The following is a 115343-nucleotide window of genomic DNA, read 5'->3' on the forward strand; positions in this document are numbered from 1 at the left end:
ATGAGAATTGACTAGACACCAATAACCATAACGCTTTCAGCCGTTTTTGTTTAGACCTTCATGAAAAATGCGGGCTAGGCATCAAATGGGTTTTGAGGTAGAATTTAATATTCATGTTTACAATCTCCTATATATGTTGCATGAAAAGCTAGGTTGCAGCCTAGCGAGGTTATTAGCTCATAGCTGCAGTATAAGAATGTACTGCAGCTATGAGTTCTATTCTACCACTAACACTTTTTTTGTCAATAGCAGTACATCTATGTACTGCAAGTTCATAAAGGAGACAGAGTGAGGTCTTGTATTTTGCAGGCAAATAGGCCGAACCCAGAATCTGGCACTGACCTATTCCCTTTCTATCCAGCCGGGCATTGTGGCTTGGGAATGAACAACTGCGGTAATGAAACAGGCCTCCTAAATATCAAAAGCCTAAATCGGCGCAAGATGCACCTCCTACAACAAAGAAAGAGCGCCAACGGCTCTCTTCTTTTAGCTTTTACGCTTTTTCTAACGACTAGCTAGTCGCGAAGCGACGGTCTAGCAAGGGCGAAGCCCGTCTAGCGAGCAACGCGCTCTTCGTTGCGTTCTACCAACTAATTAACCGCTTGAGGCTCAAACGACATATGCAATTCGAAGCCACACGCGTTAGCGTATCGCTGCAAAGTGTCCACTTTTGGCGCTACAGCTCCCTTTTCAAGACGGCAGATATTACTTTTCTTCGTATGCATTAAGACTGCGACCTGCTCTTGAGTCAGGCCTGCTGCTTTGCGCATATGAAGTAACTGACTGATCAGGGTAAACTCGCTCTCCAGTGCATCGTACTCACGACGTACGTCATCATTCTGAAGCGCACGTTCTTTTAATCGCTGAAGGCTCATTTTTTCACCTCTTTCATTCTGTCTCTGGCTAGTTTCAAGTCTGGCTTTGGTGTCTTTTGTGACTTCTTAACAAATGCGTGAAGTATCAGGACATGAGGCCCATTCATGTAGCAAAAGAGACCTCGACCTATACCCTCTTTTGCCTTAGCCCGAATCTCAAACAAACCATCGCCCATTGACTCAGTATGAGGAGATCCCAGATTCGCTCCGTGCTCTTCTATCAGTTCCAACAACTTCAGCATCCGCGCTTGAATCTTTGGCGGCATCCCCAGGATGGCATCTTCGACACCATCATAAAAGTCAACTTCCCAAGTCACTTCACATCCTTGTGTTATCATAGATGATAACTTTAGTTAATTGAACATTTTTCTGAAGATGATCACAGCGGTCTCATCAATCTTCGATTTTATAACTCCCATCTCTTCACCAGGCGACTAATCTGGTAATCGGTAATCCCCCGAAAAAACAACGATCTGGATTAAAGCGATCAGAACCCATTTTGATCTGCTTTTACGCTTTTTCTAACGACTAGCGAGTCGCGAAGCGACGGTCTAGCAAGGGCGAAGCCCGAGGGAGACGGGGTCAGGTCTTGTATTTTGCAGATAAACAGACCGAACCTAGAATCTGGCACTGACCTATTCCCTTTCTATGCAGCCGAGCATTACTGCCTGGGAATAGACTACTGCGGTAATGAAACAGATCTCAAAGATCTCAAAAATATCAAAGCCTAGCCCCTTTCTTTTTGCTTTTACGCTTTTTCTAACGACTAGCGAGTCGCGAAGCGACGGTCTAGCAAGGGCGAAGCCCGTCTAGCGAGCAACGCGCTCTCCGTTGCGTTCTAAATAAAACGCTCTTCGTTGCGTTCTAACAACTGCCTTTAAACATTAGGCCCAATTTCGAGCTGGCTGCCATCCGAGAACCGAGAAAACCTGAACCTGGAAATGTCATGCTGGCTATCTTGTTTATTGACGATCTGAGCAACGATTCTGCCGAAGGCGGGGCCGATGCCAAAGCCGTGGCCGCTCATGCCGGTGGCGATGATGAGGCCTTCCAGGTCGGGGACTCTGTCGACGATAGGGACGATATCGGGCATCGCATCGATCATCCCGGCCCAGGCATCCAGTATGGGAGGGATGCCGATCTGTGGGAACCGCTCTGCGAAACGCTGTTGCATCACTTTCACCTTGCCTTTGGCGGGGGCAGGATCGAGGACGCGGGTGAGTTCGAAGGGGGTGATTTCATCGGCGCTCCAGTGGCGTTGTACCCGCCAGGCATCCGGAGAGTGGGCGATTTCGTTTATCCAGGGCCGGATCTCATGATAGTTTTGCAGTCCCGTTCTGAGCCACTTAGGTAATAAACGAAACGAATCCGGACCGATAAAGTGATCATGGGAATCGGTGAGTGCGAGGCTGTAACCGCCATCATTGCGGCGGCGCACGGCCAGCTTTTTATCCGCAAAACTGGCGGTAGTGATACTTTGCAGCGGCGCGGTTCTGGCAACGGAGGCGCGTACCGATAGCTGCGGGATATTGATACCGTGGCGGCGCAAGAACAGGGATGACCAGGCGCCCCCGGCGACGACAACCTGCGATGTTCTGATGCGGCCTGCCTCAGTGATCACCCCGGTAATCTGCCCCGCCTCGATATCCAGCGTGCGCACGGCGCAGTTTTCCCGGATAAGAACCCCTTCGCTGTGGGCCAGTTCTGCCACGGCAGGCACCGCTTGCCAGGGCTCGGCACGGGCATCACTGGCGGTATAGGTCGCGCCGACCCAAGTTTTTCTTGCCTGTGGGTCCTGCTGAATATGCTGTTTTAACTGAGCGCTGGACAGCGCCACAGTATCGACACCATGGGCTGTAGCAATACTCAGCCATGCTTCCCGTTGCGCCTGCGCCGCTTCGGTTTGTGACAGATACATCACCCCGACCCGCTGAAACCCGGTGCGGCCTTTAACCTCTTTATCAAAAGCCTCCCATAGCTGGGAAGCTTCCATCATAATCGGCAGTTCTGCGGCATCACGGCCATGTTGTCTGATCCAGCCCCAGTTGCGTGACGACTGCTCTCCGGCAATACGGCCTTTTTCGATCACCATCACACTCAGCCCCGAACGCACAATATTCAGGGCAGAGAAAATACCGATAACGCCGCCACCAATCACCACCACATCAACTTCATCGGGTAGCGGGTCATTAAACGCAACAGGCGTGTTCAGGGTGATCATCATAAGAGCCTTAAGATTAGCCTAGCGTTATAAGTGAGCTTCAAACCTTCGAACCCACAGTGGGGCGATACGTTGAAATGAGCCAGTCGCCAAGAGACGTTTAAAATCAATGAGATCTGAACAACTAATTCAGTTCCATTTACCTGAGTGTGCCTGAAACAGAAACCCGGTTCAATTACTCAAAAAGAGGTAGATCACCATGAGGTATCCAGAGAAAGTTCGGGCACGCACCCCACAGAAAAGAGAGCCACCGCTCTCTTCTTTTGCTTTTACGCTTTTTCGAGCCACTAGCAAGTCGCGAAGCGACGTCTAGCGAGCAATGTGCTCTTCATTGCGGTCTGTTCGCGAGTTCAACGAGCGAAATAAGCGAGCAACGTGCTCTTCGTTGCGTTCTAAATAAGCGTTTATACCGGCTTAAGCACCATCAAAGCGGTCACTGCAACCATGGCCAGGAAAGCGGGAATACCCAGCGCGACCCAGATTTTTAACTGTTTGTAGTAACTCTCAGGTAGGGGTTGAGCCTGCTTGCGGCAATTATCGGCCTGGTTACGCATTTTAATCTGCAGTACCACCACCGGTAACCAGCAAGCACCCGCTAACAGATAGAGTCCAATACTCACCCATAGCCAGGTTTGTTCCAGTGACATCCCGGCCAGAGAAAGCATCCAGAATCCGGTTACCGGCTGGATAACCACCGTGGGAGTGGTGAAGATCCAATCGGCCCTGACAACTAAACGATTCGTTACGCTAATCGCTTCCAGATTGCCACTCAGGTCGGTAAACAGTTTATAAAAGGCGCTGCCTAATCCTGTACCGAACAGCAGGATAGCGCTGAGTATGTGCAGCCATTTAATAATTAGGTATTCCATTACGTTTTTCTCCATATAACCAGTAAACACAGGGTGGCCGTTATCAGTGGCAGGTTTTTGGTCACCGGGCCAAACGGATGCAGCCATAATTCGGGAAGCAGACAACTAATAATCAACGTATATGTGACAGTTAACAGTAACTGCCCAATCAGCGCCGGTTTCATCCAGCGGTTGCTAAACATCGCCAACCCCAGCAACAGGTCTATCGCTCCGCCCATATACAATGATAACGTGGCGGGAACCCCTTCAATTCCCGCCTGAGACAGGATATCCAGGCTCTTCACCTCAGGATAAAGCAGCAGCGAACATAGCCCGGTCATTATCCACAGCAGCGCTATGCAGCCGCGTAATACACCGGGCATAAAATAGAGGCCCGCATACCAACGGTCAGCAACCTGTGACGGGGTACGCTTCAGCTCGTTCTCAACACTACGGGGAATAAACCCTAAATGCTCAACAAGAGGTGCAACCGGGGCGGTATTGCCCTGTATTAACATATCCAGAGATTCAGAATTGACAGGGCCTATTTTCAGCAGCCCGCCCATCTTTACCAGGGGTCTCGCCAATCGATACGGTATTGATAAAGGTCGAAGGTCGCCCAGGCCCAACCACTGACGCTGGCATTGCAGGTATGCTTTAAAACTCAACGGCTCCGGCCCAACCAGGTCTATCTCCGCCTTAACCGCCAGCTCTTCCTCGATACAGACGATAACCGCTGTAACCAGATCATCTATATGAACCGGCTGGATCAGTTGCTCGCCCGCATTGACCAAAGGCGTAACAGGCAGTGCAGCCAGCGCCCGGAAAAAGCCGGTACTCTTTGCCCCCGGCCCGTAAACAATAGAGGGCCTGAGTATGGCCCAGTCCAGAGCCTTTGCTGCCAGATGCTGATCCGCTGCAAATTTACTTTGGTGATACTGGCTTGTGGCGCCTGCCTCAGCGCCCAGCGCGGAGATCTGCATCACTCGCCTGACGCCCGCCAGCTCACAGGCATCAAACAGAGCAGAGGGGGCTTTTTGATGCAGATCGCTGAAGCGCTGAAAGGCGGTTTGCTGGATAATACCGACGGCGTTAATCACGATATCGATTCCACTAAGCCGGGGAAGCCACGCGTTAGCACTATGGTCCCGGCTATAATCTACGGCTATCGTTTCAGCGTCTGCAAAAACCATTTTAAACTGCTCAGCCTCCCTAATCGCAGCCACTACCCTGTGGCCCTCTTGCCGTAGTCGAATATAGAGATGCTGACCTATAAACCCGCTGGCACCGGTAAGCAGAATATTCACATCAGACTCCTTTCTCTAATTTCTGTCAAAACAGAAACAGACAGGCAAATTTTAGTTTTTCTTCTTGCCCAGCAAACGCTGAACTTTACTACCAAGCGTCAAAAGTTTGAGAATGGTGGAGCGCTCCATTTTTTTAACCTGATCAAACCAGCCGGTCGATTGCTCCAGAAACGCCAGAGTCTGTTCGATACGCGCTTTGGTTTCTGCTGGGGTCTGCTGGTCTGACTCGGCATCCAATACACATTCGCGCAACGCGGTGAGGGTTGGGTCAAGCTCACGCTTTTTACGCTCTTCCATGATGATAAAGAAGATATCCCAGACATCCTTATGTGAATCAAAGTGATCGCGCCGGTCACCTAAAATGTGCGTAATCTTAATCAGCCCCCAGGACTGCAGCTCTTTAAGGCTGGTACTGACATTGGAGCGCGCCACCCCCAGCGTTTCGCTAATATCTTCCGCGGTCAGTGGCTCATTACTCAGGTAAAGCAGTGCATGAATCTGCGCCACCGTACGATTAACGCCCCAGCGCGACCCCATCTCGCCCCAGTGAAGCACAAACTTCTGCATAGTCGGTGAAAGCAACATCATCAAGATTCCTTAATTTCTGTAAAGACAGAAATTACAGAAACTAAAATATATAGTCAAGCGAAACTGCTAATCAGTCGACATGCTAATGTGCCCGTCACAAAAGGAGAGCCAACCGCTCTTTTTATGCTTTTATGCTTTTTCGAGCCACTAGCAAGCGGCGAAGCCGCGTCTAGCGAGCAATGTGCTTTTCATTGCGGTCTAAAACGCAACGCGTTTATCCCCCCACCTGTCGTTCACGACAGTTACCTTTTGTATTTCATCTTTCTAAGATACCAAGCTTGCGATCAGTCACCTAAACCATCGATAGGTAAGAATATGAAATTGCTCAAAGCATGCGTGGTAGCCATTGGACTTTATTCGACCGCAGGACAAGCCGCCTGGTTATGCGATCCGAATCCTGGTGGTGCCGGTTGTATGGAGTGTAGTGAGAGGTTTTGTGCCTACGGAAGTGACGGGACCGGCTATATATGCCTTCACATAGCGCCTGACAAGGGACTGGACACCAGTGCCGGCGCCGTCAGCCGGGTGAATGAGGAAGCTAAAAAATTCACCAATAGCCCCAATGCCAATATTAAAGCGATGGCGGAGTCTCTGGTTAATCTGACCGTATCTCAAGCCCGGATAATGGCTGAAAAACAACAAAAAGGGACCGCTAAAAAAGCGATGGCATTACCCCAGGCCAAACCGATGATGTCACAGTAATATTTATCGCCAATAAACCCTTTGCACACGCCAACAAGAAAGAGAGCCACCGCTCTCTTTCTTGTTGTTTTTACGCTTTTTCTAACAACTAGCAAGCGGCAAAGCCGCGTCTAGCCAGTCGCGCAGCGGCGATCTAGCGAGCAACGCGCTCTTCGTTGCGGTCTGAAAACGCCATGCGTTTTCATGCTTTCCTTTTTCTCGCGTCCCTAACCATAAAGGATCGGCCCGAGCCCCGTTTCAGCTCAAACAGGTCAACCTCTTTAAACAGACTGCTGAGGTTTTTATAGCCATAGTTGCGGCAGTCAAATGACGTTCTGTTGGAGATGTTAGCACCCACCGGGCCTAGCGCAGCCCAACCGTCTTCATCTTCCGTGGCTGCAATCGCCTGACGCAACAGGTTGATCAGCTTGGTATCGGATTTGATGTTTTTAGGTTTGACGGTGCTGGCATTTTCGACGGTTTCCGGCTGATCCAGAAAGAGAAATTTAGAGCAGGCATTCACAAAAGGGGAAGGCGTCTTCCGTTCACCAAACCCCAGCACGACCTTGCCTTCGGCCAATGCCCGGGTAACCATCGGCGTAAAATCACAATCGGAGGTAATAAAACACATGACATCGATGTCTTTGGTGTACATGATATCCATTGCATCAATCACCAGAGCGATGTCAGAGGCATTCTTCCCTTTGATTAAATCGTACTGCTGTACCGGCTGAATGGCATATTCATGCAGCAGCTCTTCCCACGACTTCAGCGTTGGGGATTTCCAGTTGCCATAAGCCTTACGAATAGTCACCACGCCATATTTTGCAACTTCGCTCAGAACCACGTCAAACTTGCTTGCCGGGGCATTATCCGCATCGATAAACAGGGCTATCTTTTGCTTTATTTCGCTCATGTTAAAACCGCATTTTTCTGAATAGACGAAACAACTTATCTCCACATGGGTAAAGCTGTCAAAGTATTACAAGTAAAAGCAAGCAGATCACCGCGAGCTTCCCAGAGGAGATACTTGCGTTATTCCCACAAAAAAGAGAGCCAAAGCTCTCTTTCTTGTTGTTTTTACGCTTTTTCTAACCACTAGCGAGCGGCGAAGCCGCGTCTAGCAAGCAACGTGCTCTTCGTTGCGTTCTAAAGACGCCTTACTTTCGGGGCGCATACGCAAACACGTCAGAATGAATCTGCGAGTCCTGCAGGCCCTTAGCCTCGCACGCGTCGAGTAGCGCATACACCATCGCCGGTGAGCCGCTAGTGAATACCTCAACATTGTCGAAGTTTTCAAAATCGGCCACGATCGCTTCTGGCAGCAGCGCAGTGCGGCCCGCCCAGCCGGGGCTGTTGCCGGGTTCGCTAACCACCAGATGGACATGAACGTTGCTGTGTTCTGCCGCCCATTGCAGCGGCAGTTTTTCCAGATAGAAATCCGCCTCGACCCGGGCTCCCCAGTAAATATGGATAGGGTTAGATACCTGGTTGGCCAGCAGGTGCTCGGCAATGCTTTTGATCTGCGAGAAGCCGGTGCTGGCAGCAGCCAGGATAATCGTGGTTTCCGCGCTTAACGATCCGGCTTCGAGATAGCAGTCACCTTTTGGCAGCTCAATCTCGACGCTGGGGTTGTTCTGCAGATGCTCCATGATGGCGATCGACATCTCGCCCTCCGGTAAGCGGCGGATATGCAGTTCGATATCACTGCTGAAGTCTGGCGCGCTGCCAATCGAGAAGGCCGCTCGACGCTGATCTGGCAAAATCATTTCCAGGTATTGCCCGGCATGGAACTCAACCGCATGTCGACCGGTGACCGGCAGATGCAATCGCACCCGGTATACATCATGGCTCAGCTGTTCAATTGCAGCGATACTACAAACCAGTTTTTTCACTCGTAACTCTCCAGGGCGTAGCAGCCCATCTATTCTCACTCTGACATCACTGTATGGTACGGCGGTACAGGCAAAGATCTGCGAGGGTTGATCGCCCTCGGTTAATTGCAGTTCCAGCTCGGGATAACGCTGGCGGATACTGCCCGCTATCAGGGTTGCTTTACAAATTTCACAAACGCCGTTGCGACAGCTGAAACGCATGGTATAACCTGCGTTGCGCAGACTATCGAAGATCGACAGCCCCGCCTCAGCCACAACAACATGTTGATCGTTAACGGTAATCTGGTAACGCTCAGTCACACTTAATGCCTAACTGATCCCAGATATCATCGACCCGCTGTTTTACCTCTGACGACATCACAATCGGCTCACCCCACTCCCGGGTAGTTTCACCAGGCCACTTATTGGTGGCATCCATCCCCATTTTTGACCCGAGGCCAGAAACCGGTGAGGCAAAGTCGAGATAGTCGATCGGGGTATTATCGATCAGGGTGGTGTCGCGGATCGGGTCCATCCGGGTGGTAATCGCCCAGACCACATCATTCCAGTCCCGGGCGTTAATATCATCATCACAGACAATGACAAACTTCGTATACATAAACTGCCGCAGGAACGACCAGACGCCCAGCATCACCCGCTTGGCATGACCCGGATACTGCTTCTTCATGGTGACTATCGCCATGCGGTAGGAACAACCTTCCGGCGGCAGATAGAAATCGGTAATTTCCGGGAACTGCTTCTGCAGAATCGGCACGAACACTTCGTTCAGTGCAACCCCCAGCACGGCGGGTTCATCCGGTGGGCGGCCGGTATAGGTGCTGTGATAGATCGGATCGGGCCGGTGGGTAATGCGCTCAACGGTAAATACCGGGAAGCTGTCGACCTCGTTGTAATAGCCGGTATGGTCACCGAACGGCCCTTCATCAGCCATCTCTTCCGGGTCGATATAGCCTTCGAGAATAAACTCGGCACTCGCGGGCACCTGCAGATCACTGCCGATACACGGGGTGACTTCGGTTTTACCGCCGCGCAGCAGACCGGCAAAGGCGTATTCTGACAGGGTATCCGGCACCGGCGTAACCGCGCCCAGAATGGTGGCTGGATCAGCTCCCAGCGCCACCGCAACAGGAAACCGTTCGCCCGGATGCTGCTCTTTCCATTCACGAAAATCCAGCGCTCCGCCACGGTGTGCCAGCCAGCGCATAATCAGTTTGTTTTTACCGATCACCTGCTGGCGGTAGATACCCAGATTCTGTCGGGACTTGTTCGGCCCCCGGGTAATAACCAGCGGCCAGGTTACCAGTGGACCGGCATCACCGGGCCAGCAGCGTTGTACCGGGATTTTACCCAGATCAACATCATCGCCCTCAATTACATGGGTCTGACAGGCCGCATTGCGAACCTTTTTCGGCCCCATGTTGAGCACCTGCTTAAAGATCGGCAGCTTCTCCCAGGCATCTTTCATCCCTTTGGGCGGCTCAGGCTCTTTCAGCATCGCTAACAGTTTGCCCACTTCCCGCAGACTGGCAACATCCTCCTGCCCCATCCCCAGCGCAACCCGTCTGGGCGTACCAAACAGGTTTGCCAGTACCGGATAATCATAGCCTTTGGGGTTTTCAAACAGCAGCGCCGGGCCACCGGCCCGCAGTGTCCGGTCACAAATCTCGGTCATCTCCAGATTGGGATCGACTTCGACGCTGATACGCACCAGTTCACCTTGTTTTTCAAGGCTGTGGATAAAGTCTCGCAGGTCTTTGTATTTCAGGTTCGACATAATTTTCAGCAATAAAAAAGGGCAAGCGCTAAGCTTACCCTTTCAGAACAGAGATATGAATCAGGAACGACGCATCGAGAGGAAGAATTCGTCGTTGGTCTTGAAGTCTTTCAGCTTATCGAGGACAAACTCAATCGCGGCAGAGTCTTCCATCGGATCCAGCAGCTTACGCAGAATCCACATGCGCTGCAGTTCATCTTCAGAGGTCAGCAGATCTTCACGACGGGTACCGGAACGACGGATGTTGAAGGCAGGATAAACCCGCTTCTCTGCCACTTTACGGTCCAGATGCACTTCAGAGTTACCGGTACCTTTGAACTCCTCAAAGATAACCTCATCCATCTTCGAACCGGTATCAACCAGTGCGGTAGCGATGATGGTCAGGCTGCCACCCTCTTCGATATTACGGGCCGCACCAAAGAAACGCTTAGGACGTTCCAGCGCGTGCGCATCGACGCCACCGGTGAGTACTTTACCGGAGGATGGGATCACGGTGTTGTAGGCACGGGCCAGACGGGTAATAGAGTCGAGCAGGATAACCACATCCTGTTTGTGCTCAGTCAGGCGCTTAGCCTTTTCCAGCACCATCTCAGCAACCTGCACGTGACGTGACGGCGGCTCATCGAAAGTCGAGGCAACCACTTCACCGCGCACGGTGCGCTGCATCTCGGTGACTTCCTCAGGACGCTCATCAATCAGCAGTACAATAAGATGCACTTCCGGGTTGTTACGTTTAATCGAGTTGGCAATATTCTGCAGCATCAGGGTCTTACCCGCCTTCGGCGGAGACACCAGCAATGCGCGCTGACCTTTACCCATCGGGCAAACCAGGTCGATAACCCGGGCAGTCAGATCTTCGGTACTGCCGTTACCCAGTTCCATCTTCAACCGTTCCTGCGCAAACAGCGGGGTCAGGTTTTCAAACAGAATCTTATTCTTGGCATTTTCCGGCTTATCAAAGTTGATCTGATCAACTTTCAGCAGGGCAAAATAACGTTCGCTATCTTTTGGCGGACGAATTTTACCGGAAATAGTATCGCCGGTACGCAGGTTAAAGCGTCGGATCTGGCTTGGTGATACATAGATATCATCAGGGCCTGCCAGGTATGAACCTTCTGCCGATCGCAAAAAGCCGAAACCATCCTGCAAAATTTCCAACACGCCATCGCCGTAGATATCTTCACCACCCTTAGCATGACGCTTAAGAATCGCAAAAATAACATCTTGTTTACGGGAACGGCCCAGATTATCCAGCCCCATCTCTTTTGCTATATCTAGCAAATCGGGAACGCTTTTCTTTTTAAGTTCTGTAAGATTCATAGGTATTTGTGTAGTGTTGGAAGACAAGAATGTGCCTTGAGCGGAATAGATGAAGAACTATTCAGATCAGATTGAATTGATAAAGTGAAATTAGAGTTCTTAACCAGAGCAGTTGTCCAATGTACTGGAAGTGAAGTGTCCTGGAAGAGAATCCGGTGTTTGGAAGTGACACTATAATGCGTTGGTTAAAAAGAGTCCAGTAAATCAGGGAGTAAACCATGATCCTGGTCACTCCCTACACTTTTTACCGACTAAGGTCGTAAAATTAGTCGATTAAAGACAACGTTTAAATACTTTCTTCAATAAAAGCGGACAGCTGGGACTTAGACAGTGCGCCAACTTTCGTCGCTTCAACATTGCCATCTTTAAACAGCATCAGTGTTGGAATACCACGAATACCGAATTTTGGCGGTGTTTCGTTATTCTCATCGATATTCAGCTTACAGACTTTCAGCTTACCATCGTAATCCTTGGCGATCTCTTCCAATACCGGGGCAATCATCTTGCATGGGCCACACCACTCAGCCCAGTAATCAACCAGTACCGGACCGTCTGCTTTCAATACATCATCTTCAAAGGACGCATCGGTCACGTTAACAATATTTTCACTCATAAAAAGCCTCTGCAGTGAGATTCACTAAATATTAATAGTTACCGATCATAACACTGTCATTAAACAATTGTGAATATGCAGGGAATGCCGCAGACATCAATATCCGGGCTGTTTCCTCTCTAATCAGTAACATATATCTGTTAAGATGGGTCTATTCTCTTATTTGAAGCATACGCACATGAATCAGGAAACCACCACCAGCCCGAGCGAGCAATCACTGCTGGCTGCGATCGACCTTGGATCCAACAGCTTTCATATCGTAGTCGCAAAACTTGTTCAGGGCGAGCTTCAGCCGATCGATCTTTTGTCTGAAAAAGTGCAACTGGCCGCGGGCCTTGACGAAAACCGTATGTTATCGCCCGAAGCGATACAGCGAGGACTGGAGTGTATGGAACGCTTCGCCCAGCGCGTGCGGGACATCCCTGACCAACAGATCAGAATTGTCGGCACCAATGCGCTGCGGGAAGCGGTCAACAGTGACGACTTCATTCTCGAAGCGGAAAAGATCATGGGCTGCTCCATCGAAGTGATCGCCGGTATCGAAGAAGCCCGTTTGATCTACCTGGGCGTATCCCACACCCTGGCCGGCGATAACGGCCGCCGACTGGTGATCGATATCGGGGGTGGCAGTACTGAATTTATTATTGGCGAACGCTTTGAACCACTGGAACTGGAAAGCCTGGAGATGGGCTGCGTCAGTTTTAATAACCGTTATTTCCCGGACGGCGTCATCAGCGAAAAGAACTTTCAGTTGGCAGTATTTGGTGCACTACGCGAACTGTTAACCATCAAACGAACCTATCGACAGCTGGGCTGGGAAGACTGCGTTGGCGCATCCGGGACAATCAAAGCGGTACGCAACGCCTGTATCAACCTGGGCTATGCAACCGACAAGGTCAATGCTGCAGCGCTTCAGCAGCTGAAAGATAAAATTCTCAGTTATAGCCATGTCGATGAGATCGATATCGATGGTTTAAAAGAGGATCGTCGTTCGGTATTCCCCGCCGGTATCGCTATTTTATCGGCGGCGTTTGAATCACTGGGCATCAAAGAGATTCGCTTCTCGGAAGGCGCGCTGCGGGAGGGCCTGTTATACGATATGGCCGGGCGTCTACGGCACGAGGACGTTCGTGAACGCAGTATCAATGCGATGATGCAACGTTACCGGGTGGACCAGGAACAGGCGATGCGGATTGAACAGACCGCGCTGATCTCCCTGACGCAGGTGAGAGAGAGCTGGAAGCTGGATAACACTGAATATCACAATATGCTCAGCTGGGCGGCCCGCTGTTGCGAAACCGGCCTGACCATCGCCCACAGCCAGTATCACAAGCACAGCGCCTATCTGCTACTCAACTCAGACCTGCCGGGCTTCACCAAACGGCAACAGATTCAGCTGGCAGCCATCGTACTGGGACATCGGCGCAAATTCCCCACCTCGACCTTTGAACAACTCCTGCCACGGGAGGCGAAACACTTCAGCCGCCTGACCATACTGTTAAGGCTGTCCTTTGTGCTCAACCGCAGCCGCAGCCGGGAACGCCTGCCCGCCTTTCACCTGAGCGCAGAAGACAACGAACTGACACTGGCCTTCCCGGACAACTGGCTCAGCCATCAGCCACTGACACAGGCCGATCTGGAACAGGAAGCAGGGTATCTCGCCAATGCAGGGTACACACTGGCGTTTAAGTAGTTAGACGTCGCGAAAGGCGCGAGTAGCTAGACGCGGCTTCGCCGCTTGCTAGAACGGCGCTACGCGCCTGATAGTGGCTAGGAAGAGCAGCGGATACGGAGTGGTTCGGGGCTTTTGCTTTCTGCACTTACGTTTTTGAAACAATCGCTTACGAAGAGCAAAACCAATCTACGCTGCGCAAGCTATTAAGAACGTTTTTTCTAGCGACTAGCAAGCGGCGCAGCCGCGTCTAACCACTAGCAACTGCTCTAAAACAAAAAAGGCTCCCTCGGGAGCCTTTTTTCATTCAATCTGCGTTTAAGCTTGTGGGCCTGCGGCGATGATTGATTCTGCTACACCTTCAAACTTGGTGAAGTTGCTGGTGAACTGACCGATCAGGTCATTTGCAGTGGCATCGTATGCGCCTTTGTCTGCCCAGGTGTCACGTGGATTCAGCAGTGCAGAATCAACACCCGGTACAGAGGTCGGCACAGTCAGGTTGATACCTGGCAGATGCTGAGTCTGAACATCAACCAACGCACCACTCTGAATTGCAGCGATGATGCCGCGGGTGGTTGGAATATTGAAACGGTTACCCGTGCCGTATGAACCACCAGTCCAGCCCGTGTTGACCAGATAAACCTGGCTACCGAACTCTTCAATACGCTTGATCAGCAGGTCAGCATATTCGCTGGCTGGACGCGGGAAGAATGGCGCACCGAAGCAGGTAGAGAAGGTGGACTTAATGCCACCACCGGAACCCATCTCAGTGGAACCCACCAGCGCGGTATAACCGGACAGGAAGTGATAAGCAGCGGCTTCTTTAGACAGGATAGACACAGGAGGCAGAACACCGGTCAGGTCACAGGTCAGGAAGACGATTGACTTAGGCTCGCCGCCTTTATTCTCTTCAGTACGTTTTTCAACGTGCTCCAGAGGATAAGCGCAACGACCATTTTCAGTCAGCGTGGTATCACAGTAATCGGCGATGCGTTTTTCATCCAGAGTGACGTTCTCGACGATCGCGCCAAAACGGATAGCATCCCAGATAATCGGTTCGTTCTTCTGACTCAGGTCGATGGTTTTCGCGTAGCAACCACCTTCCAGGTTAAAGACAACACCTTTACCCCAACCATGCTCATCATCACCGATCAGGTAACGCTCAGGATCTGCGGACAGGGTGGTCTTACCAGTACCGGACAGCCCGAAGAACAGGGTCGTATCGCCATCTTCACCGACGTTGGCCGAGCAGTGCATCGGCAGAACATCTTTTTCCGGCAGCAGGAAGTTCTGTACAGAGAACATCGCTTTCTTCATCTCACCGGCATAACGCATACCAGCGAGCAATACTTTGCGCTTGGCGAAGTTGATAATCACACAGCCATCGCTGTTAGTGCCATCACGCTCAGGGTCACATTCGAAGCTGGCCGCATTAATAACCTGCCACTCTTCTTTAGACTTCGGATTAAACTCTGCAGCGCGAATAAACAGGTTCTGACCAAACAGGTTCTGCCAGGCAGTCTCAGTGGTCATCAAAACCGGCAGGTAATGATTAGTGTCGGAACCCACATGAACATTGGATACGAAATGTTCCCGAGCCGCCAGGTATTCCTCAACGCGGGCCCACAATGCATCAAATTTATCAGCATCAAATGGACGGTTGATCGGACCCCAATGGATCTCATCAGCGGTACTGGCTTCTTCAACGATAAAACGATCCATCGGAGAACGACCTGTACGCTTACCGGTTTTAACAACCAGCGCACCGGTGTCAGCGAGAGTTCCTTCACCACGCTGGATGGCCTTTTCAACTAGCTGAGCCGGGCTCAAATTTACGTGTACAGTGTTCACGGTTTCTTTGCTCATTGCTTGATTCCCTTGGCTTCTAGCCAAAAAAAGTAATTTACCTGATAAAGCTGCCTGACCCCTGTTCTTGACATTTCCTGCCGGAAAGCCAACGGAGCCGTTATTATAAGGAGGCGTATTATGTCAAAAAAGTGTACAAAACACCATCAACCCGGACATTTCCTGGCGGCAAAAAAAAACATCCGGGACACACACAAAAACAATTGTTAAAACAGTAACTTATTTCAAGACCCAATCAGTGTAGCTGATCAGACCCTTCAATATTGGCGCTATCAGAGAACAGCAAGGCGATATCCGCCAGATCAAACTGGTAAAGTTCATTACAGAACTGACAGCTGATATCGATACTACCCTCGTCCCGCACGATCTGCTCCAACTCCTCCCGAGTCATATAACGCAGGGCTTCACCGGTACGCTTACGCGAACAGTCACATTTAAACTGCAGGGAGTCTGCTTCAAAGAGACGGCAATCCTCTTCATGAAACAAGCGGTGCAAAATAGTTTCGTTATCCAGTTTCAGTAATTCATCATCAGACAGTGTTGCTGCAAGACAGCTGAAGTGTTCCCAGTCGGTGGCAGAATCACCTTTGGCAGGCATCACCTGCAGCAGAAAACCAGCGGCCCGCTGCTCATCGGCGGCCAGATGGATCTGGGTCGGCAACTGCTCGGAGAAGGCAAAATAGGCTTCCAGGCAGTTACTCAGTCGTTTGCCTTCAAGCGGTACAACCCCCTGATAGCGTTTGCCCTGCTCCGGAACAATAGTAATCACCAACTGACCACCTTCAAGCAGGTCACAAAACTCCGCCTGTTCAGGCAACTCACCATCAAACCGGGCAATCGCACGCAGATCCCGCTGATGATTGCACTCGGCCATCAGTACTTTTAGCTGATTGTCACTCTGAGCCTGCAGGATCAAACGACCATCAAACTTCAGGGTAGCGCTGAGCAGACTCACCGCCGCCATCATCTCACCCAGCAAGATATTAATCAGCCTAGGATAGTGATGTTTTGACAGTGCCTGTTGATAACTCTGCTCGAGGCCGACCAATACACTGCGAATGTCTGCCTGTTCAAACATGACCCGTTGAAGCTGATCAGAACTGCTCATTTTATTCTCTGAAACCCACATTTATATCTATAACTTACCTGAGCGCAGCTGAAAAAACCGCCCGGTAAAAAAGTCTGATATTACCATATTCACAGTAAATCTAGCGATCTTTAAACTGGATAATCTTGCGCCGCTCTTTTTTGTTTGGCCGATGATCCGGCGCACCATTACCGCGCATAATTTTACGCACCGCTGCGCCTTCTTCCCGGCTTTTAATACTCTCTTCGGTTTCCTGATAGAGCAGCTGTGCTTCAGGTGCGCCACGGCGCTGATCGGAGATCGCTACAATAATAACGGTTTTTTCATCTAACCCCTGACGAATCACCAGCTTTGCGCCCACTTCAACCGTGCGACTGCATTTACCGCGCTGGCCCTGATAGTGGACTTTACCACCCTCTACCGCTTCTTTTGCCGCTGCACGTGTTTTAAAAAACCGGGCGGCCCAGAGCCATTTATCCAGCCTGACTTTCTGTTCCTGAAGGCAGTGTTGATGGCCCCCCTGATTACTCATCTGTTTAGTCATTTACGCTTCATTAACTCATTAAAATGATCAATTGCACTGAAATCAGCAATCTCACGTCCGGGTTGCTGACTATCCGGCTGAATAATACTCAACAGATAGCCAATACCATGCTCCCGTGCAGACGCCAGCACCGACAGACTATCATCCACCAGCAATGTTCGCTCAGGGTCGAAGGGTTCATCCTTCTGCAACTGCTGCCAGAACCCCTGCTGCTCTTTCGGAATCTGATAGTCATGGGAGCAGATAATCCGGTCTACCAACTGATCCAGCCCGGTTTCCTCAAGTTTGAGTGACAAGCTGTCCTGGTGAGCATTGGTGACAATCACCCGACGAACGCCCTGTTCCTTCAGATGTTCGAGAAAATCATGCACATGGGGGCGAAACGCAATCCGCTCACGGATCTCCCGTTTCAGCGCCTTGATATCGACGCTGAGTTCCTTTGACCAATAATCGAGGCAGTACCAGTTCAGCGTGCCCTGCTCCTGCATAATCCGTTGATGCAGCCACTGTTGTGCTTCGCGAAAATCAACCCGGTGCAGCTCGGCATAGCGAACAGGAAGATGCTCTAGCCAGAAATAGGTATCAAAATGCAGGTCAAGCAGGGTGCCATCCATATCAAGAAGCACCGTATCAATATTCGTCCAATCCATATAAAAAGTCAGAGCTGCAGGTTATATTAGTTTTGTATTTGGTCACTGAATGACGAGGAACGATCCAGTATGCCTGTAAAACCAGATATTTTGAAGGTAACCGCCACCGCTAAAAGCCGTCTGTTTCAGGTTGAAGAGATAGAGCTGCGCTTTTCTAATGGTGTTGAACGCACCTACGAGCGACTGGCCAACCGTGGGCGGGGCGCGGTTATGATTGCAGCGCTGGATGAACAACAGAATGTGCTGCTGATTAAAGAGTATGCCGTAGGACTGGAAGATTACCTACTGACACTGCCGAAAGGGCTGATCGACCCCGGTGAGGATGCACTTCTGGCAGCAAACCGTGAACTCAAAGAGGAAGCCGGATTTGGTGCTGAACAGTTACGGGTGATTAAACAGATGACGTCAGCGCCTAACTATATGGGCCACAAAATCACCGTGGTACTGGCAGAAGGCTTATTCCCCTGCCGTCTGCAAGGGGATGAACCGGAAGAGATGGAGGTGATTCGCTGGCCGCTGGCACGCCTGGATGAGCTGGTCAGCCGGGAGGATTTCTCCGAGGGCCGCGCTATTGCCGCACTCTATATGATACGAGAGCAACTGCAGCAGGTTTAAATCAAAAGAGCTGAGTCTCAGGGCTGTTGCGGCAACCAGCCCTTATCCGACCAAAAGCCCTGGTATGTTTAAGGATTCTGACACTCCCTTGAACCAACCCGGACAATACCCTCTACTTTCTGCTTCATAGCCGGATCAGTGATCGTGCCTTTCATGATACGCTCGACGTCATTATCACTGAACTGCTTATGCACATAGCTCGACAAACAGCTGCACTGTTCCTCAGTTGCGGTACCACCTGCCATACAGCCCTGCTTAAAAGGTTCCCAGGTTTTCGATGTCAGATACTGGGTTTTCACAGTAAAAACCACCAGTAATACCGCTGCTATTGAGAGAAACACTTTACCCATAACCCGTTATCGTCCGTATTGTGAAAGAAAGTTGTAATAAGAAGTCGTAAAAGAAAGTTGTAATGATAAGTTATAAACGAAAGTTGTAATAATAAGCTGTTATCGTTTTAAAGAGATCCGATTCTAACAGTTCCATAACATCTGTCAGCTAACTTTAGTCTGATACGGACTGTGATTGCGGCATCACCCTGATTTTCGCAGGGTTTTAGAAGCAATGAAAAGCGCAAACAAGGGTGCTATGATTTGCGATCAAAGGATCAACAGCGCTTGAATTCTTCTACTAAAGACCCTATATAAATACCCTGGTTTATATAACAGTTTCACTATCTATGCTGAACCTGACACTAAAAGGTAATTAATTATGAGCTTTGAACTACCAGCACTGCCATTCGCCAAAGATGCACTGGAACCCCACATCTCTGCGGAAACTCTGGACTTTCACCACGGCAAACACCACAACACCTATGTTGTTAAGCTGAACGGTCTGGTACCAGGCACTGAATACGAAGGAAAATCTCTGGAAGAGATCATCATGTCAGCACCTGCTGGCGGCGTATTCAACAACGCAGCTCAGATCTGGAACCACACTTTCTACTGGAACTGCCTGTCTCCAAACGGCGGCGGCGAGCCAACCGGTGCAATTGCCGATGCTATCAACGCTAAATGGGGCTCTTTTGCCGCATTCCAGGAAGAACTGAACGACAAAGCGGTTAACAACTTCGGTTCAAGCTGGACCTGGCTGGTTAAAAACGCTGACGGTTCTCTGGAAATCGTTAACACCAGCAACGCTGGCACGCCAATGACCAATGGTCAGACTGCACTGCTGACCGTTGACCTGTGGGAGCACGCTTACTACATCGATTACCGCAACGTACGTCCTGACTACCTGAAAGGTTTCTGGGCGCTGGTAAACTGGGACTTCGCTAACCAGAACCTTGCGGCTTAATTGACGCTGTCTGGAAACGTCTGATACGACAAAAAAGCTCTGGCAGTTCTGCCAAAGCTTTTTTTTGCTTAATATACAGCGGTCAACTATTCAGCTGAGTTTTCCAGATCTGAATGATCGCCTCACGGCACGCCTCTAACTCATTCGGACTGACCACACTGGAACGGTTCTGTAACACCTGCCGATGCCCCACTGAGCGGTAGTTTTTATACACCTCTCTGAGGATCTCAGCATCTGCCGCCGGGATCACCCCGGTTTGCTCCATCGCATCCAGAATGCGGATATTGTCAGTGTATTCAATCAGTTCGGGATATTGGTGCGCATGCGCCAGCGCGCTGTATTGCACGATAAACTCGATATCGACTATACCGCCACGATCCTGCTTCAAATCAAACAATTCATCCGCCTCTTTTGCTGACGTTCCCAGGTGGTCGCGCATTTTTTCCCGCATGTTAACCACCTCAGCAGCCAGCGCCTGCGGCTCCCGGGGTTGGGTCAGAATAGCGGCCCGCACCTGTTCAAACTTATGCTTCAGAGACTCGGAACCCGCAATAACCCGCGCCCGCACCAGCGCCTGATGTTCCCAGGTCCAGGCCTCTTTCTCCTGATATTCAGAAAAGGCTTTGAGAGAGCTGACCAGCAAACCGGAATTACCTGAGGGCCTTAAGCGCATATCCACCTCGTAGAGGTGCCCCCCGGTGGTAAAGGTATTGAGAATGTGGATTATTTTCTGACCCAGGCGGGTAAAGAACACCGAGTTAGCAATCGGCTTTTTACCCTCGGTATATAAACTGGCATCGGCATCATGGACAAAGACCAGATCCAGATCGGAGCCATAGGAAAGCTCAATGCCGCCCATCTTACCGTAGCCGACAACAATAAAATCCGGATCACAAGGTACACCGGCGGCTTTCAGTGGCACGCCATGTTTTTCCGACAGTTGCCGCCAGGCGATCTCCAGCACAACCTCCAGAATCACCTCGGCCAGCCAGGTAAGATAGTCACTCACCTTCATCAGTGGCAGGGCGCCGGTAATATCAGACGCGGCTACGATCAGTACATGGGCACTCTTAAAATAGCGCAGCGTGTCCATCAGCTGCTCTTCATCTTCCTCAGGAATCCGCAGCAACAGCTGTCGCAGGTCCGACTGCAACGCCTCTTTAGAGGGCGGCGAATACAGAGTTCGCTGGTCGATCAGCTCGTCCAGCAACACCGGTTGTTTTGCCAGGGTTTCACTGAACCAGGCACTGGCTGAACATAACCTCACCAGTTGCTTCATCGCCCCGGGGTTTTCCGCCAGCAATACCAGATAGGAGGAGCGCCGGATAACCGCCTGAATCAGTAACAACACCCGCTCCAGTGTTTCCGCGGAGTTATCGACGGTTGCGACCTCGGCCATCAGTTTCGGCAGTACCAGCTGCAAGCGTTCATGCCCAACCGCCTGCATTACCTGAACAGAGCGATTGGACTTCAGATGACTGAACGCCTTCCAGGCCTGCGGTGGATTATCCAGGCCATGCCGGGCAAAAAACGCTTCGCCCTCTGCATCGTCAACATCACTGGCCCATAGTTGCAGCCATTCACTGCTCTGATCTGTGCTGACCGGGGCTTCACCTGCCGGTGCAATGACATCGGCAAAATGTTCGCTGACCCGGTCACGCTGGCGATCCAGCTCAGCCATAAAACTATCCCAGTTTTCAAAGTCCATGCTGTAAGCCATCCGCGCCTGTCCCACCGCATCGATGGGCAGCTCCTGGGTTTGCCGGTCGGCAACCGCCTGAATCACATGCTCAGCATTACGCAGAAAGGTATAGGCTTGTTTAAGCTCAGTGGCAGCCTGCTCAGGCATCCCCACCGTTTCCGGTAGCAGCGGTAAAATATTCAGCAACTCCCTCTGCTGCAGACGGGGGTCACGGCCACCACGAATTAATTGAAACGCCTGAGCGATAAACTCCACCTCACGGATACCGCCGGAGCCCAGTTTCACATTGCCCTGCAAGCCTTTACGCCGCACCTCTTTATTGATCATATCCTTCATCGAACGCAGCGAGTCAAACGCACTGAAGTCGATATATTTTCGATAGACAAAAGGCCGCAACATCTCCAGCAGTTCAGCACCCGCAAGCTGATCGCCACCCACCACCCGCGCTTTGATCATGGCATAACGTTCCCAGTCCCGGCCCTGACTCTGATAGTAATCCTCCATCGCCGGGAAACTGCACACCAGAGGACCACTGGCCCCGTAGGGGCGCAGGCGCATATCAGTACGGAAGACAAAGCCATCGGCGGTAATGCTATCCAGCGCCTGAATCAGCTTCTGTCCCAGACGGCTGAAAAAGTCCTGATTGGCCAGCACCCGACGACCACCTTCAGTCATCCCTTTTTCCGGATAGGCAAAGATTAGATCGATATCCGATGACAGGTTCAGCTCATTCGCGCCAAGCTTGCCCATCCCTAACACCACCAGTTGTTGAGGCTGCGCCGGAGAGTTCTCAGTGGCCTGAGAGTGTGGTGTGCCCCAATTGCTGCAACAGTCTTTATAGAGCCACTCAAGCGCCTGCCCGATACAGGCGTCGGCAAGGGCCGACAGGTCTGCCGTGGTGCCACGCATATCCGCGCTGCGGGTCAGATCACGCCAGATAATCCGCACCATCTCTCGCTGGCGGAATTTACGCAGTACGCTATGCAGTAACGCTTCAGTCTCCACCAGTGCGAGGCTTTGCGCCAATCGCTGGCGGTACTCATTCACAGCATAGGCACGATAAAGATCATCACTGACTATCAGTTCCTCAAGCAGTTGAGGTTTTCGACTGAACTGCTCGGCAACATAATCGCTGCCTGCCAGAACACGAATAAGGTCCGCGTCAAAACCTTCAACCGAAGCGGATAGGTTGCTAAGTGACTCTGCCGACTTTTCTAAATTTAACGTTACACAGGACTGAACCAGAGGCGGCAAATTTTTTATTCTTTGGCTGAGCATATAGCAGGGTACCTGTGGATGACCGATTTAGTCTTTCAGCTTAACAAAAAGCACTTTTACGTACGACCGGTTTATCCGCAACCAGACCGTCATAAAAATTTAACATTTAAATATTAAGAGGAGATAAAAACCGAAAAATCAGCGTGTTACATCTCTGTAAATCATGACTTACTAGACTATACTGATGGGGACGATGTCACTTTGATTACACTAATGTTTCATTTTGACTACAAATAGATCAGCAGCCAACGTATACTCGCGCCAAATTTGCACGAATACCGGTGATTTTATGGTTACAAATAACCCGATTATGCAGATGTTTGCACGATCTCCATTTCAGCCAATGCAAGAACATATTGCTAAGGCTCACTCCTGCGCTATTCAGTTAATACCCTTTTTTGATGCTGTCATGGCGGAAGACTGGGACAAAGCTGCAGAGATTCAACACAGTATTGCTGTGCTTGAAGGAGAAGCAGACACGATGAAAAAAGAGATTCGCATGAATCTCCCTAACAGTCTGTTTCTGCCTGTCCCTCGTACTGATCTTCTTGAATTGCTGCGCATGCAAGACAAGATCGCTAACCGGGCAAAGGATATTGCCGGACTGATGCTTGGCCGTAAGATGTTAATTCCTGAATCGATTCAATCCTCTATTAGCGAATACATCCGAGCTTCGCTTAAAACATCCGGCCAGGCGCTGATGGCGCTGAATGAGCTTGATGAACTGATCACGGCGGGCTTTCGTGGCCATGAAGTCAATGTCGTCGAAAATATGCTGCACGATCTCGATGATTTCGAACACGATGCCGATGAGATGGAACGCGAAGTGCGCTCATCTCTGTTCGATGTCGAGAAAGAGCTACACCCTATCGACGCCATGTTCCTCTATCAGATTATTAGCTGGATCGGCGACCTCGCTGATAAAGCGCAACAGGTGGGCAGTCGCCTGCAGTTGCTGCTGGCTAAGTAAATCTTGCGAACAAACTTTCTCTGAATCTTAAAAATTAGGTAGTTATCATGAGCATCATTGCAGACTATGGCTCTATCCTGGTCATCATGGCATGTGTGTTTGGATTTTTTATGGCCTGGGGAGTGGGCGCAAACGATGTCGCCAATGCGATGGGAACCTCTGTGGGTTCCAAGGCATTAACGCTTAAACAGGCGATTCTGATCGCCATCATATTCGAATTTGCTGGCGCCTATCTTGCCGGTGGAGCAGTCACCGCGACTATCCGTAAAGGAATTATTGACCCTGCGATGCTCTCCGGTACGCCGGAACTATTGGTGTACGGGATGCTCTCGGCATTGCTCGCCGCCGGTATCTGGCTGCTGATAGCCACCATGATGGGCTGGCCGGTATCAACCACGCACTCTATCGTGGGTGCAATTGTCGGCTTTGCCGCTGTGGGCGTCTCCGTCGATGCTGTTCATTGGGATAAAGTGGGCAAAATCGTTGCCAGCTGGGTGGTCTCACCGGTGACTGCCGGGATAATGTCTTTCTTCCTCTATCGCAGTGTGCAGGTACTGATTCTCGATACCAAACACCCGTTCAAAAATGCCAAGAAATATGTGCCGATGTATATTTTCGTGGTCGGCTTCATGATCTCCATGGTGACCTTTACTAAAGGCCTCAAACATGTGGGTCTGAATCCTGGATTTGGCAGCAGCGCAATAATCTCCGTCGGCGTAGCCCTTGTCACCATGATTTTAGGCATGCTGATGCTGCGCAAGATACACGCGCGCGCAGAAGATAATGTCGACTACCACTTTGCCAGCGTCGAAAAAGTGTTTGGTGTGCTGATGATGTTCACCGCCTGCGCGATGGCATTCGCTCATGGGTCAAACGATGTTGCCAACGCCGTTGGCCCACTGGCCGCAGTGGTGGGTGTTGTCGCCTCTGGCGGCGAGGTAGCACAAAAATCAGCGATGCCGGTGTGGATTCTGTTGCTGGGCGGCAGCGGCATTGTTGCCGGTCTGGTGATGTATGGTCATAAAGTTATTGCCACCGTCGGTAACAACATTACCGAGCTGACCCCCAGCCGGGGCTTCGCAGCCACGCTGGCAGCTGCCTCAACCGTGGTATTTGCGTCAGGCACTGGCCTGCCCATCTCCACCACTCATACACTGGTAGGTGCGGTTCTGGGTGTGGGTATGGCACGGGGACTGTCTGCACTCAACCTGCAGGTGGTCGGTACGATCTTTGTTTCCTGGCTGGTCACTCTGCCCGCCGGAGCCCTGCTGTCGATCATCATCTTCTTCACCCTGAAAGGAATTTTTGGTTAAAGCAGATAGCCAGGAAAAAGGCGGCCATGCACTGGCCGCCTTTTTTATTTCTGTCGAAAGCGGCACAATGTGAGGATAACTAAATAATAAGCGGACACTTCTATGCAGCCCTCCACTCCTGACCTGCTGACCATGCTCACAGAACTGATTGCGACCCCCTCGGTAAGCTGTACAGCAGCCCATTGGGACCAGAGTAATCTGGGCGTGATCGAGAAGCTTGAAACATGGTTATCCGCTTTAGGCTTTAACACTGAGGTGATGGCGATACCGGGACACCCGGAAAAAGCCAATCTGATCGCCACACTGGGCAGCGGCCCCGGAGGGCTGGTTTTATCGGGTCATACCGATACCGTGCCATTTAACGCAGAGCTGTGGAACAGTGATCCGTTTAAACTGACAGAAAAGAATGGTCGTTTCTATGGTCTGGGCACCTGCGATATGAAAGGCTTCTTTCCTATCGCTATTGAGGCCGCACGGAAGTTTGCGGATAAAACCCTGAAACAACCCCTGATTATTCTCGCGACCGCCGATGAGGAAAGCTCGATGAGCGGCGCCCGGGCACTCGCTGACGCGGGCCGCCCGAAAGCGCGCTATGCGGTAATAGGAGAGCCAACCAGTCTGCGCCCCATCTATATGCATAAAGGGGTCATGATGGAGCAAGTGAGAATTAAAGGCCGTGCAGGTCACTCCTCTGACCCTAGTCTGGGAGCCAGTGCACTGGATGCCATGCACTCGGTACTGGGCGAACTGATCAATTTTCGCAAAGAGTTGCAGCGAGATTATCAGAACAGTGATTTCGCGGTGTCAGTGCCTACCCTGAATCTCGGCTGCATCCACGGTGGCGATAACCCCAACCGCATTTGTGGCTCCTGTGAGTTGGAATACGATCTGCGGCCACTGCCTGGGATGTCAGCAGAAAACCTGCGGGAAGCCGTTAGCAAGCGCTTACAACCTCTGGAATCAATGTTTGGCGTTGAGATTATAACGGAATCACTGTTTCCCGGCCTGCCAGCATTTCACAACGACAAGCACTCTGAACTGGTGAGCATGGCGGAAAAACTCACCGGCTATCAGGCAGAAGTGGTCGCCTTTGGCACCGAAGCGCCGTTTCTTCAGGGTCTGGGGATGGATACCATTGTCATGGGGCCGGGCTCCATTGATCAGGCCCACCAGCCCGATGAGTATTTGGCTTTTGATCAGATAAAGCCTACAGTAGCGGTATTGGAACAACTGATTGCAAGGTACTGTTTTTAATCGTGAATACTGATAGCAGCCAATATGTAAACTGGTTTCGTCACAGCTCTCCCTATATCAACGCACACCGGGGGAAAACCTTCGTCCTGATGCTGGGAGGGGAGGCGCTTGCCGACGCGAATTTTGCCAACATCATTCACGATATCGCCCTGCTCAACAGTCTTGGGGTAAAGCTGGTGCTGGTGCACGGCTCACGCCCACAGATCGAAGCCAAACTCGAAGAGCAGAATATCGAAGACCGGGTTCACCACCACCTGCGGGTAACTGACGCCGACACCCTGCGTTGCGTCATCGAGTCAGCAGCCAGCCTGCGGATCGAAATTGAGGCAAAGCTCTCCATGGGGCTAGCCAACTCACCGATGCATGGCGCCAAAATCCGTGTCTGTAGTGGTAACTTTGTCACCGCACGGCCCGTTGGTGTCTATAACGGCGTAGATCTTTGTCATACCGGTGAGGTTCGCAGAGTCGACCGGGAAGCGATTCGGCAGCAACTGAGCATCAATAATATCGTACTGTTGTCACACCTAGGGTATTCACCCACCGGAGAGGTGTTCAATCTCGCCGTCGAGGATGTCGCCACACAGGTCGCGATCAGCCTTGATGCCGATAAACTGATCATGTTTGGTGAGGATGGTGGTGTTCGCGACAGCACCGAAGCACTGCGCTCCGAACTGCTGGCCGATACCGCTGAACGGTTGGTGAATCAGTATATGGCAAAGCATGGGGCTCCTGACCAGGTTCCCTCTGAGCTGTGTCGCCACCTACAGGCCGCGGTAAAAGCATCCAGGCATGGTGTCGCCCGCAGTCACCTGATCAGCTATCGGGAAGACGGCGCGCTGCTGTCTGAGCTGTTTAGCCGTAATGGTATCGGCACCATGGTGATTGAGCATTCCTACGAACAGGTAAGGCCCGCTACGATTGAAGATGTTGGCGGCATTCTCGAGCTTATCCGACCGATGGAGGAAGCCGGAATTCTGGTGCGCCGCTCCCGCGAACTCCTGGAAGCTGAGATCAATCAATTTACCGTGGTGGCCCTTGATGGCGCTATTGTTGGTTGTGCGGCTCTCTATCCCTTTCAGGAAGAGCAGGTAGGAGAGTTAGCCTGTGTGGCTATCTCGCCGGAATACCGTGGCGGTGAGCGGGGCGAAAAACTGCTGGATGCCATTGAGGATGCCGCACGGGAGCAGCAACTTAACCGGCTATTCGTTTTGACCACTCGCACCGCCCACTGGTTTATCGAGCGGGGATTCGAGCCAACAGAGATCAGTAGTCTGCCAAACAAAAAGCGCGAGATGTATAACTATCAGCGTAACTCCAAGGCGTTTGCCAAGCTGCTGGACTAGTACCCTAAGTACTACTTATGCACATAAGTACAGCGGCTTTTACTGCCCTACTCTAAACCGACGTCGTTAATTCAGCGGCATCCGGATAGAGAACAGCGCTCCCCCCAGCGCCGCTTCGCCGATCTCCAGTTCGCCGTCGTAACTACTGAGAATATCGACCGCAACCGACAGACCGATCCCCTGACCCGGCGATGAAGTATCTGCCCGTTCACCGCGTTTAAGAATGGTTTGCCGCAGTTCCGGTGAGATGCCATCGCCATCGTCCGAGATATCGATCTGTAACATCCCCCCGCCATTACTGAAACAGACGGCCACCTGAGTGTTGCCATACTTAAAGGCATTTTCGAGAATATTCCCCAACAGCTCCATCAGGTCCCGTTCATCTGCCGGCAGCTGATATTCGCCATCCAGCGAAAGCGTCACCTCAATATTCTTATCGCGATAAACCTTATTCAGTGCAGCCACCATACGCTCAATGATCGGCGCGACCGGGGTTTTCTTCGCCAGGGTTCGCCCCTGACTTTTGACCGCACGAGACAACTGGTACTGCACGATCTGATCCATACGCGCGGCCTGATCGGTGACCAGGGTCTGGTATTCAGCAAAACTGAGTCGTTCCTGCCGCGCACCACGGATCACCGCCAGTGGGGTTTTAAGACTATGTGCCAAGTCACCCAGGGTGTTGCGATAACGCTCCCGCTGCAGGCGCTCGTTGGTAATCAACAGGTTGAGGTTATCGGTGACCGCCTGAACCTCGGTGGGATATTCGCCGGTCAGTATATCGCTCTGCCCCAGTTCAATGCGCTTCAGGTCGCCGGCCAGATGAGTTAACGGTTTCAAGCCCCAGCGAATCAGCGCGGTTTCCACCAGCAGAAAAAGGAAAATAGCGGCCCCCAGCCAGCCCCACAACTGTGCATTAAAGGCTTTCTGTTCGGTTTTGACCTGATTATCAGACTCCAGGACAGTAAACACATAGTTATGCTCCCGCCCGGCAATTTCCCACAACAGCGCGAACTGGTAAACAAATACATTGTGCTCGGGCAAGTGATAAAATCGAGAGTCGCCGGTATTGAGACCTTCTACCTGCAGCTGATCGACCAGCGCATCGGTCAGCAGCTTGGCCGATTCTGAATACCACACCAGCATATCTCTCCTGTCATGGAGAAAACCATACAGACCGGACTCAACCTGGGCATAGCGGGGTTCCTGCAGGGTGTCAGGGATCATAATCCGATCCCCTTTAAGCTCAGCCGCCCCGAGGATCAGATACACCTGCAGCTTCAGGCGTTCCTCTTCTGCCGCCTCCAGGCTATGGTGAAACGCCTGCTGCAGCGCAAAGCCGGTCAGACCAAAAAAGACCGGTAACAACAGTAACGAAGCGAGCAGCAGACGCGCGCGAAGAGCACGGGGCATCATGCGTTGTTGACAGCCCCTGCAGGCAGTTCAAAGCGGTAACCAAGACCACGCACCGTAGCGATGGGTTGCAGTGACTGATCCGGATCAAGCTTCTGTCGCAGACGGCGGATAAACACCTCTAAGACGTTACTATCGCGGTCAAAGTCCTGATGGTAGAGATGTTCGGTCAGCTCACTCTTGGAGATCACCTTACCGGCATTCAACATCAGATATTCGAGGGTGCGATATTCATAGCTGGTGAGTTTCACGGAAGTCTCATTAAGATAAACATTCCGGCCACTGCTATCCAGCTTCAGCGGCCCAAATTCGAGCATCGGTTTGGCATGCCCCGCAGCTCTGCGCAGCAGGGCATTCAACCGGGCCATCAGCTCTTCGATGTGAAAGGGCTTAACCAGATAGTCATCGGCACCGGCTTCTAACCCCTCGACTTTATCCTGCCAGTCGCCCCGGGCGGTGAGGATAATCACCGGGAAGTTGATATCATTTTTGCGCCAGCCACGGATAACTTCAACACCGGACAGTTTCGGCAAACCGATATCAACCACCGCCAGGTCGTAAGGAAACTCATTACCAAGATAGAGCCCTTCTTCCCCATCTTCCGCTTCCTCAACGGCGTAGCCGCTATCATTCAGTGCCGTCACCAGCTGACGGCGCAGATCCATATCATCTTCAATTACCAGCAGTTTCATTCTCTAACTCCATTCCTGTGGATCGCGGACGCCACCTTAAGGGGATATTAAGGGGATAGCTCCTGACCCGTCTCAGCATCGATCAGTACTGTTTTTACCCGACCATTATTGACCAGTCGGATATGGTGGACTAAACGACCTCCGCGGTTCTGGGTTTCCGCCTTTACCACCTTACCTCCATGATTTTGCTTAGCGGTGGCCGCAGCCTGCTGCAGCGACACCGCATTAGCCGCATAACTCATGGGATCAATTCTGAATTCAGGTTTGAGCTTACCCGCTCCTGCCTCCGCCGTGGTAGCAGTCATAACCACCACGAGCAGCGCAGGAAGTAAATATGAGAAAGCTCTGAACATTATTATCACCAATTATTTACAACTAACTCAGGAAACCGGGCTGACACTCACACGTACCTGAATCCGGTCACCCGGATCACGGTCCATACGGGTCTGATAGGTTTGACCATTATAACGGTAAGTCACTTTATAGCCGGTTACCCGTTCATAATACTCAATATCATGCTGTACATTACAGCGGGTTTCGGTGCGATACTCAACGTTGTTCCCACGATGGGCACTGTTACGGCTGATATCATTGCCAATAGAGGCACCTAAAACCGCGCCTACCACTGCGCCCACCTTTTTATTATCCTGGCCTGCACCCAGTTCGTTACCGATGGCTCCGCCGATAATACCGCCAAGTATAGGCCCGGTGTAAGACTTTCGCTGGTGACGCGGAGTTTCATAACGAACATCCTCTTCCCAACACTCCCGACGAGGAACGCGGCGCTCAGTCTGGATCACAATGGGCTCTACATGTGTTACCCGGGCGTATTCCCGATGATGTTTATTCTCTTTAAAGCGTGAGTCCGCCTGGGCCATTCCGGAAACTAGCCCCAGTGCTATCAGGCTGCCTGCAATTATCTTTTTCATGACTACTCTCCCGTCTCTATTCTTTAGAGTATGTAGCCTATTGTCGTGCCACAGGACTGAACCAATCCTGAACTGGAAATTGTCCGCGTTTGCTTTACCTATCTTTACACTAAACCGTTAACATCAGAGTATTGCGCGGCTATAGAAACGAAAAAACCGGCCTCAGGGGCCGGTTCTTAATCAACAGTCTGTGCTTTCAGTGCATCAGCAAGGCGATCACTTAGCCGCGCATTTTTTACAGGTACTCACACCCAGCACCCGGTACAGCGGGCACCAGCCAAACAGCGCGATGGCAATCACCGGTACACCGATCCATCCCCACACAGTCTGCGGGCCGACAAACACCAGTGCAACCAGCAGCAGACCAACTAAAACGCGCACAGCCTTATCAACAGATCCAATATTCTTTTCCATTTTCCCATCCTCAGAATTCTTTAGCGTTGAACTAAGTATGAGCCCGGAAATACATTAAGTCTGTGACAAAGTCACACAACAGATAAATTAATTCTCGGTGGAGATGCGTTTCAGCGCCTCTTTATTGAGGAACAACACCTGATTGCGACTCAGGGCAACCCACTCTTGCTGCTCAAACACTTTCAACTGGCGGCTGACCACTTCCCGCGCGGTACCCAGCTCATCCGCGATCTCCTGATGAGATGCCAGTAAGATAAAGCCCGGACCGACATGTTCGATCAGATAGCGGGCCAGGCGTTTCTCAATGCGTTCAAAAGCGATCTCCTGCACCAGCCCGATCAGCTTTGCCAGGCGTTCGCCATAGGAATCAAATATAAACCGCCGCAGCCCCTCGGACTCTGTAATCCCGCGTTGAAACTCTGCCAGTGGAATCAGAAACGCAGTAACCTCGGTTTCGGTGATCCCTTCCGCCGGATAGTCCTCGGCGCCCAGCAGACAGGAAGTGGTCAGCACACAGGAGCCCTGGTTTTCAATCCGGTATAGCACCAGTTCACGGCCATTGGCATTGCGCCCCAGCACCTTTACGACACCGGCAACCACAATAATATAATGAGTGCAGGCGTCTCCCTGGTGAAACACCACCTGACCCGCAGGCAGCTCAACTTTATGTGACCGACTGAGGATCCCGAGGCCGGTTTCATCCAGCTGTTGCAGCAGTGGAAATTGTTCAGTCAACAGACCTATATCATTCATCGCCTGCCGACTTATCTGCCGCCTGCCGCCGGGCACGTACCGCCAGCATAATGTAACGAATGTTGTAACTAAAGCCGACCAACAGCGCGATCGGCATCGTCACTAGAAAGACACTGCCCAACGCCGGGGATGCCAGCAACTGCCCCAGCCAGAGACAGAGAATACTAACGATAGCCACCGGCACACCGGTACGCATCATCATTTTCAGCCAGCGATCAGAACGTATCTGTTTTTTATCTAATACCATTACCACCTCCACAGATCTTAATCCGCTAGAATACGATTTTATAACGCGAAACAATAGTCTGCCTTAGTCCCCATAGAGCGCTGAGTGAATAACCATAGGCCAAACAGATATGCTTATTCGCAGGATTGTTAGGTATTCCCGCTTAGACTTTTGCTATAATCCGCGGTCTTATATAAAAATCCACTACAGCCGCAGAGGATCTGTGCATGCCACAATATCGCTCCAAGACCTCCACCGCAGGTCGAAATATGGCCGGTGCCCGCGCACTTTGGCGCGCCACGGGGATGAAGGATGACGATTTTCAAAAGCCGATCATCGCTATCGCCAACTCCTTCACCCAGTTTGTCCCCGGTCACGTTCACCTGAAAGATATGGGTCAACTGGTCGCCCGTGAGATTGAAAAAGCCGGCGGCGTAGCCAAAGAGTTCAATACCATTGCCATCGATGACGGTATCGCCATGGGCCACGATGGCATGCTCTACTCCCTGCCATCACGAGACATTATCGCGGACTCTGTCGAATATATGGTGAATGCCCACTGTGCCGACGCGCTGGTGTGTATCTCCAACTGTGACAAGATCACCCCGGGGATGCTGATGGCGGCTATGCGCCTCAATATCCCGGTGATCTTCGTTTCCGGCGGCCCGATGGAGGCCGGTAAAACCAAGCTATCTGAGCACAAGCTCGATCTGGTTGATGCGATGGTCATGGCCGTTGATCCGAATGCCTCCGACGAGATGGTTGATGCTGTCGAGCGCTCCGCATGCCCTACCTGCGGTTCCTGTTCCGGCATGTTCACCGCGAACTCCATGAACTGCCTGGCGGAAGCGCTGGGACTGGCCCTGCCAGGCAACGGCACAGTACTGGCGACGCACGCAGACCGCAAAGAGCTATTCCTGCAGGCTGGCCGCAGCATTGTCGAGATGGCTAAGCGTTACTATGAACAGGATGATGAATCCCTGTTGCCACGTTCCATGGGCTTCAAAGCCTTCGAGAATGCGATGACGCTGGATATCGCCATGGGCGGTTCAACCAATACCATCCTGCATCTGCTGGCCATCGCTCAGGAAGCCGAAATCGACTTCACCATGACCGATATTGACCGCCTGTCACGTACGGTGCCTCAGCTGTGTAAAGTGGCGCCCAACACACCGAAATACCATATCGAAGATGTGCATCGGGCCGGCGGCATCATGGCTATTCTGGGCGAACTGGACCGGGCAGGCAAACTGCACACCGATACCCCCACAGTGCACGCACCGACGATGAAAGACGCGCTGGACAAGTGGGATATTATGCGTAACCCATCACCCGAGGTGATGGAGTTCTTCAAAGCAGGTCCTGCCGGCATTCCGACCCAGGTCGCCTTTAGTCAGGCAACCCGCTGGCCCACCCTGGATGGTGACCGTGCCAACGGCTGTATCCGTTCGCTGGAACACGCCTTCTCGCTGGAAGGCGGACTGGCCGTGCTGCGCGGTAATATTGCGCTGGATGGCTGTGTGGTAAAAACCGCCGGTGTCGATGACTCCATTCTGGTATTCGAAGGCCCGGCCCATATCACTGAATCTCAGGATGAAGCGGTTGCCAATATCCTCGATGATAAAGTCAAAGCCGGTGACGTCGTTATCGTCCGTTACGAAGGCCCTAAAGGCGGCCCCGGTATGCAGGAGATGCTCTACCCAACCTCGTACATCAAATCAAAAGGTTTGGGTAAAGAGTGTGCACTGCTCACCGATGGCCGTTTCTCTGGCGGCACATCCGGCCTCTCTATCGGCCACGTTTCTCCGGAAGCAGGCGCTGGCGGTGCCATCGGTCTGGTACGCAACGGTGACCGTATCCGCATCGACATTCCTAACCGCACTATCGATGTACTGCTGTCCGATGAAGAGCTGGCTCAGCGCCGTACTGAACAGGACGCCATTGGCTGGAAACCTGTTGAGCAGCGTCCACGTAAAGTATCCGCTGCGCTGAAAGCCTACGCGCTGCTGGCAACCTCTGCCGACAAAGGTGCCGTTCGGGATCTGTCCAAACTGGAAGATTAATTCTCCGGGCAGATCAGCTTCCACAAAAAAGCAGCCATTTCGGCTGCTTTTTTATGCTTTAAATTTAATCTGATTAGCCGCTAAACACCTGCCAGATAAGCCGTAGCGCCAGCGCCGTTACCAGCAAACGGAAGATCAGCTGAAATCGTTCAGCCGGGACTTTTTTCAGAATATGCAGACCGATCCAGGTGCCAACAAACCCTCCGGCAACCATCAGCACAATCAGCGCCAGCCAGTCGGTGAACGCAAACCCTATCAAGCCAAACACCACCATTTTCAGCAGATGCTGGACGGTCATACAGGCCGCAAAGGTGGCGACGGTGCGGTATTTTTCATAACCCAGTCGATGTACAAAGGCCGCTACCAATGGCCCGGTCGCACCCACAAACATCGTCACCAGGGTAGTGCCGGCACCTGCCAGAATCAGACCTGCCGGCGGCATCTCTTTTTTCCCCAGTTTTGGTCCCCAGACCAGAAACAGAATAAATCCGGCCACACTCAGCTGAATCACCTCAACCGGCAGTTGCACCACCACAAAATAGGCGATCACTGCGCCGATCACCGCTCCTGCGAGGAACAAGCGCAGTAGCGACCAGTCGATATATTCCCGGGTGAGTAACGCCCGGTTACCATTAGATCCCAGCTGGACCAGTCCATGCACGGGGATGAGCGCTACGGGTGGCACGGTAGTCGCCATCACCGCCAACAGCAATACTCCACCACCAATACCCATCGCGGCGGTTAACATCGAGGTAAGTGTACTGGTGATGATGAGCAGCAGCGCTGTATCAACACCGATCAGGTCAGGCAGCCAGTTCACAATTACTCCTGTTCAGCCGGTGAAGAAAACATTAAACAACGATTAAGAAAGTTCTGACAGAAATAAAAACGCAGAGCCTGTGCCCTGCGTGTCTTAGAGAGTGAGGATATTATTCCTGCAACGATGCCAGCACCTGATCCGCCCAGCTTAAGCTATGGCGATAGGCCACTTCATAAAACGGTTTGTCTAACAGATTACGCATTTCTGACCATTCTCCGCGCTCATAGTGCTGTACTTCAGTGAGAATTTCGCCCATCTGATTAACCCGGGTAAGAATTGCATTTTTAATCGTATCGTCAAGCGGGATCTGATCCAGCAACACCTGCATCTCAGTGTCCATCATCGCATCAAGCTGAGACAGCAGCCCCACCATGAAGAAGTTGATCGGCAGTGGATAGCCAAGCATCTCGGCCAGCAATTCACACATCCGCCCGCGAATCAGCATCACCCGGGTCAGCTCTACCGGTTTACCCGACTGCCCACTGAGCAAAAACAGGGTTGCCCATTTCTTCACCTGATCCATACCGATCAGAGATATCGCATGGGATATTGATGCGATCTGTTTCGGCGTGCTGAAAGCGGCGGAGTTAACCAGACGCAGAATTTTATAAGTCATCGCCGGATCATTGATAACGATCTGCTCAACTGACTCGGCGGTCGCGGCCGGGTTGTTCAGTTCTGCCAGCAGCTCCAGAATCAACACCTTCGCGCTGCCGAAGCTCTTACCTTTTATGGATACCGGACGGCAGAGAAAATATCCCTGAAACAGATTAAAACCAAATCCTATCGCGCGCCTGAAATCATCCTGACTTTCAACTTTATCTGCCAGCAGATGCACCCGATATGGCTTACAGAAAGTGACCAGTTGTTTAAGTTCGGCATCGTCGTGACGCTGGATATCGATCTTAACCACATGCATAAGATCCAACAGCGGGGTTTGCGCTTTATCACCCGTATAGTGGGTTAAGGCAAACCGATAGCCTTCCTCTTTACGCTGCCGCAGCACCGACAATAGCTCTTTAGAGATACCATCTTCCCGCAGCAGTTCAAAAATAACACTTTCACGCGGCAGATTAGGCAACATGTCTGAAAGCAACATGCTTTGGGTCAGTTTAACAAAAAGCGGCAGATGTTTGGTTTTACCATCGCAGGATGCTACCGCATAATTATTCAGAATCACTGAAGCAGTCGCCTGCTCATCGGAGAACTCCGTCGGCAAGCAGCCATTATCAGAGCGATACAGCAGACTGTAAGCCTGTACATCCTGACTCTTATTAAATACCGGCTGTCTGGCCAACAAAACTGAACTATCTGTCAGCACATCGTCACTTATCGCAATACTCACAACTTATCCCCTGGCAGCATATTAACCCAGTATAACCCAACCTGACTCAGCGTAAGAGATCGCTGAGAAAAAAAACAATGATCTGTTTATATCATCTGTGTCATTAATAATGATGATTTTAAGCCCCCAGTTTAGGTAGTTAGATATTGACCCTACAGTTATTGGGCAATACTCTGACTCTCGCCCGTACAATGGACTTTGGAGCTTTAACCAAAAGCAGAATAGGACAGGGATCGCTAATCATTCTTTTTATTGACTCAAATACTCTATGACCGCGTTGCGCTTTTTTGTTACCTGTCTGGTCCTGCTGAGTTCAGCCCTGCCCCAGTCACTCTGTGCGGCCGAGCGACTCGAGGTAGAGATCCGCTCAACTATCCTGAATATCAGGGAGTTCAGGTCGACTGATAGCCCGGTGGTCGGAGTCGTCAGCGAGGGTGACCGGCTCACGGTTACCACCACCGATCAGCGTGACTGGGTGCGCCTTGACGATGGCCGGGGGTTCATCTCTATCCATTATGTTAACGTCCTGTCACGCACTCCGGTGCTGCTTGCACCGCCAGAGGAAGCAAAAGTACAGACCAAAACAAACGCACAAGCATTAACAACGGTAAGACTAGAGGGGGCTGACGTAACAGATAACACCTCATATCTAACCACCGCGATTGAAACTGAGCTTGAGCCAGCGGAGGAGCCTGTTCCTGATCAAGCCAGCACTGCCGACGAGAGCCCGGCGCTCAAGAGTGTCGATCACAGCGTTGATATTGAATCGGTGAGTAAGACCTGCCGCAAGAACCTGCACACCTTAGAATATGAATTCTGCCAGCTACTTTTCAAACTCAAACTGCCTGACAATCCGGATGCTAACCTGAATGCTGATCCTGGTGCTGACCAGCAGCTTAAAATCACCTGTTCAGCTCAGGCACTGGCAACTGACAAGGACAAGATTCAAACACTGTATGAGCTGAGCAATACCCGCTCAGTAAGTCGTTCGGTGTCTAATACGTCCGTTATCGTCGAATGGTCCCCGGCTACTAAATCGGCTGAAACACTCCATATGGCGCTTAAAGCGGGCCAGTGCCGGGTTGACTTAGCCACCCGCTAAACCTAATTCCCACTCAGATACTCGCGCCGATATAAACGCCATAATTAAACAATTTGCACCTCAAAGGGTACCAATTACGGAATGATATCTTTATAGTAATTAAAACAACTGTTTTAATTACTATAAAGGTTATGCGTTGATGGAACAACGAAGACTTTGCAGTGAGTGTTTTTTACTGGTGCAAAACAAACTCACCGCCACTCATGAAAATCTGCGAGAGCGAAACCATATCTACAACGATACGGTGTATGAATGTAGCAATTGCCGCCATTTACTCCGCTTAACCAATGTCCCCCATGAGTGGAGTATTCTTAGCTATCCTGAGGATGAGACCGACCTTCAAACCCGATCCGCCTGATTTTCCGACTAATACCGCAGCCTTTTAAACGCAGCTATCCCGGTTAACAGTCGGAAGGAGAGAGTAATCCTTATAGTTTTCCTTCACTTCAGTTAATCTGTCAGCCAAAAGATAGCCTGAACAATGGAAAACTCAATATGACATCACCCCATAAAATTCTTTTTGTGTGCCGACACAATGCGATTCGCTCACAGATTGCCGAAGCATTAGCCAATAAAATGGGGCATGGCAAAGTCATGGCCAAAAGCGCCGGGCCTGAGCCACAACCCATTCCTGAACAGATCTCGGTGTGGGTGACTGATCTGAATGGTAGTGAGACCAAGCCGGAAAGCAAAAGCCTTGAGACTATGGCCATGGAGCAGTTTGATACCATCATCACTCTGTGTGACAAAAGCCACGATGCGCTGCCTGAGCTGGCTACCGATCAGCAGCATATCCGCTGGGACTTTAAACATACCGAAGACCCTGAAGCATTACGCCATATGGAGATGGAAATATCTGAGCGTCTGCGTCTGATGCTGCAGGTAAAAGGACTGCTGTAATCATCTGCTTCAGCAAGGAACAATAGCGGACATTTCTTTGCCTGGGGGGGTCTGTTAAACTTACCTCCCCAAAGAGAACACCGGCCTATCGCCGGACTTATAACCTGCCAGTCCGGAACTATAGAATGTCTGCTGTACCACCCGATTCAACCACGCTGTTCACCGCACACCCTTTCCGATGGTTTCTGGCCCTTATCGTTGCACTGTTTTTTTACCGGGAATGGGTTGTCCTGAGTACACCAATCACCCTGTTTTATGATGAAGCATACTATCTCGGCTGGGCGCAGACACCTGACTGGGGTTATTACTCAAAGCCCCCCATGGTAGGCTGGCTGATCGCACTGACCACAGCGCTTTTTGGCAACGCTGAGTGGGCCGTCAAACTGGCAGCCCCACTGTTATACAGTGCTGCGGCAATCATAATTTACCTGACAGCCGAACGCTTTTCGAACGAGAATGCTGTATCACCTAAAGCGGCATTCTTCAGCGGCTCCATCTTTCTGCTCATGCCTCTGATAGGCTTTAACAGCCTGTTTATCACCACTGATGCCCCGCTGATCTTTTTCTGGTGTCTCTGTTTTTATGCTTTTATGCGGGCAAAGGAGAGCAACCATGGATTCTGGTGGCTACTGGCCGGGGTCGCCGCTGGTCTGGGTTTACTGTCTAAATATACCTTCATCATACTGCCAACAACCTTTCTGTTATACGCCGCCATCAGCCCCGCCGGGCGTCAGCTGCTGCTCAATCCGCGCTTCTGGCTAACCTGCCTGCTGGCTCTCAGTTTCCTGCTGCCGAATCTCTACTGGAACTATCAGCACGACTTTATCAGCTTCCAGCATACCGCTGAGATCTCCCACCAGAGCAGCAGCTCACTGAGTGTTAGCCGGTTATTTGAGTTCTGGAGTGGCCAGCTGTTTGTATTTGGTCCGGTTTTCCTGATCTATATGGTTATCCGGGGAATGAAACGCCAGCCCCGCAGCGATATTGAAAAACTGCTCTGGAGCCTCTTCTGGCCAACCTTCGCGGTACTGTCAATTCAGGCTTTTATGGCACGTGCTAACGTCAACTGGGCCGGACCAGCCTACGTCGGCGCAGCCCTGTTGACAGGTTATTACCTGAGTCAGGTAAAAGGCTATCGTTTACTGCTGGCGGGGCTGATGCTTAACCTGCTGTTTTCAGTCGGATTCTATCACTATGGCACGCTGACTAACGCCCTGGGGATAGAGCGTAAATGGGGCACTGACCCCTACAAACGGATACTGGGGTGGCCTGAGTTTGTGCATCAGTTTCAGCCCTGGTTTGATCAGTACCCGGACTACAAACTGTCCAGTGACTCCCGTAAGCTGCTGGCTTACTTTGGTTATTACATCACACCGCAAGACTTTAAAGGGGTAGCCCTCAGTGATGACAGTTATATTGAAGACCACTACGAGCTTCAATACCCCCTTTCCCGAAGCAAGGACACTCAGTTTCTGTTTATCAGTGAACATGACGTAGAAGGCAAACTGAACAGCTATTTCACTCATGTGACGCTGCTGACCGAACAGACTCTGCCTCTCTATAGCAACTTCTCCCGTTCAGCCCGACTGTATAAAGTTAGTGGTTTTAAAGGGATCAAGCAGGTAACGGAACAGTAACACCATGCTGAATACAAGCCGTCAGATACTCATCAATAATCGCTGGGCACTGCTGCTGTTTCTGCTGTGTATGGTTGTGCTTATCAGCGTTCCTCAGATTGATCTGTTTATCGCGGGACTGTTTTATGACCCGCTAACGCAGCAGTTTACCTATAACAGCAATCCTGTAATTCAGTTTATCTATCGCTTATTTGCGATGATCCATATCCCGATCCTGCTCGGGCTGATCTTTGCAGGCCTGATGATCAGGTTTAACAAGCTGAAGCTAAAAAACTATCGTAAGTGGAGCATCACCTTTCTGTTAACCGCGCTCATCTTAGGTCCGGGGTTACTGGTTAATACCGTTCTGAAAGATAACTCTATCGGTCGTGCACGCCCGGTACAGGTGGAAAATTTTGGCGGCGATAAGCAGTTTACACCGGCATTCGTATACTCCGGTGCCTGCAGCAAAAACTGCTCGTTCGTCAGTGGCCACGCGGCAATGGGCTTTTACTTTATGATTCTGGGCTGGTTATTCAGCTCACGGCGGGCGTTCTGGGGCGGCTGCATGGTCGGGGCTGTCCTCGGCCTGACCCGAATCGTACAGGGGGGACACTTCTTCAGCGATGTATTGTTTGCCTTCTGGGCGGTCTACTTTGTTATTTCGCTATCGGGCACGCTGTTTGGCTTCCGGCATCCGCTGCATAAAGAGCCCCGATAGCTGCCCCTGTCTTTTGAGGCAGCGCTAACACCATCGAGGGCCGAGGACAGCCCTTCTTTAAGCAAGACTCACAACGCTATTACCCTAAAGGGATAGGGGTTTGTCAGCTCTCCTCACTGTCACACAGTTGTACACTGACATGCTGCTCGGTTGGAAAGACTGCCGGACCATACTGGTTAAAAATAGCCACATCGGCAGCATCCCGGCCATACCCCAGGGTGACATAACCCCCTTTGCGGGTGGTCTCATTAAAGTCGTACTGGGTGGCATCAAAGGTGTACCAACGACCGCCGATGTAAGCTTCAAACCAGGCGTGCAGATCCATCGGATACAACTCATGCAGATAGCCTACAACCATCCGTGAGGGGATACACAGACTGCGGCACAGGGCGATGCCCAGATGTGCCAGATCGCGACAGACGCCTGACGGCTGTTGATTCACTTCCTGAGCGGATAGCAGCAGATCGCTGACGCCCGGCTCATAGCGAAAGCTGTTCCGTAACCAGGCTTCGATAGCCGCCACCTGATCATAACCCGGCAGACAGTCTGCGGTGATCTGCGACGCCATCTGCCCGAAACGATCTGACTCACAGTAGCGGCTGGGCAGAAGGTAGCTAAGTACCGAATCCGGTAGATTCTGCACCTCAACAAACGGGGCTCCGGGTGCCCGATCCAGGGTATCTGCGGTCATCACCCGGGCCGAGGTATGAATCGAAAAACTGCCCTCGGGCGCAACGAGACGCTGGCACAGGTTGCCATAGTTATCGGTAAACTCCATCACCGGCAGGCTCGGAACAATCTTATATTCCTCCCGGGCGATCCACTGCAGTGCGCCACTTCGCGGGCGTAACATCAGTACGAAGGGCGTTGGCATGGAAATATCGAAAAAAAGATCACAGCTCGTTTGTAACCACATCTGAAAATCCTTGCGGTTGATATTAGCGAAATTTCGCAAACCACCATTGGGCCTCAGCTCAATATCTGGGTGAGAACAGAGAATCTTAGTTTTACAGCCTGCTTACATCCACCGACACGCTCAGTTTCTGACTTTTACCGCCATCAAAAAACACGCCTTTCAAGGGTGAAACATCACCATAATCCCGCCCCCAAGCGGTAGTGATGTGGTGTTCTGCAGGCATATTATTATTGGTTGGATCAAACTCAAACCACCCCTCTCCCGGTGAGAAAACCGCAAACCAGGCATGGGAAGCATCACTGCCCACCAGCTTTTCCTGTCCCGGTGGTGGCAAGGTTTCCAGATAGCCACTGACATAGCGTGCGGGAAACCCCAGAGAGCGCAGACAGCCGATTGCCAGATGGGCAAAATCCTGACAGACGCCACGCTTATTCAGCAACACCTCGTCTAGCGGCGTCGCGATACTGGTGGACTCCGGGTCATAGGTGAAATCGGTATAGATTCTCTCGGTTAGTTCCCGTACAGCGGATAGCAGGGGTCGATTACTGCCAAAGGAGGCGCGGGCATACTCACGCAGCGATGATGTGGCCTTAATCATTGGGGAGTTAAGAACGAACTCCCGGGCTTCTAATACCGGCAGCTCACGGCTTTCCTGAAGTGCAATCAGTGCCTGGCCACAGGTATTACCGAAATCCAGATCAAGCTCACACTCGCGGGCATACTTGCTTTCATGTACGCGAATTTCAGACGTTACATCGATTTTCAACTCCCGGTGAGGCTGTTCCAACGAGAAAAAATAGGCTTTGTTACCAAAATAATCGATGCGTTGCTGCCCCAGCGTATGGGCCGGAGAGATCTGAATCTGGCTCTCGGTACAGCTCTGATAATCAGTATCCCGAGGTAACAGATAGGCCCGGTTGTAACACAGAGTCACCGGTTTTTCATATTCATAATGGGTGATATGACGAATGCGATAGATCATAGTTCCTCATCCCAATCGGTGCGCACAAGCTGTTGGTGCACCTTGATCTGATCAAAGTATTTAGTGCTAATCTGGTTCGAGGTTTCCTGCAGCAGATATTGCAAGCGGGAGAGCAACTGATCAAGCCCGGCCCGGGTCAGAGTTTTTTCGTCCTCTGCCACCAATGCGTCCAGTGAACTCAGCTGAATCGCAGACGAGGCTTCAAGCATAAAGCGATCCTCTTCCGCCAGACCTGCTCCATGGACCGCAGAAGGCAACACGGCAAGGTGCTGGCGTAACTGATCTATCTGATAAAACACTGAGCGCGGATTGCTGTTGTCATGCAACAGCAGCTCAAGCCCTTGAGACATATCGCTACCGGAATGATCGCGGCGACGGAAGGTTATCAGTACTTCGGAGCTGAGGAGTATGGATTCAAGCACCTGTAACTGCTGATATTCAGGCAGCACAGGCACCAGGGAGGAACGAATCAGTGAGAGCCCCTGCAAGGCTTTTTCCACCCGCAGACCCATATCAATAAAGCGCCAGCCGAGGCCACGCACCATACTTTCCTGCCACAAACCGGAAAGCGCCAGCAGCGTGGTGACCAGAGGGTCAAGCGCTTCTTCCGGCGCCGCCGTCAGGCCCTGCTTAAATGCATCCGCCAGGCCCGCCAGTTCATCCCTCAGGTCGTTGATTACCCGCTGAGTATCCGCCGAGAGCATCTCCCGAACCTGATCGGAACACTCCAGCAGTGCGTTCAGGTTAGCGGTAATACTACCGCTGCGCTTGCCATCCAGAACCACTGCCAGCAACTCAGCTTCCGGCTGCAACGCGGTTGCCGCGTCTGACAAAGTGAATCCCGGATAGGTCATCGTCAGCTGTGTCACGGTTTGCAACAACACCTGCCGGGTTTCTTGCGGCATATGATAGGTACTGTTCAGCTGCACGAAGACAGTCCGGAGTAAGCGCAGTGCAGACTCGGCCCGCACAGCATAACGCCCCATCCAGTAAAGGTTTTCAACAACCCGGCAAGGGAAAGCGTTACGGGGTTGCTTAGACGCATGATTCGCGGCCTGTGGCGGCCGCGCCTCAAGCAGAGAGATCTGTTTCTCAGGCTCTGACGCCAGAATCCAGGTGTCCTTACTGATCGCTCCTCTGAGGTTACTCAGGTTAAGGCTGTCTGCCACATTGCCGACCCGGGTCAGTCCGCCGGGCATAACGTTGTAAGAGGAGTTCGTGGCCACCGAAAAACCCCTTAAAATAGACGGGCGCGGTAACAATTGACTGTTATTCCAGGACGGAGTCGTGGAGGGCCGGATATATTCCTGGGCAACAAAATGCAATGGCTCATGACGGATCTTATTGATCAGTGCCAACCGTGCTTTTTCATCCAGCGATGAACCAAAAACGCTCTGTTCAGTGGGTTTTCTGAAGCAGGTTTTAATTACCAGCTTATCAATATTTTCAATTACATAGGTAAGATCCTGCGGATCACCACACCAGAAGGTTTTCACCGAAGACAGGAGTGGTTCTCGCCCCAGAAAGTGGTTCGCTATCTGCGGCAGATAGCGCAACAACGCCGGGTTTTCTAAGAACCCTGAGCCCATAGGGTTGGCTACAATGACGCGCCCTGCGCGCACCACTTCGAGCAGCCCAGGCACCCCCAGACGGGAATCACTTTTAAGCTCAACCGGATCACAGTAAAAATCATCAACCCGTCGCAACACCACATCAACCCGTTCCAGCCCACCCAGAGACTTCATCCATAGAAACCCCTTACTGACTCGCAGGTCGCTTCCCTGTACCAGCGGAAAACCAAGGTAGTTAGCCAGATAGGTGTGTTCGAAATAGGTTTCGTTGTAGGAGCCAGGCGTCAGAATAACAATACGCGGCTGTTCATCGGTGATGGCACTGGCAAGGCTGCTGAGTTTCAGGCGTAACGACTGGAAAAACAGCGACAGTCGATGCACATGACTATCACGAAATAGCGAGGGCAGCACCCGGGACATAACCGTACGGTTTTCCAGTGCATAACCGGAGCCACTGGGCGCCTGAGTGCGATCACCGATAACCTGCATATTGCCCTGAGAATCACGCACCATATCGGTTGCATGCATCACCAGCTGATGCTCACCCGGCAACGATAGTCCGTCACAGGCACGCAGAAAACCGCCATGACTGTAAATCAGCTCTGGCGGCATGATACCTAGTCGAATCAGGTCACGCGGACCGTACAGATCCTTAAGCACGAGATCGAACAGCTCGGCCCGCTCCTGTAAGCCCGACTCAATACCCGCCCATTCCTCACTGGAGATAAGCGCAGGCACCGGATCAAGCTGCCAGGTAGTACCCGATGGCGAACCACTGTTATAGGTCGCGCCATCATCTCGCAGAATACGCTCAGCTTTTAGCTGGCGCTCATGGATCCCCTGGACCCCCAGGGTTTTCAGGCCATCCAGCAGATACTGCCAATGTCCCTGGATCTGTGACTGGTTGCCATAGACCTCATCGTATCCAGAGCCCGCTGCTGAATACTGCAACCCCTCAAGGTTTTCTGCGGCTCGTTTTTCCATCAGGTATCGGTACCAAAGTTATATCAGGCTGCATAGTATGCCATGACTTTGCTACGTTTCCATCTGTCTGCGCAGATCCAGGGTATGCGGGTACTCATTCGTAGGCATTTCCGCCGGCGGCGCCATCGGCCGTGGCGGCGCATTATTGGCAAAGAACTCCCGAATACCACTGAACTCTGGCATATGAGTGGTTGCCGATGGCGTCGGCGTATGTTCCGTAGTGCCAAAGCGATTGATACGACGAGATTCAGCCTCGAAAGCATTAATCGGGAAGGTCTCATAACTACGTCCGCCCGGATGCACCACATGGTAACTACAGCCACCGATGGTTTGCCCGTTCCAGGTATCGATCAGATCAAAGATCAGTGGCGAATGAACGCCGATCGTCGGATGCAGGGCTGACTGCGGCGCCCAGGCTTTATAGCGGACAGCCGCAACAAACTCGCCATGACGCCCGGTAGAACGCAACGGTATGCGGCGACCATTACAGGCCAGCACATAGCGATCCGGCGTCAGGCCCTCCACTTTCACCTGCAAACGTTCAACCGATGAGTCGACAAAGCGCGCAGTACCAAAACTACCCACCTCTTCACCCAGCACATGCCAGGGTTCGATAGCCCAGCGCAGCTCAATACGGACATCGTCAATATTGACGCTACCATAATGAGGGAAGCGGAACTCCTCAAACGGCGCCAGCCAGGCCTGCTGGAACGGAATACCGTGATCCTGCAGATCTTTAACCACTTCGCGGATGTCAGACCAGACATAGTGCGGCATCATAAAGCGGTCATGCAGCTCTGTGCCCCAGCGAACCAGCGGTTTTTTATACGGATCCTGCCAGAAACGCGCCATCAGACAGCGGATCAGCAACGCCTGCACCAGCGCCATTTGCGGATGCGGCGGCATCTCAAAGCCACGGAACTCAAGCAGGCCCTGACGTCCGGACGACAGACCCGGGGAATAGAGTTTATCGATACAGAACTCGGAACGATGCGTATTACCGGTGATATCCACCAGCAGGTTACGCATCAGCCGGTCAATCAGCCAGGGCTGATCAACAATACCTTCCGGCATCAGATCAAAGGCGGTTTCCAGCTCATAGAGCATCTCTTCCCGGCCTTCATCGACACGAGGAGCCTGACTGGTCGGGCCGATAAACATACCGGAAAACAGGTAAGACAGCCCTGGATGGTGCTGCCAATAGGTGACAAAACTGCGCAGCAGATCAGGACGACGCAGGAACGGACTGTCCGCAGCGGTCGCAGCACCCAGAGTGATATGGTTGCCCCCGCCGGTGCCGGTGTGGCGACCGTCGAGCATAAACTTCTCTGCGCCCAGACGTGACAGACGCGCCTCTTCATAGAGCAGCTGAGTATTATCAGACAGCTGGCGCCAGTTATCCGAAGGATGAATATTCACTTCGATAACACCCGGATCAGGGGTGACCTTAAAGCAGCTTACCCGCTCATCTTTAGGGGCTTCATAGCCTTCGATCACCACCGGCACATCCAGCTCTGCGGCGGTGTCTTCGATCAGTTCAACCAGCGCAATGTAGTGTTCCAGATGATCCAGCGGCGGCAAAAAGAGATACAGGCACCCTTTACGTGGCTCAATACACAGCGTTGTCCGCACCACTTCCACAGGTGTCGTCGCTTTATCAACCGACTCAGACTGATCGGCACAGGCCAGCGTTGCACTCTGCCCGGCATCCGGCAGCGTATCAACCGGCTCAAACGGATCGCGTGCATGATCCCGATACAGTTCTTCATCGGTCATCAACGGCAACGAGTTCAGCGGCAGACGAAGCCCCACAGGAGAATCACCGGGAATCAGCGTCAGCGTATCACGACGCAGCGGCCACGGGCTTGAGCGCCAGTGTTGCGTGTTATAGTTCCAGCCCAACGGCAGACAGTAACCGACCGGTTTTTCCAGCCCCTGGGACAGCAGTTGAGCCAGTTTTTTACGCTCAAGATCATCTTTGAGGTCCGCTTTAAGCGGATCCACATTGTCGGGCAACGTTTGCTCTTTCCAAAGGTAGTAGAGCGTATCTTCGTAAGCTGGCAGCACCCGCTTAGTCGGCAATCCGGCTTTTTCAGCCAGCAGATGGGCAAACTTCTTCGCTGTTTTGCGAGTGACGCCATAATCTTTATCAACCCGCGCGAGCAACTTAGAATCGCGCCATAAAGGTTGCCCATCGGTACGCCAGAAACAACCCAATGCCCAGCGGGGTACTTCCTCACCGGGATACCATTTACCCTGGCCATAATGCAGCAGGCCACCCGGAGCAAATTTATCCCTTAAGCGGAACAACAGATCTTTCGCCAGCCGAAGCTTATCGTCACCCAGGGCTTCAGTATTCCACTGCGCGCCATCCATATCGTCAATCGATACAAAGGTGGGCTCCCCCCCCATGGTCAGCCGCACATCCTGCTCGAGCAATGTCTGATCAACAGCCGCGCCGAGCGCTTCAATACACTCCCACTGCTGTTCAGTGTAAGGCTTGGTGACCCGTGGGTCCTCATGGATACGGGTGACTTCATTGCTGAAGGAGAACTCCACTTCACAGGGGTCGATCCCTCCGGCGATGGGCGCAGCAGATCGTGGTGAAGGCGTACAGGCCAGCGGAATATGCCCCTCTCCGGCAAACAGCCCGGAGGTCGGATCGAGTCCGATCCAGCCGGCACCCGGGATAAACACTTCACACCAGGCGTGCAGATCGGTGAAATCAACCTCGGTTCCGGACGGTCCGTCCAGAGCCTTAACATCCGCCACCAGCTGTACCAGATAGCCCGACGCAAAACGCGCCGCCAGCCCCAGGTGACGAAGTATCTGCACCAGCAACCAGGCAGTATCACGACAGGAACCTCGTTTTAGTTCCAACGTTTCTTCGCTGGTCTGAACACCTGGCTCCATGCGAATATTGTAATCAATATCCTGTTCCAGCCGCTGATTCAGATAGACCAGAAAATCATTGGTCGCCATCGGCTCACGGGGGACAGACGCAACCCATTCACGGATTAACGGGCCGTCATCAGCGATCTCCAGATAGGGCTTGAGTTCGGAGAGCAGCTCCTTTTCATATTTGAACGGAATTTTTTCGGCGTACTCTTCGAGGAAGAAGTCGAATGGGTTAATCACTGTCATATCAGAGATCACCTCGACCTCAACACGCAGGTGATCGCTCTTTTCTGGAAATACCAAACGGGCCAGGAAGTTCCCAAATGGATCCTGCTGCCAGTTAATAAAGTGATTTTCCGGACTTATCTTTAGCGAATACGCTTTAATGGGTGTCCGGCTGTGCGCCGCAGGCCGCAGTCTGATGGTGTGCGGGGACATTTTTACCGCTTTATCGAAGCGATACTCAGTAATATGATGGATTGCCGTTCGTATGGTCATTCGGTACCCCGTAGATCGATATAAAACCAATTCTGGATATAGCAAAATTAACTATGACCGGGTTAGCTGCAACTGGTTATTCCATTACCGCTCTGCCACCCAGCGTTTATAATCTGAGTCCCCATCATCGTCGTTCATTGTGACAAGCTATGATGGTTTACATCATAGTGGTTCCGTTCAACATTAACAGTATATGCCAATAATATCTGACACCCTTCCTGCGTTATCAACAAACCATGCACCACTATCGGGCGCAGCCATTTTACCAATGACTGTCAAATGATCAGTTCCTTGCAGCCCTGCACTCAAACAGCGCATTAGCCGCACAGGTTTTAACTCTATATAAGGTAGAGCAATAAACAGGCCAGAGATAGCGATTTAATAGAATAGCTAACGCTGCCATTAACAAAGTAAAGATCCACTTTAAACCGTTTTGAGCAGAGTAGACAGAACGGCAACGATTGCAGAGGTCTGCACCAAAGAATACAAAGCGTTGCTGCGGACAGCGTTAAAAGTTCACTGTATTATCGCAGTCTGCGCCATACCCACCTTAATTAAGCCTCCTGTACGGATTTATGATGGATCAGAAAGCTACACCGACAGCGCCACCAATCACAGTGATAACCGGCTGGATTCTGCTAACGATGCTCTTCCTGTCACTGATAGCCGCCCTGACCCATGCGCTGCCCGGCTATATTGCAGGCATTCCGGTATGGTTTGCAGCCATCCTGCTTATTCGCAGACAAAAACGTAATCAACTGATTCAAAGCGCTATTCTGTTCATTCTCGGCGTCAGCGGCCTGGCGATTGGAATCTACAAAGGAGTGGATAACCGCTACCTGATAAAAGCCCTGGAAGCCAATCAGCTGATCGTTGCCATGCTGATCGGCGTTAGCTTTCTGCGGATCGTCGCAACACGCAGCATTCAAACGGACGAACGACTACCGCCAGGACAGAAAGCGCTACTCAGAACGCTCTTTGGCACCCACCTGATCGGCGCCGTGATCAATATCTCATCCATCATGATTGTCGGTGACAGACTAAGCGCCCAACGACCGCTAAACACTCTGCAGGGATTAACCCTGTTACGTGCATTCAGCATCTGTGCCTGCTGGTCGCCCTTCTTTGCTGCTATGGGTATCGTCCTGATCAGTGCTCCAGGTGCCCAACTCGGCACCCTGATACTCTATGGTTTGCCCACTGCGCTGATCGCACTATTGTTAAGCGCCTGGCAGATCGCCCGTCACCCCGATGCAGCACAGACCAACGGCTATCCGATGCATTTTGGGGCACTATGGATGCCATTTTTACTCGCTGTCCTGGTGATGATCAGCCACCAGTATCTGCCAGAGCTATCGGTGATAACCCTGGTCACACTGGTTGCAATACTCTTTACCCTGACCTATCTGCTACTACTGCAACCCCGGAACTGCTTCAGCCTGCTCAGAACACATATCCACGAAGGACTACCCAAGCTTGGCAGTGAAGTAACTCTATTCCTGGCCGCGGCAGTGCTTGCCTCGGGGGTGGCAGCACTACTGGAGTCGATGCAGATACGCCTGGCGCCAGAGCATTTTACGGCCCCGGAAGCCTGCCTGACCCTGCTGGCCCTGGTCGGCCTGGCGCTGATCGGTATGCATCCGGTCACGTCGGCAGTCCTCGCCGGCAGCATTCTCATGCCCAGCGTCAGCGATCCCAACCTGCTGGGCATCACACTATTACTCAGCTGGTCTATCGGCGTCGGGCTATCGCCGTTTTCCGGCGTACAACTGAGCCTGCAATCACGCTACGGTATCTCTGCGATTGCGCTGATGAAACTCAACCGGTTTTATGGGCCGTTTATGTTGTCTGTGGGCTTTGCGGTGATATGGAGCTATGCAAAAGTGGCGGGAGTGTCTTAGTAAAGTCCATTAAACCACGGACTAATGCGCTGTTTGCGACTGAGGCAACAGTTCGTTTTCATCTATGGGATTTACTCAGAAAAACGAACAGGTGCAGCCAGGCAGAGATGATCAAAAATCATTCAGACCATCTTAATCAGCTGAAGCTAGTTTGCAGATAATCAAGAAAGAAATGGTGCCGGCACCAAGAGTCGAACTCGGGACCTACTGATTACAAGTCAGTTGCTCTACCAACTGAGCTATACCGGCTCAGCTGCGAAGTGGCGCATATATTAATCACGCACCCCCGTGCTTGCAACCCCTTTACATGATTTTTTTTCGATTTTTATGGCAGAATTAAGAAACTGGTCTACCTCTTTGATTTTATTGCCGGTTTCAACTGAACTATCAGTTTCCACCCAGACCTCAAAAAGGCTCTCCTGACTGACAACCTGATACTCATCGGGTTGAAACAAACCAATTAATGCATTTTGCGCCCAGGCCATCTCAGTACGACTACCATAGCGCCCGATAATATAGACCGGCTTAGTATTAACCCGCGCCTCTTCTGCCCTGAGCCCCAGCGCAGCAAGATTATCTATCAGCGCCTGCTGAGCGTCAGGTTGAGCGGGACGATCCAGTGTCAGCTCATAGGCCAGTACCCGCTCAACGTCTACCGGAACCACCACCGAAGTAAGCCCCTGTTGCTCCAGCCGCCCCTGCAACTCCAGAGCAACAGTTTCAACTGCAATACCACTGATCACCTGACACCAGAGTTCAGGCGGGGGAGATAATTGTTCCTCTTGAGACAGACCTTCCGGCGAGGATGCCGGAGATTCAACAATCTCAAGTGACGACTGATCAGCCTCATACTGCTCCGGGCTGCGCGGCAGTAATAGCGACCTATCCTCCTCCTTTAACAATCGCAGACGGGTTACGTTTGCCGGGATGACCTCTGCATGATTGAGCACCGGCTGGCGCATCTGCCAGCCAAAATAAAGCGCATTAGTGAGCAACAACAGGATAAATAGCCAGCGCACCCTACTCTCCGATAGCCAACGACAGCCCATCCATTACCAGATCAGGGCACCATATAGCACCATCCACCAGCGAGCAAAACAGCTCACCATCACCACCGGTGACATAAACCGGCTGCCCCGCCGCTTGACGCATAACCTTTTCCGCTAACGATACCAGCAACAGATTCAACCCGTGCTGCACCGCTTCTGCTGTATTCACACCGGGGGCAGCATTAAAGCCTTCAATAGAGTGATCAACAATAATCTCTGCGGTATTGGTCAGCAGATTACGGCTCATCAACTGTATCCCCGGCATAATATAACCACCCCGGTGTCGCCCACTGCCATCCAGCTGCTCTACCGTTATAGCACTGCCGCAATCAACCACCCAACAGGCACTCTGCGCACGCTGCCAGGCACTCAGAATGGCCAGCCACCGATCCACCCCCATCCGGGAAGGGTCAGCATAACTATTGACCACGCCACAGGCAGACGCGCTGGTGACTGCAAACTCAGGATTCAGTTGCCAGTGCTGCCTGACAAAGTCCCGCAGCGCCTGATTAACCCGATCACCGGCCACCGAAGCGACTCTGACCCGGTCTATTACTGCAGGCCACTCCACACTGTCCAGTTCATTATGACGCACCCGCCCCCTCAGAGCGGTGCCGGCAACCCGCCATTTAACCAGAGTATTTCCCGCGTCCAGATCAAGAATATTCATGCCAGTCGCACACTCACTTCGCCACCATGAAACGCCTGCAGTTTGCCTTCTGCCTCCAGCAACAGCGCACCGGTCCGGTCTACGCCACGACAAATTCCCAGTTGCTGACGCCCCCCCAGATTCAGACTGATTGCCTGATTATGATGAGCATTTGCCACCTGCCATTCCTCCCTGAACGGCCCAAACCCTTCATTAGAAAACTGTTCCAGCACCGGCACCAGCTCATTCATCAGCTCGCCCAGCAAGCGGTTTCGTGATGGCGCTACACCCAGTACCTGCTGCAGATCAACCCAGGGCTGATCGATCACCTCTGCAGCCACTTCCGGCATCTTTACATTGATGCCTACGCCGATAACCACAAAGCAGTCACCTGCCGCATCGCCACTCATCTCCAGCAGCACGCCTGCCAGCTTACGTCCGCGCCACAGCAGGTCATTTGGCCACTTTACCTCGACATCTTTTATACCCAGTCTCGCCAACCCCCGAATCAGGGCAATACCCACCGCCAGACTTAACCCCTCCAACGCGGCGGCACCATTACTAAACTGCCAGGTCAGTGAGAAATAAAGATTACTGGCAAACGGACTGGCCCAACCTCGCCCTCTTCGTCCGCGACCTGCGGTTTGCTGTTCCGCCAGATAGAGTGAACCATGACCATCACGGTAAACCGCTTCCATCGCTTTCGCATTGGTCGAAGGGATTGTCAGGTTAAGATCAATCAACCTGAGCTTGTGGGCCACATCAGCCTCCAGCGCTGCATCAATCAACTCACGGTTCAACAGATCAAGACCGCCAGGAATGCGATAACCCCGACCTTTGACGCTGTAAATTTCCAGACCGGACTCTTCGATACTCTTAATCTGCTTCCAGATAGCACTGCGGCTAACACCCAGCGTTTTACCCAGATCCTGCCCGGAATGAAACTTACCGTCGGCCAGAACAGCTAGCAGCGGCTCAATCATAGCGACATCCTTCAGGAGATCCGTTTAAGCACAATAAAACTGTAATCATAGGGGTTATGTCCTGCAGCAGAAAAATCTTCGCGACCAACCTCCGCCCAATCCCCGGGAGGAAACGCCGGAAACCATGCATCACCGTCAACCTCAGCATGCACTTGGGTCAGGTAAAGCCGGTCCGCCAGCGGCAGCGCCTGCTCGTAGACCTGCGCGCCACCAATTACCATCGCTTCGTCACAACCATCAATAGTGCAGATACTCTCGGCCAGATCACGGGCCGCTTCGAGACTGTTCACTACCTTTACGTGATCAGGCTGATAGGCTGCATCCCGGGTAACCACGATGTTGGTTCGCCCCGGTAGGGGGCGGCCAATCGACTCAAAGGTCTTGCGTCCCATGATAATCGGCTTGCCCATAGTAACCTGCTTGAAATAGCGCAGATCCTCCGGCAGATGCCAGGGCAGATTGTTGTTGATCCCAATTACCCGGTTGTCTGCCTGGGCAACAATGATCGCCAGGTTCATATAATCTCCTTAATACTGGTACCAGCGCCTTGCTGTTTGATAACATTGCTAGCTGAATTTAACCACAGGTGTTAATAACAAACCAATGAGACAATACCTCGATCTTTGCCAAAGGCTAATTAATGAAGGCGTCTGGGTGGAAAATGAGCGCACCGCCAAGCGCTGCCTGACCGTTATTAACGCCGATCTTACCTATGATGTTGCCGCTGGCGAGTTTCCGCTGGTGACCACCCGCAAGAGCTTTTATAAATCCGCTATCGCGGAGATGCTGGGCTATATTCGCGGTTACAATAATGCCGAAGACTTCAGAAAAATTGGCACGAAAACCTGGGATGCTAACGCCAATGACAACGCTGCATGGCTGGCTAATCCCTACCGCCAAGGCACCGATGATTGCGGCTTTATCTATGGCAAAGTCGGTAGAAACTTTCCTAAGCCGGACGGCGGCAGCATCGACCTGCTGCGTAAGATCGTTGATGACCTGAGCAACGGTATTGATGATCGCGGCGAGATCTACACCTTTTATCACCCCGGGGCATTCCACATGGGCTGCCTGCGCCCCTGCATGTACAGCCATCACTTTTCCCTGCTGGGCGACACACTCTATCTCAACAGCACTCAGCGCAGTTGCGATGTGCCGCTGGGGCTGACATTTAATATGGTTCAGGTCTACTTCCTGCTGGCAATTATGGCGCAGATCACCGGCAAGAAACCGGGTAAGGCCTATCACAAGATAGTCAATGCTCACATCTATGAAGACCAGCTTGAACTGATGCGTGATGTACAGCTGACCCGCGAACCCTTGCCACTGCCAACTTTTACAATCAACCCGGACATTAAAACCCTGGAAGATCTGGAGACCTGGGTCAGCACCGACGATTTCGAAGTGGAAGGCTATCAGTATCACGACCCGATTCAGTACCCTTTCTCAGTATAGAGATCACGAGCGCATCAGACCGCTGACGTAAAGCAGACGCCCCTATGTCAAAAATAAAAATTGGTGGATGGCAACAGAAGAACCAGGAGGTCGTATACGACAACCCCTGGATACAGGTGCGCCATGAAGAGGTGATCCGCCCCAACGGTACGGAGGGGATCTATGGCGTAGTGCACTTTAAATCACGGGCCATTGGCATTATTGCGCTTGATGATGACGACACTATCTGCCTGGTCAAACAGAGCCGCTACCCCAACAACGAAACCACTATCGAAATTCCTGAGGGAGGCGGGCCACTTGATGAGCCGCCACTGGAAGCGGCTAAACGGGAACTACTTGAAGAGACTGGTTTAATCGCGCAGCACTGGCAACCCTTCATGGAGTTACGAACATCCAATTCGGTCACCGATGAGATCGCCTTTATCTTTCTGGCAACCCAGCTTAGCCAGGGCAAGCAGCAGTTGGAAGACACCGAAGATATTGAACTACTGAAAGTCAGTGCAACGGAGGCTATCGGGATGGCCATCAATGGTGAAATTACCGACGCCATGTCGGTTGCAGCATTACTGAAACTAGCCCTGATCCGCCAGGGCTAGTCTTGTATTAACCCGACGCTTTTTCAGCGTTGCTCCGATACGCCAGAACCAACAGCACGCCACCCAGCACAATCATCGGCAGCGACAACACCTGCCCCATGGTCATCCAGTCGAGCGCCACAAACCCGAGCTGAACATCCGGCTGACGGAAGAACTCCACACTGGAACGAAAGATGCCGTAGAGCAGCAGAAACATCCCCGACACCGCCATCTTCGGGCGAGGCTTCGCAGAGTAGAACCATAAAACAACAAACAGCACCACGCCTTCAAGGGCAAACTCATATAGCTGCGAAGGGTGCCGCGCGATCATATCGCCGGTCCGGGGAAAGATAACACCCCAGGTCTGATCCGTTGGCCGCCCCCAGAGCTCGCCACCAATAAAATTACCGATCCGTCCGGCGCCCAGACCAATAGGGATAAGCGGTGCGACAAAATCACCGATATCGAAATAACTTTTCTTGTACTTATGAGAGAAGTAGCCGATGGCAGCGATGACACCCAACAAACCGCCATGGAAAGACATCCCGCCCTCCCAGACAGCAAACAGCCATAACGGATCATCCAGAAACTGATCAAAGTTATAAAACACCACATAGCCAAAGCGGCCACCCAGCACAACACCTATCGCACCCCAGAAAATCAGATCAGAAACCTGCTCCTCAGTCCAGCCAGAGCCCGGCCGCCGGGCACGCTTACCACCGAGATACCAGGCTGAGGCAAAGCCAACCAGATACATCAACCCATACCAGTGAATTTTTAACGGCCCTAACGCCACCGCAATCGGATCAATCTCATGAACCCACATCAAAACGCTCTTCCCTTACTCTGAACCTGCCAAGATATAACCATGCCTTAGGCGCATCCTACAATAGATAAATGACAGATTTTGTTTTTAAATGAAGCTGTTATATAACTGACACGTCCATCAGAAAAGAGAGCTGACCGTGTGCCTGATTTTGTTTGCCTATAACTACCACCCGGATTATAGACTGATCCTGACCGCTAACCGGGATGAGTTTTATCATCGGCCTACCCGGCCGATGCAATACTGGCCGGATCAGCCACAGCTACTGGCAGGACAGGATCTGGAGCAGGGCGGCACCTGGCTGGGTATCACCCGCAGCGGTCGTTTCGCGGCCCTGACTAACCACAGAGACGGTTTCAGGCAGCCACAGGGGGTCAGCTCCAGAGGCAACTTGCCGTTGCAGTTTCTGCTCAGTGAGATGAGCAGCCAGACCTTCATCCGCGAAACCAACGCTGACCGATTTGATGGTTTTAATCAACTGATAGATGACGGCCATCAGCTCGGTTATTTGTCAAACCGGGCTGACGCTCTGCTACCTGTTCCTGAGGGTATTCATGGCATCAGCAATGCGGTCTTTGACACCCCCTGGCCAAAACTGGTTGGCGCAAAAGCAGCCCTGAAAAACTGCATCGATAGCGGCCTGTTAACCGCTGACGGGCTGATTCAATTGATGCGGGATCCAACCACCTACAGCGATGAACAACTGCCTGATACCGGCATCAATATAGAGCTCGAACGACTGTTGTCCGCCAGTTTTATTCATAGCGAAAAGTATGGCACCCGGGCAACCACCGTGGTGTTGATCAAACACAGCGGTGAAGCCGAGCTTATCGAACAGAACTATGATGCACAGGGCGCGACCGGGAGAAGCCAATTCAGCTTTCACATAGACAGGAAATGATACGCATCAGACATTAAAGCGACGCTGACGCTCAATCAGGAATAGTCGGTCTTGTAAGCTGCCCCAAACCCAGCTCTTTCAGCGTATTGCGCAACATCATATGGATCTTATCCACATCATCCATCACGATAATCTGCCCCAACAACTCTTTGGAGCGCTCAAAACTGATCCCCCGCAGGGCAAATTTTACTTTAGGCAGGTTTGTGGCATTCATCGAGAGCACATCATAACCCATCGCCATCAACAGAATAGCGCCACCCGGATCAGCTGCCATCTCACCACAGATGCTCACCGAAACATTCTCTTTATGGGCTTCATGGACAATAAACTGCAACGCTTTTAATACGGCCGGATGGTAGGGCACATAGAGGCTCGCCACCCGGGGATTGTTGCGGTCGACCGCCAGCAGATACTGGGTCAGATCGTTGGAGCCAACAGAGATAAAATCCACCCGCCGGGCAAAGCGACGCACCTGATACACCGCCGCAGGTACTTCGATCATCACGCCGATCAGCGGCTGGTTGATAATATGTCCCTCTTCGCGCAACTCCTCTACCGCTTGAGCGATCAGCTTCTTCGATTCATCCACCTCATGCACACTGGTGACCATCGGCAACATGATACGCAGATTATCCAGCCCCTCTGCAGCACGTAACATCGCCCGAATCTGCACCAGAAATATTTCCGGATGATCCAGCGTTACGCGGATACCGCGCCAGCCAAGAAAGGGGTTGTCTTCCTGAATAGGAAAGTATGGCAGTGGTTTATCACCACCAATATCGAGGGTTCGCATAGTCACCGGACGGGGGGCAAACGCTTCCAGCTGTTTACGATAAGTCTCCATCTGATCCTGTTCACTGGGAAAAAAGTCGCGGATCATAAACGGTATTTCTGTACGGTAGAGACCGATACCTTCAGCACCTCGCTCAAGGGAGCGAGCGACATCGGTAATCAGACCGGTATTGACCCACAGCGGCATACGATAGCCGTCAGTGGTCTCAGCCGGAAGATCTTTCAGCCCCTCCAGACCGGCGTTAACTTCATTCTCTTCACGAATAATATCGCGGTAACACTGAGTCAGATCCTCAGAGGGGTTAACAAACACCCGCCCCGAGTATCCATCGAGAATAACCTGCATCCCCTCAATCCGGGTATAGGGCAGAGCAACCACCCCCATGACGGTCGGAATACCCATAGAGCGTGCCAGAATCGCCGCATGAGAGTTACCTGAACCGTTCACTGACAACAGACCAATGAGTTTCTCGGTCGGCACCTCACCGAGCATCGCCGGCGTCAACTCATCCGCCACCAGAATGGTATTTTCCGGAAACTGAATCTCAGACAACGACGGGCCTGACTCCTGCAGACAAGTCAGCATCCGCCGTCCCAGATCGCGGATATCGGAGGCACGTTCGCGCAGATAGGGGTCGTCCATCATCGAAAACTGCTGTACATGCTCGCCGATAACCTGCCTTAACGCGCCCTGCGCCCAGCTGCCCTCTTTAATGCGCGCGATGATCTCGCCAGCAAGAGCATTGTCATCAAGCATACGGATATAAACATCGAACAGTTCCCGCTCTTCCGAACGTAACCGCTTGGCGAGACTTCGCCCGACCCGCTTAATATCACGACGTACCTGCGCCAGAGCGCTCTTAAACTTAGCGATTTCAGTCTTAATGTCGTCGATCCGACGATCCGGCACGCCATCAAGATCCGCCAGGGGCGTCATCACCACCGCCGGGCCAATAGCCACCCCGATACAACCCGAGACGCCTTCAAACTTTCGATCAGATTCGGTCTTGGTGTGATCAGAGATCTGCATGATCGAACCGGTCGCTTCCGCATGGGCAATGACACCCGCCAGCTGCGCCGACATGGTGACCATGAAAGCCTCTTCCGACTCATCAAACTTGCGAATCAGTTTTTGCTGGACAACCAGAACCCCCATCAGGGTTCGATGGTGAATAATGGGCACCCCGAGAAACGCATGAAACTTCTTCTCTCCGGTGCCTTTAAGGTAGGTAAATGCGCTGTGAACGGCAGCATTTTCCAGATTGATCGGCTCAGCACGCTGCCCCACCATACCGACCACACCCTCATCGATACCGAGCGAAACCTGCCTGACTGATTTTTGATTCAGCCCCTGCGTCGCCATCAATACATAACGTTCACGCTGCTGATCAATCAGGTAGATAGAGCATACATCCGTACGCATCGCCCGCTGCACACGCCGAACAATAACATCCAGCACCGATTCAAGATCAGGTGCAGCGTTAACCTCCTGGACAATTTTGCGCAGCGTTTCCAGCATGTAGTGCTTACTCCTTTAAATACCAGCCACCCAGCACCAGTCGCGTTAACTTAGGCGACAGTTCGCGCATCGCTTTGCGGTATACATCCCGCTTGAATGCCACTACCTGTCCCAGAGGATACCAGTAACTGACCCAGCGCCAACCATCAAACTCGGGAGAGTTGGTTGAATCTATCTCTACTGCGCTGTCATCACTTAGCATTCGCAGCAGAAACCATTTTTGTTTTTGTCCTACACAAACCGGATGGGAATGGTGCCTGATCATTCGTTTGGGCAGCCGGTAACGAAGCCAGCCTCGGGTAACAGCGATCACCTCAACATCCTCAGGTGAGAGCCCGATCTCCTCTTTTAATTCCCGATACATCGCCTGTTCCGGCGATTCTGACGCGTTAATCCCCCCTTGAGGGAACTGCCATGCATTTTGCCCTATACGTCTTGCCCAAAGCACCTGACCCATCGAGTTAGCCAGAATGATACCGACATTCGGCCTGAACCCATCTGAATCTATCACGGTGAATTCCTTACAAACTCTTTTACGCTATTGTTCCACAATTTCATGTAGTTCCACAACTTCATGTCGTTGCATAGATGAAGGCATTAACAATTGCCTCCTCACCGGCTAGCCTCTATTCTTAGCGCTTATTTGCAATCATCGATTTCATAGTGCAGGAGAGATTACCTTGAGTCTGGCCATTTTCGATCTGGATAATACTTTGCTCAACGGCGACAGCGATCATGCCTGGGGCGAGTTCCTGTGTGATAAAGGCATTGTAAATGCTGAGCTTTATCGTCAGGCAAATGATTATTTCTACCAGCAATATAAGGCTGGCACCCTGGATATCTATGAATTTCTGGAGTTCGCGTTAAAGCCGTTAACCGAGCATGAGCCCGCTGAACTGGAGCAGTTACATCAGGAGTTTATGCACACCACCGTCGTCCCGATGATGCTGGATAAAGCCGCCACGTTGTTACAGAAGCATCGGGACCAGGGCGACTTTCTGCTGATTATTACCGCCACCAACCGTTTCGTCACCGGCCCTATCGCTGCGGCACTGGGAGTTGATGACACCCTGGCGACCGATCCGGAACAGATTGACGGACGCTATACCGGCAAGGTTGCCGGCACACCTTGTTTCCAGGCAGGCAAAGTCGAGCGGCTGAATGCCTGGCTGGAGCAGACCGGTCACTCAATGGACAACAGCTACTTCTACAGTGATTCAATCAACGACAAACCCCTGCTGGAACGCGTATCCAACCCCGTTGCCGTTGACCCGGATGAACTACTGAGAAAAACTGCAGAAGAGAACGGCTGGCCGATTATCAGCCTGCGTTAACCCTGTTTCAAACCCTACCAGCCCATCCCTCGGATAGCTCTTCAAATAGCCATCGGTTTAATCATTACACAACGCTCCGCCCTGTCAGGCCGGAGCGTTTTTGTCTTCAGCTTAGTTAAGCGCTATCAAACAAATAGCCTGTTCTGATTGGTGAAATCTTGGTTTTACTGCAAAACTGTATCTATCAACACCTCTGTCAAAAAGATATTGAATCAACAAACAGGAGAGCAAGACGATGATTCTAGTCAGAGACATCATGTCTGAAAACATAACTCCGCTGCACGAAGAGATGTCATTACCCCAGGCCGTCGATCACCTGCTAGCCAGCAATATGCTTGGGCTGCCGGTGACCGATAGTCAGAAGCATCTGACCGGCTTCATGTCTGAACATGACTGTATTCCGTTCCTGCTGGGTGACAGCTATCACTGCGACAGTCACGTTCTGGTAAGGGATATGATGCAGCGGGAGCCTCTCACAGTAAAGCCAACTAATACCGCCCTTGAACTGGCGCAGATGATGGCCACCAATAAACCGAAAATCTATCCGGTAGTGGCAAACGGTCTGTTAGTAGGCGTCGTTAAGCGGGGCCAGGTCATGGCTGCTCTGAATCAGCAACTGAAGCGCTGCAGGGTAGCCTGATGATGCAGAACCTTCAGACCAAAAAAATGCGCCAGCGGCGCATTTTTTAGTCATTATCCGTCACATTAAGGACAAGGATTAGAGTATTTAATCCCCAGCCCATCAATCGCTTCATAAAGCTCTTTTGAAAGCTTAAGATCAATCGAAGCAATATTACTCTCTAGCTGCTGCATGGTCGTCGCGCCGATGATATTACTGCCGACAAAGGGCTGATCATTGACAAACGCCAGCGCCATCTGCGCCGGATCAAGACCATGATCACGGGCCAGCTGTACATATTCTGCGGTCGCTTTCAGGCCAGTCTCGGTAAAATAACGGGAAAATCGTGGGAATTGATTAATCCGCGCATCCGGCCCTGCACTGCCATCCAGGTATTTGCCACTCAGTGTACCAAACGCCATTGGCGAATAGGCCAGAAGGTCTACTTTTTCCCGTAATAACACCTCCGTCAGTCCCACCTCATCTTTTCGATTCAACAGGTTGTAAGGGTTTTGCACAGTCACGACCCGAGGTAATCCCAACGCCTCTGCATAACTGAGAAACTTCATCACGCCCCAGGGCACTTCGTTGGACAGCCCAACATAGCGGATCAGCCCCTCATCAACCAACTCCTTCAACGCCTCAAGGGTTTCCAGAATCGGCGTACCATTCTGATCCGGCTGGTGACGGTAATTCAGCTGACCAAAAAAATTGGTCGCCCGATCCGGCCAGTGTAGCTGGTAGAGATCAATATAATCAGTTTGCAACCGCTGCAGACTGGCAGTAACCGCGGCCCGGATATTGGCTTTATCCAGGCACAGGCCGGGACGAATATGCTGGGCCATATCAGCAGGACCGGCCACTTTAGTGGCAAGTATCAGCTGATCACGGTTACCCCGGGCTTTCAACCAGCTACCGATATACTGTTCCGTACGCCCCTGAGTTTCAGCCATAGGAGGAACCGGATACATCTCCGCGGTATCAATAAAATTGATCCCCTGTGCTACGGCATAATCAAGTTGCTGATGCGCTTCGGCTTCGGTGTTCTGCTGCCCAAACGTCATCGTCCCCAAACAGATACGACTGACATTCAGATCGCTGCTACCCAGTAACTTATACTCCATGCCCTTTCCCCCTATTCTCTGCCAGCTCAGGTGACCGGCAACAGTCGTACAAAATATGATTTAAGATAATCTGTTTCAGGAATCGCCGGATGCACCGGATGGTCGCCGCCCTGATGTCCCTGATCAAAAATCTGCGCCTGACGGTCCAGCGTCCGGCTTTCAGAGCGGATGATATCCACCAGCCGCTCACGTTCCAGATGCATCGAACAGGATGCCGACACCAGAATACCGTTCTTGGCAACCAGTCGCATCGCCAGCTGATTAATCCGCTTATAGGCCTGCTCACCATTGCGAATATCTTTGCGCTTCTGAATAAAGGCTGGCGGATCAACGATCACCACATCAAACTTCTCTTCCTCCTCCAGCAGCATCTTACAGCCATCAAAGGCATCGCCCTGAATGGTGGTAAAACGCTCCTCACCGCCATTCAGAACCGCATTTTCCTGGGCGATATCCAAGGCAAACTCAGAGGCGTCCAGACAGGTGACATGCTCCGCACCTGCAGCCAAAGCCTGCACGCCCCAGCCACCGATATAGCTGAACAGATCCAGCACTCGTTTGCCTTCTACATGCTGCTGCATCCGCGCCCGATTCAGACGGTGATCATAGAACCAGCCGGTCTTCTGCCCTTTGTGCACCGGCGCCAGGAAAGACACGCCGTTCTCTTCAAAGGGCACCAGTTCCGGCACCTCACCAAAGGCAACTTCGGTATAACTTTCTAGCCCCTCGGTCTGACGCATCTTGCCATCATTACGGAACAGAATACCCTGCGGCTTGAACACTTTTTCCACTGCCGCAACGATATCCTCTTTGAACAGTTCCATCCCTGCGGTTGAAATCTGTACCACAAAGATATCGAAGAAGCGGTCGATCACCAGACCCGGCAGACCATCACTATCGCCAAACACCAGACGGTAGCACTGCTTGTCAAAGCAGGCCTCGCGCAGAGACAGCGCAATATTCAGGCGGTGCACAATCAGCGAACGATCCAGAGGAATCTTCACACTGCGGCTCACCAGACGACCACAGATCAGCGAATTGGGGTTCACATAGGCTAACCCCAGCGGCTTTCCTGAAGAGCTCTCCACCACCACCTGCTCGCCCGGTGTAAACTGTTTCAACGGTGATAGTTTAGTATTCACTTCATTGCTGTAGATCCAGACATGACCACCGCGAAGACGCTTATCAGCGCCGGGATTCAAACGTAGTTGTTGCAAGGTGAGTTACCTTCAGAATAACAGTTAGTCGGGAGGCATTCGTCAGTCATATCCTGCCAGCCCAGAAAACAGAAAGCCCCGCAGTGGCAGGGCTTAAATTTTATAATCAGAGACCAAATCAGCTTTCAGCTTCGCACAGTTCCGCGTAGCCATCCGCATCCAGCAGGTCGTCGACTTCGCTGGTATCAGATAGACGAATCTGCACAAACCAGCCATCGCCGTACGGGTCGCTGTTAACCAGTTCAGGCGCATCTTCCAGCTCTTCATTGATGGCAATCACTTCACCACTCAACGGCGCGTATACATCGGATGCCGCCTTCACAGACTCAACCACACCCAGATCATCACCGGTAGTAAATTCTGAGCCCACGTCAGGAAGCTCAACAAACACTACATCACCCAGCAGATCCTGGGCATGATCAGTAATACCTATAGTAACCACACCGTCACCTTCGTCACGGATCCATTCATGGCTGGCAACATACTTCAGATCACTTGGGATATCGCTCATTTTCTCTTTCCTACAGTGAGAGTTTATGAAAACACTTTCTCGCCATTGCGCACAAATGACGGTTTAACCACTTTTACTTCTACCAGTTTGCCACGCATATCGACATGACATGTATCAGCAATCTCAGCTGATACCCGGGCCATTGCGATCGAACACCCCAGTGTAGGCGAAAAAGAACCGCTGGTAATTTCACCCGCTTCCTCACCGTTGATCATGACCTTCTGATGACTGCGAAGAACACCTCGGCTCTCAAGCACCAGGCCAACCAGTTTCTGTTTTACACCAGCACTGCGCTGAGTTTCAAGCGCTTTACGACCTACAAACTCCCGCTCAGCCGGTTCCCAGGCAACGGTCCAACCCATATTTGCCGACAACGGAGAGACCTTCTCGTCCATGTCAGAGCCATACAGATTCATACCTGCTTCCAGGCGCAGCGTATCACGCGCGCCCAGACCACAAGGTGCAACACCCGCGTCAGCTAACGCTTGCCAGAAGTCTGCAACATACTCCTCTGGCACCATGACCTCAAGTCCATCTTCACCAGTATAGCCAGTTCTGGCAAAAAACCAGCCCTCGGACTCAAGCCCCTGAAACACCTTCAGAGTCTCAATCAGCTTAACCCGGGATTCACTCACGACAGAGAGAACTTTAGCAATAGCATTGGGTCCCTGAATCGCCACCATAGACAATTCAGGACGCTCAGTCAGAGCAACATTATCAAATCGTGCAGTATGATCGGCCATCCAGCGCAGATCTTTTTCACGGGTGCCGCAGTTAACCACCACCCGGAACCATTCGCCGGTTACATCAGGATCGGTCATCAGATAGACAATCAGGTCATCCACTACGCCGCCGGTTTCATTCAGCATACCGCTGTAGAGCGCTTTACCCTGCTCCTGTAAGCGAATCACATCATTCGCCAGCAGATAACGCAGATACTCTTTGGCATCGGCACCGGTTACATCAACCACGGTCATATGCGAAACATCGAACATACCGGCATCGTTGCGGACTTTATGATGCTCTTCAACCTGAGAACCATAATTAATAGGCATATCCCAGCCGCCAAAATCGACAAGCTTGGCATTCATCTGCAAGTGCTTTTCGTAAAGTGCGGTTTTCTGTCCCATATTCTTAACTCTTTTATCCTGAGCGAATATTTCATCACTCTGTAACTGACACTATTAATTATTATTCAGCGATAAAGCTAAGGGCAATATCTGAAAAGGGCAGACAATGTATATAGAATTATCTGCCAGTGCAAATTTTGCTCCCGGATTCGGGCTGATCTATTGGTCTATGCGTTTCTAATGGTTTGAATTTTCTGTAGGCATAAGAGTTTTATTCAGCCCGGGATTAATCTCTGACGGGTCGGCGAGCCAGGCGAGGCAGACTGCCACTTAACCCCATCGCCTGCTGGACAATATGATTTTTCACCGGCGACAGACTGTTCATCAGACTCATACCGGTATTACGTAATAGCCTCGGCAACGGATTACGGGTGTTAAATAAACGCTTAAAGCCCTCCATGGTTGCGGCCATCTGCAGATTTTCACTCTGCCGGGAACGCTGAAAGCGACGCAGATGATACTCCGAGTGCCAGTTCATGCCTTCAGCCAGACCATCGAGAATCGTTTCCGCCAGGGCAGCAGCATCCATCAGTCCCAGGTTTACCCCCTGGCCTGCCAGTGGATGGATCGTATGGGCCGCATCACCGATTGCGGCAAAGCCGGCTTTAACATACTGTTTTGCATGCCGCTGGCGCAGGGGAAAGACAAACCGCTGATCGGTATGGGTCACCGCGCCCAGACGCCCCTCAAAAGCGCGCTCCAACGCCTGACAAAACGTCTCATCATCCAGCTCCATCAGCGTTTTGGCGTGATCCGGTGAAGTTGACCAGACAATCGAGCTTAGATGGGCATCCGGCAGCGGTAAAAACGCCAGCGGACCATCCTCAGTAAAACGCTGCCAGCAGGTCGCCCGGTTCGGCTGCGCTGTAGTCACGGTAGTGACGATGGCATGATGGCCATAATCCCACTCCCACATACCGATACCGGCCATTTTGCGGGTATTCGATAAGGCACCATCCGCGGCGACCACGCAACGGGCCTTTAGCACTTCACCGTTATTCAGTGTCAGCATGCGATTACCATCGCTATCGGGCTCGGAAAGCTCCGTCAGCTGCACACCGACAGAGAGCTCACAGTTGTCCTGACTGAGAATCTGCTGCAGCAGCGCGGTCTGCGTCACCCGGTTTTCAACAATATGCCCCAGACAGGGTTCATGCAGTTCAGCACAGTCGAAGCGAATCTTGCCGGTGCCTTCACCATCCCAGACATCCATCGCCCGATAGGGCATCGCCCGCATCTCCGTTATCTGTGACCAGACGCCGGCCACCGTTAACACCTGCTGCGAAGCAACCGTGAGGGCACTGACCCGGGGATCATAGCCATTCTCTCGCTGGGACTGCTCCCATTCCCGAGCATTCGCCGGATCGATCTCCCGACTTTCAAGCACGCGGATTCGCAGACCACTCCCGGCCAGTAAAGCGGCCAGCGTCAGGCCTACCATACCGGCACCGACAATAACCAGATCTGTTTCGTTATGTTGTGTCATTCGAGTCCTCTCAGACTACTGATGAAAAACGAGGTGATAGAACGCCCGCTCAGTGCAGATCCGGGGTTGGCTGATCGAGCCCCATGGCACTGCGGGCAAAGACCGTTTTCGCCAGCGGACAGATATCCAGCAACTGCAAACCCGCGCTGCGCCCCAACGCCAGTAACGGATTATTATTAGAAAACAGCTTCATGGTCTTATCGCTGAAGCCGATCGTTTTCCGCTGATCCTGACGTACCTGCTCGGCAAAACGGGTCAGATGGTTGATATCCCCCAGATTGACGCCCGCTTCCCGGGCACGAATCAGCTCAGCAGCCAGCGTCACCACCCCACGCAGCGCCAGATTGTATCCCTGCCCGGCGATAGGATGCAGCGCATGGGCCGCATTGCCGAGCATGATAAGACCCTGGCGCACCTGTTCATCGGCAACACTGAGTTTCAGCGGATAACTATAGCGTTCCCCAACCCGGACAAATACCCCGGCGCGATAGCCGAAACGCTCATGCACCCGCTCGATAAACTCCCGGTCACTCAGTGCCAGCATCTCATCAATCTGATCATCGGGGATCGTCCACACCAGCCCCATCCGATGACGTCCCTCCTGCAGGGGCGATGATGACTCAGCCGCCGACAGTTCGGCCGGGGCCAACGCATCAAGCGACAGGTCTTCCAGCGGTAAAAGCGCCATCGGTCCGGTATCGGTAAAACGCTCATAGGCGATATTGTGATGGGGCGACTCGGGGCTGATATTGGTTACCAGGGCGTGCTGATGATAGCCCTTGTGCCGATAGCCAATCCCCAGTTGTTCACGCAGTTCGGAGCGGCCACCATCGGCCATCACCACCAGCTCTGCGGTCAGCCGGTGTTCCCGGCCCTCAGTCATCAGCGTCACCGCCATCTTGTCTGACAAGGTATTTACCGCAGTGACCTCAGCAGGACAGAGAAGATCAATATGCTGCGCATCAGGCTGAGCTAAGCGGTTCATCAACACCCGACCCAGCCAGTGATTCTCTACGACATAACCCAGCGCCGCGACATTCTCATCCCCGGCATTCAGTCGGGACACCCCAAACCGGCCCTTATCAGACACATGAATGTCGGTAATCGGACAGAGATGCTCACGCAGCTGCTCCCAGATACCGATCTGTTCATAGATCAGTCGGCTGCCATAGGCCAGCGCAGTCGCCCGGGCATCATAGCTGGGCTGATACGCAACACTACCGGCATCAGGCATAGGAAAGGCTTCAACCACGGCGATAGACAGTCCCAGCCGTTTACCGGCCGGGATCAGCGATGCGGCAAGACTGGCTCCCACCATACCGCCACCAATGATTAAAATATCGTAATGCTGCTTCATAATCGCCCGGGTTATTAAAACTGTGTATTGCCTTCAGAAGGCATGAATAAATACTTGAACTAACGTTTAGCAAGCCATTAACTGCTCGATCTCTGCCACACTTTTTGGCACACCGGCACTGAGAATCTCATAACCGCTTTCAGTCACCAGCACATCATCCTCAATACGGATGCCGATGCCACGCCATTTCTCATCCACATGCTCATTCTGTGGTGAAATATAGATACCCGGCTCTACGGTCATCACCATACCCGGCTCCAGTGGTCGCCAGTCGCCATTAATTTTATAGTCACCCACATCATGCACATCCATACCCAGCCAGTGGCCGATACGGTGCATATAAAACACTTTGTAAGCACCGCTCTCAATCAGCCCCTCAAGATCACCCTTGAGTAAGCCAAGATCGATCAGACCCTGGGTTAAAATCTTTACCGACAGGTCATGAATACTGATCCAGGGAGCGCCGGGGCGAATCGCTTCGATACAGGCCAGCTGTGACTTAAGCACCAACTCATAGATCGCTTGCTGTTCCGGGCTGAATTTTCCTGAGACCGGAAAGGTGCGGGTAATATCACCGGCATAGTAATCCAGCTCACAACCGGCATCGATCAGCACCAGGTCACCGCTTTTCAGCGCATCCCGGTTCTCGGTATAGTGCAGTACGCAGGCATTATCACCGCCACCCACAATCGAGGAGTAAGCTGGCAGACGGCAGCCGTTCATAGCAAAGTGATGGCTGATCTCCGCCTCCAGCTGATACTCAATCAGCCCAGGTTTACAGGCCTGCATCGCCCGCACATGCGCTTCGGCAGAGATACGTCCCGCAGCGCGCATCAGCTCAACCTCTTCTGCTGACTTAAACAGGCGCATCTCGTGCAACAGGTGATCCAGCATCACCATCTCACCGGGCGCAACCGCCCCCAGGCGGGCCTTCTTACGGATGCTGTTCAGCCAGTGACGCACCTGACCGTCGAGGGTTTCGTTAGTGCCCATAGAGTAATACAGACGCGTCTTGCCCTGTAACAGCTCAGCCATCTGCTCATCCAGCTCAGCAATAGGATACGCCTGATCTGCGCCGTACTGCTTGCACACCCCTTCAGGGCCTGCCCGATAACCGTTCCAGATCTCCATCTCCGGATCGCGGTCACGACAAAAGATCACGACCTGGCCTTCGCTACGACCGGGCATCAGCAACAGCAAGGCATCCGGCTCATTAAAACCGGTCAGATAATAAAAATCGCTGTCCTGCCGAAACGGGTATTCCACATCCCGGTTACGCGGCACTTCGCCGGCGGAGGGAATAATAGCAACACTCTCCGGACTCATTTTATCCATCAACTGCTGACGACGGGCGGCAAAACCTGACTGACTGATTTGCATCGGTGAAATGACTCCCTGTTAATGCAGCGTTGCACCCGGTGCAACGTTGTCTTGTGGTGGTGGAGCATTAAACTCACCAAAAATCATCATAGATGAGATACGCACATACTCCTGTAGTTCCATCAGATCAGACTCACTCTCTTCATCTGCCTCAGGCTCCAGCTCTATCTGGGCGATCTGCTCCATATCTGAAAGCGCTTCTTTCAGCTCATCCGATAGCGACTCATTGGTATGTCCGCCCTGCAAACCAAACCCGGTCAGATAACCCTGACACCAGCACCCCAGTGCTTCCGCCCGCTCCGGCATCGACATATCATCATCAGGCAACAGCAGCTGAAAACCAAAATCCCCCTGTTCCAGCTGCGCAATCACACCATCATAAAGATCGGTAAACGCCAGTTTCGACGATTCGTGACGAAATTCTGTAATATCGGTCAGCTCAGCCGCCAGCTTCAACCAGGCTTCATGACTAAACCGGGCACCGGCAGAAAGGTAACCACAGAGCAATCCATGCAGCTCTGCAGCACTACTGGTCATGCTATCTTCAGCGACCAGCACATCACATATTTCATAGTATTCAGGGAGAAATTCTTCAGGGGACTGCGTTTCAGGCATGGCGGTGCTACTCTGTATTGCTTAACATTTCAGGACTCATATCCTAGCACTTCAACTCCGAGGGCACCACGAAACAGCTCTCGATTACCAACCATTTTCCGCTTATTATACAGTCTCTGATAATTGAGTCTTAAACTATGTCTGCGCAAGCGTTCGATAAACTGGAACAACAGATTAATACGCTGATCCGGCACTGCCAGCAACTTGAGCAGTCAAACCGGGATCTGCACCTGCAAATCTCTGCACTGAAAGAGGAGCGTCATCAGCGCCTTCAGATTGCCGGCCAGACCGAGCAGAAAATCGAAGCGATGATCAGCCGCCTTAAAACACTGGAGCAGCAGGCATGAGCAGTTCTCCCCGAAACATCTCCGTCACCCTGCTGGGAAAAGAGTATGTGGTCGCATGTCCGGCAGAGGCGGAAGGCGAGCTACTAAAAGCGGCAGCCTACCTGGACAAAAAGATGCAGGAGATCCGCGCCGGAGGACGCATCTTCGGTACAGAAAAAGTTGCCGTGATGGCAGCCCTGAATATCACCTATGAACTGCAATCAAGCCAGACAGCCGAACGAGAAGCGGCCAATCTCCGTCTGGATCAACTGAGCCAACTGATTGAACAGACCCTGCCAGACAATGCTCGCACCTGAAAAACGCTTTCTTGCGGGTGAATATTTTTCATCTTAAATAAATACACTTATTTTTCATGCGCTTATAAATCTGGCTATTTTTGCAAATAGCACAGTTAAGTTTTAATTCAAGGCTGACTTTCCGTTTCGGAAAGGTATAATGAGATCAGCTCCCTGAGGTTATTGGTAGTCTGATTTAGTCCCTTGAGCCGATAATCACACTTTTGGAAGCTTCCTGGTTAACTGATGTGCATGTCCGCCAGACGGAAAGCCTAATTTTTACCGGAAGCTGCCACCTTGAACCTTCGGGTTCAGGGCCGATCTCAGCGCCGCAACCTTGGGGAGTCTTTTCTTTTTCTTCTGCACCTACACCATGAATAAAGCTCCGGACTTCAAACAGAATCTGCGTCGACAGATGCGCAAATCGCGCCGCAGCTTAACCCCTGCCGAGCAGCGTCAACACGCTCATGGATTACTCGCAACCCTGCGCCGCCTGACTCAGTTCCGTCGTAGCCGGAGCATCGCGTTATACCTTGCCAGCGATGGCGAGATCAGTGCCGAACAGGTTATCCACTACTGCCACAAACTCGGTAAGCAATGCTTTCTGCCGGTACTTCACCCGATTCGCCACAACCGCCTCTGGTTTATTCAATACAATAAAGACACCCGTCTGACCAACAACATCTATGGTATTAAAGAACCCGCACTGGTAAAGGCGCCACGACGCCCTGCCTGGGCATTAGACCTTGTCCTGCTTCCACTGGTGGCATTTGATGATGAGGGCGGTCGACTGGGGATGGGCGGTGGATACTATGATCGCACCTTTGCGTTTAAACAGGGCTGGCGCAAAGACAGGGGAACCCGGCTGATCGGGTTGGCGCATGATCTGCAAAAAGTTGATCAACTGAAAACAGAAAGCTGGGACATACCACTCGAAGGCGTGGCCACCGAGCAACGTTTTTACCGCGCTGCCCGATAACGGGATTTAGTTGTTGAACACCTGACCCACCAACGAAACAAACTCGATATCGGCATGACTGACACCCGTAAAAACGGTTCCCAGTACAAATACAACGATCAACACGGCAACTAGATCTGGTCCTTTTTTCATTTTTTACTGCTCGGAAAGTTTAATTCACTAAGTCAAAAGCGCGCACATTCTTCCACAAAAGAAAAAAAACACAAGCATTTTTACTATGCCTTTTTAAGAAGTTACACGCACTTTATCGACAAATGCTTTAAAAGCTTAAGAAAAGACACCATTTTCATGAAATAAGTTCCATTTTTTTCAGAAAATCACAGAAAAAACGGAAAAATCGACAAAATAACCGGCATCATCACCATTGAGAGCAGTGTTTGTCCGGTAATGATCGCGGACATCAGCACCGCATCCCCACCCAATTGTCGTGCAAGAATATAGGCTGAGGGAGCTGTTGGCAGCGCACTGAACAGCACCAGCACCTGAGTCACCTCAGGAGAGATTGCCAGCAAACGACATATCAGCACCATCAGACAGGGAAACAGCAGCAGTTTGATTGCACTGCTGTAGATCACCGCGCCACCCGCCTGACGTAATGCCGTAAGGTTCAGTCCCGCACCCACGGCCAGCAGAGCCAGAGGCAGCGCGATACCGCTCAGCAGTCCGGCCACCGATGCCACCATCCACGGCAAGCCCAGCCCACTAAGGTTGAGGAATATGCCCACAAAACAGGCAATAATCAGCGGATTTTTGACCACCGCCAGCAAGGCACTCATATAGCCCGCATCTTCACGGGTGTAGAGACTAAAAATAAGCACGCACAGCAGATTCAGCAACGGCACCATCACCGCAATAATCACCGCAGCAACCGCCACCCCGGTATCACCGAATAAGGCAGCGCTGGACGCTAGTCCGACATAAGTATTAAAGCGCATTCCTCCCTGATATACAGAGGTAAAACGGCTGTTGGTCATTGGTTTTAGCCGCTGAATACTCAACAGTGTCAGCGTCCCGATAGACATTAACAGCACAATCGCCAGCGCAACCTCAGCCACCGGAACGGCTCCGACATCGGCTAAGCTCAGTTTATAGACCAGCAGCGTCGGAAACAGCAGAAAGTAGATCAGTTTTTCGGCAGGCTCCCAAAAGCCATCACCGGGAAACCCGGCCCGACGGACAATATGCCCGACACATAACAGTGCAAAAACAGGCCATAAGGCAGTTAGAATCTCATTCATCTGTGTATATAATCCTTTAGCACTCAGGATAGGTCCCGTGACTGCTTTACCCGCTATGCACCCTACGACTGCAACCGTCTTAGCATAAATTGCGGGATTATGAGGTGATCCGGACTCATTGTCAGCACTTTTAGCACCACTTTTTTGCAGCGGCAGCTATGCTTCTGTCAGTGATCCGGATAATGAGTCAGGACTCATCCCAAGGAGCCAATAACAGGAAATGATCGCCGGCATCATAGGGGACAGCGATTCCGGTCTGGATATACTTTACAGGAGCAAACCACAATGACATCCCTCGTATTGACAATAATAGCCCGGGACAAACCCGGCCTGGTAGAACAACTGTCCCTGACCATCGCCAACAATGGCGGCAACTGGCTGGAAAGCAGCATGTCCCGTCTGGCGGGCAAGTTTGCCGGTATTCTGATTGTTTCCGTTGCCGAAGAACAGGCTGACATCCTACTCGATGCCCTGCGCAAACTGGAATCTCAGGGGCTCAAAGTGGTTGCCGAACGCAGCCAGGAAAGTGAAACCTTAACCGACAGTAACAATATCACTCTGGAACTGATCGGCCATGACAAGCCCGGTATCGTGCGGGAGATCTCTCAGGCACTGAGCCGTTACAATATCAATGTTGAACGACTCTCCACTGAGCTGGTCAGCGGTTCTATGTCGGCTGAGGAGTTGTTTAAAGCGGATGCGGATCTTACGGTGCCAGCGGGGGTTGATCTGGATGATCTGCAGCAGTCTCTGGAAGCGATTGCCAACGATCTGATGGTAGATATCACCCTCAACTGATTCGCCCCTCTGGTGCAAAAAAGCCCGCATCGTGCGGGCTCCTTTGTTTGCCAGAGGATCAGCTAATGGAGAAACGCGCCAACAATGTTTGCTGCTGACGGGCCACATCCAGCAGCGTCTGACTGCTATCCGCAGCACCTTCGGCACCTTTTGAGGTTTCCGCAGCAGCAGTGCTGATGGAGACCAGCGTCTGGCTAACTTCGGCCACAGCATCCCGCTGCTCGTTTGCGGCGGTTTCGATATAGGTGTTCAACTCGCGAATATGCGCTACCGCATCGTTCATCGATTTTAATACCCCGTGTGACCGCCCCGCCTGATCAACACAGTTCTGGGTTTGCGTATAACTCTGATCCATTACTTCGGACACCCGCTGTATGGCGTTCTGCATATTGCCCACCATACTCTGGATATCCTGAACCGAGTCACGGGTGCGCCCGGCAAGCGCCCTTACCTCATCTGCCACTACGGCAAAGCCACGCCCCTGCGAACCGGCACGCGCCGCTTCGATCGCCGCATTCAACGCCAGTAGGTTAGTTTTTTCCGCAATATCCTGAATCGTGGTCAGAATCATCACGATCTGATTGCCAAACGCCGCCATCTCTTTACTCACCCCCATCGCCTGATCAATCCCCTGCGCCTGGGTTTCAATACTACTGACGGTTTCCAGCATCTGCTGGCTGACATCCTGACTCAGTACTTCAAACTCATGCACCGCACTCAGAGTGGTTTTACTGTGCTCAGCCACTTCGGCAACACTGTGTTCCATCTCTACAGCAGCCGAGGAGGTTTGTTCCAACTGCATGCTTTGCATATTCATAGACAGGGTCGTCTGCTCACTGATCATGGCATTCTGATTGGCCACACTGGACAACCGCTCAGCGCCTTCAGCCACCTGTTTGAGGATATCCTTCAGCCCTGCAACAACCTCATTAAGATAACCACTCAGATCGCCAAACTCATCCTGACGGTACACCTCAAAAATAACATTCAGGTCACCCTCACGAAGCGCACCTAACCCAGTGTGAATATGCGATAACGGCCCACGAATCGTTCTCACCAGCACCACCGCGATGATCAGCGCAAACAGTACCGCCCCTGCGGATAAGCCTAATATGCCGATATGACTGAAATTCACCAACTGCTGAGCTTCATCCCGCGCATTACCCGCCAGTTGATTGTTCGCTGCGATAAAGGCGTTCATCGACTCCCGTGCCTGAGCGATCAGCTGATCGGTCTGCTGCAGACTCTGCTCCAGCTTTACTGCGGACGCGGCCTGCTGGCGATAATAGTCAACCAACCCACCTTCCTGATAAAGGTGATTGTTGATCGAAGTGATGGTGCGCTTCAATAGCTGAGCACTCGGCGCCACCGGCTCCACTGCCTGCAAGGCTGCAGTCAGTGAACCAGCGTCGTCCAGCAGTACCTTATTCAGTTTTTCAATATCATTGGTCCGTTGAAAGTCCACCAGCTGAAAGCGGCGCATACGGAACTGTACTATCAGATCTTCCGCTTTTCTCAGCACCTCACCATCCACCCCGTTTTCATAGAGGGATTGAGTCCACAGATTCAGCGTATTGCCCAGCGACTGGAAGTCGATCTCCGCCTGTCGGGTCTGGAACTCGAGAATCAATGCCTGCTTGCGGTCGTTCATCACCGCCTCAGTGATCTTAAAAAACTGCTCACTAGCCAGCTGCACTTCTTCAAGACTGGCTTTAAGCTCTGGGTTACCGGCTACTTTCTCCGTGACCTGCGCCTGTGTTTCATTGAACTGAACGATTCTGGCTTTAACCGCTTTCTTTTTACTATTCAGATCTTTAATCCGGTTCTGAGACAGTGCGGCAAAGAGTTCTGAGTTAACCTCTTCCAGATAGACCAGCTGCTGGAAGCTGCCCGAGAGTGACGGGATGACATTATCAGACACCGTGAAGAAATGGTTTGAGATGGTTCTGCTGCCAAGCAGACCACCCGCCCCGACGACGATGATAAAAATCACCATCAAAACAAAACCAGTGATAAGTTTGTGGGTGATATTCAGTCTCATGTGTGCTCCGGCATCCAGCCTCATAACAAAGCTCGTGTTGATTGTTTTTCTATTGAAGGTATCCGCACCTGAAAGTCAATTTCCCCTGTATCAACGATCTTATTCGCTTTCTACAGCGGGGTAATAAAACTACAGAAAGCCACCAGGGAAACCCAGAGCGGCTATAGCGTCACCATAACACTGTCAGATCGAGAAACTCGCCAGTAACGACTGCTGCTGACGGGCAACATCAAGCAGTGTCTGACTACTCTCAGCAGCACTTTCCGCCCCTTTAGTCGTCTCCGCTGCAGCGTTACTGATTGATACCAGTGTCTGACTGACTTCTGCCACCGCATCAGTCTGCTCACGGGAAGCTGTTTCGATAAAGGCATTAAGATCACGGATATGTGCAACCGCTTCATTCATTGCCTGAAGCACCACCTGCGACCTGCCCGCATGCTCAACACAGGTCTGGGTTTGCGTATAACTCTGATCCATCACCTCAGACACCCGCTGTATGGCGTTCTGCATATTGCCTACCATATCCTGAATATCCTGAACCGAATCTGAGGTGCGCCCGGCAAGCGCCCTTACTTCATCGGCCACTACCGCGAAACCACGCCCCTGAGTACCAGCCCGCGCCGCTTCAATCGCCGCATTCAGCGCCAGTAGATTGGTTTTTTCAGCGATGTCCTTAATCGTTGTCAGAATCATTACGATCTGATTACCAAACGCAGACATCTCCCGGCTGACACCCATCGCCTGATCGATCCCTCGGGCCTGGGTTTCAATACTGACAATGGTCTTCTGCATCTGCTGACTAACATCATTGCTCAGGCCTTCAAACTCATGCACCGCATTCAGTGTCGTTTTACTGTGCCCTGCTACTTCAGATACGCTATGTTCCATCTCAACTGCGGCAGATGAGGTCTGTTCCAGTTGCATACTTTGCATGTTCATAGACTCAGTCGTCTGCTGGCTTATGGTGGCATTATTGTTAGCAACCATCGATAGCCGTTCAGCGCCCTCTGCAATCTGCTGTAATATTGATTTAAGGCTTGCGACAACCTCATTCAGATAACCACTCAGATCACCAAACTCATCCTGGCGGCTGACATCAAATACAACGGTTAGATCACCACCACGCACCGCGCTCAAACGTTCACGGATATGCGCCAGCGGCACACGAATGGTCTGCACCAGCAAAAACGCAACAATCAAAGCAAAGATCACCGCACCTATCGACAGTGCAACGATCCACAACCGCCCGACATACACTTCCTGATCAGCCTGACTCTGCGCCTGATTGAGAATCTGGTTGTTCTTGGTGATAAAATCTTCAACGGCAGCACGGGTCTCTGCTATCAGTTTATAAGTCTGCTGCAAACGAGCCACCTGAGCTTCCTCGGCAGCGCTCATAGTTCGCAGATAGGCAACCAGCCCTTCGTCGCCGTAGAACTGCTGTTCAAAAACATTAATGTCGTCCAGCGATGAACGGAACGGGCCACCTAAGCGAATAATCTCTTCATAACCGGTTCGAATATCGCCCTTTCGGGTTGCCAGAACTTTATCCAGCCGGGCCATCGTTTTTGTCCGGGTGAAGTTCATCAGCCGGGAGCGGAAAATCCCCAGCGTTTTCGCTAATTCCTTGCCCGCCGCGGCAACAGGGGTTCCGCTGTGATCAACCTGCAGCTTGCTTAGGGAGGTTGAAAGGGCATTGTCTACATTGCGCAGTTTGATATCCGCATCAATAATATGCCGCTCGTTATCGAGCATATTTTTCTGCTCCCCCAACACCGTGTCCGCCAGGGTAAAGTACTGATCGACCAGTACCGCCACCTGATTCAATGACTCAGTCAGCGCGGGATCATGGGACACACGGGCGGCTAATGCCTGCTGCTCAGTACTGAATGCTTCAAGCTGCTGTTTGAAAGACTCTCGCTGCAGGTTCAGCTCCCGAACCCGCTTCTGCGATAACGCAGCAAACAGCTCGTTGTTGGCTTCCTCCAGTCGCACCAGCTGCCGTAAGCCATCGGTCAGAGAGGGCACAACATTCTGCGTAACGTTCTGGAACTTTTGTGAAATCAGTTGGATGGCACCGACACCTCCGGCACCCACTACGATGATGAAAACTACCATCAGGACAAATCCAACAATCATTTTATGGGTGATATTCAGTCTCATGTTTGCTCCACCGTTCCGGCTATCTGAGAAAGCTCTTGTAACGTGTGTATGTAATTAGGCATAGAATGTTTAATAGCTGAATCTACCCTGTAGTTCAACTAAGGTGTTATACCAACATCCCAAGCTGGGTAATAAAACTACAGAAAACTGCCAGGGCTGATCCGAAAATCCGTTTTTAGCGGTCGATAGTTATATCTGAACCGATGCCGACAATCCCTATTCAGTACGGATAAAGTCTCCATTAATGAAAGGCATAGAAAGAAAAAAACCGCATTAAGCGGCTTTTTAACTAAAGGTTTGATCATTTCAGCTGATTGCAAATCGCGCCAGTAACGCTTGCTGCTGCTGCGCCACACCCAGTAATTCCTGGCTGCTTGCTGATGCACTGGCAGCCCCTTGCGAGGTTTCAGCTGCAGCGGTATTGATCGATACCAAAGTCTGACTGACCTCTGCCACTGCTTGCGCCTGCTCATTAGCAGCGGTCTCAATGAAGGCATTCAGGTCACGGATATGGAACACCGCATCATTCATCGACCGAAGCAATTCCTGTGACCGGCCAGCCTGCTCGACACAGTTCTGGGTTTGCTCAAAACTCTGATTCATCACCTCTGAGACCCGGGTAATCGCGTTTTGCATATTACCGACCATATCCTGAATATCCTGCACCGAGTCACGGGTACGACCTGCCAGGCTTCGCACTTCATCCGCCACCACAGCAAACCCCCGACCCTGCTCTCCCGCCCGGGCAGCCTCTATCGCTGCATTCAACGCCAATAGATTGGTTTTTTCTGCTATATCCTGAATCGTCGTCAGAATCATAACGATCTGATTACCAAACGCCGACATCTCATTACTCACCCCCATCGCCTGATCGATACCTTTTGCCTGGGTTTCAATGCTGTCAATCGTATCAAGCATCTGCTGGCTGACGTTCTGGCTTAACGTCTCAAACTCATGCACTGCCTGTAAAGTGGTTTTACTATGACGGGCAACCTCAGCAACACTGTGCTCCATCTCTACCGCAGCAGACGAGGTTTGCTCAAGTTTCATACCCTGTGAACTCATCGCGTCGGTGGTTTGCTGACTGATCGCTGCATTATTGTTGGCCACGCTGGATAACCGGTTTGCACCGATAGCGACTTGCTGAAGAATATCGCGAAGCCCTGCAACAACAGTATTCAGATAACGGCTCAGATCTCCGAATTCATCTTGTCGATGCACCTCAAACGTAACATTAAGATCGCCCTCATTCAGACGACTTAACCCTGTGTGTATATGCGCCAGTGGAGTACGAATCGTCTGTACCAAGGCAGCGGCAATCAAAACACCAAAGAAAACCGCGCCTAGAGACAGACCACCTATCCAGATACGCCCCAGAAAAACCTCTTCATCCGTTTTATTATCTGCCTCTGACAACATTGCCCGATTCAGGGATATGAAGTTTTCCATAGCCGCCTGAGTCTGCTCTATCAACCCATAAGTCTGATTCAACTTTTCCGCCTGGTCAGCCTGAGCATTGGTCATCTGTCGCAAAACTGAAATTAACCCATCTTTGCCATACAAGTGATCCTGAATAGCGTTAATCTGGTCCAGTGCGAAGCGAAAGTTGCCACCCTTAGCGATAACCTCATCGTATCTTTCTGTCAGTTTTCCTGTACTGCTTTCGAGAAACTTATCCAGAGACGCCATATCCTGAGTACGTTTAAAATCCATCAGGCGGTAATTATAGGTAGCCATCATCCGGCCAACGGACTTAACAGCCTTAGCTGCCGGGGTGTCACTCTCATCTAACAAAAATTTATTCAATGACCCGTTCAGTGAGCTTTCCAGTCCCCGATACTGAATGTCAGATTCGATGGCTAGCCGTTCAAGCAGAAGAATACGGCTCTGCTGGGTTAATGTCGTGTCCGCAAGAGCAAAATACTTTTCAACCAGATCATCAACGTTGTTCAGCGCGGTCACCAGTTCGTTCTGTCCTTTTACCCGCTCGGCTAAAAGATTCTGATCCGACTTAAAGCTTTCCAGCTGTTCTTTGAACATCGTGCTCTGCTGGTTGAGGTCCTCAACTTTCGTTTGCGACAACGCGGTAAACAGTTGACGACTTGTCGATTCCAGGCGGGTCTGTTGGCGCAGGCTACCGGTCAGTGAAGGCACAACATTATGCGCGACATCCTGAAACTGATTCGATAGCAGATGAATAGCACCCAACCCACCCACTCCGACTACGATGATAAAAACGACCATCAAAGCAAAGCCAACAATCATCTTATGGGTGATATTTAGTCTCATTTGAACTCCGCTATCTAGTTATTATTTTGGCTCTTAACACTGCATTTTTACAATCGAGGGATAGCCTGGGCCTGGATCAGATAATTTACCTCAGCAGTGCTACCAACGACGTAAGTAAATACCCCAATATGAGTAATAAACTTACAAAAAAACCCGCTAAGGCGACAACCATAGCGGGTCCGGTAAAGCATTTAGTTGATCAACTGCGCTGCGCGAGCATCTCTTCAGCACGGTCGCAGGCCTGACGCACCTGATTCGGTGCAGTACCGCCAATATGATCACGGGCACTGACAGAGCCGTCCAGGGTCAGCACTTCAAACACATCACCGCCGATCTGATCGGAGAACTGTTGCAGCTCTTCCAGACTCATCTCACCCAGATCTTTGCTCTGCTGAATGCCGTAGGCAACCGCTTTGCCGACAATTTCATGGGCATCACGGAACGGAATTCCCTTACGTACCACATAGTCGGCCAGATCGGTGGCTGTGGAGAAGCCACGCAGCGCCGCTTCACGCATATTGTCGCGCTTCGCTTCAATCGCCGGCACCATATCAGCAAATGCACGCAGACAGCCTTTAATGGTATCGATCGCATCAAACAGCGGCTCTTTGTCTTCCTGATTATCTTTGTTGTAGGCCAGCGGCTGTGACTTCATCAGCGTTAACAAAGACATCAGGTGACCATAGACGCGGCCACTCTTACCGCGCACCAGTTCCGGTACGTCGGGATTTTTCTTCTGCGGCATAATAGAAGAACCGGTGCAGAAACGATCTGGCAGGTTGATAAAGTTAAACTGCGCAGAGGCCCACATCACCAGTTCTTCAGAGTAGCGGGTCATATGCATCATCATAATGCTGGAGGCGGCACAAAACTCGATAGCGAAGTCACGATCAGAAACAGAGTCCAATGAGTTCTCTGTCGGTGCGCTAAAGCCCAGCAACTCAGTGGTCATATGACGGTCAATCGGATAAGTCGTGCCCGCCAGTGCAGCAGCGCCCAGCGGCAGAATATTCACTCGCTTACGGCAATCCACGAAGCGCTCGTAATCACGGCTAAGCATCTCAAACCAGGCCATCAGGTGATGTCCAAAGGTCACCGGCTGTGCGGTTTGCAGGTGGGTGAAGCCGGGCATCACCGTGTCCGCTTCGAGACGGGCCAGACCCACAATACCCTGTTGCAGACGGGTGATTTCCAACAGAATATTATCGATCTCATCGCGAACATAGAGACGAATATCCGTGGCAACCTGGTCGTTACGGGAGCGGCCGGTATGTAGCTTCTTGCCGGTGATGCCGATCTTCTTGGTCAGCGCCGCTTCGATGTTCATATGCACATCTTCCAGCTCAATCGACCATTCAAAGTTACCGCTTTCGATATCGGTCTGGATCTCTTTCAGACCCTGGAGAATATCGGCACACTCCGCTTCAGTCAGCACACCTACCCTGGTGAGCATCTTCGCATGAGCAACAGAGCCACGGATATCCTGTTCATACATCCGCTGATCAAACTGAACAGACGCAGTAAAGCGGGCAACAAAGGCATCCGTTGGCTCATTAAAACGGCCACCCCATTGCTGGTTAGTTTTTTCTTCACTCATGCTGAAAACCTCAAATCTGTCATCCGCGCCGACGGCTAGCGGATCTTGTCCTGAATCAATGGCGGGCATTATACAGCAACCCGCCCCCTTCCCGCATGTCCGATCAGCTGTTACCCGCCCGCTTATCTGTTAAAATCGGTAATTATTTTGCGTAGCTGACCGGGCAACCGCCCTCCAGGACCCTGTATGACTGATAAAGTAATCCGTATTGCCACCCGTCAAAGCCCCCTCGCCCTGTGGCAGGCGGAATATGTAAAAGCCGAGTTAGAAAAGTTTCATCCCGGCATCAAGGTTGAATTGATGGGCTTTACCACTAAAGGGGACGTGCTGCTGGACTCGCCTCTGTCAAAAATTGGCGGTAAGGGTCTGTTCGTCAAAGAACTGGAAGTCGCGATGCTGGCGAATGAAGCCGATATCGCCGTGCACTCGATGAAAGATGTGCCGATGGAATTTCCCGAAGGCCTTGGCCTGGCAGTGATCTGCCCACGGGAAAAACCTACCGACGCCTTTGTCTCTAACCACTACAAAACAATAGATGAACTGCCCCAGGGCGCGGTCGTTGGTACCTCATCGTTACGCCGGGAAGCGCAGATTCGTGCCAAACGTCCCGATCTGCAGATCAAAACCCTGCGCGGTAACGTTAACACTCGCCTACGGAAACTAGACGAAGGCCAGTACGATGCCATTATTCTGGCAACAGCGGGTCTGATCCGTCTGGAAATGACCGACCGGATCGCCAGTGAAATCACCCCGGAAGAGAGTCTTCCCGCCGGAGGACAAGGTGCCGTGGGCATCGAATGCCGTACCGATGATGCAACCACCATCGCGTTGCTGAAACCGCTGCATGATGAGCAAACCGCTTACCGCGTCACTGCAGAGCGGGCCATGAATCGCCGTTTAGAGGGCGGCTGTCAGGTGCCTATCGCCTGCTATGCCACCCTCAATGATGCCGGTGATGAACTGTATCTGCGCGGCCTGGTGGCGAGTACCGATGGCACACGGATTCTGCGGGATGAGTTACGCAACACCCCGGAGAATGCCGAAGCGATGGGTATCGAACTGGCGGAACGCCTGTTGGATGCCGGTGCAGCTAAAATTCTGGCGGATGTATACCAGCAGAATGCCTAAACCCCGGATACTGGTCACCCGCCCGGCACATCAGGCACCCGGTCAGGCAGCGTTGCTGGCCGAGCTGGGGCTTGACCCGGTGCTGTTGCCGCTGCTGGAGATCACACCTGTAAACGAGTCCGATCCGGCGTTTCCTTTTGTGAAAAGCCGGATTATGGATCTGGACCTCTACCACAGTGTAATTTTCATCAGCGCCAATGCGGTAAGTGCCGGAATGGACCTGATCGATCAGTACTGGCCGCAACTGCCAGTCGGAATAGAGTGGCTGGCAATTGGTGAGCAAACCGCCAGCAAACTCAACGAATTTGGTATCAGCGCAACCAGATCACCCGCTGGTTATGATTCGGAAGCGCTCCTCTCATTGCCCCGCCTGCAACAGATGGATGGTAAAAAGGTGCTGATCATGCGCGGCGCAGGGGGACGGGAAACCCTCGCCGAACAACTGAGCCAGCGTGGCGCCCGGGTTGACTATGCCGATCTCTACCGCCGCAGCCTTCCCCACTATACCTCCGCGCAGATCAGCAGTACTATCAGTGATTCACCCCTTGCAGCGGTACTGGTCACCAGTGGGGAAGCGGTCAGCAACCTCGACCAACTGATCACAGATCACCGTCTCGGGGCACTGAAACATACAACATTGGTGGTACCCAGTGAGCGAGTTGCCCGAATTGCGGACGAGTTAGGCTATACTCGGGTTATTACCGCCAGTGGGCCAGATAATCAGGCGATGGCAGAAACAGTTTTATCGACTATCGATATGGATGACAGAACATGAAAAAAAGCGGGAATAACAATCCAGCCACTTCCGATAAGCCAGAAGAAGTGATTGAGGGAGAGCTGATCGAAAAGGAGAGCACCCCCGCCAATGAGCAAGAGACCCAAAAGAGTGATGCGGATAACGCCGCGGCTAACGAAAGCCCGGTTAATGAACGCTCTGTAGATGAAGGCTCGGCAAATAAGAGCTCTGCAGAAAAACCAGCCCCTCAGAAACCCTCTGAGAAGCCAGTCGATAAGCCCGCAAATAAAACCCAGCAAGAACCACCCAAAACCAAAGCAACAGCGACAGCCGCGCCGGTCAAAGATCAGCCTAAACCAAAAGCCAGCTGGGCAGGCCGAGTCGCACTACTGCTGGCGCTGATTGCCCTGGCAGGTGTCGGTTACCTTTACTGGCTGCAACTCCAGGCGGGCAGCCTGATACAGCAGAGCCAGCAAAGCGCCGCTGCCGAACTCAACGGCACCCTGGAAAAAAACCAGCAACAGCTTAATCAGCAGATCGGTACTCTCAACCAGAAGTTGTCTGCCCTGCAGAGCAAATCCACCCAGGATCAGTCTAATATCAACGAACTGCAGAACCGTCTGACCCGCAGCATTCAGCAAGTCACCGCGGCCCAGAAAAATGACCGGGCAGACTGGCTGCTGGCCGAAGTAGAGTATCTGCTGCGACTCGCCAACCAGCGTGTACTGATGGAGCAAACACCGAACGGCGCACTGCAGCTGCTGCGCTCCGCCGATAAGATTCTCAGCGAAACCGACGATGTCACCATCTACGATATCCGCAAAGCGGTTGCTGCAGACATCGCAGCACTGGAAGCGGTGCCAAAACTGGATACCGAAGGCGTCTTCCTGCGACTGGGCGCTCTCAGCGCACAGGTGGATCAGCTGCAGGTGATCCCGCTAACTGAACAACACAAACTGCCAGAACTGCTGGACCAGGTGAATAGCGAAGAGTTTGCCGCCAGCTGGAGCGCCGATATCAAACAGGCCTGGGCGACACTGTCAGACAAAGCCAGCAAACTAATCGTTATTCAGGATCGTAGCGAGCCGGTCGAGCCGCTGCTGTCACCCCAGCAAAGTTACTATCTGCAACAAAACCTGCACCTGATGCTGGAGCAGGCGCAACTTTCGCTGCTGCAACGCAAGCCGAAAAGCTACCTCAACAGCCTGACGAAGGCTCAGCAGTGGGTGGGGACTTACTTCGAACAAAACCACAGCAACACCCAGGCCCTGCTGAAAGCACTGAAAGATCTTGAGCAGGTTGAAGTTGCCCCCGAGATGCCGGATATCTCTGGTTCACTGGCCACCCTGAAAAGCTACCTGCAAGCGATGCGTAAGCTGAAAGAGGGAGCTGCCTGATGAAACGCATATTTATCCTGCTGCTGGCATTCATGTTTGCCGGCACCTGGATCGGTCAGAAGATGATCCAGGACTCCGGCTATACCCTGTTCGCCTACGGCCAGACCACTATAGAGATGAGCCTGTGGGTCTTTCTGGTGCTGATAGTTGCGCTGTTTTTTGCGCTGCACTGGGGCATCAACCTGTTCAAACGCTCCCTCAAGTCAGGTTCACATCTGCGCCTCTGGAGCGGCAGCCGTAAAAGCCGCATCGCCCATGACAAAACACTTAAGGGCCTGATCGCCCTGTCTGAAGGAAACTGGTGGAAAGCCCAGCGCCTGTTATCCATGTCTGCAGATAACGCCGACCTGCCGTTGATCAACTACCTGGCAGCGGCCCATGCAGCACAGGAGCAAGGGGATGAGAAAGCCTGTGATGAACTGCTGCAGAAAGCTAAAGTGTCGACTCCGGAAGCAGAGATCGCTGTCGGTATCAACCAGGCACAGACCCAACTGGCCCGGGGCCAACTGGAACCCAGTCTTGCCACTCTGCTGAGCCTGCGTAAAAAAGCACCAAAAAATACCTATGTGATGAAGCTGCTACGCAAAGTCTATATTCAACTGAATGACTGGCGGGCGGTGCAGCAACTGATTCCTGAACTGCGTAAAAACAAGGCTCTGAAACCGGAGAAACTGCTGCAAACCGAGCAGCTCTGCTACCAGAAGCTGCTGGAACTCAGCATCATTCTGCCGGACAGCGCGTCTTCCGAAGAGAAACGTAAAGCCCTGGCAGAGACCTGGCACAACATGCCCGGCCAGCTGACCCAGGATGATGTGCTGGCACGCCACTACACCCGTCTGCTGGTCAATATCGGCGCAGAAGCCAAAGCGGAACCGGTCATCCGTGACCTGATTAAACGCAACTGGGACAACGAACTGGTCAACCTCTATGGACGTATCGAAGGGGAAAACCTGAAGAAACAGCTGGAGACAGCCCGCGGCTGGCTCAAAGATGACCCCCTCAACCCCGACCTGCTGCTCACCCTGGGACGCCTGTCACAACGCAATCAGCACTGGGGCAAAGCGATCACCTACTTCGAACAAAGCCTGGAACAAAGCCCCAGAGCCGAAACCCTGAGCGAACTGGCCAGACTGCTGAAAAACCTCGGTGAGACGGACAAAATGCGCCAGCTAATGGATAAGCATCTGGGGGTTATCGGCGGTGGGCTGCCTGCACTGCCACTGCCGCAGAAAGGGACGAAGATCGCTCCTTTATAGAGCAGTTGCTAGACGTCGCTTCGCGACTTGCTCGTAGCTAGAAAAAGCGGAAAGAAAAAAGCGTGAACACAAGAGAGCCCCGGGCTCTCTTGTGTTATGTGACACTACGGCAGGCCTACAAGCCACCAACGGGCTTTACACTACAGAGCTGGATAAACCGATTAACATACTCGCGAAGAACCCGCCCTTTTTTCAAGGCGATAGAAGTAATATTCTCGTCAAACAGATGCGCTGTATCGAGCATTTGCAAAGTCTTATCGCGGTTCGGGTCGAACGCCATTGATGCGATAATACCGATACCCAGCCCGAGCTCAACATACGATTTAATCACATCAGCATCCAGGGCTGACATAACGATATCGGGCTCAATACCCTGTTGACTGAACGCTTTTTCCACCTTAGAACGCCCGGTGAAGCCCTCATGATAAGTAATGATCGGATAGCTTGCGATCTGCTTCAGATCCGGTTTTTCAAGCAGGGTTAACGGATGTTCCCGGGGGACGATGACTGAGTGATGCCAGCTATAGAGAGGAAATACCGTCAGTTCCTGCTCCTGATCCAGTGCTTCAGTGGCAATGCCGATATCCACTTTTCCACTACGCAGTAACTGTACGATTTCGTCAGGTCCCGACTGATAGAGTTTCAGGTGAACACGAGGGTACAATTTACGAAACTCTGAAATAATCGTCGGTAAAGTATAACGCGCCTGAGTATGTGTCGTGGCGATAGCCAGTTCACCCGTATCCTGTCCGTTATATTCATCAGCCAGCGTTTTCAGATTAGCGGTTTCCTGCAAAATACGCTCGACAATCACAGCCATCTCCTTACCTGGCTCGGTCAGGCCTAGCAGACGCTTACCCTTGCGTACATAAAGGTCCAGCCCAAGCTCATCCTCCAGATCTTTAAGATGTTTAGAAACGCCCGACTGCGAGGTAAAGAGCGCATTAGCGACGTTGGTCAGGTTAAAGTTTTGCCGAACCGTTTCGCGCACTATACGCAATTGCTGAAAGTTCATATTTCTCCCTATGCCTGCTCTATAAGCTGCTTTCACGGACACAAACTACCTCAGCCTCGACAACAGCAGTGGTATTAGTTGCAATAGCGGGTCATTTCCAATCCCGGGCGAGTGTTTGCAAGGCACAGCCCTGTAAACCACCCATTGCTTAGCATAAATTATAATATATAAATCTTATTTTAATATTATTTAGTTATTAGCCTGATTGATAAACTTGCTCTCTTATCAATTTATTTAAGGTATACAGGGATGGAATGGCAGGGCTGGTTATCACTCACTTTAATGGCGGCCTCATTACTGGCTCTAATGCTAACCCCTATCAAACCCTATCTGGTCATGATGGGGGTGCTGACGGTTTTAAGCCTGTGTGGCGTACTGGGAAGTGCGGATGCGTTAGCGGGATTCAGCAACTCGGGGCTGATTACTGTTGCAGCAATGTTCGTCGTTGCCTCAGGTATGCACGCCTCAGGCGCTGCTGACATGCTCGTCAATAAGGCGCTAGGATCTCCCCGAAAAGAACGTTCGGCACTGCTGCGCATCTTTGCCCCGGTCACCCTGCTAAGCGCATTTCTCAATAATACGCCGGTGGTAGCGACCATGATTCCGGCGATGCATACCTGGTCACGCAAAATAGGCATCGCGCCATCAAAACTGATGATTCCCCTGAGCTACTGCGCCATACTGGGCGGAACCCTGACGCTAATTGGCACCAGTACTAACCTGATTGTCAACGCGCAGTATCAAACACTAACAGGCAACGAGGGCTTTAGCCTGTTCGCCCTGACATCCATCAGCCTGCCGGTCGCCATCATCGGTCTCACTTTCATCTGGGTGTTTTTCCCTCGCTGGCTACCTGATCGCCAAAGCCAGTCAGCCTTTGCCGATCTGCGCGAATTTACGCTTGAAGTCACCGTTGCACCGGACGGACCGTTGGTTGGCAAAAGTATTGATGCAGCAGGGCTTAGGCGTCTGGAGAAGATCTATCTGGTAGAGATCGAGCGGGATAAAAGCGTTCTGGCGGCGGTCTCTTCTGAAGAGCTGTTGCGGGGCAACGATCGTCTGGTTTTTGCCGGTAATACTGAGTCAATATCCGACCTGCTTCGCATTCAGGGCATTGTGCCTTCAGCGGAGAACGGTCATTCACAGACACTGATGACCCAGCGGCCCGAGCGCTGCCTGGTTGAAGCCGTTGTCTCGCCGCACTGCGCTGCAGTTGGCCTGGCCATTCGTGACGCTCGCTTCCGCGATCGTTATGGCGCCGTCGTACTCGCCGTGGCGCGCAACGGCGAGCGTATCCGGGGCAACCTGAGCACTATCAAACTCGAAGCGGGTGACACCCTGCTATTGGAAGCACGGCCAGCCTTTATCAGTCGTCAACGCTATAACAAAGACTTCCTGCTGGTCAGCGACCTGAATACCGAAACACCACGGCACGGCCGTGCTATCCTGGCGTGGGCCATTCTGATCGGAGTGATTTCACTGGCAAGTTTTGGTGTCATCAGCATGCTCAACGCCTCACTGATAGGCGCTGCCCTCATGCTCGCCACCGGTTGCTGTTCAGTCAACCAGGCTGAACGTAGTCTGGATCTGGGGGTAATTCTGACCATTGCTGCTTCATTTGCGTTGGGCTCTGCATTGGAGAAGACCGGTGTCGCGGGATACCTGGCATCCAATATTATCGACCTCAGCGGTGGCCAGGGGTGGTTGCTGTTGATTCTGACTTACATCACCGTGTCACTACTGACCGAAGTGATAACCAACAACGCAGCAGCCATACTCATGCTGCCAATCGTGTTGCAGTTAACCGAGCAATCAGGATTAAACAGCGAGCCCTTCGTCTTCGCCATCATGATGGCCGCCTCAGCCAGCTTTGCAACGCCACTGGGCTATCAAACCAACCTGATGGTTTACGGCCCCGGCGGCTATCGCTTCATGGACTTCGTTCGTGTGGGTCTGCCCATGAATATAGTGGTAGGAGCTGCGACACTGACAATAATACTTCTGGGATCGCCTTTTTGAAGGCAGTAGCCAGACGTCGCTGCGCGACTTGTTAGTCGTTAGTAGCTAGAGAAAGCGGAAAGAAAAAAACATCAAGAGAAGAGAGCGGTGCGACTCCCACAATAGCAAAGATAAAACCAATGAGTCTCTTTGCTTTATGCTTTTTCGAGCAAGGGCGCAGCCCGTCTAGCCAGTCGCGAAGCGACGTTCTAGCAAGCAACGTGCTCTTCGTTGCGGTCTGATCGCGAGTGCAACGAGCGAATCTCCTTACGGGCAGACAGCATAATATTGCGTGGAGTGACTGTGCGGTCGCAGAAGGTGCCCAGTTCAACACGGTAGTCGTGAGCTTCCAGGTCGGCGACGAGATCCAGCACCAGCCAGAGCTCGATGGCACGACGAAAGCAGTTACGCAGCAACGATAAGCGCATCACTTCACCATAGCGTTGCCAGCCCAGTGCTTCCGCTTCTGCCCACTGGGTTTGCACTGGCAGTTGCAGCTGTTCGCGTTCAGCCAGTGTGTGACAAAATTCGCTATAACTGAGCTGCAGCCACGCTTTTTGCACCGGTTTCATGGTGCGATACTGGTCGCTACCCAGCACCCGGTTGCGCAGTTCAACAAAGCCCAGTTTCCAGGCCATCTCCCGGTCGCGACTGATCACTTCCCGCTGTCCGGCAGTGACCGTTTCGGTGACCGCCAGACGCAGGTCATCCCGACTGAGTTGCAGTGATAACCCTGCCGTTCTGGGTTGATAGTCATATTCAACGCCAAAGGCGTAACAGCAGGGCACGATATCCAGTGCTGCCAGATTCTGATCAATAGCGACCCGCTGCAAAGTACGATGCAGTTCACCGCAGGCATGCAGGGCGATGGCGTGATGTCCGCTCGCATCGAGTTGCAGCCCCGGCTGTAACAGATCGATCGCTTTAAATGATTGAAAAATACCGAAACGCTGGGCCTGCTGCGCCCCCATATAGCAGAGATCACTGTTCCACTCTAAGGTGGTCACCGGTTGCTGCCAGCTTAGCCCTAACAGTCGACCCAGATGCCCTTTGCCACCGCACCACTCTAACAGTGGCGACCGCACCGGCCCGATGCCCCGGGCAAAGGCTTCGATCTGGGTGCGCTTGCGTCCCGGCATGCCATCAAAAAAGCGGTTATCCGGCGGCAGGTATTCAGCGGGGGTGCGCTCAGGTAAACGGCATAACAGATCCAGAGATGAGAGCTGCGGCAGGTAACGACCGATCCAGTCCAGCAGCACAATCGGATCATTGTTGAGAAACTGCAGTTGCTGATCATCCAGCGTCAGCAGCGCTTCGGTGAGTTCAGGATAATCCCCACACCATTCCGGGCGGCCCTGTTTAAACGGCTGCGGCCGCCACAGAGATGCCGTGGCAACAAGCTGCTGATCAAGCTGCTGTAATCGCTGGCGCCAGTATGTGGGTGATGTTGTCATGGCGCTATTCTAATCGCCTGCGCTGTTCCGACATAGATCTTTCGAAGGGTTTATCCACAGCCTACTGTCACCATCTGTTCATCTTTTTTAAAGGCCACTGTCATTTTCAGCCGCCATACTGCCCCTAAACTGATTGATGGACAGTGATATGCAGAATATCCACACCATGTTTATCTCAGATGTGCATCTGGGAACCCCGGATTGCCAGGCAAAGCTCCTGAGCGAGGCCCTGACCCAACTCGCGCCGAAAAAGCTTTATCTGGTGGGCGATATTATCGATCTGGCGGCGATGCGCAAAAAAGCGGTGCTGCCGCAGGATCAGCAACTGCTTATCGGCCAGTTCTGGCAGATGGCAAAAGATGGCTGTGAGATTATCTATATCCCCGGCAATCATGATGCGCCGATGCGTAAGATCTGTGGTTTAAAGCTGGGCAAACTGCAGATTCGGCGTAAGGCGATTCACAAAACTCGCGATGGTCGCCGCTTTTTAGTATCCCATGGTGATGAGTTCGATAGCCATGTACGCATCCACCCACTGATGCTGCTATTGGGCGACCAGGGGCATCAGTTGCTACTCTGGCTGAATCGCAGCTATAACAAACTGCGCCTGTGGCTGAATATGCCCTACCGTTCGCTGGCGGGCATGATCAAACAACGCTTCAGTACCGCACAGCGCTATATCGAACATTTTCAGCAGGCCGCCTGCACGGAAGCCAGCCGACAATCACTGGATGGCTATATCGGCGGTCATATTCATCAGGCGGGGTTTACTCATCTGAAAGGTGCGCTCTACTGCAACGACGGAGACTGGGTTGAGCACTGCACCGCTCTGGTGGAAACCGACAGCGGAAAACTGCAGCTTCTGGAATGGCCCACGATGAAGGTGGTTACCGAGCCATCTCCGCCGCTGCGACTCTCAGGTGAACGGGTGCACACATAATTCGCTGTTTATAGTTATTCGATAAACAGATGAAAATATTCGGAAAAGTTGTATTCCAGGTCTCTGATCCGATCAATGGTGCGCTGATCAAGCACCTCGCCATGCCCCAATAATAAAACGCCGTCGTGGCTGATCAGATCCCGGGTCAGCGTCATACCCGGTTTCAGATCCATACTCGAAACCCGCTTATCTTTGTAGAGGTCGGTGATCGGTTTAAGATCATTCATCACCGCTTCCAGCGCATTCACGACATCCTGATTATAACGTTCCGGCGCTCTGTCCCGCATAAAAACCAGTGTTTCTGCAGCACTCAGCTGACGATGATCGTAACGCCCGGAGGTTAGTTCGGTGTAGTCATTCAATACGGTCAGTATCTGCGCGGCGGGCTCAATCTGGGCCCCTTTCAGCCCCAGAGGATAACCACTGCCATCGAGATACTCTTTATGTTGCCGCACCAGTGTCGCGGCCCGGTCCAGAGGACGAACGATAGTCATGGCAGTGTAGGCATTATCCGGGTGACGCTGAAACTCACGCTGATCTTCCGGGCGTAAATTCAGATAGGGGGTTGCAAGCAGATGATCACTGAAGCTCAGCTTACCCACATTTCTCAGCATCCAGGCCATTGTCAGGTGTTTACGATCGGCTTCATCCAAACCACACTTTTCCCCCAACAGACTCACCATCTGGTTTAGCCGCTGGTTTAACCCACTGACTTTTTGTCCCATTCGCCGCAGTGTCAGGTTGGAAAACATGCGTACTATCTGCCGATAGCCATCGGCCAGTTGCTGGTTGGCTTCGTCTAACTGCTTGCGGGACTGACTAATTTTTTCCCCATCGGCCTGCACCCGCTCGACCAGTTTCTTTTGCCGTAAGATAAACTGCTGGCGTTGCGCATCAAAATCCTGATGCAGGTCCCGGCGAAGATCCTGCAACTCCTGTTTTAACCGGGCAACCCGCAACGCCTGGCGCATCCGGTAGCCGAGGATCTGCGGATCCGAGGGAAACTGAATATAGTGATGTACCAGACCATCGGCAGCCACCTGCCCCGCCGGTTCATACTGGCAATCCACAGTGAGTAAAAAGCCTTCCAGCTGCGGATTCAGCTCCATTAACTGCTGTAACCGGCTGTGAGCCAGCGGCTCATCAGCACGCTGATCCAGCACCACTATATGAACCGTCTGCGACTCAATCAAAGCCTTGGCCTGATCCATGCCTTCCGCAAGCAACAGGGTGGTCGGAACACTATCCATGGCATTATCCAGAACCCCTTCAAGCAGTTTCACGTCATCGTTATCCAATGCGATAAACAGAATTACTGTCGCATCTGTACCCATCAGGCATCCTCAGTTTCTAGTTCGGTCAGCTTTGGTAAAAACGATGGTGCATGTTTGGCGTGCTCTTACGCTAAGCTGTTAGTTCAAGTTGTTAGTTCAAGCTATTACGTTAAACTGACTCATGCAGACCAACACTATATTTCATCTGCAACGCTGCTGTTAACGCCCTGCTATGGTTATTGTAGTCACTTCAGAAACTAAAAGGATAATCAGAATGGGTACTCCTACTCCCCGGGCCGGTTTTGACGCTGCTGATACCTGGGTCTGTGCCTGTAGACATATCCGCCGGCAGGCGTTTATTGAGACTGTCAAACAACAGCAGCTCACCACTATCGATGCGGTGAGGCAAGTGACTGCGATCAACACCTCCTGCGGCATCTGTTATGAAACGGTGCAATCCCTGCTGGATGAGATAAATGGCAGTTGAGTTAAAAGTAGTTGAGTTAATGGCTAATCAAAATCCAACATGCCCTGGCGCCTGTGCTATGCTCAGCGGATGAGCGAATATATCCCTATCCTGTGTGCCCTGCATGACAGCTACGAGTTGGCCTGCCTGCGCAATCTTGTTGACCTGGTTATCTGGCAGGACGGTGACGGTCATATCCTGCGGAAAAAACTCCGTTATCTCACCATCGATATCCGCAGCGGTGAAGAGTTTCTGCTGGCCGCCGATGAAAACGGCACACAACTGCGCATCCGCCTGGATATGATTCAATCCACACCGCCGGGTTGCTAACCTGCTTTAAGCGCGCCGCGCCAACTGTCCCGGGCAGCAAACACCGTAAACAGCTGTACCATCTCCTGATCCGAATGTTCCCGCCAGACACAGGCCACAGTACGTGTCAGACCAAAATCAGAGATCGGTATACTGACCGTTCCCGGTTCGGTCACGGTTTCCGCCAGAATCGCCGCCGCCAGATTATTACGCACCATGGTCAGCGCCCATGAGTCATTGTCGGTGCGGCAGGTGATCCGCGGTTGCGCCTGTTCGGCGAGAAAAACTCGCTTGCCTTCATGCAACACTTCACAGTTTTTGCGCAGCACCATCGGCAAGCCATGCAGATCAGAGAGACGGACGCTGGCGCGATTAGCCAGATCATGCTGCCGGGACACCATCAGCTGAAAGCGCTCCTGATAAAGCGGTAACTGGGTTTGCGAAAAGTCATCGCCACCCATCGACGTCAGCAGCATATCCACCTTGCCCTGCCCCAGCTTATTTGCCAGTTCTACTTTGCTACCGGTCTGCAGATGCAGTTCCGTTTCCGGATAGGTGGTATGAAACTCATACAACAGTGCGTTGATCGGCGGTGTATTCAGCGTATCCAGCATCCCTATTCTTAACTGCCGGGGCCGGGGTGCACTCATCAGCTCACTTTTAGCCGCGCTGCATTCCGCCAGAATCGAGAAGGCCCGATCTCTGAAACGCGACCCCGCTGGCGTCAGGGTGACCTGCTTATGGCTTCGGTGCAACAGTTCAACGCCCAGCTCCTCCTCCAGGGTTTTTATCGCCGCGGACAACGCAGGCTGGGTAACAAACATCTTCTCCGCCGCCTTGGTGAAGCTGCCGGTTTCCTGAACCGCGAGAAAGTAACGAATCTGGCGAATCTCCATTTATTGTTTGCTCCTATAAGTAAATCTTAAAGCAGATTTTCAATTCAGCTTAACCCGGTTGATCGTCGTTGAGAAATCATAACGTTTCATCAGAAATATAACTTAAATTTATAGACTACATAATAATTAAAGATTTTACTTATCCAGCAGATTAAATCTAAATAGACCTGCAGCGGTAGTGTTAGCGCAACAAATTGATCATAACTCCGTGACAACGCCGGAGTGACAGACAGGCATAAATAAGATGAGTAGTGAGATTCTGCAACGCTTCCCAATAAAGATGGAGATCCCGATCGCCTGGGGCGATATGGATGCCTTCCAACATGTCAATAATCTGGTATATCTGCGCTGGTTTGAAAGCGCCCGAATCGCATATTTTCGTAGCTGTGACTTTACCAAGGTGATGCAGGAAACTGATGTCGGGCCGATTCTGCGTGACAGCCGCATTCGCTATCGAATTCCGCTGACATTTCCCGGCAGCATCATATCAGCCTGTCGGGTGACCCGCCTGGAACATGACCGCTTTACCATGGAACATCTGATCTGGAGCCCGGAGCATAACGCGGTTGCCGCAGAGGGCGAAGGCACTATCGTCTGCGTTAATTACAGCAAGAATAGTAAGGCAGAGGTCCCTCTGCTCTATCGCCAGCGGATTATAGAGCTGGAACCCATCACCCCTGAGATTTTTGACTAACGGCCAGCTGCAACCGTTAGACCGTTCAGCCCATGAAGCAACGCCTGCTGTTGCTTCATCACTTTCGCTGGCCCTCTCGGGGGCCAGATTTTTTTATCTTACTGCGACTCATTGTACGGACGGCTGGAGTTGCTGTGCTGTGCTTTGTGCCAGCCTTACAATCCGGTCTGAACCTACATCCGGGTGGTGCCGGGCGGCGGACTGTAACACGATCTCCACTGTGGGCAGATCAGGCAGACCAAAGCTCGCGGGCACCCGATACAGATCTGCAGGTACGCAACAGGATGACAGCGTGGTAACCGCCTCTCCCCGTCTCACCAGTTCAATCAGCAGAGCACAGTTGCCACTGATACAGCTCACCTCAAAGGGGCGTCCCTGTTTAATCAGGCCATCCACCGCCGTGCTGTGAAACTTACAGTCAGGCTCGACCAGTGCCAACCGGATAGTCCGGTCAGAACTGACAAAATCAGCCGCCGGGGCAACCCATACCCCTTTGTCCTGCAGTAGCAGATAGCCCTCTTCCCGGTCCGGGCGACGGGTGAGAATCGACAGATCCAGCTCGCCCTTATCGATTAGTTCGCGCAGCTGCGCCGATGAACCGGTTCGCACCTGTACCTGCAGGCCCGGCAACTGAGCTTGAATCTCAGACAACAACTGCGGTAACACCCCGGTGACATAATCATCAGGACAGCCCAGCAACAGCGGACGGGATTCACCTTCGGCCCCCAGCACCCCCAGCGCTTCATCGTGTAGCTTCATTATCCGGCGGGCATAGCTCACCAGCTTCAGCCCTTCATCGGTCAGTTGCAGCTCTCGCCCCTCTTTCAGGAACAGCCGTTTATTGAGCTGCTCCTCCAGACGTTTCATCTGCATACTCACCGCCGACTGGGTACGAAACACCTGTGCCGCCGCCCGGGTGAAGCTACCGGTATCCACGGCCGCAATAAAAGTACGGAGCAATTCATGATCAAGCATCAGCAGTATTCATACCTGTTATCAGATTTATTCGTTTGAGCGAGCCTCTATTTAGCGCCAGACTCAGGCCTAAATCAATCGGATGTTAAACATCTTAAATCAACCCATCAGACTCACGTAATAAAAGGATTTTGCTATGCAACTGGTTATTGGTAATCACAACTATTCAAGCTGGTCTCTACGGGCCTGGCTGCTGCTGCGACAGTTCGAGCTGGAATTTGACACTGTTCGCGTCGCCCTCTTCACCCCCGGCTCAGCAGAAGTGATCAAGGGTTATAACCCGGCGGGGAAAGTCCCGGTGCTGCTGGATAACGGACTGACCGTCTGGGACTCCCTCTCTATCTGTGAATATATCAGCGAGCAGCACCTTGATGACAAAGGCTGGCCTGCAGAATTACGCCTCAGGGCTCACGCCCGCAGCAGCTGTGCCGAGATGCACACCGGTTTTATGGCGCTGCGTCACGCCCTGCCGATGAACTGCCGTCGCAGCATAGAAAACTTTATAATCTCAGCCGAAGTACAACAGGATATCGACCGGATCATCCAGCTGTGGAGCGGCGCGCTGAATCTGAGTGCATCCGAAAAATTCCTCTATGGGGAGTTCTCCATCGCCGATGCCTTCTATGCCCCGGTGGTGTACCGTCTGACCGGCTACGGCGTCAGCCTGCCTGAGCAACTACAAGCCTACTGCGACCGGGTACTGGCACTGCCCGCCTGTCAGGAATGGCTGAAGCTGGCACAGGAAGAGAGTGAGGTCATTGAGGAGGAAGAGGTTTGAACGACGTATCTGAAATCTACAGCTAGTTGTTAGACGCGCTCCGCTCTTGCGAGTAGCCAGAAAAAAACCGCCAATTGGCGGTTTTATATTTTTCTGGCAAGTCGCAAAGCGACGTCTAGCCGCTAGCGACCCGACTATAAAACGCTATCAGCGGTTTATAGTCCGTATGTATCTGCCATGCCTTCCAGTGAGATCGGCACAATCTTATCTGCATGACCGGCGGTGCCGAACGCTTCGTAGCGGGCAACACAGATCTCGCTCATCGCATCCATGGTCACCTTGAGGAATTTACGCGGGTCAAACTCAGATGGGTTCTGCGCCATGAAGCGGCGTACCGCGCCGGTGGATGCCAGACGCAGGTCAGTGTCGATGTTGACCTTACGCACACCGTGCTTAATACCCTCAACGATCTGCTCAACCGGCACACCGTAGGTCTCAGGGATCGCTCCACCGAACTCGTTGATGATCGCCAGCCACTCCTGTGGAACGGAAGAGGAGCCATGCATTACCAGGTGGGTGTTCGGGATACGCTCGTGGATCGCTTTAATCCGATCGATCGCCAGAATGTCACCGGTTGGCGGACGGGTAAACTTGTAAGCCCCGTGGGAGGTACCGCAGGCAATTGCCAGCGCATCAACACCGGTTTTAGCCACAAAGTCAGACGCTTCTTCAGGATCGGTCAACATCTGGTCGTGGGACAGAGTCCCCTCAGCGCCAACACCATCCTCTTCACCTGCCTGTCCGGTTTCCAGAGACCCCAGACAGCCCAGTTCACCCTCAACAGAAACACCGCACGCATGCGCCATCTCTACGGTACGACGGGTAACATCGACGTTGTACTCATAGTCAGAGGGTGTTTTGCCATCAGCCAACAGAGAACCATCCATCATCACGGAGGAGAAACCCATGGCGATAGAACGCTGACAGATCGCCGGCGAAGTGCCGTGATCCTGGTGCATACAGACAGGGATATGCGGAAACTCGGCAATCGCGGCCAGAATCATGTGACGCAGGAAGTTAGAACCCGCATATTTACGGGCACCGGCAGATGCCTGAACAATTACCGGCGAGTTGGTCTTGTCAGCCGCTTCCATGATGGCGCGCATCTGTTCCAGGTTGTTGACGTTAAATGCCGGGATACCGTAGTTATACTCTGCGGCATGATCCAGCAGCTGACGCATACTGATAAGAGCCATATCTTCACCTTTTAAAAAATTAAGCCGGATAGCGGCTGTAAATTCTAACGTAAGCAGCCGAATAGGTCAGCTGCTCTACTCTATATATATAAGCTTAAAGCGTTATGAGCGCAGAAAGTGCGCGGCAAAAGCTGACGAGAAAGCGGAGTTTACAGTTGTAAATGAGCATTTCTCGGTAACTTTTAACAAAGCAGTTTCAAGCGCAATAGCTTTAATTATGCCCGGGATTCAAGCATCGCTACAGCAGGCAACACCTTCCCTTCGACAAACTCCAGGAACGCGCCGCCGCCGGTAGAGATATACGAAACCTGTTCAGCGATACCGTACTTATCCACAGCGGCCAGAGTGTCACCACCGCCGGCGATAGAGAAACCTTTGTTTTCTGCAATCGCCAGAGAGAGTGTCTTAGTGCCTTCACCAAACTGATCAAACTCAAACACACCGACCGGGCCGTTCCAGATAATGGTGCCCGCTTCCTTCAGCAGTTCTGCCAGGTTGGCGGCAGACTGTGGACCGATATCCAGAATCATATCGTCCTCAGCAACATCATCCACCAGCTTAACCGTTGCAGTGGCTGTTTCGGCAAACTCAGTGGCCACAACAACATCCACCGGCAGCGGGATATTCACTTTTTCCATCAGCGCTTTTGCCGTTGGAATCAGATCATGTTCACACAGGGACTTACCCACCGGTTTGCCCGCCGCTGCGAGGAATGTATTGGCAATACCGCCACCCACAATCAGCTGATCAACTTTATCGGACAACGATTCCAGTACTGTCAGTTTAGTCGATACTTTTGAACCGCCAACAATCGCCGCCATAGGCCGGGCGGGATTACCCAGCGCCTTGGCCAGAGCATCCAGTTCGCCAGCCAGTAGCGGGCCAGCACAGGCAACCGGAGCAAACTTAGCCACACCGTGGGTTGAAGCCTGGGCGCGGTGAGCGGTACCAAACGCATCCATCACATAGATGTCGCACAGGGAAGCCATCTGCTTAGACAACGCTTCGTCATCTTTCTTCTCACCGACATTGAAGCGGACGTTTTCCAGTAACACAACATCGCCTTCAGCCACCTCGAAGCCGCCTGCCAGCCACTCTTTAAGCAGCGGCACTTCGCGACCGAGAAGCGTGCCCAGATGCTTAGCAACCGGCGCCAGAGAGCTGGCTTCATCATATTCGCCCTCAGTCGGACGGCCCAGATGAGACATCAACATCACCCGGGCACCGGCTTCCAGTGCAAATTTAATGGTGGGCAGCGATGCGCGGATACGGGCATCACTGGTGACCTTGCCATCCTTGACGGGCACATTGAGGTCTTCACGGATCAGGACGCGCTTGCCCTTCAGATCCAGTTCGGTCATTTTCAATACGCTCATAATGTTTCCTGCTCTTTAATATCTAAAATTAAAGATACCGCCTATATCAGGCCATACCTTTGGATTACGTTGCATGTGTTAGGTTCACTTACTTGCAGTTAAGCCACCCCTGCGCCACATCCAGCATGCGGTTGGCAAAGCCCCACTCATTATCAAACCAGCACATTAGCTTAATCATATTACCGCCACTGACGCGGGTCTGTGTGCCATCCACAACCCCGGAGCGGGAATCGCGGTTGAAGTCTACCGATGCATGCGCCTCTTCGGTATAGCCCAGTAGTCCCCTCAGCGGACCATCGGCCGCCGCACGCATTATCTGATTAACCTGTGCCGCGGTGGTCTCTTTGCTGACACTTAGCGAGATATCCAGCAGCGAGACATTGATCGTCGGCACCCGCACATGCAGGGATTCAAAACGCCCCGCCAGTTCAGGCAACAAACGATCAATACCGCGATTCAGTCCGGTATTCACCGGAATAATCGATTGCATAGCACTCCGCGTCAGTCGCAGGTCGGTCTGATGATAGCTGTCGATCACCGGCTGGTCATTCATCGCCGAGTGAATCGTAGTGGTTAAACCACTGATAATGCCCAGCTCCCGGTGTAATAGATCCAGAATTGGCACGATACAGTTGGTCGAACAGGAGCCTGCGGCAACGATGCTGTGCTCTGCCGCTAATAGCTGCTGGTTAAAGCCGTAGATAATCGTCGCATCGACATCACTGCCCGCGGGCTGAGAGAAGAGTAACTTTCTTGCGCCACTGTCCAGGTGTTGCTGGGCGGTCTGGCGATCACTAAATGAACCGGAACACTCCAGCACCAGATCAACGTCCATCGCCTGCCACGGCATCGCCGCAGACTCGGCTTCGTTAAGCACCCGGATAGCATCGCCATTAATCAGCAGCTCGCTGCCGTTATGCGACACCGGCATGGGAAAGCGCCCGTGCGTTGTATCGTACCGGGTCAGATAGGTGACCGTGTCGATATCAGACAGTTCGTTGATCGCGACAACCTGCAGCTGATCACGATAGCCACACTCATAGATCGCCCGCAGAACACTTTGTCCGATCCGGCCATAACCATTTATTGCAACCCGGTATGCCATACCACCTCGTTAAACAAAAAAGCCAACTGAATCAGCTGGCCTTTTTTATGCGCCTGACCTTAGAGAACAGACTTCACTTTTTCGACAACGTTTTCAACGGTAAAGCCGAACAGCTTAAACAACTCGCCCGCCGGAGCCGACTCACCAAAGGTGGTCATTCCGACAATCGCGCCGTTCAGTCCTACATACTTGTACCAGAAATCCGCCTGCGCTGCTTCAATAGCAACCCGGGCAGTGATCGTTGCAGGCAGCACAGCTTCACGGTAGGCCGCATCCTGCTTATCAAACAGATCAGTCGATGGCATAGAGACGACACGTACCTGTTTGCCTTCGGCTTCAAGGGCTGCGGCAGAGTCCATCGCCAGACCGACTTCAGAACCGGTAGCGATCAGGATCGCATCCGGAGTGCCAGCCGTATCACGCAGAATGTAACCACCGCGGGCGATATTCGCCAGTTGTTCTTCGGTACGTGGCTGATGCGGCAGGTTCTGACGGGAGAAGATCATCGCGGTCGGGCCATCGGCACGTTCCAGTGCAGACTTCCATGCTACGGCAGATTCGACCGCATCCGCAGGACGCCAGCAGCTCATATTCGGCGTGTGACGCAGGTTAGAGATCTGTTCAATCGGCTGATGGGTCGGGCCATCTTCACCCAGACCGATAGAGTCATGGGTATAAACATGGATTGCACGCAGTTTCATCAGCGCTGCCATCCGCAGTGCGTTACGGGCGTATTCCATAAACACCAGGAAGGTCGCACCGTAAGGGATAAAACCACCGTGCAATGAGATACCGTTCATGATGGCGGACATACCGAATTCACGCACACCGTAGAACAGGTAGTTGCCAGACGCGTCATCTTTAGTGACACCCTTACAACCCGACCAGAGTGTCAGGTTAGAACCGGCCAGGTCAGCAGAGCCGCCCATCAGTTCAGGCAGCAGCGGGCCGTAGGCATTCAGGGCATTCTGAGAGGCTTTACGGGAAGCGATGGTTTCGCCTTTATCCTGCAGCTCTTTGATATAGGCATCGGCTTTTTCAGAGAAATCAGCGGGCAGCTCACCGGTATAGCGACGGATCAGTTCGCGGGCTTCAGTCGGGTACGCTTTGCTGTACTCAGCAAAACGCTCTTCCCAGTCATTTTCCAGTACTGCGCCGCTTTCGAGGCCATTCCACTGGGCTGCGATATCTTCAGGGATAACAAAAGCTTCATGTTCCCAACCCAGCTGTTTACGGGCCAGAGCAATCTCTTCTTCACCCAGAGGCGCGCCGTGGCAATCCTCTTTACCCTGCTTGTTAGGCGAGCCAAAACCGATAATGGTTTTACAGCAGATCAGCGTTGGCTGATCTTCATTATCCTGTGCAGCTTCGATGGCAGCTTTAATCTGCTCAGCATCATGGCCATCAACCGCCGGGATTACCTGCCAGCCGTACGCTTCAAAGCGCTTAGGCGTATCATCGGTAAACCAGCCCTCAACTTCACCATCGATTGAGATACCGTTGTCATCGTAAAACGCGATCAGTTTGCCCAGACCCAGGGTGCCCGCCAGAGAACAGGCTTCGTGGGAGATACCTTCCATCAGGCAGCCATCACCCAGGAAGACATAGGTGTGGTGATCGATGATCTCATGACCTTCACGGTTAAACTGCGCTGCCAGAGATTTCTCAGCAATGGCAAAACCCACCGCATTGGTGATCCCCTGACCCAGTGGGCCGGTGGTGGTTTCAACACCCGGTGCATAACCGTATTCCGGGTGACCCGCTGTTTTGGAGTGCAGCTGACGGAAGTTTTTCAGATCATCAATTGAAAGATCATAACCGGTCAGGTGCAGCAGGCTGTAGATCAGCATTGAACCATGGCCGTTCGACAGCACAAAACGGTCGCGATCAAGCCAATGTGGATTCGCCGGATTATGTTTCAGGAAATCATTCCATAATACTTCAGCGATATCCGCCATCCCCATTGGTGCACCAGGGTGACCGGATTTAGCCTTTTGGACAGCATCCATACTGAGGGCACGAATTGCATTGGCAAGTTCTCTACGCGAGGACATTCATTCACTCCAGGGCCGAACAAGCCCAAGTTGAGATTAAAAAGTGTTTGCGGCTACCCGGTCATCTCTTTTGAAGATCACTCAGGCGGTGCACCGATAAAAATAGGCGGCTATTTTCTCGTAACCGTCCGCCAGCTTCAAACCTATTTCAGACAAATTTAATGAAAATGAGTCGTTTTCATCTAAAAAATTGAAAAATTCATCTAAAACAGGGATACCGCCCATGCAATCGAAGCGCAAGACGATTAAAATAGCTGACATTCTTATACCCGGGCCAACGGTCCGATGCCATCTATAATTCCCTAAAGCTAGGATTGAAGACGCGTAATGAGCGAATACAGCCTGTTTACTTCGGAGTCTGTCTCCGAAGGTCATCCTGATAAGATCGCCGATCAGATCTCTGATGCGGTTCTTGACGCAATTATTGCTGAAGACAAATATGCCCGTGTGGCCTGCGAAACCATGGTGAAAACCGGTGTTGCGATTGTCTCCGGTGAAATTACCACCACGGCATGGGTAGATCTGGAAGCGCTGGTTCGCGGTGTTATCTGTGATATCGGTTATACCTCATCTGATGTCGGTTATGACGGCGCAACCTGTGGTGTACTGAACATCATCGGTAAGCAGTCCCCCGACATCAACCAGGGTGTTGACCGCGCCAAGCCTGAAGATCAGGGCGCCGGTGACCAGGGTCTGATGTTTGGTTATGCCAGCAATGAAACTGATGTGCTGATGCCCGCGCCAATCTGCTACGCCCACCGTCTGGTTGAGCGTCAGGCAGAAGCGCGTAAATCCGGTTTGCTGCCATGGCTGCGCCCGGATGCCAAGAGCCAGGTCACCTTCCGTTACGAAAACGGCCTGCCGGTCGGTATCGATGCCGTTGTTCTATCGACTCAGCACAACCCTGAAGTCTCCATGGCCGACCTGCAGGAAGCGGTAATGGAGCTGATCATCAAGCACACCCTGCCGGCTGAATGGATCGACAAGAGCACCAAGTTCCACATCAACCCCACCGGCAACTTTGTTATCGGCGGGCCTGTAGGTGACTGCGGTCTGACCGGCCGGAAGATTATCGTTGATACCTACGGCGGCATGGCCCGTCACGGTGGCGGCGCGTTTTCCGGAAAAGATCCATCCAAGGTTGACCGTTCTGCCGCCTATGCCGGCCGTTACGTGGCGAAAAACATCGTTGCTGCCGGTCTGGCTGATAAGTGTGAGATCCAGGTGTCCTACGCCATCGGTGTTGCTGAACCGACCTCGGTATCGATCAACACCTTCGGCACTGGCAAGATCTCTGACGCTAAAATCATCGATCTGGTAAACAACCACTTCGATCTGCGTCCACATGCGATCACCCGCATGCTCGACCTGCTGCACCCGATGTACCGCCCGACTGCAGCTTACGGTCACTTCGGTAAAAACCCCTACGAGATGACGGTGGGTAACGATACCTTTACCGCCTTCACCTGGGAAAAAACCGATAAAGCCGACGAACTGCGCGCGGCGGCCGGTCTGTAAACGACCTCCAGACAACGCGAAAGAAAAAAGGGCCGGGTGAAAACCAGGCCCTTTTTTATTGCATCGAATTTTATTGACCGTAAGCATGGGATACCGATAGAGAGCAGTTCCCTCTAACTGATCCATTTATGCCGTGGCATAATAACGACTTCAACAGCAGATCTGATCGATAGCGACAATGAGAATTCCCCGTTTTTACGAACCTCAGCCCCTCACTGAGGATAGCGAAATCAACCTCAGCGACAGCGTGGTTCAGCATGTGTCCCGGGCTTTGAGAATGCGTCCCGGAGACGCTCTTATCCTTTTTAATGGCGACGGTTGCGAGTATCAGGCCGAGCTGACTGAGGTTGCCAAACGTAATGCTTGCGCGCGGATCACCGGGGTGACAACCCCCGCCCGGGTATCGCCGCTAAACGTGACTGTCGGTCAGGCGGTTTCCCGTGGTGAGCGGATGGATTATGCAGTACAGAAAGCCACCGAGCTGGGGATGAATCAGTTGGTGCCACTGTTTACCGAGCGTTGCGAAGTTCGCCTCAACAGTGAGCGTCAGGATAAACGCCGTCAGCACTGGCAGCAGGTTGCCATCAGCGCCTGTGAACAGAGCCTGCGCTGCGATCTGCCCGAGATCAGCGAACCCCAATCACTGAATGACTGGCTGAGTACGGTTGAGGCAGACCTTAAACTGGTACTGCATCACCATACCGAGCAACCGCTGGGCGACTTCGACAAGCCCGCATCGGTTGCCCTGCTGATCGGGCCGGAAGGCGGACTGAGTGAAGCAGAAGTCGAGCTGGCACTGTCAAAGGGATTCAAACCAGTAGCGTTCGGCCCCCGGGTATTTCGCACGGAAACGGCCCCCATAGCAGCACTATCGGTGTTGCAATACCTCTGGGGTGATCTGGGATAAGCCGGTTCACTCACAGAGCAATCACAGTAACACTGGTGATGACCGGTGCAGGCGGGTAGAATCGCTCTAATTTATAGATATCGAATACAGATAAACAAGGCGCTTCAATGACAGTTAAAATCGGCATTGTGATGGACCCGATCGAGGCCATCAGCTTCAAGAAAGACAGTTCACTGGCGATGCTATGGGCGGCTCAACGCAAGGGCTGGGAGATCTGGTACATGGAACAGAAAGATCTCTACCTGCGCGATGGTAAAGTCCTCGCCAAGATGGCGCCGATGACGGTCGATATGAATCCGGAAAAGTGGTTCGAACGCAGTGAATATCAGGTGCAGGAAGTGAGTACGCTTGATGTAGTGCTGATGCGTAAAGATCCGCCTTTCGACAACGAGTTTATCTACACCACCCACCTGTTAGAAATGGCCGCATCCCAGGGCAAAACACTGATGGTGAACCGCCCGCAGGCGCTGCGGGACTATAACGAGAAGATTTTTGCTACTCACTTCCCGCAATGCTGTCCGCCGGTGCTGGTCACCCGCCGCGACGACCTGCTTCGGGAGTTCCATGCCGAGTTTAAAGATGTCATCTTCAAACCACTGGATGGCATGGGCGGCACCTCGATCTTCCGCATTCAGGAGCAGGGCGTAAACCTTGGCGTCATCATTGAAACCCTGACCAAATTTGGCACCGAAACGATTATGGCGCAGAAATACCTGCCGGAGATCGTCGATGGTGATAAACGGATTCTGATGGTGGATGGCGAGCCGGTTCCCTACGGCCTGTCGCGCATCCCGACCAACGGCGAAACCCGTGGTAACCTGGCCGCCGGTGGCCGTGGCGAAGGCCGCCCCCTCACCCAGCGGGAACAGTGGATCGCCGCACAGGTCGGCCCAACACTGAAAGCCCAAGGCATTCTGTTTGCCGGTCTCGATGTGATTGGTGACTACCTCACCGAAGTCAACGTCACCAGCCCCACCTGTATCCGCGAACTGGATAATCAGTTCGGTCTGGATATCGGCATGCAGCTGATGGATGTCATCGAAGCGAAGCTTAATCAGGACTGTGCATAAGAGCGATGTTATTCCCCCCGGTATCAGGAAGACACTATGAGTAAGGCTGTTGCCGCTGTTTCCGCAGCTGATCGGCTCGGTTTCACTCTGTTTCTCGCAGTGGCGGTACATGCCGCCGCCATTCTGGGGATCGGCTTTGCGGTTACACCGAATATCCCCCCGGCACAGACACTTGAGATCACACTGGCGCAGTACCAAAGTGAGAAGCCACCGGAAGAGGCTGACTTTATCGCACAGGCCGATCAGCAGGGCAGCGGCCAACTGGAAGAGAAAGCTCTGCCGGCAACCCGTGAAATTGCCGATTTTCAACATCAGACCATCCAGGAAACGGCGGCACTGCAGCCGCTGACGCCACCTACCGATATCGCAGCGACACCGATACAGACAACGGCTGTCGAGCCAGCCCCTATCGCGGAAACAGTTGATCAACAGACCGTCAACGCCCCCGAGCAAGAGGTTATCATTACCACGGCAAAGCGGGATAAACAGGTCTCCGATGCGCCGCAACAGCATCAGCAGTCGACACCTCCACCACCTGCACCGGGCAGCTCTCAATCGCTGCTGTCGCGCAGTCTGGAAATCGCCAGTCTGGAAGCCCAGCTGGAGTTTCAGCGTCAGGAATATGCCAAGCGGCCACGGGTAAAACGCCTCACCTCTGCATCCACCAAAAGCCACAGCGATGCCGTCTATCTGGCGAACTGGCGGCGCAAGATCGAATCCGTCGGCAACCTCAACTACCCCCAGGAGGCACAGCAGAATCAGCTCTACGGCAGTTTACGGATGATGGTCAGCATATTGCCTGACGGCAGCGTCAAGGAGATCAAAATCCTGCACTCCTCTGGCAACCGGATTCTAGACGATGCCGCAGTCCGTATTGTGCAGCTGGCAGCACCGTTCCAGAAATTCCCCATGGAGATGCGCAAAAACACCGACCAGCTGGAGATTATCCGTACCTGGAAGTTTGAGAAAACCGCGCGGATATACTAAACGTTAGAAGGCTACGCGTTGAAGACGTTATACAGTACAGTATATCCTCTGGCGCGGCTCAAGAGCAGGTATTCACTATGACCTCAGAAACCCCCTCTCTCTACCTGCCCGGCAGCCTTCAGGGTCATTTCCTTATTTCCATGCCCCATATGGACGACCCTAACTTCGCTCAAGCTGTCATCTATATCTGCGAACATAACGCATCTGGTGCCATGGGGATCATCATTAACCGCCCGCTTGAGATCGATCTGAATGAGTTACTGCAACACCTTGATTTTAGTTATCACGGTGATCAGATCGCGCCGGTTTATGCTGGCGGACCGGTGCAGGATGATCGCGGCTTCATCCTACACTGCCGCACGGCGAATGAGTGGGACTCCTGCTACCACATCACCGGTGAGCTTACACTGACCACGTCGATGGATATTCTTCAGGCTATCAGCGAAAACAGGGGTCCCGAACAGTTTCTGGTGGCATTAGGCTATGCCGGCTGGGGGGCCGGACAGCTGGAACAGGAGCTATCTGAAAATGTATGGTTAAGTTGCCTGGCTAATTTAGATATAATGTTCCGCACTCCGGCTGAAGAGCGACTTCAGGCCGCGGCAACGACTCTGGGGGTCAACCTTGACCTGTTAACCTCACAAAGCGGCCACGCCTGACCGGTCACCTCACCACTAACCCACTCAAAGAAGCGGAATGATCACACTATCAGGTCCAGTTATAGGCTTTGATTTCGGCACCACACGGATAGGCATCGCTGCAGGTCAGGCTATTACCGGGACGGCTTCGCCCTTACCTCCGGTCAGCGCCCGCGACGGCATCCCCGACTGGTCCGTGATTGAAAAGTTAATTTCCGAGTGGCAAGCGGTGGCTATCGTTGTGGGCATCCCTCTGAACATGGATGGCAGCATCAGCGATATGTCCCGCAGAGCACGAAAATTTGCCAACCGTCTCAAAGAACGCTGCCAACTCCCCTGCTACCTGATGGATGAGCGTCTTTCCACCCGCGAAGCCAAGAAGATCAGCCTGGCCCGGGGGGGCAGCAGTAATTTTAAAGAAAATTCCGTTGACGGCATCGCCGCACAATTGATTCTGGAAAGCTGGTTTGAATCAGACCAGCTGATATCCAGTGAAACCCGACTGGAGGACCTTTATGGTATCGGGCGTAATTAAAGTGGATCACCTGCTAACCAAAATGGCTGCAGATCTGAAAACGCTGATCACAGCACGACAGATCGACAATCCCATGATGATCGGCATTCATACCGGCGGTGTCTGGCTGGCAGAGCATCTGCATCAGCAGCTGAATATAGAGGATCCATTGGGAACACTGGATATCTCTTTCTATCGCGACGACTTTAGTCGGGTCGGCCTGAACCCTAAAGTTCAGCCGTCGGCACTGCCAAGCGCCACAGAAGACCGGCATGTCATTCTGGTTGATGATGTCATCATGAGCGGACGAACGATACGGGCCGCGATGAACGAGCTGTTTGACTACGGCCGCCCGGCATCCATTACCCTGGTCACCCTGCTGGACCTGAATCGTCGCGAGCTGCCGATTCAGGCAGATGTCACCGGCGATACATTGCATCTCGCTGATGATGAACTGGTAAAACTGACCGGCCCGGTGCCTCTGGCACTGGAGATTCGCAAAAAAGACAACCTCTAACCCACCCTGGAATCTGACATGTTTGAACAACAAGATCCCAACCTGATCCAGCTGAACAGCGCCGGTCAGCTAAAACACTTTCTGACCACCGAAGGGCTGAGCCGGGAGATGCTGACAGAGATCCTCGACACGGCAGATTCATTTGTCGATATGAGCGCGCAGCAGGTGAAAAAGGTGCCGCTGCTACGGGGTAAAACGGTCGTCAACCTGTTCTTCGAGGCCAGCACCCGTACCGCCAGCACCTTTGAACTGGCGGCAAAACGTCTATCTGCCGATGTGCTCAACCTGAACATCAAAACCTCATCAACCTCTAAGGGCGAAACCCTGAAAGACACCCTGATGACGATGGAAGCGATGCACTCAGATATGTTTGTCGTGCGTCACTCTGACAGTGGCGCAGCTCACTATATCGCCAGCAATGTCACGCCTCATGTTGCCGTGATCAATGCCGGCGATGGTCGCCATGCTCACCCAACCCAGGCGATGCTGGATATGCTCACCATCCGCCAGCACAAAGGCGGATTCGAACATCTCACCGTGGCAATTGTTGGCGATATCCTGCACTCCCGCGTAGCCCGGTCACAGATTCATGCGCTGCGCACCCTGGGGGCGAAAGAGATCCGGGTGATTGGTCCCACCACCCTGTTGCCACGACATATAGAAGCGCTGGGCGTTACCGTTTATACCAATATGCTGCAAGGCCTGAAAGATGTCGATGTGGTGATGATGCTGCGACTGCAAAAAGAGCGGATGCAGAGCGCTCTGCTGCCCAGTGAATCCGAGTTCTACACCCTCTACGGTCTCACGGAAGAGAAGTTAAAACTCACCCATCCGGACTCCATCGTTATGCATCCCGGTCCGATCAACCGTGGCGTAGAGATTGAAACCTCGGTTGCCGACGGGCCAAAATCGATGATTCTAAAGCAGGTAACCAACGGTATTGCCGTGCGCATGGCAGTGATGTCGATGGCGATGGGTGGCCAGATGACAGAGCATCAGGCGGAGCGGGAAAGTGAGTAAGGTGAAAACGATGAATATTGCAATCAGAAACGGTCGTGTTATCGACCCCGCCAACAATCTGGACCAGATTACTGACCTGTTCATCAGCGACGGTAAAATCGCCGCCATCGGTCAACCCCCTGCCGAATTTATGGCTGACCAGGAGATCGATGCCAGCAACCTGGTGGTCAGCCCCGGTCTGATCGACCTCTGCGCCAATCTGCGCGAGCCTGGTTACAGCCGCAAAGGCACCATCGCCAGTGAAACCGCTGCGGCTGCGGCCGGAGGGATCACCACCCTGTGTATGCCTCCGATGACCAAACCGATTGCCGACAACACCGCGGTCATCGACCTGATTGAGGACCTGGCAAAACAGGCGGGCAACGCCCGGGTATTGCCGATAGGGGCGCTGACACAGGAGCTGAAAGGGGAACAACTCAGCCCGATGTATGGGCTCAGCAAAGCCGGCTGCATCGGTTTTACCAACGCCCGCGAACCGATCCACAGCTCACTGACACTGTCACGCTGCCTGGAGTACGCCGCAACCCATGATCTGCTGGTTATTTTTCAGCCACAGGATGCTGATCTGGCGGCCGGTGGCACTATGCATGACGATACCACCTGTACCCGCCTGGGTCTGAGCGGCATTCCGGAAAGTGCCGAAACAATCGAGGTTGCCCGGTGCCTGTTATTGATTGAGCAAACTGGTGTCAAAGCACACTTTGGTCAGCTATCCTGCGAACGCTCAGTGAAAATGGTGATGGATGCCCGGGCCCGCGGACTGCGGGTGACCGCAGATATTGCCATCCAGAATCTGTTGCTGACCGATGAAAATGTCAGCGGTTTCGACCCTAACTTTCATCTGATTCCGCCGCTACGCAGTCAGCTTGATCGCGCAGGATTGCGCCACGCTCTGGTTGCAGATGGCTTCCAGGCGATCTGTTCTGACCACCAGCCCCATGAACTGGCCGCCAAACAAGCCCCTTTTGCCGCCACCGAACCGGGTATGACCGGGCTGGAAACCCTGCTGTCGCTATCACTGATGCTGGTACAACAGGAGCTGATCTCGCTGCCGCAGATGCTGGCTAAACTGACCTCCGGTCCGGCCAGCGTACTCAACCTGGATCTCGGCACCCTGACCCCCGGCAGCACTGCCGATATCTGTATCTTCGATCCGCAGCAGGATTGGGTACTGACAACAGAGAATCGCCGTTCTGCGGGCGCAAACACCCCCTTTATGGGTTTCCCGCTTAAAGGCGTGGTGCGTTACACCCTGCTGGAGGGCAACGTAGTTTTTCAGCAATAGTCAGCGCGAATCTCCCGGAGATAAGCAGATGGCGATCTGCAGAAACAAAAAACGGCGCATCGAATGCGCCGTTTTTTTTAATTTTCAAAGCAACTAAAACGATTACATCCCTTTGACATCCAACTGACCTGCATTATGCAGGAAGTCATCATCATCCTGCAGGAAGAAGCCGGAATCATCGGTGCCGCCATCAAGATCAGGATTCGTATCTGAGTTGAGTTTAATCATCAGACGCAGGTCGTTCGGCGAATCGGCGTGGGCAATGGCAACATCATAGGTGATAGTGCCCTCTTTATACTCATTGTAGAGCGCCTGATCGAAGGTCTGCATCCCCAGATTGGTGGACTTTTTGATCACCTCTTTCAGCTCATGCACCTCACCTTTACGGATCAGGTCCTGCATCAGCGGCGTATTAATCAGTACTTCAATGACTGCTCTACGACCTTTACCATCTTTAGTCGGTAACAGCTGTTGCGCGATAATCGCCTTGAGATTCAACGACAGGTCCATCCAGATCTGCGCATGGTGTTCCGGTGGGAAGAAGCTGATAATCCGGTCCAGCGCCTGGTTGGAGTTGTTCGCATGCAGCGTCGCCATACACAGGTGGCCAGTCTCAGCAAAGGTCAGACCATACCCCATGGTATCCGCACTGCGAATCTCACCCATCAGGATCACATCCGGTGCCTGGCGCAGGGTATTTTTCAGAGCTACTTCAAATGAATCGGTATCCAGGCCCACTTCCCGCTGGGTAATCACACTCTGCTTATGCTCGTGGATATACTCAATCGGGTCCTCAATGGTAATGATATGACCTGCCGTATTGGCGTTGCGGTAATCGATCATCGATGCCAGCGAGGTGGATTTACCGGTGCTGGTACCGCCAACAAACAGTATCAGTCCGCGCTTAGTCATCGCCAGGTCTTTCAGCACCGGCGGCAGGTTAAGCTCTTCCATTGAAGGGATATAGGTATTAATGCGACGCAGCACCATACCGGGCGAGTTACGCTGAAAAAAAGCACTGACACGAAAACGGCCAATCCCCGGCGCACTGATCGCGAAGTTACACTCGCGGGTACCCTCAAACTCGGCCAGCTGTTTGTCATTCATGGTGCTGTAGGTCAGCGAGCGCGCCTGGGCGGGTTTCAATGCCTCTTTGGTTAACGGTTTGATGGTACCGTCCACCTTTATACTGGGACGGGCACCGGCAGTAATAAACAGATCGGATGCTTGTCGGTCAGTCATAACCTTAAGTAGCTGGGTAATATCCAAAATATCCGCTCCGCCTTAAAAATTATTAGGATTCAGCGCTTTCGCACGCGCTGCTTCACGGGTGATCAGGCCCTTTTTCATCAGATCGGTCAGCGACTGATCCAACGTCACCATTCCGTAGGCGGCACCGGTCTGAATCGCCGAGTACATCTGTGCCACTTTATCTTCTCGTATCAGGTTACGAATCGCCGGGGTGCCGGTCATGATCTCATGGGCCGCAACCCGTCCACCTTTCGGCTTTCTCAACAGCGTTTGAGAGATAACGCCCTGCAGGGACTCAGACAACATGGAACGCACCATCGATTTCTCTGCTGCCGGAAACACGTCAATAATACGGTCGATAGTTTTAGCCGCCGATGTGGTGTGCAGGGTGCCAAACACCAGGTGACCGGTTTCGGCCGCGGTCAGTGCCAGCCGGATAGTCTCCAGGTCCCGCATCTCACCTACCAGGATAATATCCGGGTCTTCACGCAGCGCTGAACGCAGGGCTTCCTCGAAACCAAGCGTATCCCGGTGCACCTCACGCTGGTTAACCAGACATTTTTTACTCTGATGAACAAATTCTATCGGATCTTCGATGGTCAGAATATGCTCATTGCGGGTTTCATTGATGTAGTCCACCATCGCCGCCAGAGTGGTACTCTTACCGGAACCGGTGGGGCCGGTCACCAGCACCAGCCCCCGGGGATTATCGGACAGATTACGGAACACCTGACCCATACCCAGGTCATCCATCGTCAGAACCTTACTGGGAATGGTCCGGAATACCGCCGCAGCACCTCGATTCTGGTTAAAGGCGTTGACACGAAAGCGCGCCAGACCCGGCACTTCGAAGGAAAAGTCGGTTTCAAACCGTTCTTCATAGTCCTTACGCTGCTTGTCGTTCATGATGTCATAAATCAGCGTATGAACCTGCTTATGTTCCAGAGAAGGCAGCTTAATTCTGCGGACCTCACCATCCACCCGGATAACCGGCGGCATACCAGCGGTTATATGGAGGTCGGATGCTCCCTGCTGAACGGTAAACGATAAGAGTTCTGTAATATCCATGGCTTCTCAGGTATATAGGGGATCTGCAAGCAGCTCCGTTGATTTTCTGTAAGCGTCAAAACCTTAATTCTGAAGGTTTTGCATACCGCGTCACTGGCCCTTAGTCATAATAAAAGCTGCAACCGGGCATATAAAGTCCTTACGCCTATTTTGGACAGTTTTTACTATGATTTACCATAAAACAGTTCTAAACGATGCCAAAACCTGCCAGATCACCCAAACACAGGGGAAATATTCACAGGTTAATTAATGTTCTCTGGTATTATAGCGGCTTCCCTCGCAAGGGTTGCACTATATCAGTTTTATCAGAATCACCCATCATAGCCAATCTCTAGTTGTTACAATATGACACAGATTACAGATCGCTTAGAAAAGCTACATTCCCAGATCAAGGCGGCGGCAGAAACGGCCAACCGCCAGCCGCAAACAGTTCAATTACTAGCGGTGAGTAAAACCCGTGAAGCCGATGAACTGCGTCAGGCCTGGTCAGCCGGGCAACGGGCGTTTGGTGAAAACTATCTTCAGGAAGCCCTGGACAAGATCGAAGCGCTACAGGATCTGGATATCGGTTGGCACTTTATCGGCCCGATTCAGTCCAATAAAACCCGGCCAATCGCTGAAAACTTCGATTGGGTTCACAGTGTTGACCGTTTTAAGATAGCTCAGCGACTCAGTGATCAGCGGCCTGCGGGAATGGCACCACTGAACATCTGCCTGCAGGTGAATATCAGTGAAGAAACGAGCAAATCCGGGGCTCTGCCAGCAGATCTGCCGGCACTGGCCGCTGAGGTTGCGGCACTGAAAAATATCAGTTTAAGGGGATTAATGGCCATTCCGGCCAGTAACGATGATCCGCAACTGCAGCGACGCCCCTTCGCACAGATGCAAGCGCTGCTGCAGACACTACAACAGCAACTGCCGGATCAGCCATTGGATACACTGTCGATGGGGATGTCCGCTGATATGGAGGCTGCCATTCTCGAGGGCGCCACCATTGTGCGTATAGGCACTGCACTGTTTGGCCCGCGGGACTACAGTAACCATTCCAGTAATCATTAATTTTTAAGATCAGGAAGCAGACGTGAGCACACAACCAACATTAGCATTTATTGGCGCGGGTAATATGGCCCGGGCGATCATCGGCGGACTGGTCAGCAACGGTTATCCGGCGAAGAAAATCTGGGCCTGTGATACCCAACTGGACAAGATGTCTGATCTGCAGCAAAAGGGGCTTAATACCACCACCGATAACAATGAGGCCGTCGCAGAAGCCGATATTGTTATCCTGGCAGTCAAACCGCAGGTGCTTAAAGCGGTCGCAATGGAGATGGCTGCTGCCGTTCAACATCACCAACCACTTATCGTATCGGTAGCCGCAGGTATTCTGTGCAGCAGTCTGGAACAGTGGCTGGGCGGCAATATCGCACTGGTTCGTTGCATGCCAAACACCCCGGCGCTGGTTAAACAGGGCGCCAGCGGTCTCTACGCCAACGCCCGGGTGGATGATGCGCAACGCAGTCAGACTGAGCAGATTATGACCGCAACTGGCATCGCCATGTGGGTTGAAAGCGAAGCGCATCTGGATGCAGTGACAGCGGTGTCCGGCAGTGGCCCGGCGTATTATTTTCTGATGATGGAAGCGATGGTGACCGCAGGAGAAAAGCTGGGGCTGAGCCGCGAAGTCGCACAGCAACTGACCATTCAGACCGCTCTGGGCGCGGCAGAGATGGCCAGCCAGAGCGATGTAGAACCGGCAGAACTGCGCCGCCGTGTGACTTCACCTAAAGGCACGACAGAACGGGCAATACTCACCTTT

The 115343-nt window shown here is 52.3% G+C and carries 108 protein-coding genes, 1 tRNA gene and 1 other RNA gene (1 of these 110 running past the window's edge); 46 read left to right on the forward strand and 64 right to left on the reverse strand.

The window, feature by feature from the left end:
- Positions 1 to 590 precede the first annotated feature (590 nt).
- From Q0499_RS05875 to Q0499_RS05900, 6 genes are all read right to left on the reverse strand, one after another.
- Positions 591 to 875 carry a helix-turn-helix transcriptional regulator gene (locus Q0499_RS05875; RefSeq protein WP_299197192.1) on the reverse strand — a complete coding sequence of 95 codons (285 nt, stop codon included), beginning with the start codon at positions 873 to 875 and terminating at the stop codon, positions 591 to 593.
- Positions 872 to 1192, reverse strand: coding sequence for a type II toxin-antitoxin system RelE/ParE family toxin (locus Q0499_RS05880; RefSeq protein ID WP_299197194.1), 321 nt, complete (start codon positions 1190 to 1192; stop codon positions 872 to 874). Before Q0499_RS05880 ends, Q0499_RS05875 begins: the two co-directional genes overlap by 4 nt.
- Positions 1193 to 1752: 560 nt before the next feature.
- On the reverse strand, positions 1753 to 3096 hold the full coding sequence (locus Q0499_RS05885; RefSeq protein WP_299197196.1) for an FAD-binding oxidoreductase: 1344 nt from the start codon (positions 3094 to 3096) through the stop codon (positions 1753 to 1755).
- A 404-nt stretch (positions 3097 to 3500) separates the two neighbouring features.
- Positions 3501 to 3965: a DUF2269 domain-containing protein gene (locus tag Q0499_RS05890; RefSeq protein WP_299197198.1), complete on the reverse strand. Its 465-nt coding sequence runs from the start codon at positions 3963 to 3965 to the stop codon at positions 3501 to 3503.
- A complete protein-coding gene (locus Q0499_RS05895; protein WP_299197201.1) occupies positions 3965 to 5251 on the reverse strand; it encodes an SDR family oxidoreductase in 1287 nt (428 codons plus the stop codon). The genes Q0499_RS05890 and Q0499_RS05895 overlap by 1 nt, the downstream gene beginning before the upstream one ends.
- A 51-nt stretch (positions 5252 to 5302) precedes the next feature.
- On the reverse strand, positions 5303 to 5839 hold the full coding sequence (locus Q0499_RS05900; RefSeq protein ID WP_299197202.1) for a GbsR/MarR family transcriptional regulator: 537 nt from the start codon (positions 5837 to 5839) through the stop codon (positions 5303 to 5305).
- 315 nt (positions 5840 to 6154) lie between these two features.
- On the opposite strand from Q0499_RS05900, the gene Q0499_RS05905 reads away from it, so the two are divergent.
- A complete protein-coding gene (locus Q0499_RS05905) occupies positions 6155 to 6541 on the forward strand; it encodes a hypothetical protein (protein WP_299197204.1) in 387 nt (128 codons plus the stop codon).
- 181 nt (positions 6542 to 6722) lie between these two features.
- Here Q0499_RS05905 and Q0499_RS05910 read toward each other — a convergent pair whose 3' ends face one another.
- From Q0499_RS05910 to trxA, 5 genes are all read right to left on the reverse strand, one after another.
- Positions 6723 to 7436, reverse strand: coding sequence for an NYN domain-containing protein (locus tag Q0499_RS05910; protein WP_299197206.1), 714 nt, complete (start codon positions 7434 to 7436; stop codon positions 6723 to 6725).
- Between the two features lie 244 nt (positions 7437 to 7680).
- Positions 7681 to 8715, reverse strand: coding sequence for an FAD-binding oxidoreductase (locus Q0499_RS05915; protein WP_299197207.1), 1035 nt, complete (start codon positions 8713 to 8715; stop codon positions 7681 to 7683).
- Positions 8708 to 10189, reverse strand: a complete 1482-nt coding sequence (gene ubiD, locus Q0499_RS05920) for a 4-hydroxy-3-polyprenylbenzoate decarboxylase (RefSeq protein WP_299197209.1) — start codon at positions 10187 to 10189, stop codon at positions 8708 to 8710. The genes Q0499_RS05915 and ubiD overlap by 8 nt, the downstream gene beginning before the upstream one ends.
- Positions 10190 to 10249: 60 nt before the next feature.
- The gene (rho, locus tag Q0499_RS05925) at positions 10250 to 11509 is read right to left on the reverse strand and encodes a transcription termination factor Rho (RefSeq protein WP_299197211.1); all 1260 of its coding nucleotides are present in this window, start codon (positions 11507 to 11509) and stop codon (positions 10250 to 10252) included.
- Between the two features lie 286 nt (positions 11510 to 11795).
- Positions 11796 to 12122, reverse strand: a complete 327-nt coding sequence (trxA, locus tag Q0499_RS05930) for a thioredoxin TrxA (protein WP_299197213.1) — start codon at positions 12120 to 12122, stop codon at positions 11796 to 11798.
- Between the two features lie 178 nt (positions 12123 to 12300).
- On the opposite strand from trxA, the gene ppx reads away from it, so the two are divergent.
- Positions 12301 to 13815 carry an exopolyphosphatase gene (ppx, locus tag Q0499_RS05935; protein WP_299197215.1) on the forward strand — a complete coding sequence of 505 codons (1515 nt, stop codon included), beginning with the start codon at positions 12301 to 12303 and terminating at the stop codon, positions 13813 to 13815.
- 297 nt (positions 13816 to 14112) lie between these two features.
- On the opposite strand, the gene Q0499_RS05940 is transcribed toward ppx, so the two are convergent.
- The 4 genes from Q0499_RS05940 to yrfG all read right to left on the reverse strand — a co-directional run bounded on the left by Q0499_RS05940 (position 14113) and on the right by yrfG (position 17941).
- The gene (locus Q0499_RS05940; RefSeq protein WP_299197217.1) at positions 14113 to 15660 is read right to left on the reverse strand and encodes a phosphoenolpyruvate carboxykinase; all 1548 of its coding nucleotides are present in this window, start codon (positions 15658 to 15660) and stop codon (positions 14113 to 14115) included.
- Between the two features lie 235 nt (positions 15661 to 15895).
- Positions 15896 to 16768, reverse strand: coding sequence for an Hsp33 family molecular chaperone HslO (hslO, locus tag Q0499_RS05945; RefSeq protein WP_299197219.1), 873 nt, complete (start codon positions 16766 to 16768; stop codon positions 15896 to 15898).
- 100 nt (positions 16769 to 16868) lie between these two features.
- Positions 16869 to 17291 carry a ribosome-associated heat shock protein Hsp15 gene (hslR, locus tag Q0499_RS05950; RefSeq protein WP_299197221.1) on the reverse strand — a complete coding sequence of 141 codons (423 nt, stop codon included), beginning with the start codon at positions 17289 to 17291 and terminating at the stop codon, positions 16869 to 16871.
- A complete protein-coding gene (yrfG, locus tag Q0499_RS05955) occupies positions 17288 to 17941 on the reverse strand; it encodes a GMP/IMP nucleotidase (protein ID WP_299197223.1) in 654 nt (217 codons plus the stop codon). The genes hslR and yrfG overlap by 4 nt, the downstream gene beginning before the upstream one ends.
- A 69-nt stretch (positions 17942 to 18010) precedes the next feature.
- Here yrfG and nudE point away from each other — a divergent pair, with 69 nt between their 5' ends.
- Positions 18011 to 18556 carry an ADP compounds hydrolase NudE gene (nudE, locus tag Q0499_RS05960; protein ID WP_299197224.1) on the forward strand — a complete coding sequence of 182 codons (546 nt, stop codon included), beginning with the start codon at positions 18011 to 18013 and terminating at the stop codon, positions 18554 to 18556.
- Positions 18557 to 18624: 68 nt separating this feature from the next.
- Here the strand turns inward: nudE and Q0499_RS05965 are convergent, their stop codons facing one another.
- Positions 18625 to 18906 (reverse strand): hypothetical protein, encoded by a 282-nt coding sequence (locus Q0499_RS05965; protein WP_299197226.1) that lies wholly within the window; start codon positions 18904 to 18906, stop codon positions 18625 to 18627.
- A gap of 361 nt (positions 18907 to 19267) precedes the next feature.
- Here Q0499_RS05965 and Q0499_RS05970 point away from each other — a divergent pair, with 361 nt between their 5' ends.
- Positions 19268 to 19852: a Fe-Mn family superoxide dismutase gene (locus tag Q0499_RS05970; protein ID WP_299197228.1), complete on the forward strand. Its 585-nt coding sequence runs from the start codon at positions 19268 to 19270 to the stop codon at positions 19850 to 19852.
- An 82-nt stretch (positions 19853 to 19934) separates the two neighbouring features.
- Here the strand turns inward: Q0499_RS05970 and glnE are convergent, their stop codons facing one another.
- Positions 19935 to 22808, reverse strand: coding sequence for a bifunctional [glutamate--ammonia ligase]-adenylyl-L-tyrosine phosphorylase/[glutamate--ammonia-ligase] adenylyltransferase (gene glnE, locus Q0499_RS05975; RefSeq protein WP_299197230.1), 2874 nt, complete (start codon positions 22806 to 22808; stop codon positions 19935 to 19937).
- A 313-nt stretch (positions 22809 to 23121) separates the two neighbouring features.
- Here glnE and Q0499_RS05980 point away from each other — a divergent pair, with 313 nt between their 5' ends.
- The 4 genes from Q0499_RS05980 to argA all read left to right on the forward strand — a co-directional run bounded on the left by Q0499_RS05980 (position 23122) and on the right by argA (position 27712).
- Positions 23122 to 23802 carry a TIGR00153 family protein gene (locus Q0499_RS05980; protein ID WP_299197232.1) on the forward strand — a complete coding sequence of 227 codons (681 nt, stop codon included), beginning with the start codon at positions 23122 to 23124 and terminating at the stop codon, positions 23800 to 23802.
- A gap of 47 nt (positions 23803 to 23849) precedes the next feature.
- The gene (locus Q0499_RS05985; RefSeq protein WP_299197234.1) at positions 23850 to 25115 is read left to right on the forward strand and encodes an inorganic phosphate transporter; all 1266 of its coding nucleotides are present in this window, start codon (positions 23850 to 23852) and stop codon (positions 25113 to 25115) included.
- Between the two features lie 102 nt (positions 25116 to 25217).
- Positions 25218 to 26369 (forward strand): acetylornithine deacetylase, encoded by a 1152-nt coding sequence (gene argE, locus Q0499_RS05990; protein ID WP_299197236.1) that lies wholly within the window; start codon positions 25218 to 25220, stop codon positions 26367 to 26369.
- Positions 26369 to 27712, forward strand: a complete 1344-nt coding sequence (gene argA / locus Q0499_RS05995; protein ID WP_299197529.1) for an amino-acid N-acetyltransferase — start codon at positions 26369 to 26371, stop codon at positions 27710 to 27712. Before argE ends, argA begins: the two co-directional genes overlap by 1 nt.
- Positions 27713 to 27778: 66 nt before the next feature.
- Here argA and Q0499_RS06000 read toward each other — a convergent pair whose 3' ends face one another.
- From Q0499_RS06000 to Q0499_RS06030, 7 genes are all read right to left on the reverse strand, one after another.
- A complete protein-coding gene (locus tag Q0499_RS06000) occupies positions 27779 to 29128 on the reverse strand; it encodes an ATP-binding protein (RefSeq protein ID WP_299197238.1) in 1350 nt (449 codons plus the stop codon).
- On the reverse strand, positions 29125 to 29817 hold the full coding sequence (locus Q0499_RS06005; RefSeq protein ID WP_299197240.1) for a response regulator transcription factor: 693 nt from the start codon (positions 29815 to 29817) through the stop codon (positions 29125 to 29127). Before Q0499_RS06005 ends, Q0499_RS06000 begins: the two co-directional genes overlap by 4 nt.
- 47 nt (positions 29818 to 29864) lie before the next feature.
- A complete protein-coding gene (locus tag Q0499_RS06010; RefSeq protein ID WP_299197242.1) occupies positions 29865 to 30122 on the reverse strand; it encodes a PepSY domain-containing protein in 258 nt (85 codons plus the stop codon).
- A 75-nt stretch (positions 30123 to 30197) separates the two neighbouring features.
- Entirely contained in the window at positions 30198 to 30746 is a 549-nt protein-coding gene (locus tag Q0499_RS06015; protein WP_299197244.1) for a glycine zipper 2TM domain-containing protein, read from the reverse strand.
- Positions 30747 to 30962: 216 nt separating this feature from the next.
- The gene (locus tag Q0499_RS06020) at positions 30963 to 31160 is read right to left on the reverse strand and encodes a DUF2892 domain-containing protein (RefSeq protein ID WP_299197246.1); all 198 of its coding nucleotides are present in this window, start codon (positions 31158 to 31160) and stop codon (positions 30963 to 30965) included.
- A gap of 87 nt (positions 31161 to 31247) precedes the next feature.
- Complete coding sequence (locus Q0499_RS06025; RefSeq protein WP_299197248.1) at positions 31248 to 31913, reverse strand: Crp/Fnr family transcriptional regulator; 666 nt, start codon at positions 31911 to 31913, stop codon at positions 31248 to 31250.
- The gene (locus Q0499_RS06030; RefSeq protein ID WP_299197250.1) at positions 31906 to 32160 is read right to left on the reverse strand and encodes a hypothetical protein; all 255 of its coding nucleotides are present in this window, start codon (positions 32158 to 32160) and stop codon (positions 31906 to 31908) included. Before Q0499_RS06030 ends, Q0499_RS06025 begins: the two co-directional genes overlap by 8 nt.
- A gap of 206 nt (positions 32161 to 32366) precedes the next feature.
- Between Q0499_RS06030 and ilvD the strand changes: the two genes are divergently transcribed.
- Positions 32367 to 34202, forward strand: coding sequence for a dihydroxy-acid dehydratase (gene ilvD, locus Q0499_RS06035; protein WP_299197252.1), 1836 nt, complete (start codon positions 32367 to 32369; stop codon positions 34200 to 34202).
- Positions 34203 to 34275: 73 nt separating this feature from the next.
- Here the strand turns inward: ilvD and Q0499_RS06040 are convergent, their stop codons facing one another.
- Together Q0499_RS06040 and Q0499_RS06045 are read right to left on the reverse strand one after the other, a co-directional pair.
- On the reverse strand, positions 34276 to 35022 hold the full coding sequence (locus Q0499_RS06040; RefSeq protein ID WP_299197253.1) for a sulfite exporter TauE/SafE family protein: 747 nt from the start codon (positions 35020 to 35022) through the stop codon (positions 34276 to 34278).
- Between the two features lie 109 nt (positions 35023 to 35131).
- Positions 35132 to 36367 carry an HDOD domain-containing protein gene (locus Q0499_RS06045; RefSeq protein WP_299197255.1) on the reverse strand — a complete coding sequence of 412 codons (1236 nt, stop codon included), beginning with the start codon at positions 36365 to 36367 and terminating at the stop codon, positions 35132 to 35134.
- A gap of 268 nt (positions 36368 to 36635) precedes the next feature.
- Between Q0499_RS06045 and Q0499_RS06050 the strand changes: the two genes are divergently transcribed.
- From Q0499_RS06050 to Q0499_RS06070, 5 genes are all read left to right on the forward strand, one after another.
- Positions 36636 to 37469, forward strand: a complete 834-nt coding sequence (locus tag Q0499_RS06050) for an SH3 domain-containing protein (RefSeq protein WP_299197257.1) — start codon at positions 36636 to 36638, stop codon at positions 37467 to 37469.
- Positions 37470 to 37608: 139 nt separating this feature from the next.
- The gene (locus tag Q0499_RS06055) at positions 37609 to 37827 is read left to right on the forward strand and encodes a hypothetical protein (protein ID WP_299197259.1); all 219 of its coding nucleotides are present in this window, start codon (positions 37609 to 37611) and stop codon (positions 37825 to 37827) included.
- A 137-nt stretch (positions 37828 to 37964) separates the two neighbouring features.
- On the forward strand, positions 37965 to 38369 hold the full coding sequence (locus Q0499_RS06060) for a hypothetical protein (protein WP_299197261.1): 405 nt from the start codon (positions 37965 to 37967) through the stop codon (positions 38367 to 38369).
- A gap of 125 nt (positions 38370 to 38494) precedes the next feature.
- Entirely contained in the window at positions 38495 to 40006 is a 1512-nt protein-coding gene (locus tag Q0499_RS06065) for a glycosyltransferase family 39 protein (protein ID WP_299197263.1), read from the forward strand.
- A gap of 4 nt (positions 40007 to 40010) precedes the next feature.
- Positions 40011 to 40706: a phosphatase PAP2 family protein gene (locus Q0499_RS06070; protein ID WP_299197265.1), complete on the forward strand. Its 696-nt coding sequence runs from the start codon at positions 40011 to 40013 to the stop codon at positions 40704 to 40706.
- Between the two features lie 103 nt (positions 40707 to 40809).
- Here Q0499_RS06070 and Q0499_RS06075 read toward each other — a convergent pair whose 3' ends face one another.
- The 4 genes from Q0499_RS06075 to Q0499_RS06090 all read right to left on the reverse strand — a co-directional run bounded on the left by Q0499_RS06075 (position 40810) and on the right by Q0499_RS06090 (position 48555).
- Complete coding sequence (locus Q0499_RS06075) at positions 40810 to 41622, reverse strand: transglutaminase family protein (RefSeq protein WP_299197267.1); 813 nt, start codon at positions 41620 to 41622, stop codon at positions 40810 to 40812.
- 91 nt (positions 41623 to 41713) lie between these two features.
- Positions 41714 to 42604, reverse strand: coding sequence for a transglutaminase family protein (locus Q0499_RS06080; RefSeq protein WP_299197270.1), 891 nt, complete (start codon positions 42602 to 42604; stop codon positions 41714 to 41716).
- Positions 42601 to 45159 carry a circularly permuted type 2 ATP-grasp protein gene (locus tag Q0499_RS06085; protein ID WP_299197272.1) on the reverse strand — a complete coding sequence of 853 codons (2559 nt, stop codon included), beginning with the start codon at positions 45157 to 45159 and terminating at the stop codon, positions 42601 to 42603. The genes Q0499_RS06080 and Q0499_RS06085 overlap by 4 nt, the downstream gene beginning before the upstream one ends.
- Positions 45160 to 45210: 51 nt before the next feature.
- Positions 45211 to 48555, reverse strand: a complete 3345-nt coding sequence (locus tag Q0499_RS06090) for a transglutaminase family protein (protein ID WP_299197274.1) — start codon at positions 48553 to 48555, stop codon at positions 45211 to 45213.
- Positions 48556 to 49133: 578 nt separating this feature from the next.
- Between Q0499_RS06090 and Q0499_RS06095 the strand changes: the two genes are divergently transcribed.
- A complete protein-coding gene (locus tag Q0499_RS06095; RefSeq protein ID WP_299197276.1) occupies positions 49134 to 50456 on the forward strand; it encodes a hypothetical protein in 1323 nt (440 codons plus the stop codon).
- A gap of 173 nt (positions 50457 to 50629) precedes the next feature.
- Here Q0499_RS06095 and Q0499_RS06100 read toward each other — a convergent pair.
- From Q0499_RS06100 to folA, 5 genes are all read right to left on the reverse strand, one after another.
- Positions 50630 to 50705: transfer RNA gene (locus tag Q0499_RS06100), tRNA-Thr, on the reverse strand.
- 23 nt (positions 50706 to 50728) lie between these two features.
- Entirely contained in the window at positions 50729 to 51475 is a 747-nt protein-coding gene (locus Q0499_RS06105) for a hypothetical protein (protein WP_299197278.1), read from the reverse strand.
- Position 51476: 1 nt separating this feature from the next.
- Positions 51477 to 52175, reverse strand: coding sequence for a type III pantothenate kinase (locus tag Q0499_RS06110; protein WP_299197280.1), 699 nt, complete (start codon positions 52173 to 52175; stop codon positions 51477 to 51479).
- Entirely contained in the window at positions 52172 to 53137 is a 966-nt protein-coding gene (gene birA, locus Q0499_RS06115) for a bifunctional biotin--[acetyl-CoA-carboxylase] ligase/biotin operon repressor BirA (protein ID WP_299197282.1), read from the reverse strand. Before birA ends, Q0499_RS06110 begins: the two co-directional genes overlap by 4 nt.
- Before the next feature lie 11 nt (positions 53138 to 53148).
- A complete protein-coding gene (gene folA / locus Q0499_RS06120; RefSeq protein WP_299197284.1) occupies positions 53149 to 53655 on the reverse strand; it encodes a type 3 dihydrofolate reductase in 507 nt (168 codons plus the stop codon).
- An 85-nt stretch (positions 53656 to 53740) separates the two neighbouring features.
- On the opposite strand from folA, the gene Q0499_RS06125 reads away from it, so the two are divergent.
- Together Q0499_RS06125 and Q0499_RS06130 are read left to right on the forward strand one after the other, a co-directional pair.
- On the forward strand, positions 53741 to 54592 hold the full coding sequence (locus Q0499_RS06125) for a thymidylate synthase (RefSeq protein ID WP_299197287.1): 852 nt from the start codon (positions 53741 to 53743) through the stop codon (positions 54590 to 54592).
- A gap of 44 nt (positions 54593 to 54636) precedes the next feature.
- Positions 54637 to 55188 carry an NUDIX hydrolase gene (locus tag Q0499_RS06130; RefSeq protein ID WP_299197289.1) on the forward strand — a complete coding sequence of 184 codons (552 nt, stop codon included), beginning with the start codon at positions 54637 to 54639 and terminating at the stop codon, positions 55186 to 55188.
- A gap of 7 nt (positions 55189 to 55195) precedes the next feature.
- On the opposite strand, the gene lgt is transcribed toward Q0499_RS06130, so the two are convergent.
- Positions 55196 to 55993: a prolipoprotein diacylglyceryl transferase gene (lgt, locus tag Q0499_RS06135; protein ID WP_299197291.1), complete on the reverse strand. Its 798-nt coding sequence runs from the start codon at positions 55991 to 55993 to the stop codon at positions 55196 to 55198.
- 139 nt (positions 55994 to 56132) lie between these two features.
- Here lgt and Q0499_RS06140 point away from each other — a divergent pair, with 139 nt between their 5' ends.
- On the forward strand, positions 56133 to 56894 hold the full coding sequence (locus Q0499_RS06140; RefSeq protein WP_299197293.1) for an NRDE family protein: 762 nt from the start codon (positions 56133 to 56135) through the stop codon (positions 56892 to 56894).
- A 31-nt stretch (positions 56895 to 56925) separates the two neighbouring features.
- Here the strand turns inward: Q0499_RS06140 and ptsP are convergent, their stop codons facing one another.
- Together ptsP and rppH are read right to left on the reverse strand one after the other, a co-directional pair.
- The gene (gene ptsP / locus Q0499_RS06145; RefSeq protein WP_299197295.1) at positions 56926 to 59205 is read right to left on the reverse strand and encodes a phosphoenolpyruvate--protein phosphotransferase; all 2280 of its coding nucleotides are present in this window, start codon (positions 59203 to 59205) and stop codon (positions 56926 to 56928) included.
- Positions 59206 to 59212: 7 nt separating this feature from the next.
- On the reverse strand, positions 59213 to 59716 hold the full coding sequence (gene rppH, locus Q0499_RS06150) for an RNA pyrophosphohydrolase (protein WP_299197297.1): 504 nt from the start codon (positions 59714 to 59716) through the stop codon (positions 59213 to 59215).
- A 169-nt stretch (positions 59717 to 59885) separates the two neighbouring features.
- Here rppH and Q0499_RS06155 point away from each other — a divergent pair, with 169 nt between their 5' ends.
- Together Q0499_RS06155 and Q0499_RS06160 are read left to right on the forward strand one after the other, a co-directional pair.
- Positions 59886 to 60539, forward strand: coding sequence for an HAD family hydrolase (locus tag Q0499_RS06155; RefSeq protein ID WP_299197299.1), 654 nt, complete (start codon positions 59886 to 59888; stop codon positions 60537 to 60539).
- A gap of 235 nt (positions 60540 to 60774) precedes the next feature.
- Complete coding sequence (locus Q0499_RS06160; protein ID WP_299197302.1) at positions 60775 to 61179, forward strand: CBS domain-containing protein; 405 nt, start codon at positions 60775 to 60777, stop codon at positions 61177 to 61179.
- 65 nt (positions 61180 to 61244) lie between these two features.
- Here Q0499_RS06160 and Q0499_RS06165 read toward each other — a convergent pair whose 3' ends face one another.
- From Q0499_RS06165 to Q0499_RS06200, 8 genes are all read right to left on the reverse strand, one after another.
- Complete coding sequence (locus Q0499_RS06165) at positions 61245 to 62282, reverse strand: NADP(H)-dependent aldo-keto reductase (protein WP_299197304.1); 1038 nt, start codon at positions 62280 to 62282, stop codon at positions 61245 to 61247.
- 26 nt (positions 62283 to 62308) lie between these two features.
- Positions 62309 to 63499, reverse strand: a complete 1191-nt coding sequence (locus Q0499_RS06170) for a class I SAM-dependent rRNA methyltransferase (protein WP_299197306.1) — start codon at positions 63497 to 63499, stop codon at positions 62309 to 62311.
- Positions 63500 to 63617: 118 nt separating this feature from the next.
- Positions 63618 to 64010 (reverse strand): glycine cleavage system protein GcvH, encoded by a 393-nt coding sequence (gcvH, locus tag Q0499_RS06175; protein ID WP_299197308.1) that lies wholly within the window; start codon positions 64008 to 64010, stop codon positions 63618 to 63620.
- 23 nt (positions 64011 to 64033) lie between these two features.
- Positions 64034 to 65140, reverse strand: coding sequence for a glycine cleavage system aminomethyltransferase GcvT (gene gcvT / locus Q0499_RS06180; RefSeq protein WP_299197310.1), 1107 nt, complete (start codon positions 65138 to 65140; stop codon positions 64034 to 64036).
- A 226-nt stretch (positions 65141 to 65366) separates the two neighbouring features.
- Positions 65367 to 66626 (reverse strand): UbiH/UbiF/VisC/COQ6 family ubiquinone biosynthesis hydroxylase, encoded by a 1260-nt coding sequence (locus Q0499_RS06185; protein WP_299197314.1) that lies wholly within the window; start codon positions 66624 to 66626, stop codon positions 65367 to 65369.
- 49 nt (positions 66627 to 66675) lie between these two features.
- The gene (ubiH, locus tag Q0499_RS06190) at positions 66676 to 67983 is read right to left on the reverse strand and encodes a 2-octaprenyl-6-methoxyphenyl hydroxylase (protein ID WP_299197316.1); all 1308 of its coding nucleotides are present in this window, start codon (positions 67981 to 67983) and stop codon (positions 66676 to 66678) included.
- Positions 67984 to 68049: 66 nt separating this feature from the next.
- Positions 68050 to 69363 carry a Xaa-Pro aminopeptidase gene (gene pepP, locus Q0499_RS06195; RefSeq protein WP_299197318.1) on the reverse strand — a complete coding sequence of 438 codons (1314 nt, stop codon included), beginning with the start codon at positions 69361 to 69363 and terminating at the stop codon, positions 68050 to 68052.
- 18 nt (positions 69364 to 69381) lie between these two features.
- Positions 69382 to 69978 (reverse strand): UPF0149 family protein, encoded by a 597-nt coding sequence (locus tag Q0499_RS06200; protein WP_299197320.1) that lies wholly within the window; start codon positions 69976 to 69978, stop codon positions 69382 to 69384.
- Between the two features lie 137 nt (positions 69979 to 70115).
- Here Q0499_RS06200 and Q0499_RS06205 point away from each other — a divergent pair, with 137 nt between their 5' ends.
- The 4 genes from Q0499_RS06205 (at position 70116) to Q0499_RS06220 (ending at position 71579) form a co-directional block, all read left to right on the forward strand.
- Positions 70116 to 70325 carry a DUF904 domain-containing protein gene (locus Q0499_RS06205; RefSeq protein WP_299197322.1) on the forward strand — a complete coding sequence of 70 codons (210 nt, stop codon included), beginning with the start codon at positions 70116 to 70118 and terminating at the stop codon, positions 70323 to 70325.
- Complete coding sequence (locus Q0499_RS06210; protein WP_299197324.1) at positions 70322 to 70621, forward strand: cell division protein ZapA; 300 nt, start codon at positions 70322 to 70324, stop codon at positions 70619 to 70621. The genes Q0499_RS06205 and Q0499_RS06210 overlap by 4 nt, the downstream gene beginning before the upstream one ends.
- 147 nt (positions 70622 to 70768) lie before the next feature.
- A non-coding RNA gene (ssrS, locus tag Q0499_RS06215) (6S RNA) lies at positions 70769 to 70948 on the forward strand.
- A gap of 25 nt (positions 70949 to 70973) precedes the next feature.
- Complete coding sequence (locus Q0499_RS06220) at positions 70974 to 71579, forward strand: 5-formyltetrahydrofolate cyclo-ligase (protein WP_299197326.1); 606 nt, start codon at positions 70974 to 70976, stop codon at positions 71577 to 71579.
- Between the two features lie 6 nt (positions 71580 to 71585).
- On the opposite strand, the gene Q0499_RS06225 is transcribed toward Q0499_RS06220, so the two are convergent.
- On the reverse strand, positions 71586 to 71711 hold the full coding sequence (locus tag Q0499_RS06225) for a hypothetical protein (RefSeq protein WP_299197329.1): 126 nt from the start codon (positions 71709 to 71711) through the stop codon (positions 71586 to 71588).
- A 185-nt stretch (positions 71712 to 71896) separates the two neighbouring features.
- Positions 71897 to 72817: an AEC family transporter gene (locus Q0499_RS06230; protein ID WP_299197331.1), complete on the reverse strand. Its 921-nt coding sequence runs from the start codon at positions 72815 to 72817 to the stop codon at positions 71897 to 71899.
- A 285-nt stretch (positions 72818 to 73102) separates the two neighbouring features.
- Here Q0499_RS06230 and Q0499_RS06235 point away from each other — a divergent pair, with 285 nt between their 5' ends.
- Positions 73103 to 73615, forward strand: coding sequence for an ACT domain-containing protein (locus Q0499_RS06235; RefSeq protein ID WP_299197333.1), 513 nt, complete (start codon positions 73103 to 73105; stop codon positions 73613 to 73615).
- A gap of 58 nt (positions 73616 to 73673) precedes the next feature.
- Here Q0499_RS06235 and Q0499_RS06240 read toward each other — a convergent pair whose 3' ends face one another.
- The 4 genes from Q0499_RS06240 to argH all read right to left on the reverse strand — a co-directional run bounded on the left by Q0499_RS06240 (position 73674) and on the right by argH (position 81705).
- The gene (locus tag Q0499_RS06240; RefSeq protein ID WP_299197335.1) at positions 73674 to 75656 is read right to left on the reverse strand and encodes a methyl-accepting chemotaxis protein; all 1983 of its coding nucleotides are present in this window, start codon (positions 75654 to 75656) and stop codon (positions 73674 to 73676) included.
- Positions 75657 to 75839: 183 nt separating this feature from the next.
- On the reverse strand, positions 75840 to 77819 hold the full coding sequence (locus Q0499_RS06245; RefSeq protein ID WP_299197337.1) for a methyl-accepting chemotaxis protein: 1980 nt from the start codon (positions 77817 to 77819) through the stop codon (positions 75840 to 75842).
- A gap of 306 nt (positions 77820 to 78125) precedes the next feature.
- A complete protein-coding gene (locus Q0499_RS06250; RefSeq protein WP_299197339.1) occupies positions 78126 to 80108 on the reverse strand; it encodes a methyl-accepting chemotaxis protein in 1983 nt (660 codons plus the stop codon).
- A 199-nt stretch (positions 80109 to 80307) separates the two neighbouring features.
- The gene (argH, locus tag Q0499_RS06255; protein ID WP_299197341.1) at positions 80308 to 81705 is read right to left on the reverse strand and encodes an argininosuccinate lyase; all 1398 of its coding nucleotides are present in this window, start codon (positions 81703 to 81705) and stop codon (positions 80308 to 80310) included.
- Between the two features lie 186 nt (positions 81706 to 81891).
- Here argH and hemC point away from each other — a divergent pair, with 186 nt between their 5' ends.
- The 4 genes from hemC to Q0499_RS06275 are packed head-to-tail and all read left to right on the forward strand — an operon-like array spanning position 81892 to position 86222.
- A complete protein-coding gene (gene hemC / locus Q0499_RS06260; protein WP_299197344.1) occupies positions 81892 to 82833 on the forward strand; it encodes a hydroxymethylbilane synthase in 942 nt (313 codons plus the stop codon).
- On the forward strand, positions 82826 to 83608 hold the full coding sequence (locus Q0499_RS06265) for a uroporphyrinogen-III synthase (protein ID WP_299197346.1): 783 nt from the start codon (positions 82826 to 82828) through the stop codon (positions 83606 to 83608). Before hemC ends, Q0499_RS06265 begins: the two co-directional genes overlap by 8 nt.
- Positions 83605 to 84966, forward strand: a complete 1362-nt coding sequence (locus tag Q0499_RS06270; RefSeq protein WP_299197347.1) for a uroporphyrinogen-III C-methyltransferase — start codon at positions 83605 to 83607, stop codon at positions 84964 to 84966. The genes Q0499_RS06265 and Q0499_RS06270 overlap by 4 nt, the downstream gene beginning before the upstream one ends.
- Positions 84966 to 86222 (forward strand): heme biosynthesis HemY N-terminal domain-containing protein, encoded by a 1257-nt coding sequence (locus Q0499_RS06275; protein WP_299197349.1) that lies wholly within the window; start codon positions 84966 to 84968, stop codon positions 86220 to 86222. The genes Q0499_RS06270 and Q0499_RS06275 overlap by 1 nt, the downstream gene beginning before the upstream one ends.
- A 115-nt stretch (positions 86223 to 86337) precedes the next feature.
- Here the strand turns inward: Q0499_RS06275 and Q0499_RS06280 are convergent, their stop codons facing one another.
- Positions 86338 to 87237 (reverse strand): CysB family HTH-type transcriptional regulator, encoded by a 900-nt coding sequence (locus tag Q0499_RS06280; RefSeq protein ID WP_299197351.1) that lies wholly within the window; start codon positions 87235 to 87237, stop codon positions 86338 to 86340.
- A gap of 249 nt (positions 87238 to 87486) precedes the next feature.
- On the opposite strand from Q0499_RS06280, the gene Q0499_RS06285 reads away from it, so the two are divergent.
- Complete coding sequence (locus Q0499_RS06285; RefSeq protein ID WP_299197352.1) at positions 87487 to 89256, forward strand: SLC13 family permease; 1770 nt, start codon at positions 87487 to 87489, stop codon at positions 89254 to 89256.
- A 188-nt stretch (positions 89257 to 89444) separates the two neighbouring features.
- Here Q0499_RS06285 and Q0499_RS06290 read toward each other — a convergent pair whose 3' ends face one another.
- On the reverse strand, positions 89445 to 90689 hold the full coding sequence (locus Q0499_RS06290) for a methyltransferase (RefSeq protein ID WP_299197353.1): 1245 nt from the start codon (positions 90687 to 90689) through the stop codon (positions 89445 to 89447).
- 148 nt (positions 90690 to 90837) lie between these two features.
- On the opposite strand from Q0499_RS06290, the gene Q0499_RS06295 reads away from it, so the two are divergent.
- On the forward strand, positions 90838 to 91629 hold the full coding sequence (locus Q0499_RS06295) for a UDP-2,3-diacylglucosamine diphosphatase (protein ID WP_299197354.1): 792 nt from the start codon (positions 90838 to 90840) through the stop codon (positions 91627 to 91629).
- Positions 91630 to 91643: 14 nt separating this feature from the next.
- Here the strand turns inward: Q0499_RS06295 and Q0499_RS06300 are convergent, their stop codons facing one another.
- Positions 91644 to 92963 carry an HD domain-containing phosphohydrolase gene (locus tag Q0499_RS06300; protein ID WP_299197356.1) on the reverse strand — a complete coding sequence of 440 codons (1320 nt, stop codon included), beginning with the start codon at positions 92961 to 92963 and terminating at the stop codon, positions 91644 to 91646.
- A 214-nt stretch (positions 92964 to 93177) separates the two neighbouring features.
- Here Q0499_RS06300 and Q0499_RS06305 point away from each other — a divergent pair, with 214 nt between their 5' ends.
- On the forward strand, positions 93178 to 93390 hold the full coding sequence (locus tag Q0499_RS06305; RefSeq protein ID WP_299197357.1) for a (2Fe-2S)-binding protein: 213 nt from the start codon (positions 93178 to 93180) through the stop codon (positions 93388 to 93390).
- Positions 93391 to 93429: 39 nt separating this feature from the next.
- A complete protein-coding gene (locus tag Q0499_RS06310) occupies positions 93430 to 93699 on the forward strand; it encodes a hypothetical protein (RefSeq protein ID WP_299197359.1) in 270 nt (89 codons plus the stop codon).
- On the opposite strand, the gene Q0499_RS06315 is transcribed toward Q0499_RS06310, so the two are convergent.
- On the reverse strand, positions 93696 to 94574 hold the full coding sequence (locus Q0499_RS06315; protein ID WP_299197360.1) for a LysR family transcriptional regulator: 879 nt from the start codon (positions 94572 to 94574) through the stop codon (positions 93696 to 93698). The genes Q0499_RS06310 and Q0499_RS06315 overlap by 4 nt on opposite strands.
- 244 nt (positions 94575 to 94818) lie before the next feature.
- Here Q0499_RS06315 and Q0499_RS06320 point away from each other — a divergent pair, with 244 nt between their 5' ends.
- Entirely contained in the window at positions 94819 to 95268 is a 450-nt protein-coding gene (locus Q0499_RS06320; protein ID WP_299197362.1) for a thioesterase family protein, read from the forward strand.
- 108 nt (positions 95269 to 95376) lie between these two features.
- Here the strand turns inward: Q0499_RS06320 and Q0499_RS06325 are convergent, their stop codons facing one another.
- Positions 95377 to 96243: a LysR family transcriptional regulator gene (locus Q0499_RS06325; protein WP_299197364.1), complete on the reverse strand. Its 867-nt coding sequence runs from the start codon at positions 96241 to 96243 to the stop codon at positions 95377 to 95379.
- A gap of 136 nt (positions 96244 to 96379) precedes the next feature.
- On the opposite strand from Q0499_RS06325, the gene Q0499_RS06330 reads away from it, so the two are divergent.
- A complete protein-coding gene (locus Q0499_RS06330) occupies positions 96380 to 97021 on the forward strand; it encodes a glutathione S-transferase family protein (RefSeq protein WP_299197366.1) in 642 nt (213 codons plus the stop codon).
- Between the two features lie 155 nt (positions 97022 to 97176).
- Here Q0499_RS06330 and fba read toward each other — a convergent pair whose 3' ends face one another.
- From fba to Q0499_RS06355, 5 genes are all read right to left on the reverse strand, one after another.
- Positions 97177 to 98217 carry a class II fructose-bisphosphate aldolase gene (fba, locus tag Q0499_RS06335; protein ID WP_299197368.1) on the reverse strand — a complete coding sequence of 347 codons (1041 nt, stop codon included), beginning with the start codon at positions 98215 to 98217 and terminating at the stop codon, positions 97177 to 97179.
- A 215-nt stretch (positions 98218 to 98432) separates the two neighbouring features.
- Positions 98433 to 99593 (reverse strand): phosphoglycerate kinase, encoded by a 1161-nt coding sequence (locus Q0499_RS06340; RefSeq protein WP_299197371.1) that lies wholly within the window; start codon positions 99591 to 99593, stop codon positions 98433 to 98435.
- A gap of 88 nt (positions 99594 to 99681) precedes the next feature.
- Complete coding sequence (locus Q0499_RS06345; RefSeq protein WP_299197372.1) at positions 99682 to 100698, reverse strand: glyceraldehyde 3-phosphate dehydrogenase NAD-binding domain-containing protein; 1017 nt, start codon at positions 100696 to 100698, stop codon at positions 99682 to 99684.
- A gap of 59 nt (positions 100699 to 100757) precedes the next feature.
- On the reverse strand, positions 100758 to 102752 hold the full coding sequence (tkt, locus tag Q0499_RS06350; RefSeq protein WP_299197374.1) for a transketolase: 1995 nt from the start codon (positions 102750 to 102752) through the stop codon (positions 100758 to 100760).
- 81 nt (positions 102753 to 102833) lie between these two features.
- The gene (locus Q0499_RS06355) at positions 102834 to 103013 is read right to left on the reverse strand and encodes a hypothetical protein (protein WP_299197376.1); all 180 of its coding nucleotides are present in this window, start codon (positions 103011 to 103013) and stop codon (positions 102834 to 102836) included.
- Between the two features lie 66 nt (positions 103014 to 103079).
- On the opposite strand from Q0499_RS06355, the gene metK reads away from it, so the two are divergent.
- From metK to Q0499_RS06400, 9 genes are all read left to right on the forward strand, one after another.
- The gene (metK, locus tag Q0499_RS06360; RefSeq protein ID WP_299197378.1) at positions 103080 to 104270 is read left to right on the forward strand and encodes a methionine adenosyltransferase; all 1191 of its coding nucleotides are present in this window, start codon (positions 103080 to 103082) and stop codon (positions 104268 to 104270) included.
- Positions 104271 to 104448: 178 nt separating this feature from the next.
- On the forward strand, positions 104449 to 105177 hold the full coding sequence (locus tag Q0499_RS06365) for a 16S rRNA (uracil(1498)-N(3))-methyltransferase (protein WP_299197380.1): 729 nt from the start codon (positions 104449 to 104451) through the stop codon (positions 105175 to 105177).
- Positions 105178 to 105284: 107 nt separating this feature from the next.
- On the forward strand, positions 105285 to 106247 hold the full coding sequence (gene gshB, locus Q0499_RS06370; protein ID WP_299197382.1) for a glutathione synthase: 963 nt from the start codon (positions 105285 to 105287) through the stop codon (positions 106245 to 106247).
- A 36-nt stretch (positions 106248 to 106283) separates the two neighbouring features.
- A complete protein-coding gene (locus Q0499_RS06375) occupies positions 106284 to 107234 on the forward strand; it encodes an energy transducer TonB (protein ID WP_299197385.1) in 951 nt (316 codons plus the stop codon).
- A 77-nt stretch (positions 107235 to 107311) separates the two neighbouring features.
- Positions 107312 to 107893 (forward strand): YqgE/AlgH family protein, encoded by a 582-nt coding sequence (locus Q0499_RS06380; protein WP_299197387.1) that lies wholly within the window; start codon positions 107312 to 107314, stop codon positions 107891 to 107893.
- A 37-nt stretch (positions 107894 to 107930) separates the two neighbouring features.
- A complete protein-coding gene (gene ruvX / locus Q0499_RS06385; RefSeq protein ID WP_299197389.1) occupies positions 107931 to 108407 on the forward strand; it encodes a Holliday junction resolvase RuvX in 477 nt (158 codons plus the stop codon).
- A complete protein-coding gene (pyrR, locus tag Q0499_RS06390) occupies positions 108388 to 108903 on the forward strand; it encodes a bifunctional pyr operon transcriptional regulator/uracil phosphoribosyltransferase PyrR (protein ID WP_299197391.1) in 516 nt (171 codons plus the stop codon). The genes ruvX and pyrR overlap by 20 nt, the downstream gene beginning before the upstream one ends.
- An 18-nt stretch (positions 108904 to 108921) precedes the next feature.
- The gene (locus Q0499_RS06395) at positions 108922 to 109923 is read left to right on the forward strand and encodes an aspartate carbamoyltransferase catalytic subunit (protein ID WP_299197393.1); all 1002 of its coding nucleotides are present in this window, start codon (positions 108922 to 108924) and stop codon (positions 109921 to 109923) included.
- A gap of 10 nt (positions 109924 to 109933) precedes the next feature.
- A complete protein-coding gene (locus Q0499_RS06400; RefSeq protein ID WP_299197394.1) occupies positions 109934 to 111208 on the forward strand; it encodes a dihydroorotase in 1275 nt (424 codons plus the stop codon).
- A gap of 102 nt (positions 111209 to 111310) precedes the next feature.
- Here Q0499_RS06400 and Q0499_RS06405 read toward each other — a convergent pair whose 3' ends face one another.
- Both Q0499_RS06405 and Q0499_RS06410 read right to left on the reverse strand, forming a co-directional pair.
- Positions 111311 to 112477 (reverse strand): PilT/PilU family type 4a pilus ATPase, encoded by a 1167-nt coding sequence (locus tag Q0499_RS06405; RefSeq protein WP_299197395.1) that lies wholly within the window; start codon positions 112475 to 112477, stop codon positions 111311 to 111313.
- 15 nt (positions 112478 to 112492) lie between these two features.
- Positions 112493 to 113527, reverse strand: coding sequence for a type IV pilus twitching motility protein PilT (locus Q0499_RS06410; RefSeq protein WP_299197397.1), 1035 nt, complete (start codon positions 113525 to 113527; stop codon positions 112493 to 112495).
- A 345-nt stretch (positions 113528 to 113872) separates the two neighbouring features.
- Between Q0499_RS06410 and Q0499_RS06415 the strand changes: the two genes are divergently transcribed.
- Both Q0499_RS06415 and proC read left to right on the forward strand, forming a co-directional pair.
- Positions 113873 to 114586 carry a YggS family pyridoxal phosphate-dependent enzyme gene (locus Q0499_RS06415; RefSeq protein ID WP_299197398.1) on the forward strand — a complete coding sequence of 238 codons (714 nt, stop codon included), beginning with the start codon at positions 113873 to 113875 and terminating at the stop codon, positions 114584 to 114586.
- Positions 114587 to 114608: 22 nt separating this feature from the next.
- Positions 114609 to 115343, forward strand: partial view of a pyrroline-5-carboxylate reductase gene (proC, locus tag Q0499_RS06420; protein ID WP_299197400.1) — the 5' portion only. Its footprint extends 90 nt past the window's final position; 735 of the gene's 825 nt are visible here — the first part of the coding sequence; its start codon is at positions 114609 to 114611; the stop codon falls past the right edge of the window.

The organism is uncultured Amphritea sp. (assembly GCF_937127095.1).
In the GTDB taxonomy this organism is placed as follows: Bacteria; Pseudomonadota; Gammaproteobacteria; order Pseudomonadales; family Balneatricaceae; genus Amphritea.

Excerpts from the sequence above, each read along its gene's own strand:
- Q0499_RS05875 (WP_299197192.1), bottom strand. The coding sequence starts at position 875 with ATGAGCCTTCAGCGATTAAAAGAACGTGCGCTTCAGAATGATGACGTA.
- Q0499_RS05885 (WP_299197196.1), bottom strand. The coding sequence starts at position 3,096 with ATGATCACCCTGAACACGCCTGTTGCGTTTAATGACCCGCTACCCGAT.
- Q0499_RS05890 (WP_299197198.1), bottom strand. The coding sequence starts at position 3,965 with ATGGAATACCTAATTATTAAATGGCTGCACATACTCAGCGCTATCCTG.
- Q0499_RS05900 (WP_299197202.1), bottom strand. The coding sequence starts at position 5,839 with ATGATGTTGCTTTCACCGACTATGCAGAAGTTTGTGCTTCACTGGGGC.
- Q0499_RS05905 (WP_299197204.1), top strand. The coding sequence starts at position 6,155 with ATGAAATTGCTCAAAGCATGCGTGGTAGCCATTGGACTTTATTCGACC.
- Q0499_RS05910 (WP_299197206.1), bottom strand. The coding sequence starts at position 7,436 with ATGAGCGAAATAAAGCAAAAGATAGCCCTGTTTATCGATGCGGATAAT.
- ubiD (WP_299197209.1), bottom strand. The coding sequence starts at position 10,189 with ATGTCGAACCTGAAATACAAAGACCTGCGAGACTTTATCCACAGCCTT.
- rho (WP_299197211.1), bottom strand. The coding sequence starts at position 11,509 with ATGAATCTTACAGAACTTAAAAAGAAAAGCGTTCCCGATTTGCTAGAT.
- trxA (WP_299197213.1), bottom strand. The coding sequence starts at position 12,122 with ATGAGTGAAAATATTGTTAACGTGACCGATGCGTCCTTTGAAGATGAT.
- ppx (WP_299197215.1), top strand. The coding sequence starts at position 12,301 with ATGAATCAGGAAACCACCACCAGCCCGAGCGAGCAATCACTGCTGGCT.
- Q0499_RS05940 (WP_299197217.1), bottom strand. The coding sequence starts at position 15,660 with ATGAGCAAAGAAACCGTGAACACTGTACACGTAAATTTGAGCCCGGCT.
- hslO (WP_299197219.1), bottom strand. The coding sequence starts at position 16,768 with ATGAGCAGTTCTGATCAGCTTCAACGGGTCATGTTTGAACAGGCAGAC.
- hslR (WP_299197221.1), bottom strand. The coding sequence starts at position 17,291 with ATGACTAAACAGATGAGTAATCAGGGGGGCCATCAACACTGCCTTCAG.
- yrfG (WP_299197223.1), bottom strand. The coding sequence starts at position 17,941 with ATGGATTGGACGAATATTGATACGGTGCTTCTTGATATGGATGGCACC.
- nudE (WP_299197224.1), top strand. The coding sequence starts at position 18,011 with ATGCCTGTAAAACCAGATATTTTGAAGGTAACCGCCACCGCTAAAAGC.
- Q0499_RS05965 (WP_299197226.1), bottom strand. The coding sequence starts at position 18,906 with ATGGGTAAAGTGTTTCTCTCAATAGCAGCGGTATTACTGGTGGTTTTT.
- Q0499_RS05970 (WP_299197228.1), top strand. The coding sequence starts at position 19,268 with ATGAGCTTTGAACTACCAGCACTGCCATTCGCCAAAGATGCACTGGAA.
- Q0499_RS05980 (WP_299197232.1), top strand. The coding sequence starts at position 23,122 with ATGGTTACAAATAACCCGATTATGCAGATGTTTGCACGATCTCCATTT.
- Q0499_RS05985 (WP_299197234.1), top strand. The coding sequence starts at position 23,850 with ATGAGCATCATTGCAGACTATGGCTCTATCCTGGTCATCATGGCATGT.
- argE (WP_299197236.1), top strand. The coding sequence starts at position 25,218 with ATGCAGCCCTCCACTCCTGACCTGCTGACCATGCTCACAGAACTGATT.
- Q0499_RS06000 (WP_299197238.1), bottom strand. The coding sequence starts at position 29,128 with ATGATGCCCCGTGCTCTTCGCGCGCGTCTGCTGCTCGCTTCGTTACTG.
- Q0499_RS06005 (WP_299197240.1), bottom strand. The coding sequence starts at position 29,817 with ATGAAACTGCTGGTAATTGAAGATGATATGGATCTGCGCCGTCAGCTG.
- Q0499_RS06010 (WP_299197242.1), bottom strand. The coding sequence starts at position 30,122 with ATGACTGCTACCACGGCGGAGGCAGGAGCGGGTAAGCTCAAACCTGAA.
- Q0499_RS06015 (WP_299197244.1), bottom strand. The coding sequence starts at position 30,746 with ATGAAAAAGATAATTGCAGGCAGCCTGATAGCACTGGGGCTAGTTTCC.
- Q0499_RS06020 (WP_299197246.1), bottom strand. The coding sequence starts at position 31,160 with ATGGAAAAGAATATTGGATCTGTTGATAAGGCTGTGCGCGTTTTAGTT.
- Q0499_RS06025 (WP_299197248.1), bottom strand. The coding sequence starts at position 31,913 with ATGAATGATATAGGTCTGTTGACTGAACAATTTCCACTGCTGCAACAG.
- Q0499_RS06030 (WP_299197250.1), bottom strand. The coding sequence starts at position 32,160 with ATGGTATTAGATAAAAAACAGATACGTTCTGATCGCTGGCTGAAAATG.
- ilvD (WP_299197252.1), top strand. The coding sequence starts at position 32,367 with ATGCCACAATATCGCTCCAAGACCTCCACCGCAGGTCGAAATATGGCC.
- Q0499_RS06050 (WP_299197257.1), top strand. The coding sequence starts at position 36,636 with ATGACCGCGTTGCGCTTTTTTGTTACCTGTCTGGTCCTGCTGAGTTCA.
- Q0499_RS06055 (WP_299197259.1), top strand. The coding sequence starts at position 37,609 with ATGGAACAACGAAGACTTTGCAGTGAGTGTTTTTTACTGGTGCAAAAC.
- Q0499_RS06060 (WP_299197261.1), top strand. The coding sequence starts at position 37,965 with ATGACATCACCCCATAAAATTCTTTTTGTGTGCCGACACAATGCGATT.
- Q0499_RS06065 (WP_299197263.1), top strand. The coding sequence starts at position 38,495 with ATGTCTGCTGTACCACCCGATTCAACCACGCTGTTCACCGCACACCCT.
- Q0499_RS06070 (WP_299197265.1), top strand. The coding sequence starts at position 40,011 with ATGCTGAATACAAGCCGTCAGATACTCATCAATAATCGCTGGGCACTG.
- Q0499_RS06075 (WP_299197267.1), bottom strand. The coding sequence starts at position 41,622 with ATGTGGTTACAAACGAGCTGTGATCTTTTTTTCGATATTTCCATGCCA.
- Q0499_RS06080 (WP_299197270.1), bottom strand. The coding sequence starts at position 42,604 with ATGATCTATCGCATTCGTCATATCACCCATTATGAATATGAAAAACCG.
- Q0499_RS06085 (WP_299197272.1), bottom strand. The coding sequence starts at position 45,159 with ATGGAAAAACGAGCCGCAGAAAACCTTGAGGGGTTGCAGTATTCAGCA.
- Q0499_RS06090 (WP_299197274.1), bottom strand. The coding sequence starts at position 48,555 with ATGACCATACGAACGGCAATCCATCATATTACTGAGTATCGCTTCGAT.
- Q0499_RS06095 (WP_299197276.1), top strand. The coding sequence starts at position 49,134 with ATGGATCAGAAAGCTACACCGACAGCGCCACCAATCACAGTGATAACC.
- Q0499_RS06110 (WP_299197280.1), bottom strand. The coding sequence starts at position 52,175 with ATGAATATTCTTGATCTGGACGCGGGAAATACTCTGGTTAAATGGCGG.
- birA (WP_299197282.1), bottom strand. The coding sequence starts at position 53,137 with ATGATTGAGCCGCTGCTAGCTGTTCTGGCCGACGGTAAGTTTCATTCC.
- folA (WP_299197284.1), bottom strand. The coding sequence starts at position 53,655 with ATGAACCTGGCGATCATTGTTGCCCAGGCAGACAACCGGGTAATTGGG.
- Q0499_RS06125 (WP_299197287.1), top strand. The coding sequence starts at position 53,741 with ATGAGACAATACCTCGATCTTTGCCAAAGGCTAATTAATGAAGGCGTC.
- Q0499_RS06130 (WP_299197289.1), top strand. The coding sequence starts at position 54,637 with ATGTCAAAAATAAAAATTGGTGGATGGCAACAGAAGAACCAGGAGGTC.
- lgt (WP_299197291.1), bottom strand. The coding sequence starts at position 55,993 with ATGTGGGTTCATGAGATTGATCCGATTGCGGTGGCGTTAGGGCCGTTA.
- ptsP (WP_299197295.1), bottom strand. The coding sequence starts at position 59,205 with ATGCTGGAAACGCTGCGCAAAATTGTCCAGGAGGTTAACGCTGCACCT.
- Q0499_RS06160 (WP_299197302.1), top strand. The coding sequence starts at position 60,775 with ATGATTCTAGTCAGAGACATCATGTCTGAAAACATAACTCCGCTGCAC.
- Q0499_RS06165 (WP_299197304.1), bottom strand. The coding sequence starts at position 62,282 with ATGGAGTATAAGTTACTGGGTAGCAGCGATCTGAATGTCAGTCGTATC.
- gcvH (WP_299197308.1), bottom strand. The coding sequence starts at position 64,010 with ATGAGCGATATCCCAAGTGATCTGAAGTATGTTGCCAGCCATGAATGG.
- gcvT (WP_299197310.1), bottom strand. The coding sequence starts at position 65,140 with ATGGGACAGAAAACCGCACTTTACGAAAAGCACTTGCAGATGAATGCC.
- Q0499_RS06185 (WP_299197314.1), bottom strand. The coding sequence starts at position 66,626 with ATGACACAACATAACGAAACAGATCTGGTTATTGTCGGTGCCGGTATG.
- ubiH (WP_299197316.1), bottom strand. The coding sequence starts at position 67,983 with ATGAAGCAGCATTACGATATTTTAATCATTGGTGGCGGTATGGTGGGA.
- pepP (WP_299197318.1), bottom strand. The coding sequence starts at position 69,363 with ATGCAAATCAGTCAGTCAGGTTTTGCCGCCCGTCGTCAGCAGTTGATG.
- Q0499_RS06200 (WP_299197320.1), bottom strand. The coding sequence starts at position 69,978 with ATGCCTGAAACGCAGTCCCCTGAAGAATTTCTCCCTGAATACTATGAA.
- Q0499_RS06205 (WP_299197322.1), top strand. The coding sequence starts at position 70,116 with ATGTCTGCGCAAGCGTTCGATAAACTGGAACAACAGATTAATACGCTG.
- Q0499_RS06210 (WP_299197324.1), top strand. The coding sequence starts at position 70,322 with ATGAGCAGTTCTCCCCGAAACATCTCCGTCACCCTGCTGGGAAAAGAG.
- Q0499_RS06220 (WP_299197326.1), top strand. The coding sequence starts at position 70,974 with ATGAATAAAGCTCCGGACTTCAAACAGAATCTGCGTCGACAGATGCGC.
- Q0499_RS06225 (WP_299197329.1), bottom strand. The coding sequence starts at position 71,711 with ATGAAAAAAGGACCAGATCTAGTTGCCGTGTTGATCGTTGTATTTGTA.
- Q0499_RS06230 (WP_299197331.1), bottom strand. The coding sequence starts at position 72,817 with ATGAATGAGATTCTAACTGCCTTATGGCCTGTTTTTGCACTGTTATGT.
- Q0499_RS06235 (WP_299197333.1), top strand. The coding sequence starts at position 73,103 with ATGACATCCCTCGTATTGACAATAATAGCCCGGGACAAACCCGGCCTG.
- Q0499_RS06240 (WP_299197335.1), bottom strand. The coding sequence starts at position 75,656 with ATGAGACTGAATATCACCCACAAACTTATCACTGGTTTTGTTTTGATG.
- Q0499_RS06245 (WP_299197337.1), bottom strand. The coding sequence starts at position 77,819 with ATGAGACTGAATATCACCCATAAAATGATTGTTGGATTTGTCCTGATG.
- Q0499_RS06250 (WP_299197339.1), bottom strand. The coding sequence starts at position 80,108 with ATGAGACTAAATATCACCCATAAGATGATTGTTGGCTTTGCTTTGATG.
- argH (WP_299197341.1), bottom strand. The coding sequence starts at position 81,705 with ATGAGTGAAGAAAAAACTAACCAGCAATGGGGTGGCCGTTTTAATGAG.
- hemC (WP_299197344.1), top strand. The coding sequence starts at position 81,892 with ATGACTGATAAAGTAATCCGTATTGCCACCCGTCAAAGCCCCCTCGCC.
- Q0499_RS06265 (WP_299197346.1), top strand. The coding sequence starts at position 82,826 with ATGCCTAAACCCCGGATACTGGTCACCCGCCCGGCACATCAGGCACCC.
- Q0499_RS06270 (WP_299197347.1), top strand. The coding sequence starts at position 83,605 with ATGAAAAAAAGCGGGAATAACAATCCAGCCACTTCCGATAAGCCAGAA.
- Q0499_RS06275 (WP_299197349.1), top strand. The coding sequence starts at position 84,966 with ATGAAACGCATATTTATCCTGCTGCTGGCATTCATGTTTGCCGGCACC.
- Q0499_RS06280 (WP_299197351.1), bottom strand. The coding sequence starts at position 87,237 with ATGAACTTTCAGCAATTGCGTATAGTGCGCGAAACGGTTCGGCAAAAC.
- Q0499_RS06285 (WP_299197352.1), top strand. The coding sequence starts at position 87,487 with ATGGAATGGCAGGGCTGGTTATCACTCACTTTAATGGCGGCCTCATTA.
- Q0499_RS06290 (WP_299197353.1), bottom strand. The coding sequence starts at position 90,689 with ATGACAACATCACCCACATACTGGCGCCAGCGATTACAGCAGCTTGAT.
- Q0499_RS06295 (WP_299197354.1), top strand. The coding sequence starts at position 90,838 with ATGCAGAATATCCACACCATGTTTATCTCAGATGTGCATCTGGGAACC.
- Q0499_RS06300 (WP_299197356.1), bottom strand. The coding sequence starts at position 92,963 with ATGGGTACAGATGCGACAGTAATTCTGTTTATCGCATTGGATAACGAT.
- Q0499_RS06305 (WP_299197357.1), top strand. The coding sequence starts at position 93,178 with ATGGGTACTCCTACTCCCCGGGCCGGTTTTGACGCTGCTGATACCTGG.
- Q0499_RS06310 (WP_299197359.1), top strand. The coding sequence starts at position 93,430 with ATGCCCTGGCGCCTGTGCTATGCTCAGCGGATGAGCGAATATATCCCT.
- Q0499_RS06315 (WP_299197360.1), bottom strand. The coding sequence starts at position 94,574 with ATGGAGATTCGCCAGATTCGTTACTTTCTCGCGGTTCAGGAAACCGGC.
- Q0499_RS06320 (WP_299197362.1), top strand. The coding sequence starts at position 94,819 with ATGAGTAGTGAGATTCTGCAACGCTTCCCAATAAAGATGGAGATCCCG.
- Q0499_RS06325 (WP_299197364.1), bottom strand. The coding sequence starts at position 96,243 with ATGCTTGATCATGAATTGCTCCGTACTTTTATTGCGGCCGTGGATACC.
- Q0499_RS06330 (WP_299197366.1), top strand. The coding sequence starts at position 96,380 with ATGCAACTGGTTATTGGTAATCACAACTATTCAAGCTGGTCTCTACGG.
- fba (WP_299197368.1), bottom strand. The coding sequence starts at position 98,217 with ATGGCTCTTATCAGTATGCGTCAGCTGCTGGATCATGCCGCAGAGTAT.
- Q0499_RS06340 (WP_299197371.1), bottom strand. The coding sequence starts at position 99,593 with ATGAGCGTATTGAAAATGACCGAACTGGATCTGAAGGGCAAGCGCGTC.
- Q0499_RS06345 (WP_299197372.1), bottom strand. The coding sequence starts at position 100,698 with ATGGCATACCGGGTTGCAATAAATGGTTATGGCCGGATCGGACAAAGT.
- tkt (WP_299197374.1), bottom strand. The coding sequence starts at position 102,752 with ATGTCCTCGCGTAGAGAACTTGCCAATGCAATTCGTGCCCTCAGTATG.
- Q0499_RS06355 (WP_299197376.1), bottom strand. The coding sequence starts at position 103,013 with ATGTCAGCTATTTTAATCGTCTTGCGCTTCGATTGCATGGGCGGTATC.
- metK (WP_299197378.1), top strand. The coding sequence starts at position 103,080 with ATGAGCGAATACAGCCTGTTTACTTCGGAGTCTGTCTCCGAAGGTCAT.
- Q0499_RS06365 (WP_299197380.1), top strand. The coding sequence starts at position 104,449 with ATGAGAATTCCCCGTTTTTACGAACCTCAGCCCCTCACTGAGGATAGC.
- gshB (WP_299197382.1), top strand. The coding sequence starts at position 105,285 with ATGACAGTTAAAATCGGCATTGTGATGGACCCGATCGAGGCCATCAGC.
- Q0499_RS06375 (WP_299197385.1), top strand. The coding sequence starts at position 106,284 with ATGAGTAAGGCTGTTGCCGCTGTTTCCGCAGCTGATCGGCTCGGTTTC.
- Q0499_RS06380 (WP_299197387.1), top strand. The coding sequence starts at position 107,312 with ATGACCTCAGAAACCCCCTCTCTCTACCTGCCCGGCAGCCTTCAGGGT.
- ruvX (WP_299197389.1), top strand. The coding sequence starts at position 107,931 with ATGATCACACTATCAGGTCCAGTTATAGGCTTTGATTTCGGCACCACA.
- pyrR (WP_299197391.1), top strand. The coding sequence starts at position 108,388 with ATGGTATCGGGCGTAATTAAAGTGGATCACCTGCTAACCAAAATGGCT.
- Q0499_RS06395 (WP_299197393.1), top strand. The coding sequence starts at position 108,922 with ATGTTTGAACAACAAGATCCCAACCTGATCCAGCTGAACAGCGCCGGT.
- Q0499_RS06400 (WP_299197394.1), top strand. The coding sequence starts at position 109,934 with ATGAATATTGCAATCAGAAACGGTCGTGTTATCGACCCCGCCAACAAT.
- Q0499_RS06410 (WP_299197397.1), bottom strand. The coding sequence starts at position 113,527 with ATGGATATTACAGAACTCTTATCGTTTACCGTTCAGCAGGGAGCATCC.
- Q0499_RS06415 (WP_299197398.1), top strand. The coding sequence starts at position 113,873 with ATGACACAGATTACAGATCGCTTAGAAAAGCTACATTCCCAGATCAAG.